The 112,910-nt window shown below is 69.1% G+C and carries 115 protein-coding genes and 2 pseudogenes; 56 read left to right on the forward strand and 61 right to left on the reverse strand.

Annotation, left to right across the window (positions count from 1 at the left end):
- Positions 1-209: pseudogene (locus ABGB19_RS14935) on the forward strand (hypothetical protein); the annotation flags it as partial.
- An 87-nt stretch (positions 210-296) separates the two neighbouring features.
- On the opposite strand, the gene ABGB19_RS14940 reads toward ABGB19_RS14935, so the two are convergent.
- The gene (locus ABGB19_RS14940) at positions 297-962 is read right to left on the reverse strand and encodes an O-methyltransferase (RefSeq protein ID WP_347686759.1); all 666 of its coding nucleotides are present in this window, start codon (positions 960-962) and stop codon (positions 297-299) included.
- Between the two features lie 289 nt (positions 963-1,251).
- Between ABGB19_RS14940 and ABGB19_RS14945 the strand changes: the two genes are divergently transcribed.
- Both ABGB19_RS14945 and ABGB19_RS14950 read left to right on the forward strand, forming a co-directional pair.
- Positions 1,252-1,995: a type VII secretion target gene (locus ABGB19_RS14945; RefSeq protein WP_347686760.1), complete on the forward strand. Its 744-nt coding sequence runs from the start codon at positions 1,252-1,254 to the stop codon at positions 1,993-1,995.
- Positions 1,992-3,119, forward strand: coding sequence for a hypothetical protein (locus ABGB19_RS14950; RefSeq protein WP_347686761.1), 1,128 nt, complete (start codon positions 1,992-1,994; stop codon positions 3,117-3,119). Before ABGB19_RS14945 ends, ABGB19_RS14950 begins: the two co-directional genes overlap by 4 nt.
- 1,131 nt (positions 3,120-4,250) lie before the next feature.
- On the opposite strand, the gene ABGB19_RS14955 is transcribed toward ABGB19_RS14950, so the two are convergent.
- On the reverse strand, positions 4,251-4,430 hold the full coding sequence (locus ABGB19_RS14955; protein ID WP_347686762.1) for a hypothetical protein: 180 nt from the start codon (positions 4,428-4,430) through the stop codon (positions 4,251-4,253).
- Positions 4,431-4,474: 44 nt separating this feature from the next.
- On the opposite strand from ABGB19_RS14955, the gene ABGB19_RS14960 reads away from it, so the two are divergent.
- The 8 genes from ABGB19_RS14960 to ABGB19_RS14995 all read left to right on the forward strand — a co-directional run bounded on the left by ABGB19_RS14960 (position 4,475) and on the right by ABGB19_RS14995 (position 12,482).
- Positions 4,475-5,347 carry a secretion protein EccK gene (locus tag ABGB19_RS14960; protein ID WP_347686763.1) on the forward strand — a complete coding sequence of 291 codons (873 nt, stop codon included), beginning with the start codon at positions 4,475-4,477 and terminating at the stop codon, positions 5,345-5,347.
- Between the two features lie 61 nt (positions 5,348-5,408).
- On the forward strand, positions 5,409-6,587 hold the full coding sequence (locus ABGB19_RS14965; protein ID WP_347686764.1) for a zinc-dependent alcohol dehydrogenase: 1,179 nt from the start codon (positions 5,409-5,411) through the stop codon (positions 6,585-6,587).
- A 57-nt stretch (positions 6,588-6,644) separates the two neighbouring features.
- Complete coding sequence (locus ABGB19_RS14970; RefSeq protein ID WP_347686765.1) at positions 6,645-8,105, forward strand: ornithine decarboxylase; 1,461 nt, start codon at positions 6,645-6,647, stop codon at positions 8,103-8,105.
- A 79-nt stretch (positions 8,106-8,184) separates the two neighbouring features.
- Entirely contained in the window at positions 8,185-10,023 is a 1,839-nt protein-coding gene (locus ABGB19_RS14975; RefSeq protein WP_347686766.1) for a hypothetical protein, read from the forward strand.
- Positions 10,020-10,172, forward strand: coding sequence for a hypothetical protein (locus ABGB19_RS14980; RefSeq protein WP_347686767.1), 153 nt, complete (start codon positions 10,020-10,022; stop codon positions 10,170-10,172). The genes ABGB19_RS14975 and ABGB19_RS14980 overlap by 4 nt, the downstream gene beginning before the upstream one ends.
- 12 nt (positions 10,173-10,184) lie before the next feature.
- The gene (locus ABGB19_RS14985) at positions 10,185-10,598 is read left to right on the forward strand and encodes a hypothetical protein (RefSeq protein ID WP_347686768.1); all 414 of its coding nucleotides are present in this window, start codon (positions 10,185-10,187) and stop codon (positions 10,596-10,598) included.
- Positions 10,595-11,893, forward strand: a complete 1,299-nt coding sequence (locus ABGB19_RS14990) for a hypothetical protein (protein WP_347686769.1) — start codon at positions 10,595-10,597, stop codon at positions 11,891-11,893. Before ABGB19_RS14985 ends, ABGB19_RS14990 begins: the two co-directional genes overlap by 4 nt.
- 37 nt (positions 11,894-11,930) lie before the next feature.
- Positions 11,931-12,482, forward strand: a complete 552-nt coding sequence (locus ABGB19_RS14995; protein WP_347686770.1) for a nicotinamidase — start codon at positions 11,931-11,933, stop codon at positions 12,480-12,482.
- On the opposite strand, the gene ABGB19_RS15000 is transcribed toward ABGB19_RS14995, so the two are convergent.
- Positions 12,479-13,297, reverse strand: coding sequence for an enoyl-CoA hydratase-related protein (locus ABGB19_RS15000; protein WP_347686771.1), 819 nt, complete (start codon positions 13,295-13,297; stop codon positions 12,479-12,481). The genes ABGB19_RS14995 and ABGB19_RS15000 overlap by 4 nt on opposite strands.
- A 99-nt stretch (positions 13,298-13,396) precedes the next feature.
- On the opposite strand from ABGB19_RS15000, the gene glgX reads away from it, so the two are divergent.
- Positions 13,397-15,589 carry a glycogen debranching protein GlgX gene (gene glgX / locus ABGB19_RS15005; protein ID WP_347686772.1) on the forward strand — a complete coding sequence of 731 codons (2,193 nt, stop codon included), beginning with the start codon at positions 13,397-13,399 and terminating at the stop codon, positions 15,587-15,589.
- Positions 15,590-15,596: 7 nt separating this feature from the next.
- On the opposite strand, the gene ABGB19_RS15010 is transcribed toward glgX, so the two are convergent.
- Positions 15,597-15,872 (reverse strand): hypothetical protein, encoded by a 276-nt coding sequence (locus ABGB19_RS15010; protein WP_347687193.1) that lies wholly within the window; start codon positions 15,870-15,872, stop codon positions 15,597-15,599.
- A gap of 433 nt (positions 15,873-16,305) precedes the next feature.
- Between ABGB19_RS15010 and ABGB19_RS15015 the strand changes: the two genes are divergently transcribed.
- A complete protein-coding gene (locus ABGB19_RS15015) occupies positions 16,306-16,866 on the forward strand; it encodes a TetR/AcrR family transcriptional regulator (protein ID WP_347686773.1) in 561 nt (186 codons plus the stop codon).
- Here the strand turns inward: ABGB19_RS15015 and ABGB19_RS15020 are convergent.
- From ABGB19_RS15020 to treS, 4 genes are all read right to left on the reverse strand, one after another.
- Complete coding sequence (locus ABGB19_RS15020) at positions 16,850-17,230, reverse strand: hypothetical protein (protein WP_347686774.1); 381 nt, start codon at positions 17,228-17,230, stop codon at positions 16,850-16,852. The genes ABGB19_RS15015 and ABGB19_RS15020 overlap by 17 nt on opposite strands.
- A 43-nt stretch (positions 17,231-17,273) precedes the next feature.
- Positions 17,274-17,750, reverse strand: coding sequence for a DUF417 family protein (locus tag ABGB19_RS15025; protein ID WP_347686775.1), 477 nt, complete (start codon positions 17,748-17,750; stop codon positions 17,274-17,276).
- A 77-nt stretch (positions 17,751-17,827) separates the two neighbouring features.
- The gene (locus ABGB19_RS15030) at positions 17,828-19,162 is read right to left on the reverse strand and encodes a maltokinase (RefSeq protein ID WP_347686776.1); all 1,335 of its coding nucleotides are present in this window, start codon (positions 19,160-19,162) and stop codon (positions 17,828-17,830) included.
- Positions 19,159-20,958, reverse strand: a complete 1,800-nt coding sequence (gene treS / locus ABGB19_RS15035; protein WP_347686777.1) for a maltose alpha-D-glucosyltransferase — start codon at positions 20,956-20,958, stop codon at positions 19,159-19,161. Before treS ends, ABGB19_RS15030 begins: the two co-directional genes overlap by 4 nt.
- A gap of 218 nt (positions 20,959-21,176) precedes the next feature.
- Here treS and ABGB19_RS15040 point away from each other — a divergent pair, with 218 nt between their 5' ends.
- Genes ABGB19_RS15040 through pyrE form a run of 3 tightly spaced genes read left to right on the forward strand, consistent with a single transcriptional unit; the run spans position 21,177 to position 23,010 of the window.
- A complete protein-coding gene (locus tag ABGB19_RS15040) occupies positions 21,177-21,566 on the forward strand; it encodes a hypothetical protein (RefSeq protein ID WP_347687194.1) in 390 nt (129 codons plus the stop codon).
- 41 nt (positions 21,567-21,607) lie between these two features.
- Complete coding sequence (locus ABGB19_RS15045) at positions 21,608-22,408, forward strand: DUF2470 domain-containing protein (protein ID WP_347686778.1); 801 nt, start codon at positions 21,608-21,610, stop codon at positions 22,406-22,408.
- A gap of 14 nt (positions 22,409-22,422) precedes the next feature.
- Positions 22,423-23,010, forward strand: a complete 588-nt coding sequence (gene pyrE / locus ABGB19_RS15050; protein WP_347686779.1) for an orotate phosphoribosyltransferase — start codon at positions 22,423-22,425, stop codon at positions 23,008-23,010.
- A 78-nt stretch (positions 23,011-23,088) separates the two neighbouring features.
- Here pyrE and ABGB19_RS15055 read toward each other — a convergent pair whose 3' ends face one another.
- The 4 genes from ABGB19_RS15055 to ABGB19_RS15070 are packed head-to-tail and all read right to left on the reverse strand — an operon-like array spanning position 23,089 to position 26,893.
- Complete coding sequence (locus ABGB19_RS15055) at positions 23,089-24,117, reverse strand: ABC transporter ATP-binding protein (protein WP_347687195.1); 1,029 nt, start codon at positions 24,115-24,117, stop codon at positions 23,089-23,091.
- A gap of 2 nt (positions 24,118-24,119) precedes the next feature.
- Positions 24,120-24,902 carry an ABC transporter permease subunit gene (locus tag ABGB19_RS15060; RefSeq protein WP_347686780.1) on the reverse strand — a complete coding sequence of 261 codons (783 nt, stop codon included), beginning with the start codon at positions 24,900-24,902 and terminating at the stop codon, positions 24,120-24,122.
- The gene (locus ABGB19_RS15065; RefSeq protein WP_347687196.1) at positions 24,899-25,753 is read right to left on the reverse strand and encodes an ABC transporter permease subunit; all 855 of its coding nucleotides are present in this window, start codon (positions 25,751-25,753) and stop codon (positions 24,899-24,901) included. Before ABGB19_RS15065 ends, ABGB19_RS15060 begins: the two co-directional genes overlap by 4 nt.
- Before the next feature lie 9 nt (positions 25,754-25,762).
- Positions 25,763-26,893: an extracellular solute-binding protein gene (locus ABGB19_RS15070; RefSeq protein ID WP_347686781.1), complete on the reverse strand. Its 1,131-nt coding sequence runs from the start codon at positions 26,891-26,893 to the stop codon at positions 25,763-25,765.
- 184 nt (positions 26,894-27,077) lie between these two features.
- Between ABGB19_RS15070 and ABGB19_RS15075 the strand changes: the two genes are divergently transcribed.
- The 3 genes from ABGB19_RS15075 (at position 27,078) to ABGB19_RS15085 (ending at position 30,372) form a co-directional block, all read left to right on the forward strand.
- A complete protein-coding gene (locus tag ABGB19_RS15075; RefSeq protein WP_347686782.1) occupies positions 27,078-27,668 on the forward strand; it encodes a hypothetical protein in 591 nt (196 codons plus the stop codon).
- 46 nt (positions 27,669-27,714) lie between these two features.
- Complete coding sequence (locus ABGB19_RS15080) at positions 27,715-28,122, forward strand: TIGR03668 family PPOX class F420-dependent oxidoreductase (RefSeq protein ID WP_347686783.1); 408 nt, start codon at positions 27,715-27,717, stop codon at positions 28,120-28,122.
- A 99-nt stretch (positions 28,123-28,221) separates the two neighbouring features.
- Positions 28,222-30,372, forward strand: a complete 2,151-nt coding sequence (locus ABGB19_RS15085; protein WP_347686784.1) for an elongation factor G-like protein EF-G2 — start codon at positions 28,222-28,224, stop codon at positions 30,370-30,372.
- An 87-nt stretch (positions 30,373-30,459) separates the two neighbouring features.
- Here ABGB19_RS15085 and ABGB19_RS15090 read toward each other — a convergent pair whose 3' ends face one another.
- The 5 genes from ABGB19_RS15090 to ABGB19_RS15110 all read right to left on the reverse strand — a co-directional run bounded on the left by ABGB19_RS15090 (position 30,460) and on the right by ABGB19_RS15110 (position 34,745).
- Positions 30,460-31,188, reverse strand: coding sequence for a hypothetical protein (locus ABGB19_RS15090; protein WP_347686785.1), 729 nt, complete (start codon positions 31,186-31,188; stop codon positions 30,460-30,462).
- Positions 31,185-32,384: a zinc ribbon domain-containing protein gene (locus tag ABGB19_RS15095; RefSeq protein WP_347686786.1), complete on the reverse strand. Its 1,200-nt coding sequence runs from the start codon at positions 32,382-32,384 to the stop codon at positions 31,185-31,187. Before ABGB19_RS15095 ends, ABGB19_RS15090 begins: the two co-directional genes overlap by 4 nt.
- Positions 32,381-33,970, reverse strand: coding sequence for a S53 family peptidase (locus ABGB19_RS15100; RefSeq protein ID WP_347686787.1), 1,590 nt, complete (start codon positions 33,968-33,970; stop codon positions 32,381-32,383). The genes ABGB19_RS15095 and ABGB19_RS15100 overlap by 4 nt, the downstream gene beginning before the upstream one ends.
- 30 nt (positions 33,971-34,000) lie before the next feature.
- Positions 34,001-34,282 (reverse strand): hypothetical protein, encoded by a 282-nt coding sequence (locus tag ABGB19_RS15105; RefSeq protein ID WP_347686788.1) that lies wholly within the window; start codon positions 34,280-34,282, stop codon positions 34,001-34,003.
- 103 nt (positions 34,283-34,385) lie between these two features.
- Entirely contained in the window at positions 34,386-34,745 is a 360-nt protein-coding gene (locus ABGB19_RS15110) for an STAS domain-containing protein (protein ID WP_347686789.1), read from the reverse strand.
- A 110-nt stretch (positions 34,746-34,855) separates the two neighbouring features.
- Here ABGB19_RS15110 and ABGB19_RS15115 point away from each other — a divergent pair, with 110 nt between their 5' ends.
- The 3 genes from ABGB19_RS15115 (at position 34,856) to ABGB19_RS15125 (ending at position 38,097) form a co-directional block, all read left to right on the forward strand.
- A complete protein-coding gene (locus ABGB19_RS15115) occupies positions 34,856-36,838 on the forward strand; it encodes a SpoIIE family protein phosphatase (RefSeq protein ID WP_347686790.1) in 1,983 nt (660 codons plus the stop codon).
- 133 nt (positions 36,839-36,971) lie between these two features.
- Complete coding sequence (locus ABGB19_RS15120; protein WP_347686791.1) at positions 36,972-37,283, forward strand: STAS domain-containing protein; 312 nt, start codon at positions 36,972-36,974, stop codon at positions 37,281-37,283.
- A gap of 10 nt (positions 37,284-37,293) precedes the next feature.
- Positions 37,294-38,097 carry an ANTAR domain-containing protein gene (locus ABGB19_RS15125; protein ID WP_347686792.1) on the forward strand — a complete coding sequence of 268 codons (804 nt, stop codon included), beginning with the start codon at positions 37,294-37,296 and terminating at the stop codon, positions 38,095-38,097.
- A 3-nt stretch (positions 38,098-38,100) separates the two neighbouring features.
- On the opposite strand, the gene ABGB19_RS15130 is transcribed toward ABGB19_RS15125, so the two are convergent.
- On the reverse strand, positions 38,101-38,994 hold the full coding sequence (locus ABGB19_RS15130; protein WP_347686793.1) for a DMT family transporter: 894 nt from the start codon (positions 38,992-38,994) through the stop codon (positions 38,101-38,103).
- A gap of 163 nt (positions 38,995-39,157) precedes the next feature.
- Here ABGB19_RS15130 and ABGB19_RS15135 point away from each other — a divergent pair, with 163 nt between their 5' ends.
- Positions 39,158-39,496: an aminopeptidase gene (locus tag ABGB19_RS15135; RefSeq protein WP_347687197.1), complete on the forward strand. Its 339-nt coding sequence runs from the start codon at positions 39,158-39,160 to the stop codon at positions 39,494-39,496.
- A gap of 20 nt (positions 39,497-39,516) precedes the next feature.
- On the opposite strand, the gene ABGB19_RS15140 is transcribed toward ABGB19_RS15135, so the two are convergent.
- On the reverse strand, positions 39,517-39,789 hold the full coding sequence (locus ABGB19_RS15140) for a hypothetical protein (protein WP_347686794.1): 273 nt from the start codon (positions 39,787-39,789) through the stop codon (positions 39,517-39,519).
- Between the two features lie 207 nt (positions 39,790-39,996).
- Between ABGB19_RS15140 and ABGB19_RS15145 the strand changes: the two genes are divergently transcribed.
- Positions 39,997-40,293, forward strand: coding sequence for a hypothetical protein (locus tag ABGB19_RS15145; protein WP_347686795.1), 297 nt, complete (start codon positions 39,997-39,999; stop codon positions 40,291-40,293).
- Here ABGB19_RS15145 and ABGB19_RS15150 read toward each other — a convergent pair.
- The 7 genes from ABGB19_RS15150 to ABGB19_RS15180 form a co-directional block, all read right to left on the reverse strand.
- Positions 40,287-40,919: a TetR/AcrR family transcriptional regulator gene (locus tag ABGB19_RS15150; RefSeq protein WP_347686796.1), complete on the reverse strand. Its 633-nt coding sequence runs from the start codon at positions 40,917-40,919 to the stop codon at positions 40,287-40,289. The two genes, ABGB19_RS15145 and ABGB19_RS15150, sit on opposite strands and share 7 nt — an antisense overlap.
- A gap of 4 nt (positions 40,920-40,923) precedes the next feature.
- Positions 40,924-42,225, reverse strand: coding sequence for an MFS transporter (locus ABGB19_RS15155; RefSeq protein ID WP_347686797.1), 1,302 nt, complete (start codon positions 42,223-42,225; stop codon positions 40,924-40,926).
- Between the two features lie 84 nt (positions 42,226-42,309).
- Positions 42,310-42,744 carry a hypothetical protein gene (locus ABGB19_RS15160; RefSeq protein WP_347686798.1) on the reverse strand — a complete coding sequence of 145 codons (435 nt, stop codon included), beginning with the start codon at positions 42,742-42,744 and terminating at the stop codon, positions 42,310-42,312.
- Positions 42,741-43,994 carry a DUF58 domain-containing protein gene (locus ABGB19_RS15165; protein WP_347686799.1) on the reverse strand — a complete coding sequence of 418 codons (1,254 nt, stop codon included), beginning with the start codon at positions 43,992-43,994 and terminating at the stop codon, positions 42,741-42,743. The genes ABGB19_RS15160 and ABGB19_RS15165 overlap by 4 nt, the downstream gene beginning before the upstream one ends.
- A gap of 6 nt (positions 43,995-44,000) precedes the next feature.
- The gene (locus ABGB19_RS15170) at positions 44,001-44,972 is read right to left on the reverse strand and encodes a MoxR family ATPase (RefSeq protein ID WP_347686800.1); all 972 of its coding nucleotides are present in this window, start codon (positions 44,970-44,972) and stop codon (positions 44,001-44,003) included.
- Positions 44,969-45,454, reverse strand: a complete 486-nt coding sequence (locus ABGB19_RS15175; RefSeq protein ID WP_347686801.1) for a hypothetical protein — start codon at positions 45,452-45,454, stop codon at positions 44,969-44,971. The genes ABGB19_RS15170 and ABGB19_RS15175 overlap by 4 nt, the downstream gene beginning before the upstream one ends.
- On the reverse strand, positions 45,451-46,407 hold the full coding sequence (locus ABGB19_RS15180; RefSeq protein WP_347686802.1) for a DUF4129 domain-containing protein: 957 nt from the start codon (positions 46,405-46,407) through the stop codon (positions 45,451-45,453). Before ABGB19_RS15180 ends, ABGB19_RS15175 begins: the two co-directional genes overlap by 4 nt.
- Positions 46,408-46,476: 69 nt before the next feature.
- Here ABGB19_RS15180 and ABGB19_RS15185 point away from each other — a divergent pair, with 69 nt between their 5' ends.
- The gene (locus tag ABGB19_RS15185) at positions 46,477-47,142 is read left to right on the forward strand and encodes a class I SAM-dependent methyltransferase (RefSeq protein WP_347686803.1); all 666 of its coding nucleotides are present in this window, start codon (positions 46,477-46,479) and stop codon (positions 47,140-47,142) included.
- Here ABGB19_RS15185 and ABGB19_RS15190 read toward each other — a convergent pair.
- From ABGB19_RS15190 to ABGB19_RS15210, 5 genes are all read right to left on the reverse strand, one after another.
- Positions 47,135-47,962: a hypothetical protein gene (locus ABGB19_RS15190; RefSeq protein ID WP_347686804.1), complete on the reverse strand. Its 828-nt coding sequence runs from the start codon at positions 47,960-47,962 to the stop codon at positions 47,135-47,137. The two genes, ABGB19_RS15185 and ABGB19_RS15190, sit on opposite strands and share 8 nt — an antisense overlap.
- Before the next feature lie 10 nt (positions 47,963-47,972).
- Entirely contained in the window at positions 47,973-48,398 is a 426-nt protein-coding gene (locus ABGB19_RS15195; protein ID WP_347686805.1) for a hypothetical protein, read from the reverse strand.
- 26 nt (positions 48,399-48,424) lie between these two features.
- Positions 48,425-48,901, reverse strand: a complete 477-nt coding sequence (locus tag ABGB19_RS15200; protein ID WP_347686806.1) for a GtrA family protein — start codon at positions 48,899-48,901, stop codon at positions 48,425-48,427.
- A 71-nt stretch (positions 48,902-48,972) separates the two neighbouring features.
- Positions 48,973-49,815 carry a rhomboid family intramembrane serine protease gene (locus tag ABGB19_RS15205; protein ID WP_347686807.1) on the reverse strand — a complete coding sequence of 281 codons (843 nt, stop codon included), beginning with the start codon at positions 49,813-49,815 and terminating at the stop codon, positions 48,973-48,975.
- A gap of 29 nt (positions 49,816-49,844) precedes the next feature.
- Positions 49,845-50,258 carry a VOC family protein gene (locus ABGB19_RS15210; protein ID WP_347686808.1) on the reverse strand — a complete coding sequence of 138 codons (414 nt, stop codon included), beginning with the start codon at positions 50,256-50,258 and terminating at the stop codon, positions 49,845-49,847.
- A 297-nt stretch (positions 50,259-50,555) separates the two neighbouring features.
- Here ABGB19_RS15210 and ABGB19_RS15215 point away from each other — a divergent pair, with 297 nt between their 5' ends.
- The 4 genes from ABGB19_RS15215 (at position 50,556) to lipE (ending at position 53,208) form a co-directional block, all read left to right on the forward strand.
- The gene (locus ABGB19_RS15215; RefSeq protein WP_347687198.1) at positions 50,556-50,957 is read left to right on the forward strand and encodes a heme-binding protein; all 402 of its coding nucleotides are present in this window, start codon (positions 50,556-50,558) and stop codon (positions 50,955-50,957) included.
- Between the two features lie 83 nt (positions 50,958-51,040).
- Positions 51,041-51,478, forward strand: coding sequence for a hypothetical protein (locus tag ABGB19_RS15220; protein ID WP_347686809.1), 438 nt, complete (start codon positions 51,041-51,043; stop codon positions 51,476-51,478).
- A gap of 9 nt (positions 51,479-51,487) precedes the next feature.
- On the forward strand, positions 51,488-51,973 hold the full coding sequence (locus ABGB19_RS15225) for a peroxynitrite isomerase (RefSeq protein WP_347686810.1): 486 nt from the start codon (positions 51,488-51,490) through the stop codon (positions 51,971-51,973).
- Positions 51,970-53,208: a lipase LipE gene (lipE, locus tag ABGB19_RS15230; RefSeq protein WP_347686811.1), complete on the forward strand. Its 1,239-nt coding sequence runs from the start codon at positions 51,970-51,972 to the stop codon at positions 53,206-53,208. The genes ABGB19_RS15225 and lipE overlap by 4 nt, the downstream gene beginning before the upstream one ends.
- 39 nt (positions 53,209-53,247) lie before the next feature.
- Here lipE and ABGB19_RS15235 read toward each other — a convergent pair whose 3' ends face one another.
- From ABGB19_RS15235 to ABGB19_RS15260, 6 genes are all read right to left on the reverse strand, one after another.
- Positions 53,248-54,375 carry an FAD-dependent oxidoreductase gene (locus ABGB19_RS15235; RefSeq protein ID WP_347686812.1) on the reverse strand — a complete coding sequence of 376 codons (1,128 nt, stop codon included), beginning with the start codon at positions 54,373-54,375 and terminating at the stop codon, positions 53,248-53,250.
- A gap of 29 nt (positions 54,376-54,404) precedes the next feature.
- A complete protein-coding gene (locus ABGB19_RS15240; protein ID WP_347687199.1) occupies positions 54,405-55,406 on the reverse strand; it encodes a tocopherol cyclase family protein in 1,002 nt (333 codons plus the stop codon).
- Between the two features lie 2 nt (positions 55,407-55,408).
- Complete coding sequence (locus ABGB19_RS15245) at positions 55,409-56,224, reverse strand: glutaminyl-peptide cyclotransferase (RefSeq protein ID WP_347686813.1); 816 nt, start codon at positions 56,222-56,224, stop codon at positions 55,409-55,411.
- 50 nt (positions 56,225-56,274) lie between these two features.
- Positions 56,275-57,060, reverse strand: coding sequence for a SigB/SigF/SigG family RNA polymerase sigma factor (locus ABGB19_RS15250; RefSeq protein ID WP_347686814.1), 786 nt, complete (start codon positions 57,058-57,060; stop codon positions 56,275-56,277).
- 138 nt (positions 57,061-57,198) lie between these two features.
- Entirely contained in the window at positions 57,199-61,125 is a 3,927-nt protein-coding gene (gene hrpA / locus ABGB19_RS15255; protein ID WP_347686815.1) for an ATP-dependent RNA helicase HrpA, read from the reverse strand.
- 92 nt (positions 61,126-61,217) lie between these two features.
- Positions 61,218-62,111, reverse strand: a complete 894-nt coding sequence (locus ABGB19_RS15260) for a mycobacterial-type methylenetetrahydrofolate reductase (RefSeq protein ID WP_347686816.1) — start codon at positions 62,109-62,111, stop codon at positions 61,218-61,220.
- A 147-nt stretch (positions 62,112-62,258) separates the two neighbouring features.
- Here ABGB19_RS15260 and ABGB19_RS15265 point away from each other — a divergent pair, with 147 nt between their 5' ends.
- Together ABGB19_RS15265 and ABGB19_RS15270 are read left to right on the forward strand one after the other, a co-directional pair.
- Positions 62,259-63,719, forward strand: a complete 1,461-nt coding sequence (locus ABGB19_RS15265) for a protein adenylyltransferase SelO (RefSeq protein ID WP_347686817.1) — start codon at positions 62,259-62,261, stop codon at positions 63,717-63,719.
- A gap of 60 nt (positions 63,720-63,779) precedes the next feature.
- Positions 63,780-64,016: a hypothetical protein gene (locus ABGB19_RS15270; protein WP_347686818.1), complete on the forward strand. Its 237-nt coding sequence runs from the start codon at positions 63,780-63,782 to the stop codon at positions 64,014-64,016.
- On the opposite strand, the gene ABGB19_RS15275 is transcribed toward ABGB19_RS15270, so the two are convergent.
- Positions 64,013-64,984 carry a hypothetical protein gene (locus ABGB19_RS15275; RefSeq protein ID WP_347686819.1) on the reverse strand — a complete coding sequence of 324 codons (972 nt, stop codon included), beginning with the start codon at positions 64,982-64,984 and terminating at the stop codon, positions 64,013-64,015. The genes ABGB19_RS15270 and ABGB19_RS15275 overlap by 4 nt on opposite strands.
- 181 nt (positions 64,985-65,165) lie before the next feature.
- Here ABGB19_RS15275 and ABGB19_RS15280 point away from each other — a divergent pair, with 181 nt between their 5' ends.
- Complete coding sequence (locus ABGB19_RS15280) at positions 65,166-65,768, forward strand: XRE family transcriptional regulator (RefSeq protein ID WP_347686820.1); 603 nt, start codon at positions 65,166-65,168, stop codon at positions 65,766-65,768.
- Between the two features lie 93 nt (positions 65,769-65,861).
- On the opposite strand, the gene ABGB19_RS15285 is transcribed toward ABGB19_RS15280, so the two are convergent.
- The 6 genes from ABGB19_RS15285 to ABGB19_RS15310 all read right to left on the reverse strand — a co-directional run bounded on the left by ABGB19_RS15285 (position 65,862) and on the right by ABGB19_RS15310 (position 71,416).
- Positions 65,862-66,524 carry a hypothetical protein gene (locus ABGB19_RS15285; RefSeq protein WP_347686821.1) on the reverse strand — a complete coding sequence of 221 codons (663 nt, stop codon included), beginning with the start codon at positions 66,522-66,524 and terminating at the stop codon, positions 65,862-65,864.
- Positions 66,525-66,568: 44 nt separating this feature from the next.
- On the reverse strand, positions 66,569-67,279 hold the full coding sequence (locus ABGB19_RS15290) for a DUF899 family protein (RefSeq protein ID WP_347686822.1): 711 nt from the start codon (positions 67,277-67,279) through the stop codon (positions 66,569-66,571).
- 65 nt (positions 67,280-67,344) lie between these two features.
- On the reverse strand, positions 67,345-67,506 hold the full coding sequence (locus tag ABGB19_RS15295) for a hypothetical protein (RefSeq protein ID WP_347686823.1): 162 nt from the start codon (positions 67,504-67,506) through the stop codon (positions 67,345-67,347).
- A gap of 299 nt (positions 67,507-67,805) precedes the next feature.
- Positions 67,806-69,002, reverse strand: coding sequence for an NAD(P)/FAD-dependent oxidoreductase (locus ABGB19_RS15300; RefSeq protein WP_347686824.1), 1,197 nt, complete (start codon positions 69,000-69,002; stop codon positions 67,806-67,808).
- Positions 69,003-69,005: 3 nt separating this feature from the next.
- Complete coding sequence (locus tag ABGB19_RS15305; protein ID WP_347686825.1) at positions 69,006-70,082, reverse strand: NAD-dependent epimerase/dehydratase family protein; 1,077 nt, start codon at positions 70,080-70,082, stop codon at positions 69,006-69,008.
- Between the two features lie 212 nt (positions 70,083-70,294).
- The gene (locus ABGB19_RS15310) at positions 70,295-71,416 is read right to left on the reverse strand and encodes an alpha/beta hydrolase (protein ID WP_347686826.1); all 1,122 of its coding nucleotides are present in this window, start codon (positions 71,414-71,416) and stop codon (positions 70,295-70,297) included.
- Positions 71,417-71,640: 224 nt separating this feature from the next.
- On the opposite strand from ABGB19_RS15310, the gene ABGB19_RS15315 reads away from it, so the two are divergent.
- Both ABGB19_RS15315 and ABGB19_RS15320 read left to right on the forward strand, forming a co-directional pair.
- The gene (locus tag ABGB19_RS15315; RefSeq protein ID WP_347686827.1) at positions 71,641-72,612 is read left to right on the forward strand and encodes an aldo/keto reductase; all 972 of its coding nucleotides are present in this window, start codon (positions 71,641-71,643) and stop codon (positions 72,610-72,612) included.
- Positions 72,613-72,645: 33 nt separating this feature from the next.
- On the forward strand, positions 72,646-73,518 hold the full coding sequence (locus ABGB19_RS15320) for an endonuclease/exonuclease/phosphatase family protein (protein ID WP_347686828.1): 873 nt from the start codon (positions 72,646-72,648) through the stop codon (positions 73,516-73,518).
- Here the strand turns inward: ABGB19_RS15320 and ABGB19_RS15325 are convergent.
- The 6 genes from ABGB19_RS15325 to ABGB19_RS15350 form a co-directional block, all read right to left on the reverse strand.
- Positions 73,493-75,298, reverse strand: a complete 1,806-nt coding sequence (locus ABGB19_RS15325; protein WP_347686829.1) for a fatty acyl-AMP ligase — start codon at positions 75,296-75,298, stop codon at positions 73,493-73,495. The two genes, ABGB19_RS15320 and ABGB19_RS15325, sit on opposite strands and share 26 nt — an antisense overlap.
- The gene (locus ABGB19_RS15330; RefSeq protein WP_347686830.1) at positions 75,295-76,470 is read right to left on the reverse strand and encodes a metallophosphoesterase; all 1,176 of its coding nucleotides are present in this window, start codon (positions 76,468-76,470) and stop codon (positions 75,295-75,297) included. The genes ABGB19_RS15325 and ABGB19_RS15330 overlap by 4 nt, the downstream gene beginning before the upstream one ends.
- Positions 76,471-76,548: 78 nt before the next feature.
- Positions 76,549-78,534 (reverse strand): molybdopterin-dependent oxidoreductase, encoded by a 1,986-nt coding sequence (locus ABGB19_RS15335; RefSeq protein ID WP_347686831.1) that lies wholly within the window; start codon positions 78,532-78,534, stop codon positions 76,549-76,551.
- A gap of 70 nt (positions 78,535-78,604) precedes the next feature.
- Positions 78,605-79,702 (reverse strand): acyl-CoA dehydrogenase family protein, encoded by a 1,098-nt coding sequence (locus ABGB19_RS15340; protein WP_347686832.1) that lies wholly within the window; start codon positions 79,700-79,702, stop codon positions 78,605-78,607.
- Positions 79,703-79,711: 9 nt separating this feature from the next.
- Entirely contained in the window at positions 79,712-80,887 is a 1,176-nt protein-coding gene (locus ABGB19_RS15345; RefSeq protein WP_347686833.1) for an acyl-CoA dehydrogenase family protein, read from the reverse strand.
- Positions 80,888-80,930: 43 nt separating this feature from the next.
- Complete coding sequence (locus ABGB19_RS15350; protein WP_347686834.1) at positions 80,931-81,650, reverse strand: CoA pyrophosphatase; 720 nt, start codon at positions 81,648-81,650, stop codon at positions 80,931-80,933.
- 94 nt (positions 81,651-81,744) lie between these two features.
- Here ABGB19_RS15350 and ABGB19_RS15355 point away from each other — a divergent pair, with 94 nt between their 5' ends.
- The 3 genes from ABGB19_RS15355 to ABGB19_RS15365 are packed head-to-tail and all read left to right on the forward strand — an operon-like array spanning position 81,745 to position 84,042.
- A complete protein-coding gene (locus ABGB19_RS15355; RefSeq protein ID WP_347686835.1) occupies positions 81,745-81,936 on the forward strand; it encodes a hypothetical protein in 192 nt (63 codons plus the stop codon).
- 10 nt (positions 81,937-81,946) lie between these two features.
- A complete protein-coding gene (locus ABGB19_RS15360) occupies positions 81,947-83,152 on the forward strand; it encodes a cupin domain-containing protein (protein WP_347686836.1) in 1,206 nt (401 codons plus the stop codon).
- Positions 83,149-84,042 carry a sucrase ferredoxin gene (locus ABGB19_RS15365; RefSeq protein WP_347686837.1) on the forward strand — a complete coding sequence of 298 codons (894 nt, stop codon included), beginning with the start codon at positions 83,149-83,151 and terminating at the stop codon, positions 84,040-84,042. The genes ABGB19_RS15360 and ABGB19_RS15365 overlap by 4 nt, the downstream gene beginning before the upstream one ends.
- 3 nt (positions 84,043-84,045) lie before the next feature.
- On the opposite strand, the gene ABGB19_RS15370 is transcribed toward ABGB19_RS15365, so the two are convergent.
- Positions 84,046-84,693: a dihydrofolate reductase family protein gene (locus tag ABGB19_RS15370; protein WP_347686838.1), complete on the reverse strand. Its 648-nt coding sequence runs from the start codon at positions 84,691-84,693 to the stop codon at positions 84,046-84,048.
- An 84-nt stretch (positions 84,694-84,777) separates the two neighbouring features.
- Here ABGB19_RS15370 and ABGB19_RS15375 point away from each other — a divergent pair, with 84 nt between their 5' ends.
- Positions 84,778-85,251, forward strand: coding sequence for a DUF664 domain-containing protein (locus ABGB19_RS15375; protein WP_347686839.1), 474 nt, complete (start codon positions 84,778-84,780; stop codon positions 85,249-85,251).
- Between the two features lie 4 nt (positions 85,252-85,255).
- On the opposite strand, the gene ABGB19_RS15380 is transcribed toward ABGB19_RS15375, so the two are convergent.
- On the reverse strand, positions 85,256-86,113 hold the full coding sequence (locus tag ABGB19_RS15380) for an acyl-CoA thioesterase domain-containing protein (protein WP_347686840.1): 858 nt from the start codon (positions 86,111-86,113) through the stop codon (positions 85,256-85,258).
- Between the two features lie 102 nt (positions 86,114-86,215).
- On the opposite strand from ABGB19_RS15380, the pseudogene ABGB19_RS15385 reads away from it, so the two are divergent.
- Positions 86,216-87,404, forward strand: a pseudogene (locus ABGB19_RS15385) (metallophosphoesterase).
- Positions 87,405-87,413: 9 nt separating this feature from the next.
- Here the strand turns inward: ABGB19_RS15385 and ABGB19_RS15390 are convergent.
- From ABGB19_RS15390 to ABGB19_RS15400, 3 genes are all read right to left on the reverse strand, one after another.
- Positions 87,414-88,253 carry an SDR family oxidoreductase gene (locus ABGB19_RS15390; protein WP_347686841.1) on the reverse strand — a complete coding sequence of 280 codons (840 nt, stop codon included), beginning with the start codon at positions 88,251-88,253 and terminating at the stop codon, positions 87,414-87,416.
- An 80-nt stretch (positions 88,254-88,333) separates the two neighbouring features.
- Positions 88,334-88,606 carry a DUF732 domain-containing protein gene (locus tag ABGB19_RS15395; RefSeq protein WP_347686842.1) on the reverse strand — a complete coding sequence of 91 codons (273 nt, stop codon included), beginning with the start codon at positions 88,604-88,606 and terminating at the stop codon, positions 88,334-88,336.
- 113 nt (positions 88,607-88,719) lie between these two features.
- Positions 88,720-90,297, reverse strand: a complete 1,578-nt coding sequence (locus tag ABGB19_RS15400; RefSeq protein WP_347686843.1) for an FMN-binding glutamate synthase family protein — start codon at positions 90,295-90,297, stop codon at positions 88,720-88,722.
- A 112-nt stretch (positions 90,298-90,409) separates the two neighbouring features.
- Between ABGB19_RS15400 and ABGB19_RS15405 the strand changes: the two genes are divergently transcribed.
- Positions 90,410-91,156: an SDR family oxidoreductase gene (locus ABGB19_RS15405; RefSeq protein WP_347686844.1), complete on the forward strand. Its 747-nt coding sequence runs from the start codon at positions 90,410-90,412 to the stop codon at positions 91,154-91,156.
- Between the two features lies 1 nt (position 91,157).
- Here ABGB19_RS15405 and ABGB19_RS15410 read toward each other — a convergent pair whose 3' ends face one another.
- The gene (locus tag ABGB19_RS15410) at positions 91,158-91,676 is read right to left on the reverse strand and encodes a MarR family winged helix-turn-helix transcriptional regulator (protein WP_347686845.1); all 519 of its coding nucleotides are present in this window, start codon (positions 91,674-91,676) and stop codon (positions 91,158-91,160) included.
- A gap of 137 nt (positions 91,677-91,813) precedes the next feature.
- On the opposite strand from ABGB19_RS15410, the gene ABGB19_RS15415 reads away from it, so the two are divergent.
- Positions 91,814-93,565 (forward strand): MOSC and FAD-binding oxidoreductase domain-containing protein, encoded by a 1,752-nt coding sequence (locus tag ABGB19_RS15415; RefSeq protein ID WP_347686846.1) that lies wholly within the window; start codon positions 91,814-91,816, stop codon positions 93,563-93,565.
- A 94-nt stretch (positions 93,566-93,659) separates the two neighbouring features.
- On the opposite strand, the gene ABGB19_RS15420 is transcribed toward ABGB19_RS15415, so the two are convergent.
- Entirely contained in the window at positions 93,660-94,490 is an 831-nt protein-coding gene (locus ABGB19_RS15420; RefSeq protein ID WP_347686847.1) for an LLM class F420-dependent oxidoreductase, read from the reverse strand.
- A 108-nt stretch (positions 94,491-94,598) separates the two neighbouring features.
- Here ABGB19_RS15420 and ABGB19_RS15425 point away from each other — a divergent pair, with 108 nt between their 5' ends.
- Positions 94,599-96,068, forward strand: coding sequence for an amidase (locus tag ABGB19_RS15425; protein WP_347686848.1), 1,470 nt, complete (start codon positions 94,599-94,601; stop codon positions 96,066-96,068).
- Positions 96,069-96,077: 9 nt separating this feature from the next.
- Here ABGB19_RS15425 and ABGB19_RS15430 read toward each other — a convergent pair whose 3' ends face one another.
- Complete coding sequence (locus ABGB19_RS15430) at positions 96,078-96,698, reverse strand: TenA family protein (protein WP_347686849.1); 621 nt, start codon at positions 96,696-96,698, stop codon at positions 96,078-96,080.
- Between the two features lie 189 nt (positions 96,699-96,887).
- Between ABGB19_RS15430 and ABGB19_RS15435 the strand changes: the two genes are divergently transcribed.
- Positions 96,888-97,355 carry a hypothetical protein gene (locus ABGB19_RS15435; protein WP_347686850.1) on the forward strand — a complete coding sequence of 156 codons (468 nt, stop codon included), beginning with the start codon at positions 96,888-96,890 and terminating at the stop codon, positions 97,353-97,355.
- A gap of 3 nt (positions 97,356-97,358) precedes the next feature.
- Here ABGB19_RS15435 and ABGB19_RS15440 read toward each other — a convergent pair whose 3' ends face one another.
- Positions 97,359-98,504: a sigma-70 family RNA polymerase sigma factor gene (locus ABGB19_RS15440; protein ID WP_347687200.1), complete on the reverse strand. Its 1,146-nt coding sequence runs from the start codon at positions 98,502-98,504 to the stop codon at positions 97,359-97,361.
- Positions 98,505-98,512: 8 nt separating this feature from the next.
- Positions 98,513-98,920, reverse strand: coding sequence for a YciI family protein (locus ABGB19_RS15445; RefSeq protein WP_347686851.1), 408 nt, complete (start codon positions 98,918-98,920; stop codon positions 98,513-98,515).
- A 120-nt stretch (positions 98,921-99,040) separates the two neighbouring features.
- Here ABGB19_RS15445 and ABGB19_RS15450 point away from each other — a divergent pair, with 120 nt between their 5' ends.
- The 7 genes from ABGB19_RS15450 to ABGB19_RS15480 all read left to right on the forward strand — a co-directional run bounded on the left by ABGB19_RS15450 (position 99,041) and on the right by ABGB19_RS15480 (position 106,217).
- A complete protein-coding gene (locus ABGB19_RS15450; RefSeq protein ID WP_347686852.1) occupies positions 99,041-99,814 on the forward strand; it encodes an enoyl-CoA hydratase/isomerase family protein in 774 nt (257 codons plus the stop codon).
- A gap of 291 nt (positions 99,815-100,105) precedes the next feature.
- Positions 100,106-100,819 carry a VIT family protein gene (locus ABGB19_RS15455; protein WP_347686853.1) on the forward strand — a complete coding sequence of 238 codons (714 nt, stop codon included), beginning with the start codon at positions 100,106-100,108 and terminating at the stop codon, positions 100,817-100,819.
- 82 nt (positions 100,820-100,901) lie between these two features.
- Positions 100,902-103,076, forward strand: a complete 2,175-nt coding sequence (locus ABGB19_RS15460; protein WP_347687201.1) for a glycoside hydrolase family 3 C-terminal domain-containing protein — start codon at positions 100,902-100,904, stop codon at positions 103,074-103,076.
- 77 nt (positions 103,077-103,153) lie between these two features.
- A complete protein-coding gene (locus ABGB19_RS15465) occupies positions 103,154-103,591 on the forward strand; it encodes an EthD domain-containing protein (protein WP_347686854.1) in 438 nt (145 codons plus the stop codon).
- 3 nt (positions 103,592-103,594) lie between these two features.
- A complete protein-coding gene (locus ABGB19_RS15470; RefSeq protein ID WP_347686855.1) occupies positions 103,595-104,845 on the forward strand; it encodes an oxygenase MpaB family protein in 1,251 nt (416 codons plus the stop codon).
- 378 nt (positions 104,846-105,223) lie between these two features.
- Complete coding sequence (locus ABGB19_RS15475; protein WP_347686856.1) at positions 105,224-105,571, forward strand: hypothetical protein; 348 nt, start codon at positions 105,224-105,226, stop codon at positions 105,569-105,571.
- A 106-nt stretch (positions 105,572-105,677) separates the two neighbouring features.
- Positions 105,678-106,217, forward strand: a complete 540-nt coding sequence (locus ABGB19_RS15480) for a peroxiredoxin-like family protein (RefSeq protein ID WP_347686857.1) — start codon at positions 105,678-105,680, stop codon at positions 106,215-106,217.
- A 79-nt stretch (positions 106,218-106,296) separates the two neighbouring features.
- Here ABGB19_RS15480 and ABGB19_RS15485 read toward each other — a convergent pair whose 3' ends face one another.
- Positions 106,297-107,022: a Crp/Fnr family transcriptional regulator gene (locus ABGB19_RS15485; RefSeq protein WP_347686858.1), complete on the reverse strand. Its 726-nt coding sequence runs from the start codon at positions 107,020-107,022 to the stop codon at positions 106,297-106,299.
- A 458-nt stretch (positions 107,023-107,480) separates the two neighbouring features.
- On the opposite strand from ABGB19_RS15485, the gene ABGB19_RS15490 reads away from it, so the two are divergent.
- The 6 genes from ABGB19_RS15490 to ABGB19_RS15515 all read left to right on the forward strand — a co-directional run bounded on the left by ABGB19_RS15490 (position 107,481) and on the right by ABGB19_RS15515 (position 112,891).
- Complete coding sequence (locus ABGB19_RS15490; RefSeq protein ID WP_347686859.1) at positions 107,481-107,780, forward strand: glutaredoxin domain-containing protein; 300 nt, start codon at positions 107,481-107,483, stop codon at positions 107,778-107,780.
- Between the two features lie 209 nt (positions 107,781-107,989).
- Positions 107,990-108,802 (forward strand): YncE family protein, encoded by an 813-nt coding sequence (locus ABGB19_RS15495; protein WP_347686860.1) that lies wholly within the window; start codon positions 107,990-107,992, stop codon positions 108,800-108,802.
- A gap of 213 nt (positions 108,803-109,015) precedes the next feature.
- Entirely contained in the window at positions 109,016-109,927 is a 912-nt protein-coding gene (locus tag ABGB19_RS15500; RefSeq protein ID WP_347686861.1) for a hypothetical protein, read from the forward strand.
- 3 nt (positions 109,928-109,930) lie between these two features.
- Positions 109,931-111,073, forward strand: a complete 1,143-nt coding sequence (locus tag ABGB19_RS15505) for an acyl-CoA dehydrogenase family protein (RefSeq protein WP_347686862.1) — start codon at positions 109,931-109,933, stop codon at positions 111,071-111,073.
- A 1-nt stretch (position 111,074) separates the two neighbouring features.
- Positions 111,075-111,899 (forward strand): PhnD/SsuA/transferrin family substrate-binding protein, encoded by an 825-nt coding sequence (locus ABGB19_RS15510; protein WP_347686863.1) that lies wholly within the window; start codon positions 111,075-111,077, stop codon positions 111,897-111,899.
- Positions 111,893-112,891 (forward strand): radical SAM protein, encoded by a 999-nt coding sequence (locus tag ABGB19_RS15515; protein ID WP_347686864.1) that lies wholly within the window; start codon positions 111,893-111,895, stop codon positions 112,889-112,891. Before ABGB19_RS15510 ends, ABGB19_RS15515 begins: the two co-directional genes overlap by 7 nt.
- Positions 112,892-112,910: the final 19 nt, after the last annotated feature.

Consider the following 112,910-nt stretch of genomic DNA (forward strand, 5'->3'; position numbering starts at 1 on the left):
ACCACCGCGGCATCATCACCATCCGCGGACCCGCACCCGACATCACCGTGCTCGACCACGCCGGCCGAACCCTGAGCCCCGGATCACTGGCACGCCCACCCACCCAGCCCCCGCCCGCGGTGCCACCGTGCCCCGGACCCACCGGCGAACGCGCCGACTGGTGGTGGTACGAACCCTTCCAACCCCAACCACCACCCACCAACAACTAAGTAACGGATTCAACCGGGTTGCTGCGCTGAGGCATTCGCATACTCGGGCCACCGCCATGGCACCGCGACACTCAGTCGGCGGCTGAGTCAGTCGATGATTCGGGCGACAGCGAAGCCGTCCCAGCCTTTCGTGCCCACCGTTTGAATGGCCGCGGTTTCGAGGCGCGGATGCGCGCCCATCATTTCGAGCATGTCGTGAACGGCGCGGGCCTGATGGTCGTCGGGTGCGGGGTCTAGGACGCGACCGAAACGAGCGATGTTGTCCACCACGATGATCGAGCCGGGGTGTCCGAGCTTGGTCGCCCATTCGACGTAGGCGATGTTGTTTTCCTTATCGGCGTCGATGAACGTCAGGTCGAATGGCTCGCCTCGGTCGGCGAGGGTGGGCAGGGTGTCGAGGGCGGTGCCGACGAGGAGCTCGACGCGGTCCTGCACGCCGGCGCGGGCGAAGTTGGCGCGAGCGACCTCGGCGTGTTTCGGCTCGTACTCGAGGGTGACTACGTGGCCGTTCGGCCCAACACCACGGGCCAACTGGATGGTGCTGTAGCCGGCGAGGGTGCCGATCTCCAGGACACGACGGGCACGCGAGACGGTGGTGAGTAGGTACAGCAGCTTGCCGTGTTGGGCGGACACTTCGATGGGAGGCATCCCGGCGGCATCGGCTGATTCGCGGGCGGCGCGCAGGGCGTCGTCCTCGGTATTGAGCAGGCGGTTGAACAGATCGTCGAGTGCCTTCGGGTCGGGTTCGGCCACGGCCGCAACGTTAGTCCAGTCGTGCTGGGATTTCGCACGGACCGTTTGCTGCGAATGGCGGCAACGGCGCTGTGGCCAGTGGTTCATAAGGCATCGAACCAGGGCGGGAAGTAACTCGTCGGACGTGGCACGACGAGGATCGGTGGACGTTCCCGGGCTGTCGTCGTCAATTTCGAGGTACCCAATTTGGTGCCGAAGTCGTCATTGCTGGTCCGGTAGCATTTGCCTGTGACGCCTGAGGGGGCGTGCCATTCAATCAGCGCGACGCTGATCGCTGTGCGGAGTGACGATGACTGAGGATCTGCGGGTCGATACCGGCCTGGTGCGGGATGCCGGTGGACGACTGCAGGGAATCGCCGCCGACCTTCCCGAGCCACCGGGTGTGCACCGCCCGACAGGAGTCGACGCGCTGTCGACGGCGATCGCGGCGAAGGTGACCGAGGTGGTCGACCCGGTGATCGCGCAGATGCCGCTCGCCAAGCAGGCGCTGACGCAGTATGCGCAGAATGTGATCAGCGCCGCGGGGACCTACGACACCGCCGATCGGCAGATCGCCGAGGAGACACTCAAACGAGTAGGCGAGTTCGACGAGACGTTCAAAGGCGGCGGCGCGATGGGTGGCGGATCCGGTGGTGCCGGCGCAGCTTCGGGAGCAGCTCAGGGGGCGGGCGCGACTTCACCGGTTGCGGCCGCCGCGCAGCAGGGCGGGCAGTTCGGCTCGATGATGCAGGCGCCCATGCAAATGGCGCAGCAGGCGGCACAGGCACCAATGCAGATGGCAGGCATGGCGGGAGCCGTGCCGCAGGCGGTGCAGCAGGCCGGGCAGCAGGCGATGCAGCAGGTGGCTTCGTTGTCGGAGGTGGCGGGCGAGGGCGGCTCGACGCCCGATGAGGCAAGCGCTACGGAAAGTTCTGAGCCGCAGAAGGACAAGGCGGCGCCGGGCGACCACACCGGCGAACGCGCGCCGGAAGCAGCGGCCGAGTCGCCCGAGCGGACTCGGCCAGCTGAGGCCGGACCGGAGATCGCGCTGTGACCTACCCGCCCCCGCCGGGCGGTCCGCCAGCGCCACCGCCGGGCAATCCAGTTCCGCCGCAGGGCTATCCGGGGCACTGGGGTCCGCAAAGCCAGGGGCCGTGGCCGCAGCAGCAGTGGCAGTCAGGTCCGCCACAGAAGAAGCGTGGCAATGGCTGGAAGTGGGCGCTCGGAGCGGTCGCGCTGCTCGCAGTTGTCGGAGTCACTGTCGCAGTGACGGTTTCGGTTACGTCGGGCGACGGAAACGGTGACGATCCAACACCATCAGGCGAGACTTATGGCCTCGCAAGCGCCGACAACAAGGGTCCAGTCAATATCATCACCGAGGACCCCAGCTGCGCGGCTTGGATTCCGATCCAATCGACACTCGCCAATTCGCAGGGCGCCTGGGCCGAGCGCGACCCCTCGATACCAGCGACATCGTGGACGGCTGAGCAGCGGGCGCAGTACGAAGTCGCCCGAGATGCTTACAGTGATGCCGCTGATCAAACAGTGCAGCTAGTCAAGGTGACGCCTCATCGTGTGATGCGGGAGTTATACGAGCAGTTCATTGCCTATGCTCGCGGGTACATCGACGCCATTCCGCAGTACAGTCCTGAAGACGACTACTTATCGGGGGTCGCTACTGCCAGCTCTGCAGCACTCGGTTACATCTGCGGCGCAATATCTTACGATGCCGCGCAGGCGCGAGCGCCCCTAGTGGCTGACGCGCCGGCACCAACCAAGCTGGCTCCGCTATCGGACCCGAGCAGTCCGCAACGACTCCTAACTAGACCTGATCCCACCTGTTCCGAGTGGGACAGCCTGCTGACTCAATTCCAGGTCGACACCAAGGCTTGGCAAGCTCTCGATGCGAACATCCCCGCGAGTGATTGGACACCGGAGCAACGCGCGGTCATTGATTCGGTCATTCCCGTGATGAAAACCTTTGCGGACGATATTGAAGAGTTGGGTCGGCAGAGTACCAACGCGGTGATGCAGGATTTCGCTATTCTCGCGGCGCAATACCGTCGCGCGTACGCTAACGCGTTACCTACTTACAATTCGGCAGATTCGTATCTCGCCCGGACGGCGAACCGAACAACCGCAGTTATCTACGATGCTTGCAACGCAGTTGGCGCATAGCAATGGGCATAGCGCGACCATCCGATCCTTACGGCCTCACCGTGTCACCAGCATGGCCCGAACTCGATGAAGACCTCCTGCGTGCCTGCGCTGACGACTTTTCGGGTGCAGCGAGGGTAGTCCGTAAGCAGACCGATTCTGTCAAAGGCGAACGGTCGCAGATGTTCGGAGGCGTTGGCATTTGGCACGGCCGGAGTTCCTGTCAGGCGAACAGCTCGTTAGACGACCGACTCGCAGAATTGGATGCTCTGGAAGAGAGACTTTCGACTGCGGCCAAGTTTCTTGGTGATAGCGCGACAGAGACGGTGAAGGCCAAAACGCAGATAAGCAACTTGGTTGACGCTGCCAACAAAATTTTGGATTGGGTCCGAACGCATCCCGAGCTTCCGGAGGACGTCAAAGAGGCCGCCATCAGAGCTGGAATCGATGCCATCCGGAAGGAGAACTTGTCCACGGTGGCCGCTTCAGGCTCTCGGATCTCGGGCGCGCCGCCGGCTAGTTCGAAGGCTCCTCCGTCATCCAGCGATCCTCTGATGTTTCACGGACGCGAACCGAAGCAGGGTCCCCGCATCGTTCAAGCCAGTAACGACTCATCACTCGGCGGATCGCCCGCACACGTGGCACCGGCCGCTCCGTCTACTCCCGATGCAATCAACCCGTCTAATGCTGAAGACCTGGGTGGCTCAAGAGAATTCCGCGCACCGCCAGCGCCTCCACCACAAGACCCCGATCCTTCTGGCAGTGCCCCTCCAAATACAGAGGTATCCGGCGGCAGGGGACAGATCGAGAACCCTCACACTCCGCCCCCAGCGCCTGCTGCCACTTTGCCGCCTGCGGCCGGGTCAGGTGCACCTCGATCTCCATTGGGAGGTAACAGTCCCAGCGGCCCATCCCTGCCCAGCGTCAACGCACCCTCGAGCCCTCTTTCCGGCTCACCGGGCGTCTCCGGGGGCTCTGCCGCGCCCTCAGCTCCCGCGGCTGCCGCGCCAAGCGCCCCCAGCGCCGCACCGAATCCCGCTGCGGCAGCGGCTAATCAAGCTCAGCTCGCCGAGATGAACCGCTCCATGGCCGAGGCAGCCTCCAGAGCTGCTGCGCAGCCGCCAATTCAGCCGCCGCAACCGAGCGCACCACTCAGCGCTGCACCGGTCGCCCAGCCACCCACCCCTCCCCCGGTACCGGATACCCCGCCCGCACCGGCCAATCCGACGGCGTCCGGTCCGGCCACCAGCAGTGGTCAGGCTCCCGTAGCACCGGCACCCGCACCCACTGCGCCAACTCCCGCTCCCGGACCGCCGGTCCAGCTCGGTCCACCCGCATCTCCTCCTCCCGCCGCACCCGTTGCCCCGGCTGGTCCCGTGGCACCCGCAGTCCCACCGGCGGCCGCTGCAGGTGCCGGCACCGTCGGTGCCCCTGCGCCCGTCCCGGTGTCCGCCGCCCGTGCCCAACGCGAAGCCATCGCCGCAGCCACCGCCCGGCAGCGCCCCGGCGGCAGCGATCCAGCAGTACTCGCGCACCGCATCGCCGCCGCGCTCAACGCCGGTGTCACCGACGTCGGATTCTTCTGGGTCACCGGGCTGGCCAAGGACGGCTCGATCGTCGTCGCCAACAACTATGGGCTCGGTTACATCCCCGAAGGCGTGAACCTGCCCGAGCAGGTCACGATGGCCACCGCCGACGAGAGCATTCCCGCCACCGTCCGCGGCACCTGGGCGACGTATCCGATTCTGGCGCTTCATGGTTGGGCGCAGCACCACAACACCGGCCTGCGCGCCGTCATCGCCACCGAGGACCAGTTCAAAGGGTTCGACCCAGGTGCGCCCAAGATCATTCTTCGACCCGACGACATCCCCGAGAGCGGCCAGATGGAAGGGCGCCACCGGCTGCAGGTCATATCCCCTGCTGCCGCAACACAATTGGCCGCGATCTCGGCCAACGGCCTATCGGAGATCTTGCCGCCGCCGCCCACCGACGACAAGGCGCCGAAGGACAACCGCGCGTTGCTGTGGTTCGAGGTTTTCCGACCCCTGCTGAGCAACGCGGCTGACCGCGGCCCGGTCCAACTGCAGGCCTTCGTCACCTACGCCGAGCACGTGCAAGAGCTCGCGCTGCACCGCGCACACACCGCAACGGAGGCCGCCGACCAGCGTGCCGCGATCGCCGACTGGATCTACTGGCAGCACCTCGGCGTCTTGAACTCGGACGCCATCTCCACCCGCGCCACCGTCTGAGCCCCAAGGTTTGGCCGCGGCGACAGCGGGCACGCCTCCACTGGACCAGAGGAGGACGCCCATGCGAGCAGTGACGTGGCAGGGACGGCGGAAAGTCTCCGTCGACACAGTGCCCGATCCCGCCATCAAAGAGCCGAACGACGCCATCATCCGAGTTACCAGCACCAACATCTGCGGCTCAGATCTGCACCTATACGAGATTCTCGGCGCCTTCATGAACCCCGGCGACATCCTCGGCCACGAAGCGATGGGCGTCGTCGAAGAGGTCGGCCGCGAGGTCAACGACCTCAAGGTCGGCGACCGCGTCGTCGTCCCGTTCAACATCTCCTGCGGCCACTGCTTCATGTGCGACCAGGGCCTGCAGAGTCAGTGCGAAACGACCCAGAACCGCGACCAGGGCACCGGCGCCGCGCTGTTCGGCTACTCCAAGCTCTACGGCGAGGTCGCCGGCGGTCAGGCCGAATACCTGCGCATCCCGCAGGCCCAGTACACCCACATCAAGGTGCCCGAGGACGGACCGGACGAACGCTACGTCTACCTCTCGGACGTGCTGCCCACCGCGTGGCAGGCCGTCGAGTACGCCGAGGTGCCCGAGGGCGGCACGCTCGTCGTGCTCGGTCTCGGTCCGATCGGCGCGATGGCCTGCCGGATCGCGGCACACCGCAAGGGCTGCAGAGTCGTTGGCGTCGACCTGGTCGACGAGCGCCTCAACCGTGCCCGCGCCTTCTGCCACGACCTCATCGACCTGCGCAAGGACAACGCCGAGGACGTCGTCAGGAGTCACACCGACGGTCGCGGCGCCGACTCCGTCATCGACGCCGTCGGCATGGAAGCCCACGGCTCGCCGATCGCCGAGACGATGCAGACCGCCGCGGGCTTCCTGCCCTCGCCCGTGGGCCGCGTCGTCATGAAGACGGCCGGCGTCGACCGCCTCGCGGCGTTGAACTCTGCGATCTCGCTCGTGCGTCGCGGCGGCACCATCTCGCTGTCGGGCGTGTACGGCGGCGCCGCGGACCCGATCAACATGATGACGTTGTTCGACAAGCAGATTCAGCTGCGGATGGGTCAGGCCAACGTCAAGAAGTGGGTTCCCGACATCATGCCGCTGCTGACCGCGGAGGACCCGCTCGGCGTCGAGCAGTTCGCCACCCACCGGCTACCGCTCGAGGACGCGCCCGAGGCCTACGAGACCTTTCAGAAGAAGGAGGACGGCATGATCAAGGTCGTCCTCAAGCCCTGACGCAGGCATGGTGAAGTCCCCCGGTTCATCGCTGCCCGGGCAGGGTACCCGCCGATCATGGACCAGTCGGAAGCGCCGTTGCTCGACGCCCTCGTCGATTACCGCAAACGGCACCGATACGGTTTCACCCCGCCCGGGCACCGGCAGGGCCGCGGCGTCGACGACCGCGTCCTGACCGTCCTCGGACACCAGCCCTTCGCCGACGACGTGCTGGCCAGCGGCGGCCTCGACGACCGTCGCACCGGAAACAATTACCTCAAGCACGCCGAGGACCTGATGGCCGACGCCGTCGGTGCCGACGTCGCCTGGTTCTCCACATGCGGAAGTTCGCTGTCGGTGAAGGCCGCGATGATGGCGGTCGCCGGTGGGGATGGCGGTCTGCTCGTCCCCCGCGACAGCCACAAGTCGATCGTGGCCGGCCTCATCTTCTCCGGGGTGCAGCCACGGTGGGTCACCCCGCGCTGGGACGCCGACCGGCACTTCTCGCACCCGCCCTCTCCCGACGACTACCGCGCCGTCTGGGACGAGTACCCCGACGCCGCGGGAGCGCTGGTCGTCAGCCCGAGCCCGTACGGCACCTGCGCCGATCTCGCCGCCGTCGCCGAGGTGTGCCACGAACGCGGCAAGCCGCTGATCGTCGACGAGGCCTGGGGCGCGCACCTGCCGTTCCACGAAGACCTGCCCACCTGGGCGATGGACGCCGGTGCCGACGTCTGTGTGGTCAGCGTGCACAAGATGGGGGCCGGCTTCGAGCAGGGCTCTGTCTTCCACCTGCAGGGCGACCTCGTCGACCAGGACCGGCTCTCCGCGTGCGCCGACCTGCTCATGACCACCAGCCCGAATGTGCTGGTGTACTCCGCAATCGACGGCTGGCGCCGCCAGATGGTCGAACAGGGCCGCGAATTGCTCGGCAACGCACTGGGACTGGTCGAGGAGCTGCGCTACGACATCGGGCTCATCCCCGACGTCGAGGTGATGGACGACGAACTGCTGGGCGCCGAGGCCTCCCACGACCTGGACCGCATGCAGATTCTCATGGACGTGTCGGCCACCGGCACCTCGGGCTATCAGGCACACGACTGGCTGCGTGAGCACAAGCAGGTCGACGTCGGCATGAGCGACCACCGCCGCATCCTGGCCACGATGTCCTTCGCCGACGACAAGGCCAGCGCCGAGCGGTTGCTCGACGCGCTGTGGGCCTGGCGCAAGGCGGCCAATGACTTCGACTCGCCGCCGCAGGTCCGGCTGCCCGACCCGGCGGAGATCCAGCTCGAGACAGCTCAACTGCCCCGCGACGCATTCTTCGCCGACGTCGAGGCCGCGCCCGTCGAGAAGGCCAGCGGCCGGGTCTGCGCGGAGCAGATCACCCCGTATCCGCCCGGCATCCCGGCGGTGGTCCCCGGCGAGATCCTCAACGACGCGGTGCTCGACTACCTGCGGTCGGCGTTGAACGCCGGCATGAACATCCCCGATGCGGCCGACACGTCGCTCAAGACGATTCGCGTAGTCGCTACCTGATACCCCTGGTTTCAGATCAGATGCTTCTGGCAACATTACCGACGAGTAAGAAGTTTCCTCCGACATTGAGGTGGGACAGATGACGGGTACCACGGAAATTTCGTATCTGGCGCAGGACGAGGGCGGCGGCGCCGCGCTCAGCGAGATCATCGGGCTGTCGGTGGCGGCGGCGATCGTCACGGCGGTGCTGCTGTGGATCGGCTGGCTGCACCGCAGCGGCAAGATCACCTGGCTGACAAGCCTGGCGGACTGGTCCGGGCGACGCTTCAAACGGCCGTCATGGGTCGCGCTGCCGATCGCGATGTTCATCGCGTCGATCATCTGCGCGCTGTTCGGGTTCATCTGGGACGTCAGCCTGCACATCGGCAACGGCCGAGACGACGGCGCACTGGCCAACCCCGCGCACTACTTCATCCTCATCGGACTGTTCGGCATCTTCGTCGCGGGCTGCACCGCGGTGGTCCTGCCGCTCGCCGGAGAACGGCCCGGTCCGGCGGCCGTACGCATCACCGACAGCTGGTACGCCCCGGTCGGCGGCATCGTGATGGCCGGCTGCGGGCTCTACGCGTTGATGGGCTTCCCGCTCGATGACATCTGGCATCGCATCTTCGGCCAGGACGTGACGCTGTGGGGACCCACCCACCTGATGATGATCGGCGGTGCGGGCTTCTCCACCATCGCCGCGGCCTACCTCGAACTCGAGGGCAAGCGCGCGGCCGGCCCGGACGCCCCCCGCGACGGCATCGGGCTCAAGTTCGTGCAATACCTGGCGTTCGCCGGCGTGCTGATCGGCATGTCGGTCTACCAGATCGAGTTCGACTTCGGCGTGCCGCAGTTCCGGCAGGTGTTCCAGCCGATGCTGATCGCCGCCGCCGCGGCGCTGGCCCTGGTCGCCGCCCGCATCTTCCTCGGCCGCGGCGCCGCGCTCCTTGCCGCGCTCATCGCCATCGGGTTGCGCGGCATCGTCGCGTTCCTGGTCGCGCCGGTGCTCGACGCACCCAGCAACTGGTTCCCGCTGTACCTCGGCGCGGCAGTCGTGGTGGAACTCGTCGCGCTGACTCCGCTGATCAAGCGCCCCGTGCTGCTGGGTGCCGTGGCCGGCTTGGGAGTCGGCACGATCGGCCTGTGGCTGGAGTCGTTGTGGATCAACACGGTCTACCCCTACCCGTGGCAGGCCAGCATCTGGCCCGAGGCGCTCGTGATGGCGGTTCCGGTGGCAATCCTCACCGGAGTGTGCGGCGCGATGATCGGCATGGTGCTGACGGGCCAGCGATTGCCGCGGCGCGCGATCAGTGCCGGCCTGGTGGTGCTGGCGGTGCTCACCATCGGCGCCGCGACGGCCAACGGGCTGCGTTACAACGTGCCCGAAAGTGCCTCGGCGACGATCACTCTGACCGAGGCTCCGAGCAGTGACGGTCAACGGTTCGTCACTGCGGATGTGCAGTTCACGCCCGCGAACATGCTCAGCGACGATCCGAACTGGGTGTCCGTGCTCGGCTGGCAGGGCGGATTGACGAACGAACGTGGCCAGTTCATCGATCACCTCGAGCAGGTCGGACCGGGTCATTACAAGTCGACCGAGCCGATGCCGGTGTCCGGAACCTGGAAGACGCTGCTGCGGGTCCATGACGGGAAGACGTTGACCGCGGTGCCGATCTATCTCGCCGGTGACCCCGCAATCGGGGCGCAGGAGGTGCCCGCCGAGGCGTCGATGACGCGGCCGTTCGTCTCCGAGATCACGATCCTGCAGCGTGAGCGCAGCCCGGACATCCCGCAATCGCTGTGGCTCATCGGATGCCTGGTCGTGCTCGTCTGCACCCTGGCCATGGTGTTCGGGATCGCTTGGGGCGGCGGCAGAATCAACAAGAGCGAGCCGACTGCCAGTGAGGCGGAGTTGCAGCCGTCAGCGCAGGCATGATGGTCGAGCACGACGTCGTCATCCTGGCCGACCACCCGATCTGGATCGCCGTGCCCGCGTTCGCCCCGGCGATCGCGGTTGCGGGCGTGGTGGTCTACATCGCCGTGAAGAACCGGCGCAAGAGTGATGGGACACCGAACGACGAGTGAAGACGGGAGATCGTGAAGAGGTATCGGGCACCGCTGATTCTGACGGCCGTCGCTTTGACCGTCGCCGGGTGCGGCGGATCGAAGAGCGAATCGGCACCGGCCGCACCGTCTGAGACGACGGTCAGCGCGTCCGATATGTCGGACGTGCAGGCACCTCCCGAACGGCTCACCATCGACATCTCGGTCACCGGCGATCGCGTCGAGCCCGTCAACGAGCAACTGCAGGCCGAGGTCGATCAGCCGATCATCCTCAAGGTCACCAGTGACACCGAGGACGAGTTGCACGTGCACTCCACCCCTGAGCACACCTTCGGAGTGAAACCCGGTCCGCCGCAGTTCTTCCAGTTCACCGTGGACGTCCCCGGACGCGTCGACGTCGAACTGCACGATTCCGGCAAGACCGTCGCGACCATCGCGGTGCAGTGACCCCGGACGGGTCCGTCACCGTGCTGGCGCACGGTCTCGGTGGGTCGACCGATCTGCCGATCCCGTACACCTATGCCCTGATCGGCGCGGCATGGGCGCTGGCGTTCACCTTCGGGGTCGTCGCGCTGGCATGGCGCAAGCCGAAGTTCGACCCGGCCAAACCCCCTCGGGCACTGCCGAACTGGGTGACCACCGCCACCGACGCACCGGCGACGCGGTGGGGCCTTGCCGTGGCCGGTCTGTTGCTCGCGGTGTGGGTCGCCATGGCCGCGTTCTTCGGCCCCCAGAACGCCGACAACCCGCTGCCCGGGGTGTTCTATGTGCTGCTGTGGATCGGCGTGGTGGCGGTGTCGGTGGTCATCGGACCGGTCTGGCGGGCGATCTCGCCGGTACGCGCGGTGCTGCGCCTACTGGGCGGACGGTCGGCGGGCCGGGCGTATCCCACGTCGCTGGGCTACTGGCCCGCGGTGGGCGGCCTGTTCGCGTTCGTGTGGCTGGAATTGGCCAGCCCCGATCCGGGTTCTCTTGGTGCCATCCGGCTTTGGCTGATCGTCTACCTCGCCGTGACGTTGGCCGGCGCGCTGTGGTGCGGCGAGCGATGGTGCGCCCGTGCCGACCCCTTCGAGGTGTACAGCGTGGTGGCGTCGCGGGTTTCGCCCCTGCGGCGTGACCCCGAGAGCGGGCGGGTGGGGATCGGCAACCCCTTCGATCACCTACCGTCGCTGCCGGTGCGCCCCGGCACGGTCGCGGTGATGGCCGTGCTGCTGGGATCGACGGCCTTCGACAGCTTCTCGGCGATGCCGCAGTGGCGCGACTTCGTCGACGACACCGCCTCGTCGACGCTGACGGCCACCCTGATCAGGACCACCGGTCTGCTGGTGTTCGCGGGGACCGTCGGCGTGACGTTCTGGTTGGCGTCGATCGCCACCGGCGGCGTCGACCGTGCGCGGCGGCGCGAACTTCCGGGCTTGATGGCGCACTCGCTGATCCCGATCGTCATCGGCTACGTGTTCGCGCACTACCTGACCTACCTCTTCGAGAAGGGCCAGCAGACGATCATCCTGCTGTTCGGCCTCGATGCCGAGGTGAGTTACTTTCTGTCGCAACACCCCGCGGTGCTGGCCACCCTCAAGGTCGGCTTCGTGGTGGCCGGACACATCGCCGCGGTGATCGCCGCGCACGACCGCGCGCTGCGGCTGCTGCCCAGCGGCCATCAACTGACCGGACAACTCGCGATGATGCTGGTGATGGTCGGCTACACCTTCACCGGGCTGTACCTGTTGTTCGGCGGGTAGCGTCGGGTTTCGCGGACGCAAGGAGCACAATCAACAGATGAGGGCGCTCATCATCGTCGACGTTCAGAACGACTTCTGCGAGGGCGGTTCGCTGGCCGTCGAAGGTTGTGCCGACGTCGCCCGCGGCATCAGTGAACTTCTCGCGGGCCACCCGGACTATGCACACATCGTGGCCACCAAGGATTTTCACATCGATCCCGGTGACCACTTCTCCGAGCATCCCGACTTCGTGGACTCGTGGCCACCGCACTGCGTGGTGGGCACCGAGGGCGCCGACTTCCATCCGCAGTTCCATCCCGACGCGGTGGAGGCCGTGTTCACCAAGGGCCAGTTCGCGGCGGCCTACAGCGGCTTCGAGGGCACCGACGAGAACGGCACGCCGCTGGCCGACTGGCTGCGCGAGCGCGGCGTCGACGAGGTCGACATCGCCGGTATCGCGACCGACTACTGCGTCAAGGCGACCGCCGCCGACGCCGTGGCCAACGGGTTCAAGACCCGTGTGCTGGCCGAGCTGATCGCCGGCGTCGCGCCGGAGTCGTCCGCCAAGGCCATCGCCGACATGCGCGCAGCCGGCGTCCAGATCGCCTAACCCGCCGTCGGGTCGACCGGCCGTCCCGTCCACGAGGGCGCACGGCCCTGCAGGAACGCGCGCACCCCCTCCTTGGCGTCGTCGTGGCCCATCAGCGCCAGGTGGATCTCGGTTTCGCGGGTCCCCACGGCCGCGCGGTCGAGATCGAACGAGTCCCACAGCAGGCGCTTGCTGGCCGCGACCGACATCGGCGCGGTGTTGACGGCGATGTCGCGCGCCAACTCGAGTGCGGCGGGCAGCACCTGCTCGGCGGGCAGCACCCGGCTGCCCAGGCCCAGCTGAACCGCCCGGTGGCCGTCGAAAGTCGTTCCGGTGAGCAGTATCTCGGCGGCGTTCGCGATGCCGACCAGCCGCGGCAGGAGCCAGTGCGAATACGCGTCCCCGACCACACCGCGCCGCACCTGCACCACCCCGTAGCGTGCCTCGGCGGCGAAGAACCGGATGTCGCACTGCAGGGCCAGGGTCAGTCCGAGCCCGATCGCGTGCCCGTTGACCGCGGCGATGACCGGCTTGCGCAACGTCCACGCGGGCACGTCGACGCCGGCGGCGCTGAACCCCTCACCCGGCGCGGCGAAGGTGTCCTCACCGGACGCGAGGTCCGCGCCGGCGCAGAAGGCAGGCGGCGTCCCGGTGAGCACGATGACGCGGACCCGGTCGTCGGCGTCGAGCCTGCGGTAGGCATCGGCCAGTTCCTGCCGCATGCCGTCGCCGACCGCGTTGCGCTGCGCCGGCCGGTGCAGCGTGACTGTTGCCACACCGCCGTCGGCAGCGGTCAACACGGTCCGGTGATCGGGCAGGTCGGAGGGGTCGGACACACGGTCTCCCTGTGATCGGCGATTTGGTTGTGATGCTGCCCCACTGGGCACACCCGTAGGGTCTCGTTGATCGGTTCGTCTCGTCGTCTGGAGTGTGCATTGACCCAAGCCGCCGCCCCGCAACCCGCCGCGCTGGAACTCTGGCCCGGTAAGGCGTATCCGCTGGGCGCCACCTACGACGGCTTCGGCACCAACTTCGCGTTGTTCAGTGAGGCGGCCGACAAGGTCGAGCTGTGCCTGTTCAGTGTCGATGGAGCCGGACGGCTCGCTGAGACGCGCCTGACGCTGCCCGAGGTCGACGCGTTCGTCTGGCACGGCTTCATCCCCAACATCGAGCCGGGCCAGCGCTACGGATACCGGGTGCACGGCCCCTACGACCCCGGAACCGGTCAGCGCTGCAACCCCAACAAGCTGCTGATCGACCCGTACGCCAAGGCCATCGACGGCAACTTCGACTGGAACCAGGCGCTGTTCAGCTACAACTTCGGTGACCCGGACAGCCGCAACGACGACGACTCTGCGCCGCACATGCCCAAGTGCGTGGTCATCAATCCGTACTTCGATTGGGGGGTGGACCGCCCGCCCGGTCACGAGTACGCCGACTCGGTCATCTACGAGGCCCACGTCAAGGGCCTCACCCAGACGCATCCCGACATCCCCGAGCACATCCGCGGCACCTACGCGGCGGTCGCGCACCCGGTGATCATCGAGCACCTGCGGTCGCTGGGCGTGACCGCGCTCGAGTTGATGCCCGTGCACCACTTCGCCAACGACTCGACACTGGTCGACAAGGGCTTGTCCAACTACTGGGGTTACAACACGATCGGCTTCCTCGCGCCGGACTCCAAGTACAGCTCCAACCCGAACCCGGGCGGTCAGGTCCAGGAGTTCAAGGCGATGGTGCGCGCGCTGCACGAGGCGAACATCGAGGTGATCCTCGACGTCGTCTACAACCACACCGCCGAGGGCAACCACATGGGCCCGACGCTGTCCATGCGCGGCATCGACAACGCCGCGTACTACCGGCTCGTCGACGACGACAAGCGCTACTACATGGACTACACCGGCACGGGCAACAGCCTCAACGTCGGCCACCCGCACTCACTGCAGCTGATCATGGACTCGCTGCGGTACTGGGTGACCGAGATGCACGTCGACGGGTTCCGCTTCGACCTCGCGTCCACACTCGCCCGTGAGTTCTACGATGTCGACCGGCTGGCGACGTTCTTCGAACTGGTGCAACAGGATCCGACCGTCAGCCAGGTCAAGCTGATCGCCGAGCCGTGGGACGTCGGCCCCGGCGGCTATCAGGTCGGCGGCTTCCCGCCGCAGTGGACCGAGTGGAACGGCAAGTACCGCGACACCGTGCGCGACTACTGGCGCGGCGAGTCGGCCACGATCGACGAGTTCGCCTCCCGGCTGACCGGATCGTCGGACCTCTACGAGCACACCGGCCGACGCCCGGTCGCCTCCATCAACTTCGTCATCGCGCACGACGGCTTCACGCTGCGCGATCTGGTCTCGTACAACGAGAAGCACAACGAGGCCAACGGTGAGGACAACCGCGACGGCGAGAGCCACAACCGGTCGTGGAACTGCGGCGTCGAAGGCTCCACCGACGACGCCGAGGTCAACGCGCTGCGGGCCCGCCAGCAGCGCAACTTCCTCACCACGCTGCTGCTGAGCCAAGGGGTGCCGATGATCGCGCACGGCGACGAGCTCGGCCGCACGCAGCAGGGCAACAACAACGTCTACTGCCAGGACAACGAGCTGTCCTGGATCGACTGGACCAACGCCGACGCCGATCTGATGGAGTTCACCCGCACGGTCTCGACGCTGCGCGCCGCGCACCCGGTGTTCCGCAGGCGCCGGTTCTTCTCCGGCCGGCCGGTGCGGCATCGCGGCGGCGACGGAGCCGCCGCGGCGGCGACATCCGGCCAAGGGCTACCCGACATCGCCTGGTTCGCACCCGACGGGTCGGAGATGAGCGACGACGACTGGGACAGCGGCTTCGCCAAGTCCATCGCCGTGTACCTCAACGGCCACGGGATCCCCGACCTCGACGTGCGCGGTCAGCGGGTGACCGACGACTCGTTCGTGCTGTGCTTCAACGCCCACCACGAGGCGATCGAGTTCACGCTGCCCGCCGAGCAGTTCGGACCGGCGTGGATGCCGGTGGTGAACACCGGTGCCGACCCGGCCGACGAGTCGGAGCCCAAGCCGCTCAATGCCGCGACGGCCGTGACCGTCGAAGCGCGCTCGGTGATGGTGCTGCGGGCCGATACCGGCTAGGCGTTTCTCACTCGACGACGGGATAGAAGGAGTCGCCGTCCTCCGGCGTTCCGCTCACCTGGCCCTCGTCGACACCGTGAGCCTCGGGGTTGATGCGGTCCATCTGCACGCCCTCGTCGGCCGGGCGCGCTGTCTCGTCGGGGAGTTCGGCGGCGAGCTTCTCGTCGAGCGTCTCGCCGCCGGGTTCCTCGGCGATGTGGTCCGCGGCCACCCAGTGCTCGGGCGGATCGACGACCTCGTCGCCGTCGGCGTTGCGCACGTCGTCGGCGTCGAGAGCCTCCATCGGCCGCAGGGTGTCGTCCGTTCCGCCGGTGTCGTTCGGGGAGTCGTCGAATTCGGGGTTAACACTGACCACGAGCAATCGGTTGCCCAATCGTGCGGCCACTAAACGCCGCGGCTCGACCGCCTCACCCGCTGCTGTCGAATGCATTGCGCAGCAGCGCCGTTGGCGCGGATATCCCGGGCTTTCACCAGGTCGTATGCTAGCGTCCCACCTTGAGCAACCGCGGCTGCTGCGATGGCATCGAGGTCTTTCGACCAAGTCGTGCCGGCCGGGCGGGCTGGCGTAAGAGGCCGACGAGCGGCGGCGCTTACCCGGCGGCCGCGGTTGCCCGCCGCCTCACTTCCGGCGCGCGGCGCACATCGGTTACTTCCTTTGCCGTAGTAATTTTCGCGAGTGTCAGTAATACGGGGGTGGCCGCCGTATGCTGCCCACCATGACGGCCCCCGCCACCGCCGGCCGCCGCGTGACGGCCGACGACTGGATCCAGGCGGGGTTCGACGTGCTCGCCGAGGGCGGACCGAACGCTCTGCGCATCGGCAGGCTCTGCGACCGACTCGACGTGACCAAGGGCAGCTTCTACTGGCATTTCACCGACATGCGCGCCTACCGGGCGGCGCTGGCCAGTGCCTGGGGGAACCTGCACGACGAGCGTCGGCGGCTCTTCGAGAACATGCGCGACGCCGATCCGCGCAAGCGGCTCGGCGTGATGATGCGGACCCTCGTGTGCCCCGACCACTGGTCTCTCGAGCGCGCCATGCGCGTGTGGGCGCTGACCGACGAGACCGTGCAGTCAAGTGTCCAGCGCAGCGACGCACGCGTGCTCGGCGCGGTGCGCGAGGCGCTCATCGACTACGGGTTCGATCAGGAGGAGGCCGACGTGCGAGCGGCCGTGCTGGTGGCCACGGCCGTCGGCCTGCTGCACGAAGCCAATTCGACCGCCCAGCAGAGCGCGCCGATGAGCGAGCGCATCCTCGAGCTCATGCTCCGGCGATAGGCCGGCTGGGGGTCAGCCCGGTCGCGGCGTCGAGATACTGCAACAGATGATGCGCGGCCAGTTCGACGTCCTTGTGCCGCCACTCGGCCGCCCGGTACACGCACGCGATCAGTCCCGTGCGGTGCAGCCGCCGGAAGTCGCCGTAGACGAACGCGTAGCGCGCCTTGGTCTCGTCCTTGGCGGCTTCGGTCAGGCCGAGGTGCCACGACGCATAGTCCTGCCAGGAGTGCGACTCGAGGTACGCGTTCTGCGCGTCGGCGCGGGGCTGCACGTCACCCCAGTCGCTGTCGAGCACGTACTGGCGGGAGTCGATGAGCTCGCGCGCCCTGGCGACGGCGTCGTCGTTGAGTGCGTATTTGGCCACGACGCCATTGTCCTCCCGCCCGTGCGTGTTCTTCAGCGCTTGGTCAGCGGCGCGTCGCCCGTAGTGCGTCGGCCAATGTCCACACCGAAATACCGAACAGTGCAATGTCTTTCATCAGGAATCCGCCGGAGAGCGACAGCGCGGGGAAGCCGCCCTGCGACGCCTCCATCACACCCGGCGTGGTGAACAGGAAGCTGATGGTGGCCGAGAACAACATGATGGCCAGCAGGCTGCCCGCGACGGCGGCCTTCGGCCACCACGGCTTGACCGCCAGCAGCACCGCGGCGGCGAGCTCGAAGACACCGAGCAACGCCGAGAACGTGTACACGGAGAAGATGTCGTAAACCCAACTCATGAACGGGCTTTCCGACACCAGCGGCGCGATGCCCTGCGCTTCGTAGTTCATGAACTTCAGCGCGCCGTACCAGGCGATCACGATGACGAGGCCATACCGGGTGAACAGGCCCGCGACGGTGTCGATGGCGTGCTGTCGGGTCGGTTGACTCTGTGCAGTGGTCATGTAGCGGTGGTGTGCGTCCGGCACGGCGGCGTTACACCGCCGCGTTGTCCGAGGGCGCGGTTGACGGCCTCAGGCTGTCAACCCACGATCCGGGCAATCGACTTGAGCGGGATCGGCACCCAGCTGGGGCGGTGCCGGGCCTCGTAGGCCGCCTCGTAGACGGCCTTGTCCAGCTCGTAGGCCTCCAGCACCTGCCGGGAGTCACGCGGGTCGGCCCCGGACACCTCGGCGTAGCCCTCGCAGAACGAGGCGGCGTTGCGGTCCACCCACTCGCGCGCCCGCGCGGCCAACTGCCGGTCTCGATCGCCGTCGCCGGCCTGCTCCATGAGGCGTTGGTAGGCCGCGTACTCGTAGGACCGCAGCAGCCCGGCAACGTCGCGCAGCGGTGAATCCGGCCGCCGACGCTCGTCGAGGGGCTGGCCCGGTTCGCCTTCGAAGTCGATCAGCAGCCAGCGCTCCGGGGTGCGCAGCACCTGCCCGAGATGCAGGTCGCCGTGGATGCGCTGGACGGTGATGTGCTCCTCGGCGAGCTTGCGGTAGCGCTCCTCTATCAACGACACGTACGGCTCGAGGTCGGGGACCGACCTGGCGGCCGACGCCAGCCGCTGCAGCGCCGTCTCGGTCGGGAAGACGGTGCTCGACGTGCCCAGTTCGGCGGCCAGCGTCGCGTGCACCGACGCGACGGCCTCACCGAGCCGGTAGGACTCGCCCGCGAAGTCACCGCCCACCTCGTCGGCGTACAGGTCGCCCTCGGCGAACAGGTCACGGGTGCTGGCCGTCGCCATGTCCCAGCCCTCCGCGGAGTTGGCCGCGAACTCGGTCACCATGCCCAGTGCGCACGCGTCGCCGTGCACGTCCGTGACCGCCGTGGTTTCGAAGGACCCGAGGAGCCGGGCGACATGCGTGTTCTCGGCGCGCGCCAGCACCCGGTTCAGCTCGATGTCGGGGTTGATACCGGGCGTGACGCGGCGGAAGACCTTGAGGATGGCCTCTTCTTCGAAGATCACGCTGGTGTTGCTCTGCTCGGCACCGGACACTCGCGGGGCGGCGTCCAGCGGCAGGTCGACGCCGGGTTCTTTGACGAACCGCACGTCATCGATGGTGGCCGAGGAGTCGATCAGCGACAGTAGGTGCGCAGCCGACGCGGGTTCGTAGAGCGCGTCGTACGCGGTGCGGTCACCGTCGGTACCGATGGTGGCGATGTCGGTGTATTCGTCGATCGGTCCGGTGTTCCACTGCACCAGCACCTGGTACCGCTCTTGGGTCTGGTCGGCGTAGGACACATCGACCAGCACCAGGTCCAGGTCGTTGCCCAGCGCGATGCTCGCCGCCTGCCGCACCCCGGCCAGTTCCCGGCTGCGTCCGGCATACCACCGTTGGTGCGGTAGCCATTCGTCGAACGGCAGCGTCATGACTGATCTCCATGTTCCGGGGTCGGCGGCCTCAGCGAGAACCAGTAGAAGCCGTGACCCGGCAGGGTCAGCAGGTACGGCAGCTGGCCGATGCGGGGAAACTCAACGTAGCCGGTCATCTCGATAGGCGTGTACCCGTTGTAGGCCTGAAGGTTCAGCTCGATGGGCTGCGGAAAGCGGGACAGGTTGTTCACGCACAGCACGGTGTCCTTGGCGCCGTCGTCTCCCTCGAGCTCTCGGACATAGGTCAGCACGGAGGGATTCGACCCGCTCAGCTCGTGAAAGCTGCCCGTGGCGAACGCCTCGTGGCGCCCGCGCACCGCGAGCATGGTGCGCGTCCAGTTCAGCAGTGAGGTCGAGCTGTCCCGCTGCGCCTCGACGTTCACCGACTGGTAGCCGTAGATCGGATCCTGGTTCGGCGGCAGGTAGAGCCGGCCGGGGTTCGCGGTGGAGAACCCGGCGTTGCGGTCCGGCGTCCACTGCATCGGCGTGCGCACACCGTCGCGGTCACCGAGCCAGATGATGTCGCCCATGCCGATCTCGTCGCCGTAGTACAGCACCGGCGAGCCGGGCAGCGACAGCAGCAGCGCGGTGAACAGTTCGATCTGGTTTCGGTCGTTCTCCAAGAGCGGTGCCAGCCGGCGCCGGATGCCGACATTGGCCTTCATCCGCGGGTCCTTGGCGTACTCGGCGTACATGTAGTCGCGCTCTTCGTCGGTGACCATCTCCAGCGTCAACTCGTCGTGGTTGCGAAGGAAGATGCCCCACTGCGCCAACTCGGGGATGTCGGGGGTCTGCGCCAGGATCTCCGAGATCGGGAAGCGGGACTCGCGCCGGACCGCCATGAAGATGCGCGGCATCAACGGAAAGTGGAACGCCATGTGGCACTCGTCGCCTTCGGTCTGCGGATCGCCGAAGTACTCGACGACGTCGGCGGGCCACTGGTTCGCCTCGGCGAGCAACACGCGCCCGGGGAACTCGTCGTCGACCACCTTGCGGCAGTGCTTGAGGAACGAATGGGTTTCGGGCAGGTTCTCGCAGTTGGTGCCCTCCCGCTCGAACAGGTACGGCACGGCGTCCAACCGGAACCCGTCGATGCCCAGGTCGAGCCAGAAGCGCAGGACGTCGAGCATCGCCTCCTGCACGGCCGGGTTGTCGTAGTTCAGGTCGGGCTGGTGGGAGAAGAACCGGTGCCAGTAGAACTGCCTGCGCACCGGATCGTATGTCCAGTTGGACTCTTCGGTGTCGACGAAGATGATGCGCGCGTCCTCGTAGCGCTGGCTGGTGTCGCTCCACACGTAGTAGTCGCCGTACGGTCCGTCGGGGTTGCGCCGCGACTCCTGAAACCATTCGTGGGAGTCCGAGGTGTGGTTCATCACCAGGTCGGTGATCACCCGGATGCCGCGCCGGTGCGCGGCGTCGAGCAACTCGACGAAATCGTCGACGGTGCCGAACTCCGGCAACACCTTGTAGAAATCACGGATGTCGTAGCCGCCGTCACGCAACGGCGAATCGTAAAACGGTGGAAGCCAAAGACAGTCCACCCCAAGCCATTTCAGATAGTCGAGCCGCTCTGTCAAGCCTCGTAGATCGCCGGAGCCGTCCGCGTTGGAGTCGTGGAACGCGCGCACCAGCACTTCGTAGAAGACCGCCCGCTTGTACCAGGTGCGATCGGTGGGCAAAACCCGGGCGTGGCCGAAATCCTCGGCGGTCGGGTGTTCGACGACACCGTCCTCGACGTGACTGCCCTCCGCCGGGTCGTGCCCAGCGACGGAACCTGCGCTGCTGTGATCCATACCGGTTCAAACCTACCCATGTCGAGAAGAATTGAATCGCCGCGATTTCCCGCCGCCGATCACCGCGGTGAACCGGTTGAATCCCCAGTGCGATCGGGTTACCGTTTCGGGCGTTGTCGATCCGCTCCCCCCCGACGAATTGAGTGGCTGTGGCTGATTCCGTGCCCAACGATGGTGAAGCTCCGGTAATTGTCGGCATGGCCGACGCCGCGATGCACATGTACGGCGCCGCCATCGACGCACTGCCCGATCACAGCGATCCCGAGTTCGCCGATCGTGTCGGCGTCATCCTCGCGGGCATGCGCAAGCTGACGGGCACGCTGACGGAGGCCGCGGGTCGCAGTCGCTCCACCCCGTCCGTCATCGTCGCGCTCAGCGGTGTGCGTAAGCGCTACGACGAGTTGATGGAGAACGCGGCCACCGGGCCCAACGCGACGCTGGGGCAGCGACTCTACGTCGCGCGTGGCCGCGCGAAGCTGTCGACCAAGGAGGCCGCCAACGGCGTCGGTCTGCGCAAGGACCTGATCGAGGCCGTCGAGGCGGAGGAATCCGCCTCCGAGGAAGAGACCACGCGCATCAAGGACCTCATCGCCGCGCTCGGCGGCTGAGTCGGCATACGGCAGGACCGCTGCTTGGGTATCTTTCGTGCGTGACAACGCGCGATCACGGCGATCCGGGCGACGCCCCGTCGATTCCTCCGCCCCTGTCCGAAGTGGCTAATTCCGTGCGGCCGTCGGCGGCCGAAGAAGCGCGAACAATCGCTGCGTCCACCAATTCCGGCACACTTGCGACATTGACCGAGCACGGCGATCCGTGGGCGTCGTTCGTGACCTACGGATTGCTCGGCGGCGCACCGGTGCTGTGCGTGTCCAACCTCGCCGAGCATGGGCGCAACCTCGCGAACGATCCGCGCGCGAGCATCGCGATCGTCGCGCCCAGTTCGGAGACCGATCCGCTGGCCAGCGGACGGGTCACGCTGGCGGGTGCCGTCGAGCGTCCCGTCGGCGATGAACTGGCCGCCGCGCGCGAGGCGCACCTGTCCGCCGTCGCGGCCGCGAAGTACTACATCGACTACAGCGACTTCACGCTCTGGGTGCTGAGGGTGCATCGGGTGCGTTGGGTCGGCGGGTACGGCCGCATGGAGTCGACGACGGGCGAGGCCTACGCCGCGGCGGGCGCGGACCCGGTGCAACCCCTGGCGGCGGGGGCCATCGCGCACCTCAACGCCGACCACGCCGAGGCGCTGGTCGCGATGGCGCAGGTGCTGGGCGGCTACCCGGACACCACCGCGGCGACCTGCACGAACCTCGACCGGTACGGCCTGGACCTGCGCCTGGAGACCCAGCGCGGGATGGCCTACACCCGGGTCGGCTACGCCGCGCCGATCGACTCCATCGACGAGTTGCGTTCGGCCACCGTCGAGTTGGCTCGGCTGGCACGACAGGGCTAGATACGATCACCACTATGTCTGCTGCCGCTCCCGCCTCCAAACGACCGGCCACCTGGCAAGCGGCGTTCGACCTCATCGCCACCCGCGGGCACGAGCGTCGCGACGAGCCGTTCAGGCTGGCCAGCGGCCAGCTCAGCCACGACTACATCGACGGCAAGTACGCGATCGACACCGGTGAACGGTTGACGATCGTCAGCCGCGCGGTGGCCGAGTTGGCGGCGGCCCACGGCATCGAGTTCGACGCGGTCGGCGGGCTGACCATGGGCGCCGACCCGCTGGCGCACGGCGTCGCGATGGTGACCGGCAAGGCGTGGTTCTCGGTGCGTAAGGAGCAGAAGCAGCGGGGGCGTGAGCAGTGGATCGAGGGCACCCGCCTGCAGCCTGGCGCGCGGGTGCTGCTCGTCGACGACGTGATCAGCACCGGTGGATCCACCGAGATCGCGTTCGACCGGGTGACCGCCGCGGGCGCGGTGGTGACCGGCGTGATCCCGATGGTCGATCGTGGCGACATCGCCGCCAAACGCTTCGCGGCGCGCAACGTGCCGTTCGCCGCGCTGGTGACGTATCGCGATCTGGGCATCGAGCCGGTCAAGGACGTCTAGGCCGGAGCCGCAGCGGTCCGAGCGCGCATCCTGGTACGGAATCGAGGCGTGAAACCGTACAACGGTGCGCGCTCGCGGCTAGGCCGGTATCACCAGCACGCCGCCGGACTGCACCCCCACCGTCACCGCGTCCCCCGGCGCGATGGCACGGGCGGCCGAACTCGCCAGCTGCGCGGTGACGACCACGCCGTCGGGCAGCGTGACGTGGACGCGGGAGATCGGCCCCAGGAACGCCACCGAACTCACCGTCGAGGCGCCCGCCGGATCCGCGGTCACGGTGATCGCCTCCGGCCGCACCATCGCCACCCCCGAGCCGCCCGTGATCGATCGCGCCAGCGTGGGCAGCGACGTGCCCATCAGCTGTGCGCACCCGTCCGAAACCGTCGCGGGCACCTTGTTGTTCAGCCCGACGAACTCCGCGACGAACGGCGTCGCGGGGTTGGCGTACAGTTCCGCGGGCGCGGCCAGTTGTTCGAGCCGGCCCTGGCTCATCACGCCGACACGGTCGGCGACCGCGAGCGCCTCCTCCTGGTCGTGCGTGACGAACAGCGTCGTCGTCCCGACCTCCAGCTGCACGCGGCGGATCTCGTCGCGCAACTGCGCGCGGACCTTGGCGTCCAGCGCTGAGAGCGGCTCGTCCAGCAGCAGCACCCGCGGCTGGATCGCCAGCGCGCGGGCCAGCGCCACGCGCTGCTGCTGACCACCGGACAGTTCGGCGGCGTACTTCTGCGTGTGTGCCGACAACCCGACCAGCTCGAGCATCTCAGCGGCCCGGGATGCCCTCCGGCTCTTGGCTTTTCCGCGCATCTTGAGACCGAAGGCCACGTTGTCCAGCACGGTGAGGTGCGGAAAGAGGCTGTAGGCCTGAAACACCATGCCCATGTCGCGCTTGTTCGCGGGCACCCCGCTGATGTCGCGTCCGTCCACCGACACCGTGCCGGACGTCGCGCGGTCCAGGCCGGCGAGGATGCGCAGCGCGGTCGTCTTCCCGCACCCCGACGGACCGAGCAGCGCGACGAACTCACCCGGTTCGATGTGCAGGCTGAAACCGTCGAGCGCCTTGACGGGCCCGTAGATCCGGGTGAGGTCGGCGAGGTCCACGGCCACGCTCACGCCGTCACTCCCTGGATGCGGCGCCGACCGCGGGTGAGCACCGAAAGCGCAAGCAGCAGAACGAAGCCCAGCAGCAGCACGGCCAGCGACGCGGCGACCGATGTGGGTCCGTCGGTCTTGCCGATCGCGACGATCTGCACCTGCAGCGTCTGGTACCCGCTCAGCGAGGCGATCGTGTACTCCCCCAGCACGACGGCGATGGAGATGAACGACGCGGACAGGATGCCCGACCAGATATTGGGCACCACGACCCGCAGCATCGTCGACGTCCACCCGGCACCCAGGGAGCGGGCCGCCTCGGTGAGGGTCCGCAGGTCGATCGACGACAGCGCGGCGTCCAGCGCGCGATACGCGAACGGCAGCACCAGCACGATGTAGACGAACGTCAGCGTCAGCGCGGACTCGCCGAGAAAGTAGGTCACCCAGAGGTACACGTTGCGCAGGCCCACCACGATCACCAGCGCCGGAATCGTCAACGGCAACAGGCACAGGAACTCGATGAGACCCTTGGCCCACGGTGCCCGTAACCGCACCCAGATCATGGTCGGCAACAGCAGGACCAGCATCGCGATCACGGTGAAGACCGCGAGCAGCAATGAGACCACGATCGCCGCATACAACGCGTCGTCGACGACCAGGTTGGCCCAGGCCTGCGGCGTCCGTCCGCCCGCGATCAGGTTGCGCGTCGAGAAGTCGGCCATCGCATACAGCGGGAACAGGAAGAACACGCCGAACACCGACCACAGCACGCCGCGAAACACTTTGGCACTCATGCTCATCGCAGCCACCTCGCGGTGCGCCGCACCAACGCGTTGTAGGCCACCATGACCGCGGCGACGACCACGACCATCTCGAGCGCCAGGGCGTACGCGAAGCCGGATTGCCCGAGCACCACCTCGCTGGTCAGCGCCGCCCGGATGAGCAGGGGCACGATCGGGCTGCCCTGGCTGACCAGCGCCGCGGCGGTTGCATAGGCGGCAAAGGCGTTGGCGAACAACAACAGCGCCGACCCCAGAAATACCGGCGTCAACAACGGCACGGCCACCTCGCGGAAGTACTGCCACCGCGAGGCGCCGAGGCTGACGGCCGCTTCGCGCCACTGGTCGCGCAGGCCTTCGAGCGCGGGCACGAAGACGATCACCATCAACGGGATCTGGAAGTACGTGTACACCACGATCAGCCCGGTCAGCTCGTAGAGCCAGCCCGACCCGGCCAGGTTCCAGCCGAAGGCCTGCTGCACCCACAGGGTCAGCACCCCGTTCAGCCCGATCGTCGCGAGGAAGGCGAATGCCAGTGCCACCCCGCCGAATTGGGCCATCACACTGCACAGTGAGATCACCGCGCGACGCACCATCGACGACGGCGGGCTGGACACGATCAGCCAGGACAGCACCGCGCCTGCCACCGCGCCGATGACGGCCGTCGACCCCGACAGCACCACGCTGCGGCCCAGTGCGGACAGTGCGGCACCGGAGAACAGCGCCTCGATGCGGGTCAGCGAGAACACGCCGTCGACGACGAACGCGTTGACGATGACGGTGACCGTGGGGATCAGCAGGAAGACCACCACCACCGCCAGGAACGGCAGTAGCGGCAGGAACAGGGCCAGGGACTCCCGCAGTCTTCTCAGGTCCGCTCCTCAGCCGATCGCCTGGGCCCAGTTCTGGGAAAGATACTTCGTCGCCGCCTCGGTCTGCTGCGGGGAGGGCACCGTCACCGGTCCGTCGATGACGGGCACCGACGCGATCGCCGCCTTGTCCAGTTTGCCGTCGATCATCATGGTGTCGGCACGCACCGGCCGAACACCGCCCAGCGCGAACAGGTTCTGGCCCTCGTCGCTGTAGAGGAACTCCTGCCACAGCCGCGCGGCCGCGGGATGCGGCGCGTCCTTGTTGATCGCCTGGTAGTAGTAGCCCGCGACGGCGTGCGCCGGCGGCACCAGCACCTGCCACGACGGCAGCTTCTTGGTCTCGGCGGCGTTGGTGTAGCTCCAGTCGATGACCACCGGCGTCTGGCCGGACTCGATGGTGGCCGGTGTCGGGTCGACGGGCAGGAAGTTGCCCGCGTCGTTGAGCTTGCGGAAGAACTCCACACCGGGCGCGATGTCGTCGGCCGAACCGCCCTGGGACAGGGCGACCATCAGCACCCCGGAGAACGCGGCGCCCGCCTGCGTCGGATCGCCGTTCAACGCGACCTTGCCGCGGTACTCGGGCTTGAGCAGGTCGTCGACGCTCGTCACCGGCGGCACCTTGGCCGAGTCGAAGCCGATGGACATGTACCCGCCGTAGTCGTTGACCCACGTGCCGTCGGGGTCCTTGAACGCCGCCGGGATGTCGTCGAACGTGGCGACCTGGTACGGCGCGAACATCGACGTGTTCGCCAGCGCGACGGACTGGCCCAGGTCGAACACGTCGGGCGCACTGCTGCGGCCCTTCTGCTGATTGGCGGCGTTGATCTCGTCCTGGCTCGACGCGTCCGGCTGCGCGGAGTTCACCTTGATGCCGTACTTGTCGGTGAACGCCTTGATCATCGCCCCGTAGTTGGCCCAATCCGGCGGCAGCGCAATGACGTTCAGCTCGCCCTCGGACTTCGCCGCCTCGACGAGGCCCTCCATGCCGCCGAAGTCCTGCGCGGAGGTCGCTTCGGCCGCCGTCACCCCGGACTCCGTGCGCTCACCGTCGCCGCTCTTCTCGGGCGGTGCGCAGGCGATCGAACCGGTGAGCAGCAGGACCGTTGCGGCGGAGGCGGCCGCCCATCTGGAGCACGTCATTGCCGAACCTTCCGATGGTCAGGAGGCGGCGCAGTGGCGCAGCGGTTACCGCACCGGATCGCCGCGGTGAATGAATCGATGCGAGGCGCTCGAACCCTACCGTGACGGTCGCGGCGGTGGTGTGGATTGGCGTGCAGTTCGCCCAACCGCGCGTTTGTGCAGGTACCGGCGTTAGCATCGACGGGTGTCCGAACGCGAAGCCTCGGGGGACTTCGACTACCTGTTCGAGGACGTCCCCGACGAATCGAGTGTCGACGCGCTGCCCGACACCCGGGCACCCGACATCGCGCCGAATGAAGACGACGGCCGGGGCGACGGCGAGCTCGGCGCCGCCCCGCAGTTCGACGCGTTCGATTCCAGCACCTGGTATTTCGAACCGGCACCGCCGCCCTGGTACCGCACCAAGCAGACCCTGGCCCTGTTCGTCGCTGCATCCGTCGCGGCGGTCGCCCTGGTCGTCTCCAGCGTTCTGCTGGCGCTCCGCGGACCGGATTCCACGGCGGTCGACGAGACCACCTCGGTCACCCAGCCCGCGGCGAGCACGCCGCCCGCCTCCCGGCCCCCGTCGCGGACCAGCGCGCCGCCACCACCGCCCCCGCCGCCCCCTGCCGAGACCTCGGCGGCGCCCGCCGCTCCTGCTCCGGTGCAGACGAACCGGCCGCGGGCCCCGTCGACCAGAACGACGAAGGAGCCAGAGATCGGGGTGACCCGCACGCCCGCGACGCGGTCGCCCATCAGCGTCGCACCGCAGCGGCCCGGCGGCGGCCAGCGCTAACGGCGCTTCGGCCGCCCTCCCGGACGGCACCGCATAGGCTGCACACATGGCCGATACCGATGCCGCGGCCAGGTTCGCCGAGTGTCCGGTGGCGATGCTCGCGACCGTGGGCGCCGACGCGATGCCGCACGTCGTGCCGGTGGTGTTCGCCGTGCACCGCGACGTCGTGTACACCGCCGTCGACGCCAAGCGCAAGACGACGCACCGGCTGCGGCGGCTGGTCAACATCGAAGTCAACCCGAAGGTGAGCATCCTCGTCGACCACTACGAGGACGACTGGACCCGGCTGTGGTGGGTGCGGGCGGACGGACGGGCCGAAATCCATTACAGTGGTGAGGAAATGGCCACCGGATACGCGCTACTGCGGCGGAAGTACCCGCAGTACCAACGTCTCGAGCTGGCCGGGCCGGTGGTGACCGTCGAGGTCGCCAAATGGTCGTCATGGCAGGCCTGAGACCGAACTCGCCGAACATCTTGTGCTCGCTGGCGGCGAGGAGAATTGTGGTCTGCACACACTGCGACGGCGACGTTGCCGCCGCGGGGAGGGAACGTCATGGCTGACAAGACCACACATTCCCAAGGCGCCGGGGCCGCCCCCACCGCGGACAGTCCGGCCGCCATCCGCAACGTGGTCCTGGTGGGCCCATCGGGTGGCGGCAAGACCACACTCGTCGAGGCCCTGCTGGTGGCCTCCGGCGTCCTCACCAGACCCGGGTCGGTGGTCGACGGCACCACCGTGTGCGACTGCGACGAGGCGGAGGTCGCCCAGCAGCGTTCGGTCGGCCTCGCGCTGGCGTCGCTGCAACACGACAAGACCAAGATCAACCTGATCGACACACCCGGCTACGCGGACTTCGTCGGGGAACTGCGCGCGGGGCTGCGCGCCGCCGACTGCGCGCTGTTCGTCATCGCCGCCAACGAGGACGTCGATGAACCCACCAAATCGCTGTGGCACGAGTGCAGCCAGGTCGGCATGCCGCGCGCCGTGGTGATCACCAAGCTCGACCATGCCCGCGCGAACTACGGCAACGCGCTGGCCGCGGCCCAGCGGGCGTTCGGCGACAAGGTGCTGCCGCTGTATCTGCCCGCGAACACACCGTGCACGGGGCTGATCGGGTTGCTGTCGACGACGCACTATGAGTACGCCGACGGCAAGCGCAGCGGTTCGCACGCCCCCGACGCGTCGTACGCCGACACGATCACCCAGCAGCGCGGCACGTTGATCGAGGGCATCATCGAGGAGTCCGAGGACGAGACGCTGATGGAGCGCTACCTCGGCGGTGAGGAGATCGACCAGGCGGTGCTCATCGACGATCTCGAGAAGGCCGTCGCGAGGGCGTCGTTCTTCCCGGTGATCCCGGTGTGCAGCAGCACCGGCGTCGGCACCCTGGAGTTGTTGGAGATCATCACCGCGGGTTTCCCGTCGCCGCCCGAGCATCAACTGCCCGAGGTGTTCACCCCGCAGGGCAAGGTCCGCGACCGGTTGCCGTGCGACCCGGGTGGGCCCCTGCTCGCCGAGGTGGTCAAGACGACGTCGGATCCGTACGTCGGGCGGGTCAGCCTGTTACGGGTGTTCTCGGGCACCCTCACCCCCGACGCGACGGTGCACGTGTCGGGGCACTTCGCTTCCTTTTTCGGTACCAACGGCTCGGGGCATGCCGACCACGACGAGGACGAGCGCATCGGCGCGCTGTCGTTCCCGCTGGGCAAGCAGCAGCGGCCCGCGGCATCGGTGATCGCCGGCGACCTCTGCGCGGTCGGCAGGCTGTCCCGGGCCGAAACCGGAGACACGTTGTCCGACAAGGCCGATCCGCTGGTGCTCAAGCCGTGGACGATGCCCGAGCCGCTTCTGCCCATCGCGGTGCAGCCCCGGGCGAAGACCGACGAGGACAAGCTGTCGGTCGGCCTGCAACGGTTGGCCGCCGAAGACCCGACGCTGCGGATCGAGCAGAATCCCGAGACGCACCAGATCGTGCTGTGGACCATGGGCGAGGCGCACGCCGGCGTGGTGCTCGACGCGCTGTCGCGGCGCTACGGCGTCGCCGTCGACGCCGTCGAGTTGCGGGTGCCGCTGCGAGAAACGTTCGGCGGCAAGGCCAAAGGCCACGGCAGGCACGTCAAGCAGTCCGGCGGGCACGGCCAGTACGCCGTGTGCGACATCGAGGTGGAGCCGTTGCCGGAAGGCTCGGGCTTCGAGTTCGTCGACAAGGTCGTCGGCGGCGCCGTACCGCGTCAGTTCATCCCGAGCGTCGAGAAGGGCGTGCGCGCGCAGATGGAGAAGGGGGTCGGCCCCGGCTACCCCGTCGTCGACATCCGCGTCACGCTCTTCGACGGCAAGGCGCACAGCGTCGACTCGTCGGACTTCGCGTTCCAGATGGCCGGCGGGTTGGCGCTGCGCGAGGCGGCCGCGGCGACGAAGGTGAACCTGCTCGAACCGGTCGACGAGGTGTCGGTGCTGATCCCCGACGACTTCGTCGGCGCGATCATGGGCGACCTGTCGAGCAGGCGCGGCCGCGTGCTGGGCACCGACAAGGTCGGCGAGGACCGCACGCTGGTCAAGGCCGAGATCCCCCAGGTCGAATTGACCCGCTACGCCATCGATCTACGGTCGCTGGCGCACGGGGCCGGTTCGTTCACGCGGAACTTCGCGCGCTACGATCCGATGCCCGACCACGCCGCGGCGAAGGTGACGGCCTCGACCTGAGCCACATCGGCGCGAGATCAGAGTTACGGCGCGGATTCGGTCCGAATATGTACCGGAACCTTATTTCGCGCCCAGGGGCATGGGTGTTCACCGCGGCGGGTCGCCGCGCCAGCTGAAGCTGTTGACGTACTTGCCCATGTCCAGTGCCAGTTGAAGATTGGCGCCCGACGGTTTCCCGAAGCCGAAGTCGGGGCCGAACTGATGATACGGCCCGACGGCGGCCGCGACGAGCGCGAGGCCGTCCTTCACCGCGACCATCACCAGCACCCGCATCCGCAGGTAGCTGCTGTTGGCGCCCTGCGGCCAGCAGTCGACGACCTCGCCGTACCCGGACTGGTAGCCGACCATCGCGTTCGGGATCTCGTACGCGGTGCGGGTGTCGGGGAACGTCTCGTCGACCAGCGCCTCGGCGATGTCGCGCGGCGCCCGGTTGTCCGCGGGCTCACCGAACAACTGCAGGGTGCCGCCGTCGCCGGCGAGGAACTCCGCGGTCACGCCGTTCGGCTTCGTGGTGATCCGGTACGCCGAACTCGGCGCGGGATGGCTCACCGAGAAGGCGCCGTCGGCGGCGGTGAAGCGCGGGTTGATCTCGACTGGTGTGCCCGTGGGCGGTCGTCCGCAGTCGGGCGGGCACACGTAGCGCACGGGCGGCTTGTGGATGACGGCCGACACCCCGACCAGCGCCGCGGCGATCACCGCGATCGCGGCGAGCCACGTCAGCACCAGCCGCGCGCGCGACGTCCTGCGCAGTGGTGGTGCGGCGTACGACCCGGCCGGAACGGCGTAGCCGGGATAGAACTCCGTCGGCGCGCTCATGACCCCTCGGAGGTGGCGTCACCGCGGACCGGCCGTGCGGCGCGCCGGGATTCGCGCGACGACCGCGACGACGCGCGCGTCGCCACCCCACACGCCGGGCAGAACGCCATGTCGGGCACGACATGACCGCAGTGGGTGCACAACAGCGGTTCGTCGGAGTGGATCTCGTCGTGCGCCTCGTGCAGCAGCGCCAGTTGCAGGCCGATGCGCAGCAGGAAGAGCGCGACGGTGGCCAGCGCGAGATACAGCCCCAGCATCAGCACCTGCGGGAACTGAGCGATGTCGATCAGGCCCAGGCCCAGGTACACGGCCAGCACCGCGACCGCGAAGCCGACGAGGACCAGCCGCACGACGCCCGGATGCTGATGCCGCTTGCTCGGCGGGCGGCTGAACCACAGTGCGGCACCGATCAATCCGCCCGCCGCGGCGGCGGTCAACGGCACCGCCACCCCGCGGATGCCCGCTTCGACGAGCAGGCTCTCCATCGGCCGCTTGCTGACCACACCCGTGCCGAACTGCGGCGCCAACCGGGTCAGGGTCGCCGCCGCGGTGAAGGCGAGCGCACCGAGCGCGCCAATGGTGAAGCCCTCGAGGGCTTCTCGCGACGGCGGTCGCATCACCCGGACGAACACGGCGGGCAGCAGCATGAGGAGGACCCCGCCGAGCGGGATCAGGATGCCCATCTGGAGCATGCGCGCCCCGACGATGGCCGAGCCCAACCCGACCCCGTAGGACTTGGCGAACAACGCACCGGTCAACAGGACCCAGCCCACGGCGAGCGCGACGGCCAGCACGACGGTGAGCACCAGAGTCCCGATCGGGAAGTCGCGGAACGCATCCGACTCGCGCAGGTAGATGACGAACATCAGCGGCAACCCGAGCGCGGCGACGGTGATCAGCGCGGCGGGCAACCGCAGCAGCGTGAAGGCGATCAGCGCCGCCAGCAGCACCACCAGGCCGATCCGGAACGCCGTGCGCGAGCGTTGCGGCAGATTCGGGAACAGCGAACTCGCCACCGACAGATGCAGGAGGTGCTCGTTGGGCGCGGCGCTGAAGTCGCGGAGCCGCAACCAGTCCGGGCCCTCACCGCGTCGCGGGGTCAGATGGCATCCGCACAACCCGCAGTACTCGCCGGCGGGCACGTCGACGCGGCAGATCCGGCACTCGGTGGTCGGGACGGAGTCGTCGGCGCTCATGTCGATGCCCGCTGCAGGACGAGCAGGTTACGCACGAGGTTGTCGACGTCGGGGGTACCGAGCCCGGTGACCAGGTCGTAGCCGGGGGTGGCATCGGCGACGGCGTTGCCGCCGAGGGTCACGTCGCGGAAGGCGGGCAGCGGCGCGCCCTGGGCGATGCGGTACAGCAGCGGGTTCAGATCACCGATCGGGCGCCCGCCGTTGGCGAGCAGGTACTGGTTCATCACGGCCGCCAGGCCCGCCCAGATCGGCGCGGACTGCGACGTGCCGCCGCCCACCAACGACGTCTGCTGGAACACGATGCGCACCCCGGTGAACGGGTCGGCCACGGCGGCGACGTCGGGGGTCAACCGTCGGTCGGCGTCGCGGTCGGGCAGCACCGCCCGCTGCCACGGTGGGCGGTCGAACAACGACGACACACCGCCGCCGGTGCCCACCGACAGCGGCACGTCGAACCAGGCCTGTTCGGAAATCCACCGGCCCGCGTCGTCGGTGGACAGCGTCGTGCCGCCGACGTCGGTGATCTCCGGCAGCGATGCGACCGAATCGAGCCCGACATCGGCCTCGCCCGGAGGGGACGACCAGTCGTCGCCACCCTTGCACTCCAACCCGGCGAGATCGCCGCTGGCGTTGAACGCCGAGGTGCCGCGTGACTGCGCGGCGGCCAGGGCCGAGCGTACCGGCGCGAGATCGGCTGCGGTGATCAACTTGTCGCAGCCCCACCCGATGGAGAAGCTCCACACCGCGCCGGGGAAGCGCCGGTCGGTCTCGGTGAACATCTGGCCGATCTTCTCGAAGGTGCCGTCGCTGGCGATCGTCGGCTGCGCGCTGACGACGACCTTGCGGGCGTCGGGCGCGACGGCGTGCGCGACCTGCAGGTCCATCGTCGTCTCGCCGCGCGGTTCGTCGAGTTCGCCGCCCACCACCTCGGGGGTGAACCGCGGCAACCGGTAGGTGTCGGCGAACGTGTCGAGGTCGGTCTGGTCGAACCCGTCGAACGCGAAGAACACGATGGTGCTTCCCGTGCCGGTGTAGCCGGCCGCGGTCAGCGGGCTGACGTTGTAGGTGTTGCGCAACGCCTCCGGTGTCAGCCCCTTGTCCGGCACGTCGAGCGGCACCGGCGGAGTGTGCGACGTCCGATGCGGCAGGTAGCCCAGAATCCTGCCGAGCTCGGAGACGTTCTGCCGCAACGCATCCGGTATCTCGGGCTGTTGCGGCGAGGCGTAGAACACCTGCCCGCGACGGCCGCGGTAATCGTGCACCTCGACGTCGAACGCGTCGGCCATCGAGTCGGCCGCGCCTTCCACGACCGCCCAGTCGTGGCCGGGCAGCCACCGGACCGCGAGGTCGCGATCACGCGCCCAATCGAACACCGCGGCCGGGTGGTCGTCGTCCTGCAGCGCCATCGTCAGCTGGACGTGGCCGTTGTGCGACGGCCCCAGGTCGGTCGAACTCGCCAGCAGGTAGGAGTACGGGCCGGCGATCACATCGCCGGCGTCGCCCGGGTGCACCGGACGCAGGTCGGAGACAAGCAGGACCGCGCTCGCCGCGACCACCGCGAGCACGCCGACCTGCCGCGCGTTCACGGACGTCAGCGTACGTCCGAGTCGGTCCGGTTAGCGGTGGCCCGGGATGGCGGTCGGCGCGGGCGGGGCGATCACCGTCGGCGAGAAGGGGTTGGGGCCGCTGGGATCGATTCGCGGCGCCTTCTCCGTCGGCTCGACCGGAGCCGGGCTGGCCGGCGGGGCCGTGGTCGTCGTGGTGGTCGTCGTCGTGGTGGTCGTCTCCTCCGGCGCCTCGCTCTCGCTCGAGCACGACGCGGTGAACAGGACCATTGCCATCGCGGCGGTGCCACCGGCGACAACAGCGACCCGCCGACCCAACTGGGCAGACCTCATGAGGTTTCCTATCTATCCCGACCGAGTACCAGGAGCTGTCAAGATCAGCCCGGCGTCCGCGACTCTATCCGAATGCCGGTGACCGTGCAGGGGTTGAGCGTTGCTACGAGCCGGACTTCAGCGCACCGAGCGCCTCGGCCAGGGTCGGGTACAACGCGAAGATCTGGTCGAGACCCGTCAGCTGGATCGGCCTGCTGGTCGCGGATCCGTTGGCGACCACCACGAAGCGAGCGGCCTTACTGACCGACTCGTGGGTGGCGACCAGGGTCTGCAGACCCGCCGACGCGAGGAAGTCCACCGCGGAGAGGTCGACGACCAACGCCGTCGGCTCCCGGGTCAACGCCTCGGTGATGGCGGCCTGGAGATCCGGCACTGTGGCCAGGTCGACGTCGCCGCCGATCGACACGACGGCGATCCCGTCCTCGACCGAAACCGAGGTGGAAATCGGATCATTACGCGACAACGGTCGTCCTCGTCAGTAGGTGCCGCCCGATCGACGGCTGCGCTGAGCTTAACCCGTTGATGTCGGTGGTGAATGAGTGCTTCGCGGTTGGGCAGGCGAGACGCACGCTAGTGTCGTCGCTGAGAACGATGACGCATCCCGACGACGTCTACAAGCGCTACGAGCAGGAGCGGGCACGCGCCGATGGCCTGGCCGACCGCGACCAGTTCCGTAGTGCGCTGGTGAACTCGCTGCAAGACGGGTTCTTCGTCGCCGACCACGACGGAACCGTCGTCGAGATGAATGCCGCCTTCAAAGAGGTCACCGGTTACGGCCCCGAGGGCCTGCCCTATCCCATGCCCCATCCGTGGGTGATCGACGAGCTGGCCGCCGACACGCGCAGGCAGGGGTTGGTCCGCGACGGCCGGCTGTCCGCGGAGATCAAGATTCGGCACCGCGACGGCCGCGACCGCTGGGTGGCGATAAGCATCAACGCGGTCACCGCCGAACAGTCGGCGCCGGGGCTATATGTCGGCACCATCCGGGACATCACCGCGGCGCACGCCGCAGCCGAACGCGACCGCGCGGTGGCGCGGCTGGCCTCCGCGGTGAGCGTAGCCAGGAACGTCGACGAGGTGCTGGCGATCACGCTCGCGCAGTGCCGCACCTCGCTCGACGCCGGCCGCCTGATGGCCGTGATGTGGCCGAAGGCCGAGGGCGAACCGGTGCTACGCGTGGCCGGTGAGCCCGCGGTGTCGAGTTGGGCCGACCTGGACGACGACTGGTGCCGCACGTTCGAGGACGCCCGCGACTGGATCCCGCTGACGGTGACGCCGGTCGGCGCGGCGCCGAGTGCGGGGACGACGCGCGGCTTCGTCACCGTGCTGTCCGGTGCCCGCGACGTCGTACTGTGCCTCGAACATCGGGCACCGCGCCAGGTCAGCCGGGAGGACCGGCGTCTGATCAACGCCCTCGTCGGACATCTCAGCCTCGCGGTGCAGCACGTCCGCCAGTTCGAGAGCGCGCGCGAGACGTCGCTGACGCTGCAGCGCTCGCTGCTGGCCCCCACCGACCTGCCCGCCGGCTTCGCGGTGCGCTACGAACCCGCGGTGCCCCCGCTGGAGATCGGCGGCGACTTCTACGACGTGCTGCCCGTCGGTGACCATCAGTTCGGCATCGTCGTCGGCGACTGCGTGGGCAGGGGTCTGTCCGCGGCCGCCGTCATGGGTCAGTTGCGCGCCTCGACACGGGCACTGCTGCTCACCGGTGCCGAACCCGCGACACTGCTCGAGCAGCTCGACGCGGTGGCCGAGCTCATCCCGGACGCGTTCTGCACGACGGTGTTCGTCGCGCTGGTCGACACCGAGGCCGCGACGGTCCGGTACAGCAGCGCGGGGCACATGCCGCCGGTGCTGGTGACCGGGTCGGCGCCGCCGCAGTTGCTCGACGAGGCGCGCTCGGTGCCGCTGGCGGTGCAGCGCAACCAGCCGCGCCCGCAGGCCAGCTGCCCGCTGGCGCCGGGCTCGACGCTCATGCTCTACACCGACGGGCTGGTCGAACGGCGGGACCAGTCGATCGACGACCAGATCGCTCAGGTCGCGGAGGTGGTGGCCGGGACGGTGGCGCTGCCGATCGAGAAGGTCGCCGACGCGGTGCTGGGCAAGCTCGCTCCGGTGGGCGGCTACGACGACGACGTCGCGATCCTCCTCTACCGGCTCGGCCACGCCCCGCTGGTCTTCGACGACGCCGCCACCGCAACGCGGTTGACCGACGTCCGGCACCGGCTCGCGGCGTGGCTGTCCGCGAACGGTGTCGCGGACTCCGCCACGGCCGACATGGTGCTGGTGGTCAACGAGGCCTGCTCGAACTGCGTCGAGCACGCCTACCGCGGTCGCGATCCGGGTCGCATGCGCGTCGAGGCCCACATGGGCGACGACGTCGTGCACGTGCGCGTCACGGACTTCGGCTCGTGGAAGGTGCCCCCGGCGGACCCCGGCACCCGCGGCCGTGGCCTGCTGCTGATGAACGCCGTCAGCGACCGGATGGACGTCGACGGCACCGCAGCCGGCACCACCGTGGATATGACGTTTCAATTACCGGATGTCCGCCATTGAGGATGCGCTGCCCACGCCGCCGCCGGGGGCGTGGTATGACAATCATGAGCGGACGACCGGGAGGTGCTGTGTCTGTAGCTGGTCACGTCGCCGCCCGCCGGTGTGCCGCTTCCCCGGTCGCGGGCCGAAACGCATGACCGACAACCAATTCCGCTTGAGGGCCGCGGACGCCGAGGCGCCGCCGGTGGTCATCGCCAGTGGCGAGATCGATCTGGCCAACGTCGACGAGTTCGGCGCACTGCTGGCGCGTGCCGCGGCGGCCGGCTCGTCGGTGACCGTCGACCTGTCCGCGGTGACCTACTGTGACAGCGCCGCGCTGCGCGAGCTGTTCTCGGTCGCCGCGGCCGCCAAGCTGACCCTCGTCGTTCCGGCAGGGGGACCGATCACCACGCTGCTCGGCATCTCCGGCCTCGACAAGGTCGCCACGGTCAACGTCATCGACTGATCGGAAGTCATTGTCCGCACCGCACTTTCAACCCCGCCAGCATCCCCAGCTGATCGCATTGCTGCACCGTGTCCTCCAGCGGGTGCAGGCCGACCTGCGCAGCGCGGTCGGCATCGCGATCACCGTGCACGACAAACGCTTTCGCGAGGGCCCGGCGGCGATCGTGGCCGTCGGCCCGGAAGCCGCACTCGTCGACGCCCAGCTGGCACTCGGCGGGCCGGTGGCCGACGCACTGACCTATCAGGTGCCGGTGCTCGACCTCGACCTGTGGACCGACGAGCGTTACCCCGAACTGACCCTCGACGCCGTCGCCGCCCGCGCGCCTGCGCTTCGTGAGGAGCTGGGGCGGGTGCACGGCGCGGTCGCGGTGCCCGGACTCTGGCGCGAGGACGCCGCCGTGGTCCTGTCCTGCACGCTGACCGAACCGGCCTCGGCGGTGACCGTGACCACGCTGATCGCCTACGAGCAGTTGGTGTCGGCCGCACTGGTGACCACGGCCGCCGAGAACGAGGCCGCCTTCGAGGACCTCCTCAGCGCCCTGCAGTCGCGCGGCGCGATCGAGCAGGCCAAGGGTGCGTTGATGGGCCTCGTCGGCTGCAGCGCCGATCAGGCGTGGGCCATGCTGCGCCGGGCCAGCCAGGAGTTCAACGTCAAGCTGCGCGAACTCGCGGTGGCGCTGCTCGAGCACATCAGCGGAGCACCGGCCGAACAACCCGGTGTCGCCGATCCGATCGCGCCCAACGAGTCCGCCCGCACGGCCGCTCGGCTGCTGTGGACCGCGATGGTTGACAGTCGGCGCCACCAGAATTCGTGACGGCTAGGGCTCGCGGTGGGCGACGGCCGCCTCGAGGCGCTCCTCGAGCGCGCCCTCGTCGCGGCCCAGCGCGATGGTCGCCGCCGCCATCGCGACGGTGGCGATCGTGATGGCCACCGCCTTGACCCCGTCCACCATCAGGTGCTCGCCGAGCACCACGGCACCGAGCACCACGGCGATCACCGGTTCGAGCACGAGCATGGTCGGCACCGAGGTCTGCAGCGATCCCGCGTGAAAGGCCGACTGCTGCAGGAACACCGCGACAACACCCAGCAGCACAAGCAGATACAACGCCGGCGCGGTGAGCACTGTGCCCACGCCGTCGTGGGTGAGCAGGTGCATGACGATCTTGGTGAGCACCGCGACGACGCCGAACAGCACGCCCACGGCCACGGCCAGCAGCACGGCGCGCTTCCAGCCCGCCGTGCGAACGGCGACCACCACGCACGCCAGGACCGCCGCCGCACAGATCAACGCGACCAGCGCCGACAGCGGGGCCGAGGCCTCGTAGTCACCCGGTCGCGTCTTGGCCAGCAACACGAACACCGCCAGCGCCGCGGTGAGCACGAGCGCCCAGATCCATTCGCCGCGGGTGACCCGGCGGTCGGCCAGGCGGGCGCTCAACGGCAGGGCGAACAGCAGGGCCGACACCAGGATCGGCTGGACCAGCAACAGCGATCCGTACGCCAGCGCGACGGCCTGGAAGCCGTAGCCGGCCACCGCCGCGGCCGTGCCCGCCCACCACAGCGGTCTGCGCAGCAGCGTGAGGAACATGACGCTGCTGACGCCGTGCTCCTCGGGGACGTCCATGGTGGCGCGCTGACGGACCACGATGCCGATCGCCAGGAACACGGCGGCGAGAAGCGCCAGCAGCACGACCAGACCATGGCCGATCAAAGGGGGCCTACCAAAGGGGGCCTACCAAAGCGTTCGACTCCTCCCCGACCGCGGCCAGCACACGCACCAGCGAAACATACGCAGCGCCGGGCCGCGAAACCGCCTGTGTCCGCGCGACGGTCAGCGAGGTTTGACGATCGGCCGAGTGGGCATTAATCCGATCATGAACTTGCGACGGTTGGTCTTGCTGGCGGGCGCTGTGGTGCTGATCGTGGGGCTGATCGGCCTGTTGATGCCGGTGTCGATCGCCGGACCCGACGGTCAGAAGATCGGCTGCGGTAACGCCGTGGCCGCCGACGACTCCGCGGCCCGTCAGGCCGACAGCAGCAATCCGGTCAACTTGCCGGTGATCAACGAGATCGTTCCGCACACCGACTACGTCGCGCAGTGCCAGTCGGCCGTGTCCGACCGGCGGATGTGGTCGATCCCGGTGGCGATCGTCGGGCTGGTGCTGCTCGCCGGGGGGTTTGTGGTCGGCGGCCGGGGCGCCCGGGTGCGTTAGCCGGTCGAGCGGATGCCGGCCTAGCTGGCTTCGCGCCCGGAGACCACGTGCAGACGCGGGGCGGTCTCGGTGGGAGCGATCTTGTCGTTCACGGTCGCCACCACGGTGTCGACCCGGTTGACGGCCCGGTCGCACAGCCCGCGGACCTTGTCGCTGGCGGCGTCGACGTCGTCGGCGGCGCTGAGCAGGTAGGCGCGGACGTTGAGGCGCAGGCGCTCTCCGGCGGACCGGGCGCGACGGCGCAGCCGGTCGTCGATCTCCACCGTGACGTAGGGCATCACCCGAAGCTTCATGGGCTCACCCTAGCGGCGTCGACCAGGTCGCGACAGGGACCGTGCGCGTCGGCACGTCGACTCGCCGCACGTCGGCCGCATTACCCGGCTCCTCCGGCACGACTGGACTTTCCCGTCCGGACTAGCCACGTTCTGCGCCGTGAACACGTTGACCGCGATTAGTTTTGGACTATATAGTTCAGTTCAATCGGACAGATGGGAAATTTCATGAGGTCAGCTCAGTTGGGTCGGCGGTTCGCTGCTGTCGCCGGTGGCACCGCGGTGACGGCGTTGGTTCTGTTCACCGCCTCGTGCTCGAGTGAGAGCGAGGCTCCCGAGGAGACCACCACGACGACCACCACCATCACCACGACGACCACGACCACGGCCCCGCCGGCCGGCCCGACGCCCGGCGCACCGGTCGAGCCCACCGAGAAGGCGCCGCGGATCGAGCCGGGCCCCAACCCGTTCTCGCCGACCGTGATCGCGCCGCCCGCGCCGACGGCGATCCCGGGCGATCACTGACCGAGCGCGAACGATGCGACATGGCCGATCGCCATGTCGAGCGCGGACTGCATGAGCCGGGGGTCGCGTCCGGTCTGGGAGAGCAGGTAGCCGCCCTCGACGGCGGCGAGCAATCCCGTTGCCAGCGAGGCGATGTCGATGTCAGGTCGCAGCACGCCCGCGTCGCGCATCCGTTCGAGCGCCGCGGCCAGCAGCGCGCGCCATTCGGCGAAATGCTCACTCAGTGAGGCGCGCGCCCTGTCATCGCTGTCGGCCAGTTCCGCAGCGAGAGAGCCGAGTTCACAGCCCCACAGCCCGCGCCGCAACGCACAGCGCTGCACCATCGCGTCGCGCCACTGGTAGAGGCCCTTGAACGAGTCGATCTTCTCGAGCCGAAGCCGCTGCCAGGACAACACCTCGTCGGCGCGCTGGGTGATGACTTCGTAGACGAGGTCGGTCTTGTCCTGAAAGTGTTGGTAGAACTGGGATTTACTCGTTGCGCTGGCGGCCAGGACATCGTCGATGGTGGTCGCCGCGACGCCCTGGGCGTGCATCAACTCGGCGGCGGCCAGGACGATGCGGTTGCGGGTGGCTGCGCCTCGCGACGTCAGCCGCGGCCGCGGTGCGGGTTCGGATTGCGGCGGCACGTCCTCACTGTATCGCTGCGGCTTTCTGCTCATCGCTGGTCTGGGCGAGCGGCCGTCGTGCGGACTCGCGGATGGTGAAGATCGCGCCGAGCGAGACGACGGCCGCCATGGTCAGGTACCAGGCCGGTGCGAGGCTGTTGCCGGTCTGGGCGGTGAGCCAGGTGACCACATACGGCGTGGTGCCGCCGAATCCGGCGACGCAGATGTTGTATCCGATCGAGAAGCCGCTGTAGCGCACGCGGGTGGCGAAGAGCTCGACGCCGGCCGACACCGCGGCCGAGATGTAGACCGACTCGATGACGGCCAGTGCGCAGTGCGCGGCGATCGCGGCGACCAGCGAGCCCGAGTTGAGGAGCATGAACAGCGGATAGCCGAACACGATGAATGCCACCGACCCGGCGATCAGCATCGGTCGCCTGCCGAGGCGGTCCGACAGCGCGGCCAGCGGGAGGATCAGCACGAGCGCCACCAGGCTGGCCAGGGTGATCGAGACGAAGGCGGTGGTCTTGCTGAACTGCAGTGTCTTGATGAAGTAGGTCGGCAGGAACGTGAAGACGACGTAGTAGCCGATGTTGAAGACGATGAACAGGCCGATCACCTGCAGGATGGACCGCCACGACGTCGTGACGGCTTCGCGCAGCGGCCTCTCGGCGATCTGGTTGGTCTCGCTGAGTTCGGTGAACTGCGGGGTGTCGTCGAGGCGCAGACGCATGTAGAGGCCGACGAGGCCCAGCGGTCCCGCGATCAGGAACGGGATGCGCCAGCCGTAGCCGTCCATGGCCTCGGCCGACAGCAGTGCCTGCAGCAGGGTCACGGTGACCGAGCCGAGCAAAAAGCCCAGCACTCCGGACCACGCCATGAACGTGATGGTCAGCCCGCGGCGCCTCTCGGAGGCGAACTCTGCGAGATACACTGCGCCGCCGCCATATTCGCCGCCGGCGGAGAAGCCCTGCAGGCAGCGCAGGAACAACAGCAGCAGCGGGGCCGCGACACCTATGGCCGCGTAGGTCGGGAGCAGGCCGATGAGCACCGTGGCGCCGGACATCAGCAGGATCACCAGCGCGAGCACGCGTTGCCTGCCGATCCTGTCGCCGAGGGGTCCGAACACGAAGCCGCCGAGTGGCCGCATGAAGAAGGCCGCCGCGAAGATCGCGAAGGTGTTGAGCAGCGCGGCCGTGTCGTTGCCCGCCGGGAAGAACTTGGCCGCGATGAACGTCGCGAGGAAGCCGTAGATCGCGAAGTCGAACCACTCGACCGCGTTGCCGATCGAGGCCCCGGTGACGGCCTTCCGCACCGCGCTTGGCATGCCGGTCCTCCCGAATCTAAGCGCCCCGCTGAGCAATTCGCTTACGGGTTCGACCACTCAACCGCGACCGCGGGGACGAGACTACTAGTCCTTGATTCGCGAGCCGCGAGCGCGCTCCAACCAGAACGGCCGGCTCACCGACACCACGAGCGCCAGCACCAGCAGCGGCGCCGCCAGCGGCACCCACGGCAACTGCAGCGGCAGCGCCACCGCGGCCAGGCCGATCACCGTGAAACCCAACGCCCCGATCACGGTCGGCACGGACGCGGCCGCGTGGCGCAGCACCAGGTACGCCGCCGCGGACAGTCCGCACACCGCCGCGAGCATGGGCACCGCATCGCTGAGCACAAGGGCCACCCCCGCCGACAACACGGCCACCGTGGCCATGGGCCGAAAGACGTTGCCGATCAATACCGCAGCCACTCCGACCCCGCACACCGTCAACGCGACCGCATCCGCCTGCAGGGCGGCCGCGGCCAGCATGACCAACCCGAAGCCCGTCGACAGCAGCCGGTTCACCGCCGCCTCCGCACCGTGCGGCGCCGGTCGGGCACCAGCTGCAGCGCCTGGTCGAGCGAGTCCTGCTCGCCCCACGCCACGACGTCGACGCCGATCGTGCCCATGTCGCGATACATGAACGACCGCTGCAGCGACCACATCTTGGCGGCGAGCTCGTCGCATCCCTCGGGAAACGGTGCACCGCGCAGGACGTCGACCGCGATCACCGTGTGCCCCCGCTTGCGCAGATCGATCAGCGCCAACGCGAATTCCGTGTCGAGCAGCGTGGAGAATGCGATCACGATGGCGCCCGGCGGCATCGCCGCCCGCGGTGCCAGCGTTCCGGACGTGGTCTCGTAGCCGTTGGTGACGCCCAGCACCGCGTCGAGCACCCGGTAGAACTGCCTGCGGCCGATGTCGGCGCCAAGCCACCGCGGATGCCGGTCGCCCAGTGCGACGACACCCGCCCGATCGCCCCCGCGCAGCGCGCTCTGCACGACTTGCACTGCGCCGCGGGCGGTTCGGTCGGTCGCTTCGGTCGCCGGCCCCTCGGGCTGTGGATAGTTGTCGACCAGCACCACGACGTCGGCGGCGCGATCGGTCAGGCGCTCGGTGACGTGCAGGCTGCCGCGCCGCGCGCTCACCGGCCAGTTCACCGTGCGCAACTGGTCGCCCGGCACATAGCGGCGCACGTCGGCGTACTCGACGCCCGGTCCGAGGTGCCGGGTCAGATGAGTGCCCAGCCGGTCGAGCAGTTCGGTGCGCGGGATCGCGGTGGATTGCGGCGGGGCCATCGGGAACACGAAGACGTCCGCGGCGTCGACCACGCCGGTGCCCTCGAGCAGCCCGCCGCGCGCGGACACGGACAGCCGCGCCCTGATCGGGTACCGGCCCCAGCGCTCGGCCACCACCGCGACGGTCTGGCCCTGCGGCACGGTCTGTTCGACCTCCAGGGTCATGCCCGCGACCACCTCGGCGGTCAGCCGCAACGGTTCCCCTTCGGCCTCCGCCGACACGGAAACCTGCGCCGTCTCGGACTCGAAGCACCGGTGCATTCCGGGTTCGCCGCGCACGTGGACCCGCGGCACCGCCCGCTGCCAGCCGATCGAACACAACACACCCAGCAGCGGTGCGGCGAACGCGACGAGCTCCCAGCGCGAACCGATAACGGCCGCGGCCATCGACACCGCTGCGCAGGTGACCAACGCCCTCGTCAATGCCGATGCGCGCCAGCGCAATTCGGCCTCCGAGCGCCGTTGTTCGATCGCCATTGCGCGTCAGGCGTTCATTCGCGGCACGGGGAGCCGACGCAGCAGTTCCTCGACGACGTCGCTGCCCTGCACCCGCCGCACCCACATCTCCGGTCGCAGGCTGATCCGGTGCGCCATCGCAGGCACCGCGAGCGACTTGACGTCCTCGGGCACGACGTAGTCGCGGCCGAGCAGAAGCGCCCGCGCGCGGGCGAGTTGCAGCAGGTCGAGTTCGGCTCGCGGGCTGGCGCCGACCGCGATCTGCGGATGCTGCCGCGTGGCTGCCGCCAGGGACACCACGTAGCGCAGCACATCGTCGTGCACCGTCACCTGCTCGACCGACTCGCGCATCGCGATCAGGTCGTGCGCATCGACGACTTGGCCGACCTTCGGTTCCGCCGACCCTCGCTCGAGGCGCCTGCGCAGCATCGACGCCTCCTCCTGCTCCGACAGATACCGCAGTTCGAGGCGGATCGTGAACCGGTCGAGTTGCGCTTCCGGAAGCGGGTAGGTGCCCTCGTACTCGATCGGGTTATCGGTGGCCAACACGATGAACGGCGCGGGCAGCTTGTGCGTGACGCCGTCGATGCTCACCTGGTCCTCTGCCATCGCCTCGAGCAGGGCGGCCTGCGTCTTGGGCGGTGTCCGGTTGATCTCGTCGGCCAGCAACAGGTTGGTGAAGATGGGTCCGGACCGGAATTCGAAGCGGCCCGACTGCATGTCGTAAACGGTCGAACCCAGCAGATCGGCGGGCAGCAGGTCGGGGGTGAACTGCACCCGCTTGAACTCCAGCCCCAGCGCTGCGGCGAACGACCGCGCGATCAGCGTCTTGCCGAGGCCGGGCAGGTCCTCGATGAGGATGTGCCCACCGGCCAGCACCGTGGTCAGGATCAGCGCGAGCGCACCACGCTTCCCGACCACCACCGTGCCGATCTCGTCGAGCACCGCTTCGCAGTTGGCGCTGGTCATCGCCGTGGGCAGTCCCGGTGAGGGGGTCATACGCGCTCCAGCCGTTGCAGGATCTCATCGAGTGCGCCGCGGCCGGGTCCGGGCTGGTCGGCACCGCTTCGCGCGACGTTCTCGGGGTTCACCCAGTCCCACAGCTCCGCGCCGAACAGCATCCGACCCGTGGCGTGGTAGGACGTCCTGTCCTTGATGCGCTTCTGACCCGTCGCCATCTCGAACTGGCGCGCCAGCATCGGACGCAGATGCCGGTCCCAGTCCCGCCGGGTGGTCTCCGAGTGGCCGATCAACGTCTCGGTACGAGACAGCCAGCGCTGCAACCCTTTCGCGGCGTCGTCGGACGGAGTCTGCTCCGCGACCGGCTCCGTTTCCCGGATCAGATACCACCGCACTCCGAGCAGCGCCAGGGCCACCGCGACCCCGGAGAAGATCAGGATCAGCTGCCGGTCGCGGCCGAGCAGCGCGATCAATTCGACGCCCACCACCAACAGGAAGCCCGCCGCCACAAGTCGTTTCATCGCACCGCCTCCGATGCGCGCTGCGGCAGCTCGGTGAGCACCCGGTGCAGCACCTGCACGGCGGCGTCGCGGTGCGCCTCGGACATCACATGCGGCGAGAAGCGTGCCTCCTCGAACAACTCCACCAACTCGGTGGCGCTGTCGGCACGCAGTGCGCCGCTGTCGACGGCGCGGGCGAGCACCTCGGTCGGCGTGTCGAAGTCCTGGGGCACCGCACCGGGCACCCGCCTCAGTTCGCTTTCCATCGCTGCGTAACAGGCGATGATGGCCTCGCGCGGCTCCCGGCGGAGATCGCCGATCTCGGCCAGACCGATCTCGGCGGCGCGCGCCAGCGATGTGGCCGCGGCAGGCGTCGACGCCGGCTCGGCGACGACGTCGAGGACGGGCGCCGGGGCCCGGTCCTGTCGCCGGGACGCGACCGCGGCGCCGACCACGACCAGCGCCATCAGGATCAGCATCGGCGGGATCAGGTAACTGATCACGTTCGTGTCCGAGGGGTCCTCGGCGGCGTCCGGCGGCGGGGACCCCTCGGCCGGGACCGGTGAGTCCGCGTCCGGCGGCGTCGACGTCGGCGGTTCGACGGCGCCGGGGTCCGCCACCCGGCTGAGCAGCGCCACCAGCAGCAGCCACCCGACGAGCGCGGCGAGTGCGATGAGCGCGAACCGCCAGTTCGGGCGTCCCGTGCCCACCGCACCCCGGGGAAACTTACCCGCCGCGGCCCGCGCGGGACGCGGGCTGCGCATCCGGACGATGATCGCGAAACCGATGATCGCCACCGAGGCGCACAACAGCACGAGCACAACGGCCAGCGCAGCCGGATTGCCCTCCGCCGGGTCCGCCCGCTCGGCGGGCGCCGGGGCACCGGGCACGTATCCCCGCAGCGCCCAACCGGCAAGAACCATGAGCGTGATCACCACGATCACGCGACGAGTCGACGTGTCGAAACCGGCCATAGCCCTGACGCCATCCTGTCACGGCGGTTGCACAGCCAGCACTCAGATTCGCCCGATACGTTCGACCGGGTGAGCACCTCCCTTGCCGACCCGCGGGTCGCGACCGCACTGAATCGGATGTACGGCGAGTCCAACAACCAGATGGCGCGGCTGCGCGACATCGGCGCCGAGTTCGCGCGCCTCAACTCGGCCACCGCGCAGGAGCGCGCCGACGCCTTGAGCGACTTCTACTTGCCGGTGACACCGGACGCCGGCCGGCTGCTGTATGCGTTGGTGCGGGCGAGCAGACCGGCCACCGTGGTCGAGTTCGGCATGTCGCTCGGCATCTCCGCGATCCACCTCGCCGCGGCGGTCCGCGACAACGGCGGCGGCCGGGTGGTCACCACCGAACTCAGCGCGGCGAAGGTCGCGGCGGCGACGAAGACGTTCGCCGAGACAGGCCTGGACGACGTGATCACGGTGTTCGAGGGCGACGCGCTGCAAACCCTGCAGACCCTCGACGGGGCAGTCGATTTCGTGCTGCTCGACGGCTGGAAGGAGCTGTACCTGCCGGTGCTCGAGCTGCTGGAGCCTCGGCTGTCGCCCGGCACGCTCGTGGTGGCCGACAACACCTCGATGGCCGAGCTCGCGCCGTACCTCGGCCACGTTCGGGATCCGGCGAACGGCTATGTCAGCGTGAGCTTCCCGGCGCGGGACAACGACAGCATGGAAATCAGCTGTCGCGCAGTCACTTAGCGCGCTTCAGGCGGGCCTTGGTCTCCTTGACCACGGCCGCGGCGTCCCGGCTGGCCTGCTTGGCCTTGTCGTAGGCGTCCTCGGCCGCGACCAGCCCGCGTTCGGCGTCGCGCAGTCGCCGCTCGGCGTCCCGGTGTCGAAGCCGAGCGGCGGCGAGGTCGGACTGCAGTTCGGTCAGCGCATCGTCGGCCTCGGCCTTGGCCCGCTCCGCCGCGGCCACCGCCGCCCGCGCCTGCTGTTGTTCGCGGCGAGCGGCCGCCTCCTTCTCGTCGGCCGGCTCGGTCGCGGGGGCCTTCGGTTCCGGCTGCTTCGCTTCCGCCTTGCGCCTGCTCGCAGGGCTGAACACGATCGCGCTGTCGCCGAACTCGCCGAACCCGGACCACTTCTCGGCCTTGGTCAACCGCCCCAGCCGACCCGCGACCCCGGGGTCGGCGACAGCGGCCTGCAGCGTGCCGGTGACGTCGTCGCGCAGCGCGCCGGCCGGGCTTCTCATCTCGGCCTCCTCGAACGCCCGGCGCACGAGGTCGTCGACGAGACGGCGCTGCTCGGCGGACAGGTCGCGGATGCGGTGGCCGTCCATCGCCGCGTGCGCGTCGCGCAACCGTTCGCCGAGTTCCTTGCACCGACGTGCGACGTCGTCGTCGCCGATGGCGAGTCGGTTGACCACCCACGCCGCGGTCGTCGGCTTGCGCGCAGCGCTGATCCGCTTGGCGGCGTCGGCGTCGCCACTGCGCTTCGCGTCAGCGGCGAGCTTGGTGCGTAACGCGGTGAAGTCCTCCGGCCTGGCGGCATAGAGTTCGTCGAGTCGGTCGTCAGCCATCGTCAGGTCCTCAGTGTCCACCTGATCGGCGCGACCGGGTCGGGTTTCCCGCCGCGCGGGCCCGTTCGACGAACCGGTAGGTGCCGCCGACCGGCACCAGGTGGTCGGATCGGGGTGCGACGATCAGCGTTGGCGGCGCGGCGGCGCTGATGTGCGTCGCCGACGCGATCTGCTCGTACCGCTTGGGGAACTGCTCGGGCGAGCCGCCCGTGTACGCGCCGACCGTCGCGCGGGCCTGCCCGCCGACCACGGGATCGTCGTTGTGCCACAAGCCCGCCGGGTCCATGGCCGGGTACATCGTCGATACCGCCGCGACCGTCGGTGGTCGTCCACCGCACGACGACCGCAGGGTGCCGGTGGCGTCCAGGTACGCGGTGTTGATCCGAGGTTGCCGCCGCACCGCGACGAGCGGCACCGCGACCAGGTATCCGAGCACAACTCATTGTCCCCGAACGCAGTCCGCTACCGGAGGAACACCACCCAGCGCATCGCGCCGTACATGTACACCGCCTCACAAGCCCCGGCGGCCAGGCGCGCGATGCGGTAGTCCAGGCCAAGTGCGGCAAGCAGGTTCGACACCCCGAGGATGAACGCCAGATAGTTCACCACGACGACGGCAACGTAGATCGCGAACTGCGGCCCGACCGGGGCGTGCGACCGGAAGTTGAAGATCCGGTTCAGTACGTAGCTCAACGCGAACGCCGTCGCATAGGCCGCCGTCACCGCGACGGGCAGCGGCGCGGACAGCCAGCCGTGCAGGGCCGTCAACAGGACCAGGTCGGCGCCGAACGTGAAGCCGTTGATCAGGCAGAAGCCCAGAAACGTCGGCGCGACAACGGTATCGAGGCCGAACGGCAGCCGGGCGACCACTTCGACGCAGAACCGGTGGAATCGTTCGATCACCCCCGCCCTGGCCGGGGTTGACGATTCGACCTGCACGCTTCCACGCTGACATCCGCGGATGACGACTGCGTGAGCAGTGGGCGAACGTGCGGCGGCGGGTCTTGACTCTAGAGCGCAGCCAGCGCGGCCAGCGTGGCCTGCAGGACGTCGGTCCGCCACCAGATCAGCAGCGCGAACACCACCAGGGCCGCGACCGTCGCACCCGCCTGCACGAGGTTGCGCGCGTTGCGTGGCGCGTACGCGTACGCCGCGGCGACGGCCGCGCCGGTCGCCAACCCGCCGAGGTGGCCCTGCCAACTGATGTTCAGCGCACTGACCAGCGGGATGACGAAAGTGATCACCAGGTTGATCGCGATCAGCGCGATCACCCAGCGCACGTCCATGCTCAACCGCTTGCCGATGACGAACGTCGCACCGAACAAACCGAAGATCGCACCCGACGCGCCCACCGTGGCGACGACCGGCGACGAGAGAAGGTACACCAGCACCGACCCGCCGAGCGCGCTGAGCAGGTACAGCCCGGTGAACCGCAGCCTGCCCAGCGCCGCCTCCAGCGGCGGGCCGACGACGTAGAGCGCCCACATGTTGAACAGGATGTGCGGCGCGCCGTAGTGCAGGAACGCCGACGTCACGAACCGGTAGAGGTCGCCGTCGGCCACCACGTAGGACTGCAGCACCAACTCGCGCTGGAAGCCGGGCACCAGAAACTGCAGCGCGAACATCACCACGTTGATGCCGATCAGCACATAGGTGACCATCGGCTTGGCCGACGGCACGCCGCCGAACTGCGTGCGGACCTGCCGCACCGACTTCGCGCCGGCGTTCACACAGTCCACGCACTGATGTCCGACGGCGGCGTCGCGCATGCACTCACCGCAGATGTAGCGGTTGCAGCGCGCGCAGCGGACGTAGGTGACGCGGTCGGGATGCCGGTAGCAGGTCGGTGTCACCGGAGGCGTCGACCAGGCCTGGGGGCCCGTCACAGCGTGCCGAACAATTCGATGTGGTTGCCGTCCGGGTCGGCGACGAACATCCAGCCCATGCCCGGTACCGGCGCGAACTCGGTCAGCGGCTCGACGACCTCGTACTCCGAGGCGGCGAACGCGTCGGCCACGCCGCGCAGGTTGCTCACCCCGATCGTGAAGTAGCGCAGCCCCGCCTGCGCCCGGCCACCGCCGGGGGCGACGGGCTGCGGCGGCGCGGGGGTGTAGGTGACGAGCTTGAGCACGCTGGCGCCCAGCGAGTACCGCCGCTGCGAGCCGCCGGGAAAGTCGATCACGCCCTGCGGTGCGAGTTCGAGGAAGCCTTCGTAGAAGGCGACCATCGCGTCCGGGTTCGTCGTCACGAGCCCCACTTCGATACCCGGGCTGAGCAGGTCCAGCTTCACAGCCACCACCTTAGGTTCCGGCGTCGGCCAGTTGCCGGTCCCAGCGCTCCTGGATAACAATTCGGTCACTAGATAAATCACGATCAATTAAGGAGCGCGAGCCGTTTCTGAGAGATTTCAAGATCTCTGACCGCGCGCTTATCGAATTCGGACGAAATTGCGGTCTAAATCACGCTTGTTCGATGTAACACCTGCGTGCAGGCGGTTTCCGGGCCTGTCGGGCACGTTTGGCGCCGTTTGCTTTCGGCTACCTTGGATTTCGGGGACGGGGGAATCAACAAAGCAATTGAAGGAAAGAAACAGATGAAGTTCCGTGGAATCGCCGCGCGCCGGCAGGTCGCCGGCGTTTGTGCCGCCAGTCTTCTCGGGGGTCTGGCCGCAGCAACCATCGCCGCGCCGACGGCGATGGCAGCACCCGAGCAGTGCAGTGCGAGCACCGTGTCCGGCACCGTGAGCAACGTGACCGGCGCGGCCCGCGCTTATCTCGAAAGTCACCCCAATGCCAATCAGGCTGTCACCGCCGCGTTCAGCCAGCCGCGTCCGGAGGCCTCCACGACGCTGCGTGGGTACTTCACGGCCAACCCGCAGGAGTATTACGACCTGCGCGGCATCCTCGCGCCGATCGGTGACGTGCAGCGCACCTGCAACATCCAGGCGCTGCCGCCCGAGTTGGCGTCGGCCTACGACGAGTTCATAGCCGGCTGATCGCCCGGGAAAGACCCGCCGCCGCGGCCCCGGCCGTAGCGGCGGGTTTTTTCATGCCCCGTGAACGCTTAGACTGCCTTTCTATGAAGCCGACGAGACCCGCCGCCGTCGCCGCGGCGGTGTTGCTCCTGCTCGGCGCGTCGGGCGTCGCCCACGCCCAACCGGCGCCGCCCGCGCCACCCGCGCCACCCGCGCCTCCCGCGCCGAAGACGGCGATCGACGCTGACGGCACCTATGCGGTGGGCACCGACATCGTGCCCGGCACCTACAGTTCGGCCGGGCCGATCGAGAACAGCGCCTGCTACTGGAAGCGCGCCGCAGGCGAGAAGATGGTCGACAACGCGCTGACCAAGAAGCCGCAGGTGGTGCGGATCGAGGCGGGCGACACCTCGTTCACGACCAACGACTGCCAGCCCTGGCAGCTGACCGACGCGGCCCCGCCCCCCAAGACCGCGCCCGGCGAGCTGCTCGGCCAACTGGGCTCGTTCATCGGCTCGGGCATCCTCGGCGGCCCCCGCTAGCCTGGCGGAATGGCCGACCTGCACGCCGACGTCGCTGTGCTGGCCCCGCTACTCGGGGTGTGGACAGGTCGGGGCTCGGGCGAATACCCGACGATCACGCCGTTCGACTACACCGAGGAAGTCACCTTCGACCACGTCGGCAAGCCGTTTCTGGTCTATCGGCAGCGCACCGCCGCGGTCGACGGCCGCCCGTTGCACGCCGAGGTCGGCTATGTCCGGGTGCCGTCGGCCGGCCGCGTGGAATGGGTGCTCGCCCATCCGACGGGCGTCACCGAGATCGAGGAGGGCAGGCTGACGACCAGCGGGCCGGTCATCGTGATGGAGTTGACCGCCACCGCGGTCGGCTGCACCGCGTCGGCGAAAGAGGTTACCGCGCTGAGCCGTTCGGTCCGGGTCGACGGTGACGAGCTCACCTACGCGGTGCGCATGGCGGCCGTCGGTCAACCGCTGCAGCACCATCTGGCCGCCACGTTGCTCCGGAACACGTCGCCGTGACCCCTCTCGACGGGAGAATCCGGGTGCCCGCCGACCTCGATGCCGTGACCGCGATCGGCGACGAAGACCACTCGGGGATCGACGCCGCTTCGGTCGAGCGGATCTGGCAGGCCGTGCGGCACTGGTATCGGGCCGGCATGCAGCCCGCGATCCAGCTGTGCCTGCGCCACAACGGCCGGGTGGTTCTCAACCGCGCGATCGGACACGGTTGGGGCAACGGGCCTGCGGACCCACCCGACGCGGACAAGATCCCCGTCACCACCGACACCCCGTTCTGCGCCTACTCGGCGGCCAAGGCGATCACGTCGACGGTGGTGCACATGCTCGTCGAACGCGGCTGCTTCTCGCTCGACGACCGCGTCTGCGAATACCTGCCCACCTACACCAGTCACGGTAAGCACCGCACCACGATCCGGCACGTGATGACCCACAGCGCAGGCATCCCGATCCACACCGGCCCGCGGCCCGACCTGCGCCGGATGGACGACAGCGAGTACACCCGCGAAAAGCTCGGCGAACTCAAGCCGCTCTACCGACCCGGCCTGGTGCACATCTACCACGGGCTGACGTGGGGCCCGTTGATCCGCGAGATCGTCGGCGCGGCGACCGGCCGCGGCATCCGCGAGATCCTGGCCGCCGAGATCCTGGACCCGCTGGGCTTCCGCTGGACCAATTACGGCGTTGCGCCGCAGGATGTCCCGCTGGTCGCACCCAGCCACGCGACGGGCAAGGAGCTGCCACAGCCCGCCGCGACCGTGTTCCGCCTCGCGGTCGGCGGCTCGCTGTACAAGATCATTCCGTTCTCCAACAGCCCGCAGTACCTCACCAGCGTGCTGCCGTCGTCGAACACGGTGTCGACGGCGTTCGAGTTGTCCCGGTTCGCCGAACTGCTGTGTCGCGGAGGGGAACTCGACGGGGTGCGGGTGATGTCGCCGGAGACGTTGCGGGCCGCGACGGCCGAATGCCGGCGGCTGCGGCCCGACGTCGCCGTTGGCCTCGCGCCGCTGCGCTGGGGCACCGGATACATGTTGGGGTCCAAGCGGTTCGGGCCGTTCGGGCGCAACGCCCCCGCGGCGTTCGGGCACACCGGCCTGACGAACATCGCCGTGTGGGCCGACCCGCAGCGCGGCCTGGCCGCGGGATTGATCAGCAGCGGCAAGCCCGGGCCGCACCGCGAGGCCAACCGCTACCCGGCGCTGCTGGACCGGATCACCGCAGAGATCCCGCGAAACTGAAGTTGTGCGGGCGAAAGTACTCGAATCGCCTGCACAGCTTCAGTTTCGGCGCAAAGAATCCGGGCGCACGCCGCGGTAGAACCCGCGCCACACGATCCACGGCATGAGCACCCGGTCGATCGACCAGCCGGGGAAGCGGAACGCCTGCCCGCCGGGCGTGAACACCTCGAGCCCGTCGGGCTGCGGTCCGAGCACCGACCCCCAGCGACGGCTCGCGGGGCGGTAGGCCCGTAGCGGTTTGCCGTCGAACTCGGCGCGCACGTTGCGGGCCAGCAGGCCGTCCGCGCGGTTGCGTGCCGACGAGCGCAAGGGGTCCGTCGCCGCGACGTCGCCGATCGCGTACACGCCGCGCTGGCCGGGGACCCGCAGTTCCGGCGTGACCCGCACGAAGCCGTGCTCGTCGAGCACCTCCGGCGGCAGCCATCCCGTGTTGGGCCGGACCCGGCCGATCGCCCAGAGCACGACGTCCGCGGCCGCGGGCGATTGGCCGGTGCTCCACCGCACCGGCCCGGATGTGAGCGCGCCGCAGTCGAATCCGTCGGGCAGCACCGCGCGGTGGCCGGCATGCAGCCCGACGCCGAGGTCGGTCAGTCGCCTGCGTACCCGCTCCCACACCCGGGGGTGGTGGGCGACCAGTGCGCGCTCGCCGGGGAAGTACAACTCGACGCGCTTGTCGGGCCATGTCTTCGCCACGTTCGCGGCACTGCTCACCGCGGCGGCGCCACCGCCGATGACGGTCACCGAAGGCGCCGCGGCCAGCCGCCGATGTGCCTGCCCCAGATCGGCGGCGATCTCCTCGGCCGACTGCAGCCGCGGTTGGCGCCAGAAACCGTTGGTGACGCCGGTCGAAATGACCAGCGCGTCATAGGGTTCGGCCGCCGTGCTGCCGTCGGGCTGTTGTACGAATACCTTTCGCGCGGCCAGGTCGGCTCCGGTCAGCGAGCCGTGCACGGTGCGGACGCGATCGAGGCCGCGGAACCGGTCGAAGGTGATCCAGTTGTAGCGGGTCCAGTCGTTCGGACGGGACAGCCGCATGCCCAGCTCCTGGCCGCTGAGCAGGCCGGGCTTGGCGGAGATGCCGACGACGTCGGCGTGCCGCGCGAGCTTGATCGCGGTCAGGACGCCGCTGTCGCCCAGGCCCGCGATGACGACGCGAGGCCGGCTCACGGGTTGCCGATCATGAGCATTCGCCCACCCTAGTGGGGCAGGCTGCCGACCTCCAGACCCGCCAGCTCGGATCGGCCGTCGAAGATCACCTTCCCGAACTCGCGGACCACGCAGTGCAGTCGTCCGCCGAGATGCTCGAGATCGGTGTCGACGTTGCGCCGCTCCGCCGGCAACGGCACCGGCAGCGCATGCGGCTCGAGATGTGAACCGTCGCCGTGCAAGTCGACGCGATAGCGAAGCGACGTCGCATGCAGCGTCCACCGTCGCTCGCCCAACTCCGAGCGCACTCGTGCCGTCGGCGGCGTCAAGCGGATCACCCGGTCACCCAGCCGGACCACGACCCCAGCGATATCGCTCTTGAGCGGGCCGAGCGCCAACAGGCCGCCGGAGAAGGCCACCGAGACATCGGCATCACCGAAATCGTGCGCCTGACCCCACCACCACCGGTCGGGGAACCCCGCCCCCCAGTTCCGTTCGCAGTACAGCCGGGCATTGATGAAATGCCAACGGTCCCCGTCGAATTCGACGAACCCGTCGGCCGACCCCCCGAGCCGGTAGGGATGCCAGTACTGGTTGAGGAACGGCACCACCGACGCGACGCCTCCGCCCGCCAGCGCCTTGGGCCACTCGAAGGCGGCGGCGAACCGCATGTCGACGCGCACGCCCGGCAGGTCCACGCGCAGCCGGTCGTCGGTGGCCGAGAAGCAGCTTGTCCCCGAGCGCGCATCGACCTCGAACGGGTCGGTGTCCGCGCGTGCTTCGGCCAGCGCCGCGTGGTAGACACGGTGGCCGGGATGCAACGCAACGGCCGCCGTCGCCCAGTCACCGTCGGGGTGCGAGTTGACGCTGACCAGTGCGACCACCGCCCGGCCGGATGCCGCGTCGGTCAGGCGCCAGAACCAGCCCTCCATCTCGGTGCCGTGCGAGGACAGCGGGTCACCGAACGGCAGATCGGCCCCGGAGCGGCGGTACCACCGCGCGATCGGCGCGGCGGCGAGTCGCCGCGCCGCGCCTTTGACCGTGTCCAACACGGTCACGACGGCGGGTCCAGCCGCACCCGGAACATCGACGGCCACTTCTTGCCGGTGATCAGGTACTCGTCGCCCTGGACGTGGGCGATGCCGTTGAGCACCCGTTCGCTGTTGCCTGCCTGGCCCGGCCACAATCCGGCGGCGTCGACGACCGTGTCGACCTGACCCGTCGCCGGGTCGATGCGCACGATCATGTCGGTCAACCACACGTTCGCCCAGACCTGCCCGTCGACGCATTCCAGCTCGTTGAGGTTGGCCAGCGGACTGCCGTCGCGGGTCACGGCGACCGAACCGGTCTCGGCGAACGTCGACGGGTCGTGGAAGTGCAGGCGATCGGTGCCGTCGCTGCGGATGAGCCGTCCGCCGTCGTCGCACAAACCCCAACCCTCGCCCTCGACCGGCACCTCGCGCACGGGGGTCAGCGTGGCCGTGTCCCACTCGACGGCGACACCGTTCTGCCAGGTCAGCTCCCAGATCCGGTCGCCGACGACGGTGATGCCCTCGCCGTAGTAGTTGTTCGGCGCGGCCGCCGCGCGCCGGACCGCACCCGTGGCCGGATCGAGTTCCCGCAGCTGGGACTCGCCCGCGATGCCGGTGCCCTCGTACAGGGTCGGCCCGTCGAACTCGAGGCCCTGGGTCCACGCCGTGGTGTCGTGCGGTACCTCGGCGAGCACGATCGGCTTGATCACCGGCGCCGGACCGGCCTCGGCGGGGGTGTCGCTCTCGGCGGCGGGCGGGGAGCCGCCACACGCCGCCGCGAGGAACACGGCGGCGGCGGTCAGCCACACGGCGTGCCGCCGTGCGTGATGTGCGCGCATAGGCCAATACCTACCCGATGCGGGCCCCACCGCGCCGGGTAGCCGGCGAATCAGCCCGTCAGACCCTGCCGCAACTGCGCCAGGCTCCTGGCCAGCAGACGGGAGACGTGCATCTGCGAGATGCCCAGCTTCTGTGCGATCTGGGTCTGCGTCTGCGAGCCGAAGAACCGCATGGTCAAGATGTCCTGCTCGCGTTGCGGCAGCTGCGCCAGGAGCGGACGTAGGGCCTCGCGGAATTCCACGGCGTCGATGCTGGTGTCGTGGTTGCCGAGCCGGTCGACGATCGACGGGCTGTCGTCGCCGTCGCCTCCGACCGGGGCATCCAGGGAGCGGGTCTGGTAACACTGCGCGGCGATCAGCGACTCGACGACGTCCCGGCGGTCCATACCGAGCTCGCCTGCCAGTTCCGTCGGGGTGGGTGCCCGGCCCATGCGCTGGCTCAACTCCGCTGTGGCGGTGGTGATCTGCGCCCGCGAATCCTTGAGCCGTCGCGGCACGTGGACCGCCCATCCGCTGTCACGGAAGTAACGCTTGACCTCGCCCATGACGGTCGGCACTGCAAACGACAGGAAGTCGCTGCCCGAGTCGGGGTCGAACCGTTCGATCGCGTTGAGCAGCCCCAGCCTCGCGGTCTGCACGAGGTCGTCGCGGGGTTCCCCGCGGCCGTCGTAGCGGCGCGCGATGTGCTCGGCCAGCGGAAGGCAGCGCCGCACGACGTACTCCCGCAGGGTGCGATGCTCGAAGGACCCGACGGGCAACACCGCGAGCTTGCGCAGCAATTCCGGGATGTCCCGGTAGTCGGAGTCCGCGGACCGTCCGGACCTGGCTCGATTCATCGCACCCCCTTAGCCTGTGGCGAACGCGTACCCAGAACCGCGGCCGGCGTATGTGCGCGCCGCCCCGAAATCAGCAAAGTGTTCGCAGATTGGCCGACGTCGACCACGCCCGCTTCGTGATCTGGCCGACGCGCTGTGTCAGGGCCGCACGGCGTCGATGGCGCGGTGGATGCGCTGCTCGCTGACCGGGCGCGGCGTGCCGAGTTGCTGCGCCCACAGGCTCACCCGGAGCTCCTCGATCTGCCCGGCGATGTCGCGGATGTCGGCGGCTGCCGCGCGGGCCGGTGACAGGGCACTCACGAGCTCGTCGTACGCGTCCTGCACGGCGTGGACGCGCTGCATGCGTTCGCGGTCGGCCCCGACCCCGTGCGGCAACCGGTCCAGGCGCCTGCCGATCGCGAGCAGATAGCGGCTGAGGTCCGCGAGTCGCGCGGCGCCGGCGGCGGTGACGAACCCTCGGGGTAACAGCCGGTCGAGTTGGGCGCGGATGTCGGCGATCGCCTCGGCCTGGGCCGGTGGTGGCGTGCCAGGGACGGCCAGTTCGACGTCGTTGGCCGCGGCGATCACCTTCTCGACGCGTGCGACGACACCCCTGGTGGTGGGGGCCAGTTCGGTGGCGACACGGTCGCGCAGGGCGACGAACTCGGCCCGGGTCCACACCGGGTCGGTCGCCAGCAGGTCCGTCGCCGCGTCGGCGCAGTCCTCGAGCAACGCCTGCAGCGACCCGTCGGGGTTGGCGCCGAGGATCAGTCGGGTGCGCGGATCCAGCTCTCGCTCAACGGCCTTCACTGGTGACGGGACCGAGAGCCGCAGCAACCGGCGGGTGCCCGGCCGCATCGCGGCGTCCTGTTCGGCCGCGGTGGGGAAGACGTGCACGTCGACGGTGGCGCCCGCGTCGACCAGCGCCGGGTATCCGCGCACGGCGTGCCCGCCGACGGTGCGCTCGACGGTGCGCGAGAGTGTCTCCATGTCGTCGGGCCATCCGCGCAGCCCGGTGCGCTCCAGGTCGCCGACCGCCTCGGCGACGGCGCGCCGCACTGGCGCCTCGAGTTGGTGCTGCAACGTCTCGAGGTCCTTGCCGCGGGCGATCTCGCTGCCGTCGGCGGACTCGACGGCGACGGTGACCCGCAGGTGCGACGGAAGCCTGTCGAGATCGAATGCGTCGAGGGGCACCAGAATCCCGGTGCGCCGGTGCAGTTCGCGTTGGAGCGCCTCCAGCAGCGATTCGGCGCCCGGCGTGATCGCGGCCAGCACCGCGCGGGCGGTGTCGGGCGCGGGAACGAAGTTGCGGCGCAGGTCCTTCGGCAGCGACCGGATCAACGCGGTGACGAGCTCCTCCCGCAATGCCGGTACCTGCCAGGCGAACTCGTCACCGCCGAGCCGGGCCAGCACCTCGACGGGCACGTGCACGGTGACGCCGTCGTCCTCGGCGCCCGGTTCGAAGCGGTAGGTCAGCGGCAGCGACAGATCACCGGCCTGCCACGCGTCGGGCTGCTCACTCGTCTCGTCCGTGCGCAGGAGGTCGTCGCGGGTGAACGTCAACAGGTCGGGGGTGTTGTGCCGCTGCTTTTTCCACCATGCGTCGAAGTGCCGCGCCGACACCGCCTCGGCGGGCACCCGGGCGTCGTAGAACGCGAAGATCTCCTCGTCGCCGACGACCAGGTCGCGCCGACGCGCCTTGTCCTCCAACTTCTCCAATTCGGCGCGCAGGCGGGCGTTGTCGCGGAAGAAGTGGTGGCGGGTCTGCCAGTCGCCGTCGACGAGCGCGTGCCGGATGAACAACTCGCGCGCCACCTGCGGTTCGATGCGGGAGTATTCGACGCGGCGGCGCGGCACCAACGCCAGCCCGTACAGCGTCACCCGCTCGAAGGCCATGACGGCGCCGCGCTGCGCATCCCAGTGCGGTTCGCTGTAGGTGCGCTGAACCAGGTCGCCCGCGATCCGCTCCACCATGTCCGGTTGGATCCGCGCGCCGATGCGCCCGTAGAGCCTGCTGGTCTCGACGAGGTCGGCGACGACGATCCAGCGCGGCGGGCGCTTGGCGAGCACCGACCCTGGCGCGAGGACGAACTTCGCATTGCGTGCGCCTTGGTACTCGCGGGAGTCGCCGTCGCGCAGGCCGATGTGCGAGAGCAGCCCGGCGAGCAGCGCCGCGTGCACGAACGCCGGATCGGCCGGCTCGTCGGATTCGCGGATGTCCAGGTCACGGGCGATGCTGCGCAACTGGCCGACCAGGTCCTGCCATTCGCGGATTCGCAGGTAGTGTAGGAACTCTTCGCGGCACATGCGCCGAAACGCGTTGCCGGACAACTCGGCTCGCTGCTCGCGCAGGTAACGCCACAGGTTCAGGTAGGACACGAAGTCGGAGTGCTCGTCGGCGAAGCGGGCGTGCTTCTGCCGGGCCGCCTCCTCCCGGTCGACGGGCCGCTCACGCGGGTCCGGTATGGACAGCGCCGCGGCCAGCACGAGAATCTCGCGCACGCAGCCTTCGGCGTCGGCCTGCAGGATCATGCGTCCGATCCGCGGGTCGACCGGCAACCGCGCGAGACGGCGCCCGGTGTCGGTGATCCGGCCGCCGGCATCGAAGGCGCCGAGCTCCTGCAGCAGCAGCACGCCGTCGCGGACGCTGCGCCTCTCCGGCGGGTCCAGGAAGGGGAACGTCTCGATCTCACCGAGGTTGAGCGCCGCCATCTGCAGGATGACCGCCGCGAGGTTGGTCCGCAGGATCTCCGGATCGGTGTAGCGGGGCCGGGCGGCGAAGTCCTCCTCGGAATAGAGCCGGATGCACACCCCCGGCGCGGTGCGGCCCGACCGGCCCGCCCGCTGGGCGGCCGACGCCTGGGAAATCGGCTCGATCGGCAACCGCTGCACCTTCGTGCGTCTGCTGTAGCGCGAGATGCGGGCGGTGCCGGGGTCCACCACGTACCGGATGCCGGGCACTGTCAGCGATGTCTCGGCGACGTTTGTGGCGAGCACGATTCGACGGGTGGCGCGGCTCGGCTGGAACACCCGCTGCTGTTCGGCGGTCGGCAGCCGGGCGTAGAGCGGCAGCACCTCGGTGTGCTCGCCGACGACGCCACTCAGCGCTTCTCGGGTGTCGCGGATCTCGCGTTCACCGGACAGAAACACCAGCACGTCGCCCGGCGGCTCGGCCTCGAGTTCGGCGATGGCGTCGACGATCGCCTCGGTCTGGTCGCGCACCTCGGTGCGCACCACCTCGTGGTCCGGGTCGTCGGGATCGTCGGTGTCGTCATCGGCCACCGGGACTTCCAGGGGGCGGTAACGGATCTCGACCGGGTACGTGCGTCCCGACACCTCGACGATCGGGGCACCGTCGCTCCATCCATGTTCGGCACCGCCGAAGTGCGCGGCGAAGCGCTCCGGCTCGATCGTCGCCGACGTGACGATCACCTTGAGGTCGGGCCGTCGCGGCAGCAGTTCGCGCAGGTACCCGAGGAGGAAGTCGATGTTGAGGCTGCGCTCGTGGGCCTCGTCGAGGATCAGCGTGTCGTAGCGCAGCAGCCGCCGGTCACGCTGGATCTCGGCGAGCAGGATGCCGTCGGTCATCAGTCTCACCAGCGTGCGGTCGCTGACCTGGTCGGTGAAACGCACTGTGTAGCCGATCGTTTCGCCGAGTGGGCGGCCGAGCTCGTCGGCGATGCGCTGCGCGACGGTGCGGGCCGCGAGGCGCCGCGGCTGGGTGTGCCCGATGGTGCCGCGCACGCCGCGGCCGAGGTCCAGGCAGATCTTGGGCAGCTGGGTCGTCTTGCCCGAACCGGTCTCGCCGGCGACGATCACCACCTGGTGGTCGTTGATCGCCTTGGCGATCTCGTCGCGGCGCTCGCTGACCGGCAGCTCGGGGTAGGTGATCGCGGGCAGCGCGGCGGTGCGGGCGGCGACGAGCGCCTCCGCGGCGGCGATCTGCTCGGCGAGCCGCGCGAGCTTCTCCGGCGGGGCGCCGCGCATCTGCTTGAGCCGGCGGCCGAGTCGCGCGGCGTCGCGGATCGTCAGCCCGTCGAGGCGCGCTTGCAACCCGCGCACATCGCCGCGGGACGACTCGGACACTGTCGCCACAATAGCGGCGCGAGTTAGTCGTTCACTCTGCGCTCGGGGCGTCGCCCACTCGCACTTCTTCGCCCTGGATGCAGATTCAACGGTTATGGCTTGTCGGGCGCCCAGTAGTCCAGCATCTCGGCGAACGTCTCGAACGCCGGGACGGACACCCCGTAGGTCGCCTCCAGGTGGATGCTCAGCGGGAAGCCGAGGTCGGCGACGCCGTCGATGACGCGCTTGTACAGGTCGAGCATGAGTTTGCGCTTCTCGCCCGGATCGGTGGCAGCCAACCGCCTGACGAATTCCTGCTCGTCTGCAACCGCCGGGTTCCCGGGATCCTGGATCAGCCAATTGATCAGTTCGACTTTGGTTTCCAGCTTCGGCACGAACCCGAACGACAGCAGGATCTCGGGCCGGTGGTCGGTGCTCGCAGCGAATTCGCGCAGGAAGCCCACGATCGCATCGGAGTACAACAGCTGCGTCATGCCGTAGGTGGCGCCACGGTCGCACTTGAAGGTGAACCGGCCGTGCTCCCCGTCGCGGGTGGGGATGAGGATCGCGCCGCGGTTGGGCACCAGGTCGTCGTACAGCGACAGCGCATCGGTGGGTGCGACGCCCGTACCCTCCCCGTCGTTCATCGTGCGCGGCACCCCGACGAACGCGATGCCGTCGAATCCGGCGCCGGACAGGTCGGTCAGCCGGGTGCGCAGCGTCGGCTCGTCCATGAAGGCGGTCACCTGGGTGCACAGCCCGTGCATCCCGCCCAATTCGGGCTTGATGATCGACCAGAAGTCGAGCACGTCCATCTTCGGCTTCATCTCGATGGGCCGATCGGAGTCCTCTTCGATCATCCCGGGGATCATCACGTGCCGGATGCGGCCGTCGAGCCCGGTCTCCGCGGCGCACCGCAGCACCTTGTGCGCATCCTCCAGCGCCTGCTCGTGCCCGCGCTCGACATTCGGCGGCACGAGCTCGAGCGCGATGGTGTTCAGCGTCACCAGGCTGCTCCTCGATCGTGACTGCTACTTCCCGCGGCACGGCAGGTCTCCGATGACCACTATCCGCGCTCCTCCCGGGTGCATCACCATACAGGGCGCGCTTTGCAGCGCCGACGTCCTCCGCCGCCGCTCCGTACTGTGGAGGGAGTGAGCGTTGCCCCCTCCACCGTCGCGTTCGGCGACCGTTTCGCCCGTGAGCTACCCGAGCTGGCGGTCCGCTGGCAGGCCGAAGCCGCACCCGATCCGCGGTTGCTGGTGCTCAACGAACCGTTGGCGGGCGAGCTGGGGTTGGACGCGGCGTGGTTGCGCGGTCCGGAGGGGTTGCGATTATTGACCGGCACGCTGGTGCCCGGCGCGGCGACGCCGGTGGCGCAGGCCTATGCGGGGCATCAGTTCGGCGGGTATGTCCCCCGCCTCGGCGACGGGCGCGCGCTGCTGCTCGGTGAGCTCACCACGCCGGACGGAGACCTTCGCGACCTGCACCTGAAGGGTTCCGGCGCGACGCCGTTCGCGCGCGGCGGCGACGGGCTGGCCGCCGTCGGGCCGATGTTGCGTGAGTACCTCGTCAGCGAGGCGATGCACGCCATGGGCATCCCGACGACGCGGTCGCTGGCCGTCGTCGCCACCGGGCGCCAGGTGCAGCGCGAGACACCGCTGCCGGGTGCGGTGCTCGCCAGGGTGGCCCGCAGCCACCTACGCGTCGGCATGTTCCAGTACGCCGCCAACACCGGAGACGGCGGATTGCTTCGGCGGCTGGCCGACCACGCCATCGCCCGCCACCACCCGCAGGCCGCCGCGGCGGACAACCGCTACGTCGGGCTGTACGAGTCGGTGGTCGCGGTGCAGGCGGCGCTGGTGGCGAAGTGGATGCTCGTCGGGTTCGTGCACGGCGTGATGAACACCGACAACATGACGATCTCCGGCGAGACCATCGACTACGGCCCGTGCGCGTTCATGGAGGCCTACGACCCGGAGGCGGTGTTCAGCTCGATCGACTCCTGGGGCCGCTACGCCTACGGAAACCAGCCGACGATCGCGGCGTGGAACCTCGCCCGGCTCGCCGAGGCGCTGTTGCCGCTCTTCGCCGACGACCAGGAGCAGGCGCTGGCCCGTGCGCAGGACAGCCTCGGCCGCTTCGGCGAGCTGTACCAGGATGCGTTGGCCTGCGGTATGCGCGCCAAGCTGGGCCTCGCCGAGGACCTTCCCGACGACGTCGCGGTGCCGCTGATGAACGACCTGATCGCACAGTTGCAGCAGAGCCACGTCGACTTCACCTCGTTCTTCCGCCATCTCGGCGCGGCCGCCCGCGGCGACGCCGAACCCGTGCGCGGGCTCTTCGTCGACCTGGCGGCGTTCGACGGCTGGCTGGCACGGTGGCGTGCGCTGGGCCCGGATGCCGAGGCGATGGAGCGCGTCAACCCCGTCTACATCCCGCGCAACCACCTCGTCGAGGAGGCGCTGACCGCCGCCACCGCCGGCGATCTGGCGCCGCTGCAGGGGCTGCTGGACACGATCACCGCGCCGTACGGCGAGCGGCCCGGACTCGAGCGCTACGCCGAACCCGCGCCGGAGGACTTCGGCAGGTATCGAACCTTCTGCGGGACGTGACGCCATAGACTGAGCGCCGGTCGGGGATGCGACTAGGTCGGTCGATAGGAGTCGATGAAGATGACTGTGCGACGGTTCGTGACCGCGGCGCTGCTCGCGGTGTCGCTGTCGGCCGGGGCGGTTCCGGTCGTGTCGATGACAGCCTCGGCCCAGCCCGGCAACTGCTGCTGCCCGCCAGGTCAGACCGGTGTCATCTACGGGTGCGCGTCGTTCTGCGTCGACGGCAAGGCGCTGGATACCAGCACCGGACTGTGCATGCCCGTGCCGCCGCCCTATCCGCACCCGCCCGTCGGTTAGGGTCCCGTTTTCCCGGCGGAGTCGTCCAGGCTGGTCCTCACGAGTTGCCACGCGAGGTGGCGGGCCTCGGCCGCGCGTTCGTAGAGCAGCCGCTGCGCGGCGGGTACCGGGTTGGGCTCGGGGGCTTCGCCCTCGACGACGGCGACGTGCACGTCCTCGGCCACCCGCATCGCGGCCAGCACGGCCTCGTTGACGCGCAGCAGCGCACGGTGCAACCGGTCGTCGGCGATGAGCAGCTGGGCGTTGGCCAGTTCGACCGAGAAGTCCTTCACCACCTGGCCGATCTGGTCGAAGATCGGCCGCATCGCCCGCTCCCGCTGTTCGCGGTCGGCCATGCGCAGTATGCGCGCACTGTCGTCCCACAACGTGGCCAGCACGTGGGTGTGGGCGTTGACCGCCCGCGACACCTCGGTGATCGCCATCTTCTGCTGCTGAGCCAGCAGGCGGTCGCGCTCGACGCGGGCCAGGTCGCGCTGCGCCCCGAGTTCGGCGCGGGCCAGGTTGCGGTGCGCCTCCATCTCCGCGTGCGTCAGTTCGCGTTGCGCCTCCCGCTCGGTTTCGTGCAGCGACCGAAGCAGGGCGACCTGGCGCGCGGCCCGCACTTCGGCGGCGGCGAGTTCGGCGCGCAGACGATCGGCCGCCTCGGTGGCGTCACGGGCCGCGCGCCGAAGGATGGTTTGCGTCTGCCACACCGTCACCAGACCGAGGGCAAAGACGGCGGCGCCGAAGAACCAGTCCGCTCGCGAGCCCGTCTCACCGGGACTGAGCATCACCATCCACGCGATGACCAGCACCGTGAGCCCGGCACCGGCGACCCATACCAAGCCCTTCTGCGCCTGCCTGCCGGCGAACCATGAGGACGGAGCCTGATCCGGTCCGGGTTCGTTGCTCGACGCGGAATCGTCGTCGAAATCCTCGGCAGCAGTGGTCGATTCGTCGTCCGACGTGCGTTGCGCCAGTTCGGTCACTCTCGGCCTCCCCTCGTCGGCCATTCCCGACCCAAACCCCCGCCCAACGTCCCGCTCGCGATGTACCCGAGTCACGTTGACGCTAACCTCGACCCGTGCTCGCGTCGAGCAGAGGGCTGCGGCCGACAGGCGTGTCGGCTGCGTAGCACCACGAAATGCATTGCGAGAGAATCGAGGGCCGATGGACAATTCCCTGCCGCAAGAAGGTGAATCCTCCGTCATCGTCAGCCTTTCCGAGGCGGCGATGCACATGTACACGGCAGCGATCGATGCCCTGCCGTTCCCGGAGGACAACAGGTTTCACGACCGCGCGGACATCGTGCTGTCGGGTATGCGCAAGTTGCGCTCGGGACTGGCCGAGGCCGCCGGTCGCAGCCGCTCCACCGCCGGCGTGATCGTCGCGCTGAGCGACGTGCGGCAGCGCTACGACCGCCTGATGTGCCGCGCGGCAGCTGCGCCGGGCGCGAGCCTGGGGCAGCAGCTGTACGCCGCCAGGCTGCACGCCCGGTTGTCGGCGCAGGAGGTGGCCAACGGAGCCGGGCTGCGCGTCGACCTCATCGATGACCTGGAAGCCGGCGAGATCCCGACCGAGGACGAGGCCGACAGGGTGAAGACGGTCATCGCGGCGCTCGGCGGGGTGCCGGGCACCGAGCATCTGGAGGAACCCGACGACGAGCCCGAACATGACGAGCCCGAGCCGGCCGAGCTTTCCGAGCCGGCCGATGCGCAGAACGACGAGGCGCATGCCGGAGACGACGGCGGCGCGGGCGGCGCGGGCGGTTAGCGGCCTACGGGCCGTGCGGCCAGGAGGACGCCGTCCGCGAGATCTGCCGACGCGAGCTGACTCCGCACGTCGACGAGGTGTGGGTCGAGCGGTTTACCGGTCGAGTTCACCGGCGATGCCGCGTTCGATGGCCGCGCGGGTGGACTCGGGCAACACGAGCAGGCCGTCGAGTTCGCGGCGCGCGAGTGCGTAGCCACGCTCGCGTTCCTGAGGGGTGGCGGCGGTGTCGGTGGCGATGCGCAGCATGCTCTGGGCGCGGGCGAGGCGCTGCTGATCGGCTTTCGAGAAGTCGCTGCGCCGCCGCCGGATCGCCTCGCGCTCCGCGGCATCGAACGAGGTGACGTAGTCGGTGACGGCGTCGACGTATTCGCGGGTGGCGTCCCCGTCATCGACGAGGTCCTCGGCCTTCGCCGGACGCAACAGGTCGGCGCGCACCTTGCTGCGGTGGAACCGCTCGGTGAGCGGATTGCGCATGTCGGTCATCAGCGGGAAGTCGAGCAGCTTGGCGATGTCCAGCTCGTATTCGAGCCACCGGGTGTCGGTGTGGTCGTGCGCCTTGACCGCCCGGGTGATCGCCTGCCATTGGACGGCGGGCGACGTGCTCGGCCGCTCGGCGGGGTCCGGCTCGGGCAGCCGGGGCTGTCGGTCACCCTGGCGGTTCTTGGCCGCGTTGAAGGCGCGCCATCCGCCGTACAGCACGCCGGCGAGCGGCACGAGCACGATCAGCAGCTCGAGCAGGCGGATGACGAGGCCCATGACGCCAGGATGCCACCGCCACGCGGATCGATCCCGACGGCGACTCAGTCGGCGCCGGGGCCGTAGATCCGCGCGATGTCGGGTGAGTCCAGCCAACCCGAGTAGGTCGGTCGCTGCGGCCAACCCTGCGGCGAGTCCTGCCACTGCTCCTGACGGCCCCACGGCAGCGCGTCGATCAGCGCGAACGAGTGGCTGAGCTGCTCGGTGCCGCGGCCGTTGGTGTGCCAGGTGCGGTAGACGGTGTCGTCGTCGCGCAGGAACACGTTGACCGCGAAGCCACCCCCCGGCGGCGCGTCGACGTCGGCGCCGAACGAACTGCCGGCCGACGAGTACCAGTCCATCTTGTTGCCGACCTTGGTGCGGTAGGCCAGCGCCTCCTCGATCGGTCCGTTCGTCACGATGACGAAGCGGGCGTCATAGTTGTCGAGGAACTCCAGCCGGGTGAACTGGGAGGTGAACCCGGTGCAGCCGCCGCACTGCCACTCGGCGCCGTCGGTCCACATGTGGTGGTAGACGATCAGCTGCGAACGGCCCTCGAACACGTCGGCCAGCCGCACCGGCCCGTTCTCGCCGATCAGGGTGTAGTCCGGCATCCGCACCATCGGCAGCCGACGGCGCTGGGCCGCGATCGCGTCCAGTTCGCGGGTGGCGGCCTTCTCCCGCCGACGCAGGTCGTCGAGCGCGGCGCGCCAGGTGTCGTGGTCGACGACCGGTGGCAGCGCGGTCGGACGGGTGGTGATTTCGTTCGTCGACATCGGGTCCTCCTGCGGTGGTGGATGCACTCGCAGGTTATGACCGACTCAACGAGGCGAACTCATCGTCAGCTGCTCTTCTTCTTGCCGCCGCCCGATTTCTTACCGCCGCGGCTCGACGATCCCGGCGAGTTCGCGATCGCCGCGGCCCGCGACTTGCTCATGCCCTTCTTGCGCAGACCTTCGTACTGCTTGTCGTTCTTGACGCTGGATCCGTGATCTTTCGCCATCACTCCTCCTCGGACGATGTGGGTATCGAATACCCGCCAGCGCGCGCGTTTGCACACGACACGCGGCGTGCAGACCCCGGACGTTGCCCTCGTTGCCGTACAAGCCGGGTATCGCCTGGTGCGAGAACACTTGAATGCGCTCGGCGTCGGGGAAGTGCTCGAGCACCTCGGCCGCGCGGGGGAGCCGCTCGATGCCGGGCTCGTGATAGATCCGCCTGATGTCGAGCAGCCGGTCGGCCAGCTCGGTCGGGGAACGCCGCGGCGCCGCGTCGTGTTCGACCATGGGTGTCACGCTCCGTTCAACGAACGCGGGTCGACGACGATCCCGATGATCTTGTTCTCGCGCAATGACCTTCGTCACTGCCGTCCAGCCAGCCGACGATGTCCCTCGCGATCGGTGAGGCCTGCAAACGGAACGACTGCAGGGGCCCGATAAGCGGCTCGTCGAACCCCGCGAACCACAGCCCGGGCGCGGCCGCGGGCAGCCCGTTGACCTTCGGCTTGCCCGCCTCGTCGAGCATGCCGTGGTGGCCCACCAGCGGTTCGAGGCCGTGGCGGTAGCCGGTCGCCGCGATCACCACGTCCGGCGTCAACGCGGTGCCGTCGGCCAGCACGACGCGGGCGCCTGCGAACGACGACACGGCGTCGACGATCTCGATGCGCCCGTCCTTGATGCGCGGCACGAGCTCGTCACCGAGGGTCGGGATCTGTTCGTCGTCGAGCAGCGCGGAGTAGATGCCCTGTCGCGGCGCGGGCAGACCCTTGTCGGACAGATCGCCGAACCACAGTCGGCGCATGACGGCCGCCGCCCGGTCCAGCACCGGAACCGGCATCCTGCTGAACGCCGCGCTGAACGCGTCGACCGGGATGCCCGCGGCGGCCCGCGGCACCAGATGCGGCGGCGTGCGCACCGCCATTCGGACGCGGGCCGCCACGTCGTCGCTCAGTTGCAGCGCGATGTCGGTTGCCGAGTTGCCCGCCCCCACGACCAGCACGTCTCGGCCCGCGAACGGCCGCGGGTTGCGATAGTGCGCGGAGTGCAGCAGGTCCCCGGTGAACGTCTCGGCGCCAGGCCAAGCCGGCAGCGTCGGGGTGTGGTAGTTGCCGGTCGCGACGACCACCGCCGCGCACCGCAGCCGACCGCCGTCGACGGACAGCACCCAGCCGTCACCCTCGTGGTCAACCCGAACGACGTTGACGCCGAGCCTGATTCGCAACCGCTGGTGCCGCACGTAGTCGTCGAAGTAGGAAACCATGTCGTCGCGCTCGGGCCAGCGCCCGTAGCGCAGGGGGATGCGTTGGCCCGGCAGGTGCGACCAGTAGCCGCACGTGTTCAGGCGGAACCCGTCGTAGCGATTGCGCCACGACGACGCCGGTTCGGCCGCCCGGTCGACTGCCAACGCGTCGATGCCGTGCTCGTGCTTCAACTGGCGCGCGATCGCCAGGCCGCAGGGCCCGGCGCCGATGATCACCACCGGTTCGTGGATCGTTGCCATCGGTTACGGCAGCCGCCTGGTGGTCAACAGCCCCTCGGTGAGGTCGCGGTGCAGTTGTTCCAGCATCGACCTGCGGCGCAGCGGCGGGCTCTCGGTGTGCGCCTCCTGTGCCACGCCGCGGATGACGTCGGCGAGTGCGTCGACCGAGGACCACCGAGGCTGCCAGCCCAGTTCGCGCACGGCGCGTGCGCAGTCCAGAAGCGGCACGCTGAACGCCATGTCCAGCCAGCCGCGGTCGATCGGCTGCAGGCGTGCCCGCCAACTGAGGTCGACGAGCGCGCCGAGCACCGCCGATGGCAGGTGGACGGCCTTCGCGCCCAGGACCTCGGCCACGTGGTCGCGGGTCAGCGGTGGTTCTGCCGACAGATTGAACGGCCCCCCGGCCCGGCGCTCGAGGACCCGCACCACCGCGTCGGCCACGTCGTCGGCGTGGATCAACGGGATGCAGAGCCGCCGGTCCAGCGGCAGCACCGGCAGCAGGCCGACCGCGAGCATCGGCACGTACCCCGGCAGCGCGTAGCGCATCAGGCCACTGGCGGCGACACGCTGCACGATGAACCCCGGCCGCATCCGCGCGATCGTGATCCCCTCGCCGCCGTGCATTCGTTCGTATTCGTCCAGCAGGGCTTCGGCGTCGGACTTGTCGCGGCTGTAGGGCGACGACGGGATGCCGGTGGTCGGCCACGCCTCGTCCACCCGCCTGCCGTAGCGGCCGGCCGCGTAGGTCCCCACCGACGACATGTGCACCAACTGCCCGACGCGGGCGGCGTGCGCGGCCTCGAGCACGGCCGAGGTGCCGCCGACGCCGACCTGGTGGAGGTATTCGGTGTTGCGCGTCGGCTGGAATCCCCATGCGAGGTGGACCACCGCGTCGACTCCGTCGAAGATCTCGCGCAATTCCGGCGCCGTGTCCGGGCCGGCGAGGCCGAGGCCACGCCAGGTCACCCGTCCGTACTCGTCCCCGGGCTCGGGCGGTCTGCGCACCACGCCGACGACGTCGTGTGCGGTGTCGCTGTCGGCCAGTCGCCGCAGCAGCGCCGTACCGACGTTGCCCGATGCTCCGGTAATGACGATGCGCACGGATCAGCCTCCAGCACTCACTGTCGGACCCTCCGCAGACGCGGCTGTGTCGTGGGTTCGGCGCTGCGACCCAGGACCGAACTTCTGCCATGATTCGTGCACGTCTACGGCTACCCGTCCGGCGACCGGTTACACGTTGTCGCAACGGGAATCTCGGTGCCGGCCGGGTTGAATCCCGGCGCGCGCGCCGTACGGGATCTGAGTCGTGCTTCTCAGCCGGCGACGGCGTGGCGGGCGACCGGGCGACGTTCGTGAACTTCGGCGAGGAAGTTGCTCACCTCGACCGCACAGCGCCGCGCGTGCGACGAGTCGACGAGGTCGAAACCGTGACCGGCTCGCGGAATCTCGCTGTACTGCACACTGTTTCGCGAGACCGCCCCGAGCTCTCGGTGGAAGTGCCGCGCCTCGCCCACGGGAATGATCGTGTCGTGCTGGCCGTGGATGAGGAAGAACGGAGGCGCGTCTTCGTGGATGCGCGCCATCGGCGAGGCCGCCTCGAAGACATGCGGGTGCCGCGATTGCCTGCGGCCCACCACCACTCGCTCCAGGAAGCTCTGGAAGTTCTTGCGGGTCGGAGTCGACCGGTCCTGCCAGTCGTAGCGGCCGTAGATGCCGACGACAGCGTCCACGGAGGTATCGGCGTCGTCGGACAACTCACCGCGGAAGGTGGGGTCACCCGGGGTGAGGCCGGCCAGCGCGGCCAGGTGGCCGCCGGCCGAGCATCCGGCGACCGCGACGAAGTCCCGGTCCCCGCCGAACTTGTCGACGTTGGCGCGCGCCCAGGCGATCGCCGCGTTGACGTCCTGGATGTGCCGGGGCCAGCGGTGCACCGGTGACACCCGGTAGTCCATCGTCAGGCACACCCAGCCCCGCTTCACCAGATGGTGCAACAGGGTGTGACCCTGCAGCACGCGCGACCCCTGCACCCAGGCGCCACCGGGCACGAACAGCAGCACCGGCGCATCCGGCGGCAGGTCGGGGAGGCGCCACACGTCAAGCAACTGGCACGGGTGACTGCCGTATTGCACGGAACTGCGGTACAGGCAGCGCTGGCGCTGCGCACGGAACCGCAGGTACGGCGGAATGCGTCCGGCGCCCGCCGTCGCGACGGGTTCACCGGCGGCGTCGGCGGGGGCAGCGGCCTCGGGGCTCCCCCCGATGCGGCGATCGATCATTGCTCGCACGGCCGTGGGCGCGTAATGGCCGCCGTACAGCATCATCGCGGTCAGGCCGGCGAACGGTTCGAGGCGCTTGCCGACCACCGGCAACGACGAGTAGAACCTGGTCGACGCCATCGCGACGTCCATCGGGTGCAGGGAGCGCAGGAGGTTCATCGCGTCACTCCACCGCAGCGACGGCGGCGGTGTCGCTGGTCCGGCCGCCGCTGCACGACGCGCAGCAGGCCTCTTCCAAGCTGAACTGTCCGCAGGAGGAACAGATGAACTCGAGCATGTCGACGCCTTTCGGGCCGGTGGAGCAACGTGCGCCCTAGATACCCGCGCGCCTTCGATGCGAAACCAACGCGGGGCGCCTGCGGGAGATGGGTACGGTGGGCCTGGTGAGGTATCTGGACGTCGACGGGGTCGGCCGGGTCAGCCGCATCGGCCTCGGGACCTGGCAGTTCGGCTCCCGCGAGTGGGGCTACGGCGATGCGTACGCCTCGGGAGCGGCCCGCGAGATCGTGCAGCGCTCGCTCGCGCTGGGCGTCACGCTGTTCGACACGGCCGAGATCTACGGGCTGGGCAAGAGCGAGCGCATCCTCGGCGAGGCGCTCGGCGCCGAACGCGCCGCCGTGGCCGTCGCCAGCAAGGTGTTCCCGGTTGCCCCGTTCCCCGCCGTGGTCAAGCAGCGGGCACGCGCCAGCGCGCGGCGCCTGCAGCTGGACCGCATCCCGCTCTACCAGATCCACCAGCCCAACCCCGTGGTTCCCGACTCGGTGATCATGCCGGGGATGCGTGATCTGCTCGACGACGGCGTGATCGGCGCGGCCGGTGTGTCGAACTACTCGCTGGACCGGTGGCGCAAGGCCGACGCGGCGCTCGGGCGGCCGGTGATCAGCAATCAGGTGCACTTCTCGCTGGCGCATCCGCAGGCGCTGACGGACCTCGTGCCGTTCGCCGAGCGGGAAAAACGGATCGTGATCGCCTACAGCCCGCTCGCCCAGGGCCTGCTGGGTGGTCGCTACGGCGTGGACAACCGCCCGGGCGGGGTGCGGGCGATGAACCCGTTGTTCGGCACCGAGAACCTGCGTCGCGCCGAACCGCTGCTGCAGACGCTGCGTGACGTCGCCGCCGATGGCGGCGCCAAGCCGGCGCAGGTTGCGTTGGCGTGGCTGATCAGCCTGCCCGGGGTCGTCGCGATTCCCGGCGCCTCCAGCGTCGAGCAGCTCGAGTTCAACGTCGCCGCAGCCGATCTCGAGCTCAGCACCCAAGCCCGCGATGCGCTCACCGCCGCGGCGCGCGCGTTCCGCCCGGTGTCGATGGCGCGTTTTGTCACCGACACGGTGCGCGAGAAGGTGGCTGCCAGGTAGGCCGTCCGATCGGCCCCGTGCACAATGCACGGCGTGCGTCCCGTGCTCGACAGAATCCACAGATGGTTGACGCCGCGCCAACGACGCGTCGCGGTCACGGCGTTCGCTTCGGGACGGTGGAACCGCGCCGAGACGTACGCCGGAACCGACCGCACCGAGCTGACGTTCACCACCTTCAACGTCTGGAACGACGGCTATTTCGCCGACGAGAGGTACGACGCCATCGTCGAACTCCTCACCCGGCAGGAGCCCGACATCATGGTGTTCCAGGAGGTGACCCGCCGCGCGCACGACATCCTGCTGTCCCATCCCCTGGTGCGCGAGCAGTACTTCTGCGCCGCTGTGATCGGCGGCGGCGTCGGCGACTACGGCATGGCGATGCTCTCGCGTGTGCCGTTGCGCGAGGTCACATACACCCGGTTGCCCAGCAGAATGTTCCGCGGATTCCTCCAGGCGGAGTTGACCGCCGCAGGCGTCCGAACGGCCGTGTCCTCCGTGCACCTCGACAGCGGCAAGGCGTCTGCCGGGCTTCGCGCTCGCCAGCTCGATGACGTGTTCGGCGCGTTGCGCTCGGCCGACGACGCCATCGTGCTCGGCGACTTCAACATGCGCGACGCCGAGAATTCTGGGATCGCCGCACCCTTCACCGACGTCTGGCCGATGCTGCGGCCGCGGGAGCCCGGCTTCACCGAGGACACGGCGATCAACCTGATGCGGCTGGACAGCAGGGACAAGCACCGGCAGGTGCGGTTCGACCGCGTGCTGGTGAAGGGGTCGGCCTGGACGCCCGCCGACATCGACCTCATCGGGACGCAACCGATCTCGACCGCCCATCCCCGGGTCTTTCCCTCCGACCACTTCGGCCTGCGCTGCCGGCTGGTCAGGACCGGCCGAGCTTGCCGCTGAGGTACTCCGCCCGGCAGGCGCCGCGGGCCAGCTTGCCGCTGGTGGTGCGCGGGATGGCGCCGGCGGCGACGAAACGCACGTCGGCGGCGGCGATTCCGTGTCGCCGCTGCACCGCATCGCGGACCGCGCCGGCGGCGGGCCCCGGGTCGGAGCGACCGGTGCCGGTGGCCCGTTCGGCGACGATCACCAGTGTCGTATCGTCGTCGCCCACGGTGAACGCCGTGACGTGCCCGCGGCGCACCATCGGGGACGCGGCTTCGGCGGTGGCCTCGATGTGCTGCGGGTAATGCTGCCTGCCGTCGATGACGACCAGGTCGGCGCGCCGGCCGGTGACGTACAGCTCGCCGTCGAGATAGACACCCAGATCTCCCGTGCGCAACCAGCTGGCTTGCGGTGCAACACCTCCCGCGTGGCTGTCGACGGACAGCCGCGTGGTGAGGTCGGCGCCGAACGTCCGGCGCGACTCGTCGGGCCTGCCCCAGTATCCGCGGCCGACGTTGTCGCCGTGCAGCCAGATCTCGCCCACCCGGCCGTCGGGTAGCTCGGTCCCGCTGTCGGGGTCGGTGATGACGGCCCACTGGCTGCGCGCCACCTGGCCGCACGACACATGCGCGACGGCATCGGGGGCGTCGGGTGCGACGGGCACTGCACGCCCCCTGGTGAGCTCGCCGCGGTCGAGGTGCACGGCGGCGGGCCGGGCAGTCGGCGCGATGGTCGAGACGAACAACGTCGCCTCGGCGATGCCGTAGGACGGCCGAAAGGCGTTCGGCGGCAGACCATATGGGGTGAACGCGGTGGTGAAGGCGTCGATCACGTCGATGTCGACGGGTTCGGAACCGACGATCAGCACCGCCTTGCTCAGATCGACGGTGTCGCCGGGCGCCGGCACGCCGCGCTGCGCGGTGTACTCGTAGGCGAAGTTCGGAGCCGCCGTCACCACCCGTCCGTCGCGGGATCCGTCCGACAGCGCCCTGATCCACCGCTGCGGGCGGCGCAGGAACGCCGTCGGCGACATCAGCGTCGAGTGCCCACCGTAGACCGCCGGGAAGCCGATCATTGACAGTCCCATGTCGTGGAACAGCGGTAACCAACTGAGGCCGTGCACCTTTCGGTTCAGCAGATCGATCGACAGGATCATCTGGATCAGGTTCGTGCCGACCGCGCGGTGGGTGATCTCGACGCCGACCGGCGGACGCGTCGCACCGGAGGTGTACTGCAGATGCGAGACGTCGTCGAGGCGCAGGTCGACCGGTTCGAATTCGTCGCCGGTGGCGGGTTTCTCGTCGAGCAGCACCACTCGCGGGGTCGCGACGCCGTCGAGTCCGGCCAGGAACCCGTGCACGTTGGCCGCCGCAGCCGAAGTGGTCAACACCACCGATGGCTCGGCATCGCGCAGCGCGGTGTCGAGTCGCTCGGCGTGGCCCTGCAGTTCCGGTGCGAACAGCGGCACGGCGATGGTGCCCGCCTTGACCGCGGAGAAGAACCCGGCGACGTAGTCGAGTCCCTGCGGGGCCAGGATCGCCACGCGGTCACCGGGACTCGCGACCCGCTGTACGCGCGCGGCGATGGTCCGCAGGCGCGCACCGAGCTGTCGCCAGGTGAGCTCGACAACACGGCCGTCGTCGGCGCCGGTGTAGTCCAGATAGCGGTATGCGGGCGCGTCGCCGACGCTGGCGATGTTGCGGTCGATGAGCGAGATCAGGTTGACCCCGGCCGGGACGGCGATGCCTCCGGTGTCGTCCAGGCAGTCCTCGATACGGAGCAGTCCCCCGGGTGTCACGACGGCGACTCACTGTGCAACGTCAGCACGGAGATGTCCGGCGGTGCCCCGACCCGCACCGGCGGCCCCCAGAACCCGGCGCCCCGCGTCACGTACAGCGCGGTGTCGTCGACCATCGACAGCCCCGCCAGCGAGGGCTGTGCAGCCCGGACCAGGTGGTGGAACGGCCACATCTGACCGCCGTGGGTGTGCCCGGACAGTTGCAGGTCGACGCCGCGCGCCGCCGCCTCCGCGACCATGACCGGTTGGTGGGCGAGCAGGATCGTGGGCCCCGCGACGTCGAGGTCGGCTAGGGCCGCATCGAAGTCCGGTGCGTCGGAGTGCGATTCGCCGGCGAGATCGTTGACGCCTGCGAGGTTGACCACCGCCGCGCCGCGCCGGATCTTCGTGCCCTCGTTGCGCAGCGGGATGGCGCCGAGGCGCTGCAGTTCCCGGAGCCATTCGAACGGGTCGTCGACGAAGTACTCGTGGTTGCCGGTGACGAAGAAGGTGCCGTCGCGGGCGACGAGGTCGGCGAGCGGTTCGGCGGCCGGACCGAGTTCGGCGACGGTGCCGTCGACGACGTCGCCGACGATCGCGACGAGGTCGGGCGTCGTCTCGTTGATCATCTCGACGATCCGCTCGGTGTGCGCGCGACCGGACAGCGGGCCCAGATGGATGTCGGACACCACCGCGATGCGGTAGCCGTCGAAGGCCCGGCCGAGGCCGCGGAGGCGCACCGGCACCCGGAGCAGGTCGGGCGGGCCGACGGCGGTGGCGGTGCCGAAGCCGACGAGGCCGACCGACGCGGCGCCCGCGGCCGCGGCGGTTGTCCGGGCCAGGAACAGTCGGCGGTTGAGAGTGGTTGGCTGCGGGCCGGTCTCGGTTTCGGCCGAGGCGCGTCGCACCCATCGGCGCGCGATCAGTCGAACCGGTTCCAGCATCAGCGACGTGAGGAACAGGTACGCGGCCAGGCCGAACCACAGGTATCCGGGCCAGGCCACCCATCGCGTGTCGTCGGGCCCGACGATGCGGGGCAGGACCAGGGCCGCGGTGAGAAGCACCGCGAGCGCGATCAGCACCGCGGTGAGGATCCACCGCAACCGGCCCGGGCGCGTGGTGTCGCGGACCAACCGGTTCCACAGGTAGAGGTGCATGAGGCCGAGCACCGCGCCGAGCACAACGAGGAACATGCACACCCTTCGCAGACGTCCGCGGCGCGGCGCGGGTCCTTCCATCATGCCGGTGCGCGCAATTCGGCGACGGGTGCGTCAGCCCGGGTGCAGGCTCACCGCGATGCCGGAGTAGCGCACCATGCCCGTCACGACGTCGATGTCGTCCTTGCTGGTGAGGCGGTTGACGTTGGCGCCGTGGTGGCCGTGCGGGATCGACACCGCCCCGCGCCGCATCGAGTCGTCGACCTTGGCGACGCCGGTGATCTCGCCGTTGGCGCTGCGCACCGTCACGGGCTCCCCGCTGACGACGCCCGCGGCCGCGCCGTCGTCGGGGTTGATCAGGATCTCGGCGGGTTCGCCGAGGAAGTCGAGTTGGCCGTTGAGCTTCTTGCGTTGTCTCCGGGGCACCAGCACCAGCGGTGGCGGCGGTTCGAGCGCCGCGAGCTGTTCGACGAGCAGCGGCGGCGCGAGGCGCCAGCCGCCCATCCGCTCGATGTGGTCGTCGACCCAGCCGGCGGGTAGTTCGCGTTCGGCGTCGGCGTAGCCCGCGGCCGCCACCTCGTCGTATCTGGCCCGCGCGCCGGCCAGCAGGACGGTCAGCACGTCGTCGTCGGTGCTGGACTCGGGGTCGCCGAGCGTGCCGAGGTCGTAGCCGAGCCGCCTGCCGAGTTCGGCGAACACCCACCACATCGAGCGCCGCTCGCCGACTGGTGCGACGACCGCCGGGGTGTACTGCACCGACACCCGGGCGCTGAGGATGTCGTGGATCGTGATGTCCGGCCGCTCCAACGGGTCCTTGGTCGGCAGCACATGGGTGGCCAGTCGAGTGGTCTCGTTGTCGACGATCTCGGTCGTGGCGAACACCTCGAGCTGCTGCAAGGCGGGCACCAGCTTTCCGGTCTCGGGGAAGCTGGTGACCAGGCTGCCGCCGACGTTGATGAGCGCACGGATGTGGCCCGCCGCGATCTCGTCGGGCAACACGGCGCACGGCCACTCGTTGATGAACGCCTGCGCCTCGGGGCGGCTGCGCGGGCCGGGGCCGAAGGCACCGTCGATGGGCGTGATCGGCAGCAGGTCGCCGAAAGCCTCGAGCTGGTAGGCGAACCCGGGGTGAAACCACGTACCGCCGGGCCGGTTCATCGCGCCGGTGAGGATCATCAGCACCCAGGCCAGCCACTGGGTGACATTGCCGCGCTCGGCGGTCATGGTGACCCCGGTGCCGGTCTCGACGGCCACGCAGTCGGCCGCTCGCACCGCGGCGCAGAGCCGGGTCAGCTCGTCGGGCTCGACGTCGGCGAGCTGTGCGACGTGTTCGAGGGTGAACGGCTCGACCGCGGCCGCGAGTTCGTCGACGCCCTGCACCGGGACGTCGGTCTTGTGCCCGTCGCGCAGGATCTCGCGCACCAGATAGGCGAGCACCGCGTGGTCGGTACTCGGCCGCGGAGCGAGGTGACCGGTGGCCAGTCGGGCGGTCTCGGTACGGCGCGGGTCGATCACCCACACCTGCCCGCGCTTGGCGATCTCGCGCACGGTGCCCGTCGGGTTGGGCATCGAGATGGCGTGACCGTGCGACACCACCGGGTTGACGCCGACGAGCAGCAGGAAGTCGGCGTCGTCGAAATCCGTCCGGCCGGACAGCCCCATGAACCCCCCGACGAGGTCGGAGACCAGCGGCTTGGCGGTGCCGTCGATGGTCAGGGGGCTGAACTTGGCCGGGGTCCCGATCGCCGCGTGCAACGCCTCGGCCATGCGGAACCCGGCGCTCTCCATGGTGCTGAAGTAGAAGGCGACCGACTCTGGCCCGTGCCGGTCGATGATGTCCTTCAGCCGGGCGCCGAGGTCGTCCAGACACGCCTCCCACGGGGCGTCGCGCAGTTCGCCGTCGACGCGCATCTGCGGGCGTTCGAGCCGGTCGGGGTGATGGTGCAGCAAGGGCAGCGCCCGGCCCTTGCCGCAGGTGTAGCCGCGGGAGAACGGGTGGTCCTGGTCGCCGCGCACCCGGACGACCTGGTCACCGTCGACGTCGACGAGGATGCCGCACACCGAGGTGCAGATGCGGCAGAAGCTACGCACCGTCTGCATGCTCGGAAACGTACTCTTCTCAGCGGAGAGGCGGCTGCGCAATTCATGAGAATTGCCCTTCCGCCGTGCTCTACAGCGAGACGACGCCGTAGTCGCCGACGTGGCGGATCAGCGTGCGCACGTGGTCGTCGGCCGTCCCGAGGGTGTTGTCGATCGCGGTCAGCCGTGCGGCGTAGTGCCCGACCGGGTACTCGGCCGTCATGCCGATGCCGCCGTGCAGCTGGATGGCCTCCTGGGCGATGTGCCTGCCGGACCGTCCGACCTGGAGTTTGGCTCGCGCGGCGATCACCGGGTCGAACCGGCCGTCGGCGATCGACATCGCGGCGTAGAAGGTCATGCTCCGCGCGAGCTCCAACGAGACGTACATGTCCGCGGCGCGCTGGGTGAGCGTCTGGAAGGTGTTCAGCGGAACGCCGAACTGCTTGCGGCTGGTGAGGTATTCGGTGGTGAGTCGCAGCGCCTCCTCCATCGCGCCCACCGCCTCCGCGCACAGCACCGACTGATGGCGGATGACGGTGCGGGTGATGTGCTCGGTCGCGTCGCCGTCGACGAGCGGTTCGGCGGGGACGGCCTCGAAGTCGAGCTGGGCGCCGCGCCTGCCGTCGAACGTGCGGTAGTCATGTCGGGTCGCCGCCGTGCCGTCGACCAGGAAGAGACCGGCGCCACCGTCGGGCAGTGCGGCGGTGACGATCACCTTGTCGGCCGAATCTCCCGCCAGCACAGGGTTTTTCCGGCCGCTGACGGCCCAGCCTTCACCGCTGCGCTCCGCTCTCGTGTTCGGTTCGGTCGACGGCACGCGCGCGCCGGGCTCGTTGTGGGCGAAGGCCAGCAGCGTCCGGCCCTCCGCCACCTCGTCGAGAAGCTGCTGATCTGCATTGAGGTCGGCGAGCAGCCCACCGGGAACCAGCGCGGCCTCGGCGACCGGTTCGGGCGCGAGCCGCCGACCGATCTCGGTCATCACCACCATGACCTCGATCTGGCCGGCCTCGCTGGGATCGAAGCCCAGGCCGAGGATGCCGACCTCGGCCAGTTGCGCCCACACCTCACGGCGCCAACCGGGTTCCCCCTCGGTGACGGCGGCGATGTCAGCGATATCGGCGTCGCGCGACAACACGTCTCGGGTGACGTCGCGAAGGAGTTGCTGTTCCTCGGTCAGGTCAAAGTCCACGGTGCCCGCTCACAATCCCAGGATGGTCGACGCGATGATGCTGCGCTGAATCTCGTTCGTACCGCCGTAGATCGACGTCTTGCGGTAGTTGAGGTAGCGCGGCGCGGCGTCCTGCGCCCACGCGGGTACGTCGAGCTCGTCGCCGACGCCGAACGGCAACGCGTCCTGGCCGGCCACCTCGACGAGCAACTCGCTGGCCGCCTGCTGCAGCTGGCTACCGCGCAACTTGAGGATCGACGACGCGGGGTTGGGCTTGCCGTCGGCCTCCGATCCGCTGACCCGCATCTGCGTGAGTTCCAGTGCCAGCAGCCCATTTTCGATCTCGGCGACCCGCGCGGCGAACAGCGGATCGTCGAGCAGCGGCGTCCCGTTCACCGTCAGCTGGGCGGCCCGCTCCTTGACCTGAGCCATCCACAGCTTGGTCAGCCCGATGCGGGCGATGCCGGTGCGTTCGTTGCCCAGCAGGAACTTCGCGTAGGTCCAGCCCTGGTTCTCCTCCCCGACCAGCTGATCGGCGGGGATGCGCACGTCGGAGAGGAAGACCTCGTTGACCTCGTAGCTGCCGTCGATCAGCTTGATGGGTCGCAGCGTGATGCCCGGCGTGGACATCTCGGCGAGCAGGAACGAGATCCCCGCCTGCTTCTTGGGTGCGTTCGGGTCGGTGCGGGCGAGCAGGAAGATCCAGTCGGCGTGCTGACCGAGCGTCGTCCACGTCTTCTGACCGTTGACGACGTAGGTGTCGCCGTCGCGCACCGCGGTGGTACGCAGCGAGGCGAGGTCGGAGCCGGCCTCGGGTTCGGAGAAGCCCTGACACCACCAGATGTCGAGGTTGGCGGTGGGCGGCAGGAAGCGCTCCTTGATCGCCTGCGACCCGAACTGGGCGATCACCGGGCCGACCATCTTGGTGTTGAAGGCCAGCGGTTCGGGCACTCCGGCCAACTGCATCTCGTCGAGCCAGATCTGTCTCTGCAGCGGTGTCCACTTCTTCCCGCCCCATTCGACCGGCCACGTCGGGACCGCCAGCCCGTTCGCGTTGAGGATGCGCTGGCTGGTGACCATGTCGCCGGGGAAATCGGGATGTCCGGCCTGGACTCGCTCGCGGATGTCGGCCGGGATCTCGGTGGTGTAGAACCGGCGCATCTCGTCGCGGAACGCGACGTCTTCGTCACTCAACGCCAACTTCACGGTCGACCCCTCTCGTCGTATGGCTAGTTACCCACCGCGGGCCCTACTTCCACGCGAACACCGGCTGTTCGAGTCCGTCGACCGGGTCGTGGCGGCCTTCCAGTCCCAGCCAGCGCAGCTGCAGCAGCACCGCACCGGTCGGCGCGTGGATCAGGTCGTTGCCCAGCGGGATCTGCACGACCGGGCGCGGGCTCTCCGGGATCTCGACGAAGCGCGGCGAGTCGTCGCGCTGCAGTTGGTGCAGCCCGACCCGGTACACCGCGGTCACCTCGTCGGGTGCGGGGAACAGGTCCAGCCGTCCCCCACCCCAGATGACGACGGGGGTGATGACGTACCCCGATCGCGTCGGGTAGTCGTCCAGCAGTCCGAGCACGGTCGACTCGGACAGCCGGACCCCGACCTCCTCGTCCAGCTCCCGCAGCGCGGCATCGACCACGGTCTCGCCCGGGTCGACGCGACCACCGGGCAGCGCCCATTGGGCGGCGTGCGTCGAGAGCCGAGACGCCCTGCGACACAACAGGAAAGCCGCACCGCCCGAGACGTCGACCATGCGGCCGTCGAGGCCGGCCTCGGGCATCTGCCGCCCGGCGATCCAGCCGTCGACGTCGGCCGGATCGACCCGGTCCTCGCCCAGCTCGGAATCGACGAGCACCACCGCGACCGCCGCGTGGCGTTTGGTCGGGTCGGTCACGGCGCGGCGGTCGTGCCGCGCGATGTTGGCGAGGATCCGTTCCCGCAGCGTCTCGTCGTAGCCGATGCTCACCGCTCGACCATAGCCGCGGGCCTCGGACCCCCTGGTTTGCGCGGCTGCGTACGGGGCAACACCGTGCGATACGACAACAAGAGAAGGGACCACCATGGCACTCGATGACGACGACATCACCACCTCCGGCGGCGAAGGCACGGCGGGCGGCGAAGGCACCGCCGACGGCGGCTCGAACCCCGAAGGCCACGACGGCGGTGCCGACGGCACGGCGGGCGGCGAGGGCACCGCGGACGGCGGCTCCAATCCCGAGGGTCACGACGGCGGTGCCGACGGGACCGCGTGACGCTGTTTCGATGCTGAGCCGCTGTATCGCGACCGACGCTCGGACGTTCGCCGACGAGTACTGGGGTCGCAAGCCGTTGCTCAGCCGGGCCGACGCGCTACCCCGCGACTTCGGCGATCTGCTCTGCCCCGACACGGTGGACGAGTTGATCGCCGAGCGCGGGGTGCGCGCGCCCTTCCTGCGGCTGGCCAAGGAGGGCGGCGTCCTGGCCAAGGACTGCTACCTCGGGCCGGCCGGGTTCGGCGCGGAAATACCCGACCAGGTCGACTCCGCCAAGCTGCTCGATCAATTCGCCTCGGGTGCAACGATCGTGCTGCAGGGGCTGCACCGGCTGTGGCCGCCGCTCATCGATTTCGTTCGGCAGGCGGTCGACGAGTTGGGCCACCCCGTGCAGGCCAACGCCTACATCACCCCGCCGGTCAACCGCGGCTTCGATCCGCACTACGACGTCCACGACGTTTTCATCCTGCAGGCGTCCGGTCAGAAGCGCTGGATCGTGCACGAGCCCGTCCACGAGCACCCGCTGCCGTCGCAGCCGTGGACGCAGCATCGCGACGCTATCGCCCAACGCGTCACCGACCCGCCGATCATCGACACGGTGCTGTCGGCGGGCGACGCCCTGTATCTGCCCCGCGGCTGGGTGCACTCCGCAGGGGCCATGGACTCCACGTCGATCCACCTCACGATCGGGGTGTCCCCCGTGACGCCCGTCGACGTGGCCCGCGCCGTGGTCGAGCAACTGGCCGACGTGGCCGCGTTCCGGCGGTCGCTGCCGATGGGCCCCGATCCGAGCGACCACGATGAGACCATCGCGACGGTGACCAAGGTGATGGCCGAGATGGTGGAGTCGCTGCGCGATGAGTCGGCGGCGCTGAGCGGCGGCGCCGCCGACCAACTGACCCGACGCCACGCCGACCGGACCCGGCCGGCGGCGGTGCGGCCGTTGGCATCGCTGTCGGCGGATGCCGCCGCCACACCGGTGCAGTGGCGCCACGGCCTGGTGGCGACCGTCGAACAACGCGACGGGCGGCTCGTGCTTCGCCTGCCCGACCGCACCATGACGTTCCCGTCCTCATGCGGCGACGCCGTTGTCGCGCTGCGCCGCGGTCTGGTGGCCGACGCGGCGTTCCTGCCTGGTCTCGACCACGCCGACGCCACGGTACTGATCCGCAGGCTGCTGCGGGAGGCGGTCGTCGTCCCCGCCCCCGCCGAATGACGACGCCGAAGCGGGTGCCGTGCAGCGACCAGTCGCTGGCCCGGGACGACCCGATGTACGGGACCGCGTCGGCGGGCTCGAAATGGATGCTGATCGAACTGTCCGGCGGCTGGGGTCCGTCGGCGTTTCTGCAGTCACCGAACTGCATCGACCCCGAACTCGGGCGGGCCATCGTGCGCAGGGTGGAAAAGGAGGGCATGCGCATCGCGGCGATCCGCCGCCACGGTCGCCGCGGCGACACCACTCGGTGGCGGTGGTTCGTGGCGCACTGCGACGTCGGCGCCGAGGCGTTGTACGCCGGAGAGGCCGGCGATCCGCGCGACTTCCTGAACCTCGCCCTCGACGGCAGCGACGGCAAGCCGTGCGCCGATCCGCTGGTGGCGGTGTGCGCACACGGCAAGCACGATCAATGCTGCGCGGTGCGGGGCCGCGGCGCGTGCCGTGCCATCGCCGACGAGTATCCCGACTTCACCTGGGAGTGTTCGCATCTGGGCGGCGACCGGTTCGCCGCGACGATGCTGATCCTTCCGGAGGGCCTGTGCTACGGACGGGTGGACTCGGCGGACTCCGTCGATCTGGTGCGCCGGTACCTCGACGGACGGCTGGACAACAGGTTCCTGCGCGGGCGCACGTCGCTGCCGCACCCGGTGCAGGCCGCTCAGTACTTCGCACGCGAGAAGTACGGGGACGACCGCATCGACGCCCTGCACCCGCTGGCCGTCGAACGCGGCGAGCACCAGGTCCGCGTCGTGCTCGACGGTGGCCCGGTGCCGATCGAGGTGATCCTGCACGAGCGGATGTCCGAGCCGCTGCTGTCGCAGTGCCGTGCGAAGGTGGCCGGCCAGGTCCGCGTGTTCACGCTGGGCGCGCTGAGCGTGCTGACGGCCTGACGGTCAGCAGCGCCAGAACAGGTGGTGGGTCACGCCGCTGGGGCTGGGCACCACGTCGTGGTGGTAGCGGTCGTCGAGCTCCTCGGGCGACTCCCACAGGCGCGACCCGCTACCCAGCTCCACCTGTGGCGAGACCGCAACATGCAGCGTGTCGACGAGGTCCGCGTCGAGGTACTCGCGGACGGTCGTCGCTCCGCCGCCGAGCCTGACGTCCTTACCCTGCGCGGCCTCGCGGGCGCGGGCGAGCACGGTGGCCGGGTCGGCGTCAATGAAGTGGAAGGTGGTGTCCGACAGCGTGAACGAGGGGCGCTCGTGATGCGTCATGACGAAGACCGGGGTGTGGAACGGTGGCTCGTCGCCCCACCATCCCTGCCACTCGTGATCGCGCCAGGGCCCACGTTGCGGGCCGAACTTGTTGCGGCCCATGATCTCGGCGCCGATGTTGTGGGCGAAGTCACGGGTGAAGTAGTCGTCGAGCCCGCGGCTGCCGCCCGGATCGGTACGGTTGGGCCAGCTTGCCGTCGCTCCCGCCCACGCGAACATGTCGCCGGGGTCGGCGTGCCCGAACGGACGCTCGAAGCTCTGGTTCTCGCCCGCGCCGAACCCGTCGCGTGAGACGTTGAAGTTCTGCACCCGCAGCAGTTGGACCATGTGTTCCTCCAGAGTCGACGACGTTCAATCATCAGACCCGTGCGACGCGCGGAACTCATCGGCACGGCCTAGGCTGAGGAGCCGATGCCGCAGCGACGCCGTGACTCTCCACCGCCGCAGACGGGGTTGAGCGAGAAGGAGGTTCTGCTCGGCTTCCTCGACTACCTGCGCGAGTGCGTCATCGAGAAGGTGCAGGGTGTACCGGAACCCCTGGTGCGCACGCCGGGCGTGGGGTCGGGCACTAACCTGGTGGGACTCGTCAAGCACCTCACCCATGTCGAGCGGTACACGTTTCTCGGCGAGAAGGTCGCCGACTGGCCCGCCACCTTCCAGGCCGGGCCGGACGAGACCGTCGAGTCGCTGGTGGCCGACTACCGGGATGTCGTCGCCCGCGCGAACGCGGTCATCGGGGCGTGCGACGACCTCACCTCACCCGCCCCGCGACCGGGCCGACGGCTCGACCGGACGCTAGTCCACGGTTCGCTCGCGAGCGCTACACCAGGGTCGCTGATCGGCCCGCGATCACGACCCCCACGTACGCTTCGCGAAGCAACGTGATGCATCAGCCGGCGCCCCGGCCGAAGTACAGCTCCTGGGTCGCGATGCAGACCAACTGGCCGGCGCGGTTGTAGATCGTCGAGGTCGTCAACCCGCGCCCGGCGATCCCACTCGGCGAAACCTGGTCGGACAGCACCCAATCCGACAAGTCGATCGGCCGGTGAAACCACAGCGCGTGGTCGATGAGCGCGTTGAACGTGCTGACCGGGGTGGCCCGCCGCATGGCGAGCGCGGTCTCGACCATCGTGGTGCCGGACAGGTATGTCACGAGGCAGCTGTGCAGGACGTCGTCGGCGGGCACCGGCTCCCTCGGTTTCCACCACATCCGCAGCCGGGGCGACGGTTCGGGCAGGTCGAGCGCGAGCCTCGGCGGCGCGTCGACGTAGCGCTGGTCGAACGGTTGCCGCCGGACCCAGTGCCCGTTCAGTTCGTCCGCGTAGGCGGCCAGCTGCTCGTGAACCGGCGGGAGCGACTCCGGGTCCGGCACGCCGGGCATGGCCTGCTGATAGTCGAGCGACTCGACGGGCGCGCTGAAGGACGCGAGCGCTTCGAGCAGGATCTGGTCGTCCTGACGCGCCGTGATCTGACGCGTCGACAGCGTGCCGCCGTCACGCGCCACGTCGACGTGCAGATCCACCGGGCGACGGGCGTCGCCTGCCCGCACGTAGTAGACGTGCACGCTATGCGGTGAGCGGCCCGGCGCGGTGAGGCTGGCCGCCATCAGCGCCTGGCCGGCGATGTGCCCGCCGACGATGTGGTGCGCCGGATTGTCGAGCTGGGTGGCGACGAAGTGGTGCTCGTCGACCCGGTCGACTTTCAGTGTCGCGATGACGTCGGCCAGGGTCGGCGATCGGTAGCTCACCCGGGCATCATGCCGTAGCCGCCTGCCCGCGCTGAGAGGCGAAGGCGGTCGGCCCGTCGGTACCGTCGACGGTGGACACCGCAGGCACGAGATCGAGGTGCGATGACAGACAACCCGGCCGACGTCGTCGAGTCCGTCGACCCGCCGCGGCGGGCCCGACGACGCTGGCGGCGCGTTGCCGTGGTGCTCGCGGTCCTACTGCTGCTGTTCGGTGTGCCGTGGTGGACGCTGCTGGCGGGGGCGGCCTGGCCCACGCCCGTCGTCGTGGTCGTCACGCTCCTGTTCGCGGCGGGACTCGTCGCGATGCCGGCCATGATGATGCTCGGCCACGGCCGCAGGCACCTCGACTGGGCGGCCGCGGCCGGGGACACGCTGCTCGGTGTGGCCTGGGTGGTGTTCGTCTGGTCGGTGTTCGGCCTCGTCGTCGAATTGGCGCTGCTGCTCGGCGGAGTCGCGGACCCCGCGCGGTCACGAGTGGTCGCGGAAGCGGTGGTTGCCGTGGCGGCGGCGCTGCTGGTCTGGGGTTACGCCGAGGCGATGCGGGTTCCGCGCGTCAAGACCGTCGACGTCACGCTCGAGCGGCTCGGTCAGGGTCTGGACGGGCTGCGCGTCGCGGTGATCGCCGACACGCATTACGGACCGCTCGATCGTGCGCGGTGGTCGGGCCGGCGTGGTGCGACGGGTCAACGACCTCGGCGCCGACGTGGTGTGCCATGTCGGCGACATCGCCGACGGGACCGTCGCCCACCGCGAGGACCAGGCCAGGCCGCTCGCCGCGGTGAAAGCCGCGTCGGCTCGGGTGTACGTCACCGGCAACCATGAGTACTTCAGCGAGGCCCAGGGCTGGCTCGACTACATGGAGCAGATCGGCTGGGCCGCGCTGCACAACCGACACGTCGTGGTCGAACGCGGTGGCGACCGGCTGGTCATCGCCGGCGTGGACGACGCGACCGCGGAAGTCTCCGGTCTGCGCGGGCACGGCGCCGACCTCGAATCGGCGCTCGCCGGCGCCGATTTGCGGCTGCCGGTGCTGCTGCTGGCACATCAACCCAAGCAGGTCGCACACGCCGCCCGTGCGGGCGTCGACCTGCAACTGTCAGGTCACACGCACGGCGGCCAGATCTGGCCGTTCAACCTCCTGGTCCGGCTCGAGCAACCGGTGGTGCACGGGCTGAGTCGCCACGGCGAACGCACGCAGCTCTACACCAGTCGAGGCACCGGTTTCTGGGGCCCGCCCTTTCGGGTGTTCGCGCCCAGCGAGATCACGCTGGTGACACTGCGTCGCGGGTGAGGCCGGCGCTCAACCCTTCTCGGCGGCCACCCTGGCCCGCTCCGCCATCGAGGCGACGACGCCGCCGTCGGCGAGGATGTCCGTTCCGGTGAGGTACCCGGCCTTGGGGCCGGCGCAGAACGCGAACAGTTCCGCCATCTCCTCGGGCGTTCCCCAGCGCGGGACCGCGGCGTCGGTCACCATGGCGCCGGCCCCCGCCTGCTCCTCGAGCCTGCCCATCTCGGTGTCGATCGACCCCGGCGACACCGACACGATGCGCAGCCCGCGCCCGTTGAACCGCTCGGCCTGCGACGAGCTGTACCACCGGACGAAGCTCTTGCTCACCGCGTACGCGATCCCGGACCGCACCTCCTCGGGGGCGATGGTGCAGGCGGCCAGCATGTCGCTCATGAAGGCGTCCTTGTCCTGCAACGCTTTTGGGAACTGCGCGGTGGGGATCATTTCGGCAGGCAGGATGTGGGCGGCCATCGAGGCGACGTTGACGATCGCGGCGCCCTGGCCCGCGGCCTGGAAGAAGGCCCCGTTGACGTTCACGGTGCCGAGCGCGTTGGTGCGCATGACGTACTCGGCGTCACCCATGCTCGGGCTGACGCCGGCGGTGTGGATCACCGATGCGATGGTCCCGAGTCGAGACGCGGTCTCGAAGAGCCGAGCGACCGCCCGAGGATCGGTGACGTCGCAGGAGACGGCTGTCGCGGCGACACCGAGGTCCTTCATCGCGGCGGCGGCGGCGTCGAGGCGGTCCTGCCGGACATCGCAGAGAACGACCGCATGGTCCTTGCCGACGACCTTGGCGGTGGCCACTCCCATGCCGCCCGCCCCACCGGTGATGACTGAAACCGAGTCCATGGCACGTGTATACGCCGCAGCGGGTCACCGCGTCCCGCTTACGAGACATTGCGTCTCGTAAATCACATCACAGGGCCGATTCAGCAGCCGAGTTCGACAGTGGCGGCGCTGACGATATCCATGGAAGCGCTCGGCGAGACCCCCAGATCCTGCTGCACCATCTCGGCGGCATACCGGGAGCCCACGCCTTGGTCGATGACGGCGCAGACCTTGTATCCCTCGCTGAGCAACTGCTCGGGACTGAGGAACCGGTACCGATCCTGCAGCAACCACAGATAGTCGGCGTCCTGCGCCCCGGCAGGCGCTGCGGTGCTCACCGCACAGACGGCCAACGCCGCCGCCGCGAGCCACATTGATCTGGTCCGTCGCCCATGCGACATGGTGACCTCCCCTTCGAGGCGATGACGCTGCGGCCGATCGTATGCGCGCGCCGCGCTATGCGCTGGCAAATGGCGCGGTTCGTCGGTCAGCCGACGGCGGTCGCGGATTGCGGCGCGGACTCGCCCTGCGGCTCGAGCACGGTCATCAAGCGGATGATCTCCTCGCGGTCGGCGGCCGACGGCAGGCCCATGTCCGGCGTGTAGCCGTAGACCTCGTGCAAGGGTGTGGCCTCCATCCGGCCGTCGAGGATGTCGACCGAATCGGTGCCGATCAGACCGGGATGCTCGACCCCGCACGCCTCGGCCACCTTGACCAGATCCCGGCGCAGCGCCTTGACGTAGTTGGCGACCCGGACCGCCTTGACGTCCGGCACCAGGCCACGGGCCAGCCACGCGTTCTGCGTGGCGACCCCGGTGGGGCAGGTGTCGGTGTGGCACTTCTGCGCCTGGATGCACCCGATCGCGAGCATCGCCTCCCGCGCGACGTAGACCATGTCGCAGCCGAGCGCGAAGCCGATCACCGCGTTGTCCGGCAACCCGAGCTTGCCGCCGCCGATGAACGCGACCTGCTCGTGCAGGCCCCGCGCGGCGAAGACCCGGTACACCTGGGCGAAGCCCAGCTGGAACGGCAACGACACGGTGTCGGTGAAGATCAGTGGCGCCGCGCCGGTACCCCCCTCGCCGCCGTCGATCGTCACGAAGTCGACGCCGCGCCCCGTCTCCCGCATGAGATCGGCGAGCTCACACCAGAAGTCCAGGTCGCCGACGGCCGACTTGATCCCCACCGGCAGACCGGTTTCGGTGGCCAGCAACTCGACCCAGTCGAGCAGGCTGTCGGTGTCGGAGAACTCGGCGTGCCGCGACGGGCTGACGCAGTCGCGCCCCTCCGGGATGCCCCGGGCCGCCGCGATCTCGGCCGACACCTTGGCCGCGGGCAGCAGGCCGCCGAGGCTGGGCTTGGCCCCCTGGCTGAGCTTGATCTCCAGCGCCCTGACCGGGGCGCCGGCCACCACCTCCTTGAGCTTCTCCAGATCGAAGCGGCCGTCGGCGTCGCGACAGCCGAAGTAGGCGGTGCCGATCTGGAAGATCAGCTCACCGCCGTGCCGGTGATAGCGCGATATCCCGCCTTCGCCGGCGTTGTGCAGGCAGCCCGCCTGCCGGGCGCCCCGGTTGAGGGCCTCGATGGCGTTGCCCGACAGCGACCCGAAGCTCATCGCGGAGATGTTGACCACCGACTCCGGCCGGAACGCCTCGCGCCGCGCTCTGGCGGCACCGATCACCTTGGCGCACGGCACATCCACCTCGTGCGCGGCCTTCGGCGTCGTCGGCGGCACCGCACGCGGGAACGTCCGGTGCTTGATCACCGGATAGCCGTGCGTGTGCTCCACGTCGTTGTCGGTCCCGAACCCGAAGTAGTTGTTCTCCTTCTTCGACGACGCGTACACCCATCGCCGCTGGTCGCGGGTGAACGGGCGCTCCTCGTCGTTGGCGGCGACGATGTACTGCCGCAGTTCCGGGCCGACGGATTCGATCAAATACCGGGCGTGCCCGAGAAGGGGGTAGTTGCGAAGAAGCGCGTGCTTGCGCTGGAAGAGGTCGCGTGCGACGACGGCGGCGGCGGTCGAGGCGGCAGCGGCGGCGATGCCACGAAGGGTCCGGCCCATGGCAGCAGTGTTTCCGGATGACCGCCGGGTGAAACGGAGCCGTCGGGAATAGGTGACATGTCACGCATGTTGCAGCGTGCGTCTACATGCGACCGAAAGAAGGAGACAGACGATGGGTCAGTTGGACGGCAAGTTGGCGTTGATCACCGGCGGCACCTCCGGCATCGGACTGGCCGCCGCGCAGCGGTTGGCCGCCGAAGGCGCCCACGTGGTCATCACCGGACGACGCCAGGATGCCCTCGACGGGGCGGTCGCCTCCATCGGGGCGTCAGCGACAGGCGTGCGCAGCGACGTGTCGCGACCGGAGGAACTCGACGCCGTGGTCGACGCGATCCGCGACCGCGGACGCGGGCTCGACGTGGTGTTCGCGAATGCCGGCGGGGGAAACTTCGCCGCGCTGGGCGAGATCACCGTCGAGAACTTCACCGACACCTTCACCACCAATGTCGGCGGCACGTTGTTCACCGTGCAGAAGGTCCTCCCGCTTCTCAACGCCGGCGCCTCGGTCATCCTCGCCGGGTCGACGTCGGCCCACAACGGGACGCCGGCGTTCAGCGTCTATGCGGCGACGAAGGCCGCCATCCGTTCGTTCGGGCGCACGTGGGCGGCCGAACTCGCCGACCGCGGAATCCGGGTCAACACCGTCGTGCCCGGGCCGGTCGAGACGCCCGGCCTCAAGGGCCTGGCCCCGGCGGGGGCCGAGCAGCAGTTGCTCGATGCCGAAGCCGCCAAGGTGCCGATGCGGCGCGTCGGACGTCCCGGCGAGATCGCCGCAGCCGTACTCTTCCTCGCCTCCGAGCAGAGCAGCTTCATGACCGGTTCGGAACTCTTCGTCGACGGCGGCGCCGAACAGGTGTGAGTCACTCGGCGGGGGCGGCGCTCGGACCGAAGTCGGGTCGCGGCAGGGTGCCCAGGCGCAGAATCGTCTCGTAGACCGCGGTCAGGATGTCGGCGAGCTGCTGCTCCTGAGCACGGTCGATGCCGGAGAAGAACAGTTGCTGGACCCAGGCGGCATGCTTGGGGGCGGCGCTGGCGAGCTCGCGCGCGCCGTGCTCGCTGAGCACCACATCCGTTCCGCGGCCGTCGCGGTCGGAGGGAATGCGTTCGACGAGGCCGCGCCGGCTCATCCGCTGCAGGTGATGGGAGAGCCGACTGCGTTCCCACCCGATCACCGTCGCCAGACTCGACAGTTGCGCACGGCGCCGCGGCGCATTCGACAGGGCGTTGATCACCGTGTAGTCGCTGAGCGACAGGCCGCAGTCCTGTTGGAGCTGACGGTTCATCTCGTACTCGAGACGGTGATAGACGCGCATGTAACTCAGCCATGCCACCTGCTGCGGCCGACTCAGACGCCCGGATCCCGACGACGTGCTATCCACGCTCTCAGTGTGACGTGTCGGTCCCGAATGGCCGCGATCCCCGGGCACGCAAGCCGGTTTCCCGTTGCAGCCGCTGCCAAAAGTGGGATGCTCAAACCGAATTCGCCGCCAGCCGCATCGACATATTCGGAGGACACGTGGCCAGGCTCATGTCTGTCAATGTGGGACTGCCGAAAGACGTTGCCTGGCAGGGTCGTACCGTGTTCACCGGAGCGTGGAAGGCCCCCGTCGACGGCCCGAGGATGGTCCGGCGGCTGAACGTGGACGGCGACGGGCAGGGCGATCTCGGCGGGCACGGCGGAGAACAACGGGCGGTGCTGGTCTACCAGCTCGACTCGTACCGGTACTGGGCGCGTGAATTCGGCCGTGACGATCTGCAGCCAGGCCACTTCGGAGAGAACTTCACGGTCGACGGTCTCGCCGATGACGAGGTGTGCATCGGCGACCGCTACCGGATCGGTGGGGCGGTGTTCGAGGTGACCCAGCCCCGCGTCACCTGCTACCGCGTGGGCCTGCGACTGGACGAACCCCGGATGGCGGCCCTGCTGGTGTCGCATCGTCGGCCCGGCTTCTATCTGCGGGTCATCGAGGAGGGGCTCGTCGAGGCGGGCCAGGTAATCACCAAGACCAGCGACGGTCCCGAACGCGTCACCGTCGCCGACATCGACGCGCTGCTCTACCTGCCGGGCCATCCGCGCGACGCGCTGCGGCGAGCACTGCGGATCGATGCCCTGAGCCCGGGGTGGAAGGTGTCTCTGACGAGCCTGGCCGACGACGACGGCACCGGCGGCAACGTCGGACTCACCGAGGCGGCGAAGGTGCCGCCGCCCGCATGGGCCGGGTTCCGGCGCCTCGCCGTCACCGAGGTGCACGACGAGAGCCGCAGCGTCGTCTCGCTGACCCTTGCGGATCCGGACGGTGCGGCCCTGCCCCGTTGGCTCGCGGGACAATCCGTCGCGCTGCGGTTGACGACCGCGCCGGACAAGCCGCCGTTGATTCGCACCTACTCGCTGTCCAACCGGCCCGGCGCCCCGTCCTACCGCATCGCGGTGAAGGTGGAGCCGCACGGACTGGGCAGCAGGCACATCCGCGAGCATGTGCGGGCCGGCCAGAAACTCGACGTCGCGGCCCCGCGTGGCACGTTCTTCCTCGGCAGCGGTGACGGTCCCGTCCTCCTGCTCTCGGCTGGGGTGGGCGTGACTCCGGTGCTCGCGATGCTGCACGACCTGGTCCGCGCACACTCCACCCGGGAGGTGTGGTGGGTGCACGGCGCCCGGGACGGTTCCGAACACCCCTTCGCGGCGGAAAGCCGCGCGCTGGTCGGCCGACTCGCACGGGGCCACTGGCACGTCCACTACAGCAGGCCGCGTGCCGAGGACCGCAAGGGCGTCGACTACACCGACGCGGGGCGCATCGGGCCCGACACCCTCGAGGCGCTCGACATCCCGCGCGCGGCAGAGGTGTACCTGTGCGGCCCCGACACCTTCATGCACCGGATGCGTGACGCGCTGACCGGCCGGGGCACCGACCCCGCCCTCGTTCACGTCGAGACGTTCGGCGCGGGCGCCGCACTGACGCCCGGGATCACCGCGACTCCGACACCACCGCACGCCCCCGAAGGTCCGCCCGGCGCGGGCCCCCAGGTGTCCTTCGCGCGCAGCGATCTGAGTGTCCCGTTCGGGTCGCGGTACGCGAGCTTGCTCGAACTCGCCGAGGCGTGTGACGTTCCCACCCGCTGGTCGTGCCGGACGGGGGTGTGCCACAACTGTGAGACGGCGCTGCTCGGCGGGGCGGTGCGCTACGACCCGGATCCCCTTGACCCACCCGCACCGGGCAATGTGCTGATCTGCTGTGCCCGCCCCGTCGAACCCACCGTGCTCGATCTCTGAGGACCGGCACGTCGAGCGGGGCGCATCCCGGCCGGCTGCGACGGCTTCCCGGTGAACGCGGACGGCATCGCGGTCACCCTGACCAGGGTCTAGGTCACCGTCGGTACTGCTCCACCCCGGCGGCGTACTCGTCGAGCAGTCGCAGCGATTCGTCGCGCGGCCGGGTGGGCAGCAGCAGCGCAACCTGATCGAACCCGAGGTCTTCGGCGGCGCGCCAGTAGTCCGGCTTGTTGGGCGTGCCGAACATCGCCAGCGGGACGTCGCGGCCACCGCCGTCGCGCATCTGGTCGATGCGTCGCGACAGTGGCTCCACGGGCAGCGGATTGGAGATCCAGCCCGCGCCGTGACGGATCACCCGCTTGACGGTGGCATCGGAGTCGCCGCCGATGAAGATCGGCGGATGGGGCTGCCGAACCGGTTTGGGCTTGCTGTACGACGGATCGAAGTCGACGTACGTGCCGTGGTACTCCGCGGGCTCGGTGGTCCACAGCGCCTTGATGGCCTCGATGCGTTCGTCGAGCAGTGCGCCCCGCGTCTTCGGGTCGGTGCCGTGATGGCGGAGTTCCTCGATGTTCCAGCCGGCACCGACCCCGAACACGAACCGGCCGCCGGAGATCACGTCGATGCTGGCCGCCTCCTTCGCCGTGACGATGGGATCGCGCTGGATGAGAAGCGCGATGCCGGTGAACAATTCGATGGTCTCGGTGACGGCGGCGGCGGCGGCCAGCGTGACGAACGGGTCCAGGGTGCGGTAGTAGACCGACGGCAGGTCGCCGCCCATGGGATACGGCGATTCGCGGCTCGCCGGGATGTGGGTGTGCTCGGCGACGACCAACGACGCGAAGCCTCGCTCCTCGACCGCGCGCGCCAGCGACACCGTGTCGATGCCGTCGTCGTTGACGAATGTGGAGATTCCGAATCTCATCAAGAGTCCCTGCCCATCCCTGTCTCCGGTGCTCCGTTCGGGCAACACCAGCCGGTGCGAGGTTAATCCCGCTGCACCGCCGCCCAACCCACGGCATACGGTCGGACGGTGAAGTTCGACGACTACCGCGCCCACGACGCGACCGGGTTGGCGAAGCTCGTCGCCGACAAGGAGGTGACGGCGGCCGAACTGCTGACCGTGGCGCAGGAGCGGGCCGCCGCGGTGAACCCGCGGATCAACGCGATCGTGCGCGACGTCCCCGCCTCGCCCACCACCGATCTCGGCGGTCCGTTCGCCGGTGTTCCGTTTCTCATCAAGGACCTCGCCCAGGACTACGCCGGGCTGCCGACGTCCCGCGGTTCACGGTCGTTCCTGTCGATGCGGGCCGCCGAGCACGCGACGGTGGTCCGGCGCTGGATCGACGCCGGTCTGGTCATCTTCGGCAAGACCAACACCCCGGAGTTCGGCGCGAAGGGGATCACCGAACCGGACGTGTGGGGACCGGCGCGCAACCCGTGGGACCTGAACCGGACGCCGGGCGGGTCGTCGGGCGGGTCGGCGGCCGCGGTCGCGGCGGGGATCGTGCCCTGCGCGGGCGCGAACGACGGCGGCGGGTCCATCCGCATCCCCGCGGCATGCTGCGGGCTGGTCGGCCTCAAGCCCGGCCGCGGGCTCACCCCGTCGGGGCCGGCGACCGGCGAGGCCATGCACGGCGCGGCCGTGCAGGGCGTGGTCTCCCGGACGGTGCGCGACACGGCCGCGATGCTCGACGTGATCAGCGGGGGCGAACCGTCCGGCCCGTTCGTGCCTGGCCTGCCGGCGTCGTCGTTCGCATCGTGTGTCGGCGCCGACCCGGGCAGGCTTCGAATCGGCGTGCGGGTGCCGTCGGCGATCACCCCGTCGCCGCACCCCGAGGCGTTCGCCGCCGTCGAGGCGACCGTGCGTACGCTGACCGACCTCGGCCACCACGTCGACGAGCTCACCGAGGCGCCGTTCGACGACGAAGCGCTGGCGCGCGACTTCCTGTTGACGTGGTTCGTCTACGCCGCCTGGGAAGTCGCCGAGGCGAAGCGACTGACGGGCGCGGGCGACAAGTCGTTCGAGCGCGACACGCTGATCATGGCGACGCTCGGCCGGACCACCAGCAGTGTCGACTACGTCGACGCCGTCGAGCGGCGCCACCAGCACACCCGCCGCCTCACCACGTTCTTCGAGTCCTACGACCTGCTGCTGACGCCGACGCTGGCGGCGCCGCCGCCGGCGATCGGCGAGTTCGACCTGCCCGTCGCTCTGCAGCGCGGTGCGGACGCCCTGCTCAAGACCAAAACCACCCGCGTCCTGCGCCACACCAAGATCGTCGACGACATGGTGGACAAGAACCTGGGCTGGGTCCCCTACACCCAACTGGCGAATCTGACTGGCCGCCCGGCCATTTCACTGCTGCTGCACTGGACCGACGACGGCCTGCCCCTGGGTGTCCAGTTCGTGGCGCCGCTGGCGGGCGAGTCGGTGCTCATCCGGCTGGCCGCCCAACTCGAGCGGGCGTTGCCCTGGGCGGATCGCGTCGCGCCGAGCTGAGATGCGGGCTCACCCCCGGCGAGTCCACGACGCCTCGAAGAAGGCGAGCTCGGCCTGCATCGCCCGCCGGTATGCCGTCCGTACCTGCGCGGTGTCGTCGGCCTGCTCGTCGAGCAGGCGCTCGAGCGTGGCGGCCGTCGCCTCGAACTCCGGATCGGCGTAGGTCTGCACCCACTGTGCGTAGGGGCCGGCTTGCCCGGCGTCCAGCGAGGTGCCCAGCCACGCGTACAGCCGCATGCACGGCGTCATGGCCGCGAAGATGACGCCGAGAGGCTGCGCACTCGCGGTCGCCAGCAGGAACTCGGTGTAGGCGAGCGTCGCGGGCAACGGTTCGACGCCGGCCATGTCGATGCCCCAAGAACCGGCGTAGGAGGCGTGCAGGCCCAGTTCCTGCCGTACCCCGGTGAGCAGGTCGGCCAGGCTCAACAGCGTCGGGGTGTCCGGGCTGCGCGCCAGCGCCAGCGCGTACGCACGGGCGAACGATTCGAGGAAGAACGCATCCTGGGCGACGTAGCCCGCGAAGAGCTCGCGCGGGAGCGAGCCGTCCCCGACTCCCCGCACGAACGGATGCGCCAGGACGTCGGCGGCGACCTCGGCGTTGTCCGACCACAGCCGCGCAGACAGCGTCACGGCTGACCTCCTGTCCGTCCGATTGTCGGTCCGACGTCGTTGCGTCATTTCTAACAGCGCGGCTCAAACCCGCCGTTTCTTGACTGTTATTCAGGTTTGTCTCAGTTGTCACATGGGTAACTCCAGTAACAGTGGTGGTAGTGGCCACCACGGCCGAACAGCAAAGAAAGAGCCGAATGGAACTCTGCTATGAACACAGTCCTCTACTTCAGCCCCAGTGGCGCCATCTATGAGACCCGGGCCTACACCAAGGCCGACATCGCCCAACTCGTCCACGATCAGGGGCTTCAGAGCCTGACCAGTGCGGACCGTCAGTTCGATTTCTGGTTCGCCCCGTCAACCCAGCGCTGCCAGCAGCGCGCCAACGCGGGCGCGACGGAAATGCTGATGGCGACAACGAATTTCTCGGCCAGAACGGTGCCGATCCTGCGTGGCTGCGTCGTCGTCGCCACCCATGACGCGGAGGGCGATCTCGACGGGCTGAGCTGGCAGCAGCTCGATCTCCTGGTGCGTCGCAGCCGCTCGGTGGGCAAGCGCGAGCAGCGGGTTCTCGCTCGCCGGATCGCGCGCGACGACCGCCGTCGGCTACGCGGCGCCGAGGCCGCCCGGGCCACCACCGTTGGTCCGCTCCGGCCGCGCACACCCGCGGTCCACTGACGTTCAGCCGCCCAGCCTCTGGCGCAGCGTCGCCGCCCGCAGCATCAGGTGGTTGCGCTCGGCGAGATTCTGTGCCCGCGCCGCGGCCTCTGCGTAAAGCGTTGCCGCCGTTGCGATATCACCGGACCTCTCCGTGAGGTAGGCCGCTGAGGCAGTGTAGCGCGGCAGCGCCGGGTCGAGTTCGGCGAGCGCGGTGAGCCCGGCCTGCGGTCCGTCGGCCTCGCCGACGGCGACGGCGCGGTTGAGCCGCACCACGGGACTGTCGGTGAGCCGGACGAGTTCGTCGTACCACTCGACGATCTGCACCCAGTCGGTCTCGGCGGCGCTCTGCGCATCGGCGTGCAGCGCCGCGATCGCGGCCTGCGCCTGATACTCGCCGAGCCGGTCGCGCGCGAGCGCGGCCTGAAGGATCGCCACCCCCTCGGCGATGAGGTCGGTGCGCCAGAGGCCGCGGTCCTGCTCGGCCAGCGGCACGAGGCTCCCGTCGGGACGGGTGCGCGCCGCGCGTCTGGCGTGATGGAGCAAGAACAGCGCGAGCAGCCCCGCGACCTCCGGGTCGTCGGTGCTCGCAGCGAGTTGCCGGGCCAACCGGATGGCCTCGGCGGCCAGGTCCACGTCGCCGCTGTAGCCCTCGTTGAACACCAGATACAGCACGCGCAGCACGGTGCGCAGGTCGCCAGGCCGGTCGAGCCGCGCCTCGCTGACGGTGCGCTTGGCGCGGCTGATGCGTTGCGCCATGGTCGATTCCGGCACCAGGTAGGCCTGCGCGATCTGGCGGGTGGTGAGACCGCCGACGGCCCGCAGCGTCAGCGCGACGGCCGACGAGGGGGTCAGGCTGGGATGCGCGCACAGGAAGTAGAGGTGCAGCGTGTCGTCGGCGGACTCGGTCGGCCCGGGCGGCGGCTCATCGGACACCTTGAGTTCCCGGTCGCGCCGAGCGGCGTCGGCGCGAATGAGGTCGACGAAGCGCCGCCACGCGGTCGTGATCAGCCACCCTCTCGGGTCGTCGGGGCGCTGGCGCGGCCACGCCTGCACGGCGCGAATCAGCGCCTCCTGGACGGCGTCCTCGGCGGTCGCGAAGTCGGCGCCGCGGTTGACGAGGGCCGCCAGAACGCCGGGAATCAGATCCCGCAGTTCCTCCTCGTCCACCGCCGTCCTCACTCGTGGAGGGTCCCGGCGGCGGTCATGAACGGGCGCACCTCGAGCCACTCGTGGATCGGTTTGCCGCCCGCACCGGGAGCGGCCGACAGTTCGCCGGCCAGTTCGACGGCGCGCTCGTAGGAATCGACATCGACGATCATGAAGCCGGCGATCAGGTCCTTGGTCTCCGCGAAGGGGCCGTCGGTCACCGGCGGCTTGCCCTCGCCGTCGTACCGAACCCAGGCGCCCTCCGCGGCGAGGGCCTGGCTGGCGACGAACTCGCCGCTGCCTTTGAGGCGGTCCGCGAAGTCCTCCATGTACTGGATGTGCGCCTCGATCTCGGCGGGCGTCCACCGATCCATCGGCACGTCGTTGACGGCCGCAGGCGCGCCCCGGTAGTGCTTGAGGAACAGGTACTTCGCCATGAGTTTCTCCCTTCAGGATCGCGACCCTAGTTGGTCGCTCACCCCTGGGACGGAGCCGTGACGGCTTTCTCGACATGAGCGGAGAAGTTTTCTTCGGCGCAGCGGCGCTAGGGTCCGGTCATGAGCCTCGTCACCTACGAGTTGGACGACCACGTCGCCACGATCACCCTCAACCGCCCGGAGGCGCGCAACGCCATCAACGGCGCCCTGCGACAGGACCTGAACGCCGCGTGGGACCGGTTCCGTGACGACGAGGACGCCTGGGTCGGCATCCTGACCGCGAACGGGGACGTCTTCTGCGCGGGCGGCGACCTCAAGGACGGCGAGGGCTCGGTGGGCACTTTCGGTGGCACGTTCTGGGAGAAGCCGACGATCAACTCGTTCGAGAGCGGGATGGAACTGTTCAAGCCGACGATCGCCGCCGTCCACGGCCCCTGCATCGGATACGGCTTGACCGGAGTTCTATTCTGCGACTTCGTCATTGCGAGTACGGAAGCCAGCTTCGCGTATCCGGAGGTCTCGCTCGGAGTGCCCACCATCGTCGGGGCGATTCGGCTCCCGGAGCGGGTGCGGTGGGCCGATGCCATGGAGTTGCTGTTGACGGGCAGGCCGATCACGGCCGAGCGCGCCAAGGAGATCGGACTGGTGTGGCGGTTGGTCGAGCCGGATCGACTGCAGTCCGAGGCGCGGTCGTGGGCGCGCACGCTCACCGAGGCCGCCCCGCTGGCCCAACGCGCGACCAAGGAGGTCGCCTGGCGCACCGCGAACATGGGGTGGATCGAGTCGGTCCGCTTCGGCGAGACGATGCGCAAGGTCGCCGCCGCGACCGAGGACGTCGTGGAGGGGATCCAGGCGTGGCGGGACAAGCGCACCCCGAAGTGGCGCGGCCGCTGATCGCCCGCCGGTGCACCGGTCGGCGATTACGGCTGCGGCCATGCGGGTATGGAGACCAGCGGCGCCGTTACGAATGCTTGTCGATCTGTCACGGCGCCCCGATCGCTTCGAGCAGGAAGGCACGCGATGACAACTCCCGAGCCCACGAACGAGACCGAGGAAGTGCTGAGCACTCCGGCCACCCCGGGCGCCGAGGCGCTCCCCACCGAGGCGGACGAGAAGGACGACACGTCGCAGGGGTCTTAGCGTTCTTCCCGGCGGGGTGGTCCGGATTCTCGCTACCGTGACGCTGTGACCACGCCTTCTCACCCTGCCGAACCGCATGTCGGCTCCGTTGCATCGAGACTGAATTGGCTGCGCGCCGGGGTGCTCGGCGCCAACGACGGCATCGTATCCACGGCAGGCATCGTCGTCGGCGTCGCCGCCGCGACAGCGGAGCGCGCGCCGATCCTCACGGCGGGCGTCGCCGGCCTGGCCGCGGGAGCGGTGTCGATGGCGCTGGGCGAGTACGTATCCGTCAGCACCCAACGCGACACCGAGAAGGCATTGCTCCGCAAGGAGCGCCGGGAACTGCGGGATGACCCGGCCGCCGAATTGGACGAACTCGCGGCGCTCTACGAGGGCAAAGGGCTCTCGGTGACCACCGCACGGACGGTGGCCGAGGAACTCACCGCGCACGACGCGTTCGCTGCGCACGCCGAAGTCGAACTGGGCATCAAGCCCCAGGAGCTGACGAACCCGTGGCAGGCGGCACTGTCGTCCGCGCTGGCCTTCACGACAGGAGCGCTGCTGCCGCTGATCGCCATCCTGGCGCCGCCGACCACATGGCGAGTTCCCGTCACCGTTGTCGCCGTGCTGGCGGCGTTGATGCTCACCGGCGCCGTTTCGGCGGGCCTCGGTGGCGCGCCCAAACAGCGCGCGGTGGTGCGCAATGTCGTCGGCGGCGGACTAGCTCTCGCGATCACCTATGGGATCGGTCATCTCGTCGGCGCGGCGATAGCGTGACGAGAACCTGACAGTGGTTGACCCGCAGGCCATCTCGGATCTCACGCTGGAGGAGAAGGCCGCGCTGGGTAGCGGGGCGGACATGTGGCGGACCAAGTCCGTCGGCCCCGTGGCGGGGGTCAGCCTGGTCGACGGGCCGCACGGGGTGCGCATGCCCGCCGCGGGCTCGGGCGGCAATCTCGACTTCTCGGCGACGGCGCCGGCCACCTGCTTTCCGCCCGCGGTCGCGCTGGCTCAGACATGGGATCCGGCACTCGCAGAGCGGGTCGGTGCGGCACTCGGCGAGGAGTGCCTCGCCCGCGGGGTGGACGTGCTGCTAGGTCCCGGGCTGAACATCAAGCGGGATCCGCGCTGCGGCAGGAACTTCGAGTACTTCTCGGAGGATCCGCTGTTGACCGGCGTGCTCGGCGCGGCCTGGGTGACCGGCCTGCAGAGCACCGGCGTCGGCGCCTGTCCGAAGCACTTCGCCGCGAACAACGCCGAAACCGACCGCATGCGAGTCAGTTCCGACGTCGACATGCGGACGTTGCGGGAAATCTATCTGCCTGCCTTCCGGCGCGTCGTCGAGCGGGCCAAGCCGTGGGCGGTGATGTGTGCCTACAACCGGATCAACGGCGCGCCCGCCGCTGAGAACCGGTGGCTGCTCACCGAGGTCCTTCGCGACGAGTGGGGTTTCGGCGGTGTCGTGGTCAGCGACTGGGGCGCGGTGAGTGACCGGGTCGCCGCGGTGGCGGCCGGCCTCGACCTGGAGATGCCCGGCAGTGGCGGCGCGAGCGACGCCGACGTGGTGGCCGCGGTGCAGTCGGGCTACCTGGCGGGGTCCGCCGTCGACCGTGCGGCGCAGCGTGTCGCACAGTTGAGCGCCCGGGCACCGGTCGAGAGTCACCGGGCGGAATTCGACGTCGAGGGCCATCACCGGCTGGCGCGCGAAGTCGCCGGTCGCGCCATCGTCCTGCTCAAGAACAACGGTGACCTGTTGCCGCTAGGCGGTGAAAGTCTGGCCGTGATCGGCGAATTCGCGCGGTCTCCGGTGATCCAGGGCGGCGGGAGTTCACATGTGAACCCCACGCGAGTCGACGAGCCGATCGACGAGATCCGCCGTTGCGCCGGTGACCGGGCGGTGAGCTTCGCTCGGGGCTTCACCTCGGACGGCTCCGATTCGGCGGCGCTCCGCGACGAGGCGCTTCGCCATGCGGCAACCGCGCAGACGGCCGTGGTGTTCCTAGGCCTGACGCCGGGCGAGGAGTCGGAGGGGTCGGACCGCGAGCACATCGAGCTTGCGGCTCATCAACTGGAGTTGCTGCGCGCCGTCGTCGAGGTGCAACCGCGTACCGTGGCGGTGTTGGCCCACGGCGGGGTCATCCGCTCGGGGCCGATCGCCGAACTGGTTCCGGCCGTGCTGGATACCGCCCTGCTGGGGCAGGCCGGCGGCGGCGCGATCGCAGACGTTCTGTTCGGCCGCGTCAATCCGTCGGGCCGACTGGCCGAGACCGTCCCGGTGAGGCTGTCCGACGCGCCCTCGTACCTGAACTTCCCAGGAGAAGCGGGACACACGCTGTACGGCGAACGGGTCTTCGTCGGATATCGCGGTTATGACGCTGTGCACCGCGACGTGGCGTTCCCGTTCGGTCATGGCCTGTCCTACACCGATTTTCGCTACGACGATCTGGGTGTCGAGACGGCAGCAGACGAGATCACCGTCCGCGTCTCCGTGACGAACGTCGGCGAGAGGCAGGGCCGCGAAGTCGTCCAGGTGTACGCCGGATTACCCGCCTCGATGGTGTCGCGTCCGCCGCGGTGGCTGGTGGCCTTCGGTGACGTGATGCTGCAGCCGGGTCAGACGGCGGCGTGCGAATTGGTCCTCGGCCGTGCGGAGCTCGCGTACTGGCACACCGGCACGAGCCGGTGGCTCGTCGAGAGCGGCGACTACGAGATGTCCGTGGGCGCGTCGAGCAGGGACCTCCGGTTGTGCGCGACGGTGACGGTCGTCGGCGATGAGGTCCGCACCCCGTTGACGCTCGAATCGACCTTCGCCGAGGTTCTCTCGGACCCCGTGGCCGGTCCGGCGGTGATGTCCGCCTTCGCCGAGATGGCCGGGGACGCCCCGGCGCGTGATGCCCTCGGCGTCGACCTGCTTCGGCTCTTGGCCCAGATTCCGATCGGTCGTGCGATCGCGTTGTCCGGAGGCAAGGTGAGCCGCGCCGACCTGCAGGCGCTCCTGGACTCCGCGGCGGATCCCGACGAGCAGGGCCGTTGAGCCACCGGTAGCCGAAAGCGTGCTTCTCCCTGTCTGCCGCGGTGCCGTCCCCGCCGGTCGGCGGTTAGCGTTGGTCTATGGGTGCGCGGCACGACGACGGCATGGTGAAGCAGGTCTGCTTTTTTCGGAAGCGCCCGGACATGACCGCCGACGAGTTCATGGACTACTACGAGCGTCAGCACTCGCAGTTGTCGAAGCGGTTGGGCCGGTCGTCGTCGATGCCGGGAGCGGTCCGCTACGTACGCCGCTATCTGGTGCCGGAGACGAACCCGGTCACCGGGCGGGTGATCGACCCGGGGTTCGACTGCATCATGGAGATCTGGTGGAACAACCGCGGGGACTTCGAGCGCTCACAGCGCATCATCGCCGACCCGCAGCGCCTTCCCGCCACCAAGGAGGACGAACTGAAACTGTTCGCCTCACATGACAACCCGATCTGCACCGTGGTCGAGTACGACTCGCCGATGGGGCCGAACGGCGAGGCGACCCGGGTCGAAGTGCGACACGGCGACTGACCGATGCCGGCATCCACTACTCATCCACCGAGCGCCTTCCGGTATCCGGACGTCAACAGTCGGCGGGCCCGGCTGCGGAGCCTGGTCAAGGGCGTAACGGGAGTCGACCTGTTTCCGTCCGAGGCCATCGCGCGAGCATTCATCGCCGGCCTCAACGAGGGCGATCCCGTCGCCGAGCGGTTCGTCGCGGAGACCTACCACGGTGACCTCGGCGCCCGGAAGGCGAGAGACCTCGTCGAGAGGGCCCAGCGCGGCGGCATCGACAGCGTTCCCGAGGCGCCCGACTCCATGCGCGAGCTTTTCGAGGAGTTCGAGCAGCTCCCGGACTGGGTCGACCCGCAACTGGTGGAGGAAGGCGCCGCCGTCTGGCGCCGCTGGGCCTATGCGCTCGGCGCGCTCGGCAACGCCGGGACCAACGACACCTACACCGAGGGCTGGCTCGCCGTGCCGCTGTCGCTGTCGGGCGGCTACGCCGGCCAACGGGCGCTGCACCGCTACCTCGAGACCTCGCGCTGGTGGATCGAGGTGTGCCGGCCCGGCGCGATCCTGACTCCAGGATCGTTGGGCCGCAACATCTCATTACATGTGCGCGTCATGCACGTAAGCGTGCGCGACCGGGTCAGGCAGCATCCGGAGTGGGACGCCGAACGCTGGGGCCTGCCGATCAGCCAGTCCGCGATGCTGCTGACCCTGCTCGGCGGTAGTGCCGCTCCGGCGTTCGGCCTGTTCCTGCTCGGCCATGTCACCTCGCCGCACGAGATGCGCGCAGTCCTGCATTTCAACCGGTACTGCGGTCACCTCGTCGGAGTGCGCTGCGACGGCTACTTCCCCGAGACCGCCGCCGACGCCTGGCGCATTCTGTTCATGGCCGACGCCGCACGCAGTTTCGACAGCGCCGACAGCGGGACCGAGCTCGTCGAATCCTTCGTCCCCGCCTTCGCACCTTCCCCGGCGCATCGCGGCGTCGAGCGCCTGCGCGCCGAATACCACTACCGCGTGCAGGCCGGCTACCTCGGGCTGTACATGCTGCCGTGGAACCGCCGTCGCTACCGACTGCCGTCCGCGCTGCCCGGAATCCTGTTGCTGATGGCCCGATTTCCGGTCATCCTCATGCTGGAACTCGCACGGCGCGTATCGGCGCGGGTGGACCGCCGATGGCAGCGGGCCAACCTCACGCGGTGGGAGCGCTGGCTGCAGTGGCAGTCGGCCGGTAAGGCGGCGACGTTCGAGGCCGCGGCACCGCTGCGTCGTTGAGGAGGCCATCGCGCGCGCCGGGTCCGCTGACTGTCGGCGGCGCGGCCGCGCATCTGGGTTGGGCCGGGAAGTGGATTCTCGTCGGCGCCGCAATCGCAGCCGGTGCGGGGCATCTTCACGACATCGGCAATGCCAGCGAGCCGGAGTTCGGTCCTGCGTTGACCGCGGACCCTTGCCTCGCGGAAAGTCAATGCTCCCCATCCGGGAAGGGCGATCTGACCCCGCGAGGATAGCGAAACCATCGGTGAGCCAACGACGATGGGCGCAAGTCTTCGGTGGCGCGCCCGTGCGTCGCACTGACAGAAAAGGGACAAGACTATGAGGAACACGCTCCGCCTCCCGGGAAGAGCCCGGTTACCGCTCGTCCGATCTGCTGCCGTGGCTGCGGCGGCAATCGCGATCGCCGCGCCGGCGGTTGCCGTCGCCGAGGCCGTCTGGGACATCGGCGAGTACGACTCCTGCACCCGGACCCTTGGGGGCCGCCCCGGAAGCGAGAACGAGCCCATCGCACAAGAGATCGAGAACCAGAAATGGTGCTGCTACAAATCCGGCGGCGAGTGGTCGGAGAAGCAGGGCTGTGTCGCGCCGCCGGCAGAAGGCGCTGGCACGGCAATGCCGCCGACCTGGCCGAAGGTCGATCTGCCCACCGTGGCCGTGCAACCGCCGCTTGTAGCACCGCCGGCGGAACGTGCGCGTACGCCCGGGGTGGGTCCGCTTCTGGGCTGAGCGTCGAACCCGGCCCGGCCCGGCGCCGCTGCACTGCCATCGCACATGATTGTCGCTTCGCTGACACTTCGGTACATGCGCCGCCGGGTCGTGGTTGGCTGATGCGATGCAACGGATTGAGGTCGGCGACGTTGTCGCTACGCATCAGCTCTCCGACATCCACGAAAGGGAGGTGTCCATCCCCGACCCCGGTAACCTGGTGCATCTGCAGTTTCGGCGCTTCGCCGGCTGCCCGATCTGCAACCTGCACATGCGGTCGATCAGCCTGCGCCACGACGAGATTGCCGCCGCAGGAATCCGGGAGGTTGTGGTGTTTCACTCGAGCGCCGAGGCGATGCGCGAGTATCAGGCGGACCTACCCTTCACGACGATCGCCGACCCCGAGAAGAACCTCTACCGTGAGTTCGGTGTCGAGGCGTCACCGAAGGCCGTGCTGAGCCCGCGGGCGTGGCTGGCGGCGGCCAGGGGCATGAAGGGGCAGTCGATGCGCGGCGCGGCCGGACTCGGTGAGGGGCACCTGGGTCTGCCTGCGGATTTTCTGATCCGTCCGGACGGACGGGTGCTGGCGAGCAAGTACGGCCGCCACGCCGACGATCAGTGGTCCGTCGACGAACTGCTGGATGTCGCCGGCGCCGCCGCGAGCTGAGTACGGCGACAGACTCGCAGCCCACAGCGTCGCGATCGATGGTGATTCCCGTGGCGGTGGTGTGGACGCCGCCGTCCGACTAGCCCGCTTTGGTCCGGAGTCGGTCGAGGTCGAGAATGTCGATGCCGGCGTAGTGGATGGCGACGAGTCCCTCGCGTTCGAGTTCCTTGAGGATCTTGTTGATGGACGGCCGCTGCACACCCAGCATTGCGGCAAGCGTCCGCTGTGCAAGGTGAACTGAGCCGTCTACGGATTCATCGAGAACCAGCTGTGCAACCTGGGATGGCAAGGGCCGACCCAGCATGGCCACTAGCCGGCCCTGTCCGGCAGACACCCGCTGGGCCACCGACGAGAGCCAGCGACGCGCGATGTTCGGATGAGACGCCAGCAGCGCTTCGAATGCGTTTCGGTCCAGACGGAGGCAGGTGCTGTCGTCCAGAGCCCGCGCGGTGTAGGCATTGGGCATATCGAGAAGCAGAGCGATGTCGCCGTCGACGTCGCCGGCGCGCATGACTTCGACCACGACTCGTCGGCGACCCGAACCCACGGCGAGTTCGATCTGCCCCTGACGAACGATCCACACTCCGGCCGGTGGCCGCCCGGCCGCGAAAAGCACTGTGCCCGACGCGAACTCTCGGGACACCAGCGTCCCGGCCAGAGCTGCGACGTCCGCCGGCGTCAACGGAGCGGCGGCACCGCGGCCGACACAGCGGGCGACCCACGCAGCGTGGCGAACCTGAGCGTCCTGAGGGCTCTCACCGCCCGCGAGCGCAAGCATGGCGTGTCGAATCGGGTGTTCCGGCATGGTCCTCTCCAGTGAGTCTCAGCCACGGTGTCATCCTGCAGACAATCGCTCGCCACGACTGTCACCATGCCTACATTCTTGCGGTCGAGGCGAGGGGTGCGCGGTTTTTTCCGGTTGGACACACTTCACTCAACTGGAAGGACAGAAGATGTCGTACGCTGCGCAAACGGCGCGCAGGACGAGGCCGCTGTCGGTGGCAGAGGGCTCGGCACCTGCCCGGCTCCTCCGGTCACGCTCCAAACCGCCGACGGGGCGTCGCCGTGATGCTGACAACGGCACTGGTGATGAGCGGCCGCAGTGGCGCTCGTCGCGCTCAACTGACAGAACCGGGGCCCGCCTGCCTCGGGCTGAGAGTCCCTTGCATTGCCCCGGCTTGATGAATGTCTTCCTGCAAGCGGCAATGATTGGGGTCACATGTACGACCAATGCACCTGTCGTTGTCAGTGCGAGGAGATGCGATGACCGAGGAGCAAGTCCCGAATCCCATCGTGGAGGTGTATTGGCGGCCTGGCTGTCCCTTCTGCCGGATGCTCATGCGCCCTCTGCGACGGAGCGGTCTGCCGCTTCGCGAGTTCAACATCTGGGAAGATCCCGCGGCCGCCGCCCGCGTACGCTCGGTCGCTGGCGGAAACGAAACCGTTCCAACGGTTTTCATAAACGGTGCCGCCATGGTCAATCCATCTCTGCGCCAGGTGTTTGCCGTGGCTGGCGGCATGCCGGGACCCACGCCATGGTGGACGCGGTGGATGCGCCGATGACCTTAGGATCGACGTCCTCCAGGGCGGCCGCACTGCTCCTAAGCATCGTCGTGGCGGTTGCCGGGTGCGGCCAACCGGCACCGGATCCGGCCACCACGACCGGGCTGCCCCCTCCAGCGGAACCCCACACTGCCCCGGAGCAGACGGAAGCGGTCCCTGGCCGAGCGGTTGCTGTCGGCGAGGCGCCGGAGGGCGTCGCGGTCGACGCTGTGACACGGACGGTGGTGATCGCCAAACGCAACCCCAACGAACTTGTTCTGATGAATGCCGATACCGGTGCCGTCACCGGACGCACACCACTGCCAGGGTTCGTCAGGCATCTCCAACTGGCCGCGCCTGGTGGGCCGGTCCTGGTCCCGATCGAGAGCGCCGACGCGCTCATCCGCGTCGAGCTGCCCGGCGGGCTGGCTCAACGGCCGGTCCCCACCGGCACGGGGCCGCACGACGCGACGCAGGCGCAGAACGGCACCGTTTTCGTCGCGAACGAGTTCGGCGGCACCGTGGTTGCACTCCGCGGCGACAGCACCATCAAGGAGTTCACCGGCAGGGCCCAACCGGGAGGAATTGCAGCAGCGGGTGATTCCGTTGCTCTCATCGACGTTCGCAAGAACGACCTCACTGTCTACGATGCTGCCGCGCTGAGCGTCGTCGGCGCCGTGTCGGCGGGCACGGGTCCCACGCATGTGGTCGCCGATAGGCGCGGGCGGCTGATCGTCACCGACACCCGCGGCGGCATCATCCGGGTCTTCACGCCGCGTCCCGCACCACTGCAGATCGCCAGCGTTCCGCAACCGGGTGGCCCGTACGGCATCACCTACGACGCCACGAGGGACCGGCTGTGGGTGACCTCGACGGGTATCAACGAGGTCGTCGCCTATGACATGGCCGACGCGGCGCCGCGCGAGGTACGGCGGCTGCCGACCGTGCAGAATCCGAACAGCCTCGGAGTTGATCCAGACACCGGCCGGCTCTTCATCGCCGGTGTCGCCGGCGGGGTGGTGCAAGTCGTCGACCCGGGCTGATCGCCCAGGGCGTCGACGCGCGCGGCATGCCGGTGGACGCGCTTGGCGTTACGGCGCCGCAAGTGGGAACCGGCCCACCGCATTCGCTCGACGCTGACAGTGTCATCACGCTGACATTCGACGCACCTATGCGACCGGTGAGCGGTTCAGTCGGACCAGACAGTACTGCCGAAAGCCTCACCGGTACCCGCAACGGAAGTGGACACTGACGGCATGATCACGGCGAGCCCATCCCGAGCAATCGGCCTGCTGTTATCCCCGGTCCCCCCGTCTGCCAGGGCGGGCGGCGTTTCCCTTGCGATCCTCCGGATTGTGGCCGGCCTGTTGTGGCTGGCGCACGTGTGGTGGAAGGTGCCACCCGATTTCGGCGAGGACCGCCGAACCGGGCTGTGGTTCTGGACGCATCTGGCGGTCGACCATCCGGTGTTCCCGCCGTACAGCTGGCTGGTCGAAAACCTTGTATTACCGAACTTCACGCCGTTCGGCTGGCTCGTGCTCGTGGTGGAGACGCTGGTGCCGGTGCTACTGCTGACCGGCACCGCCGTCCGGCTGGCCGCATTGATCGGCATCGCTCAGTCCTTGGCGATCGGGATGTCGGTGGCGCAGGCGCCCAATGAATGGCCGTGGGCTTACGCCATGATGATCAGCATTCACCTCGTGCTGCTGCTTGGGCCCAGCGCGCAGTACGCCGCGGTCGACGCCGTTCGGGCCGCGAGGATCGGCAGCGATGCCGCGCCGGTCGCCAGGCGTCTTCTCCTCGGATGGGGTGCGGTGCTGGCGCTCATGGGTGTGATCGGGGTGATCAAGTCCGCCGGGGCTGAGTTCGCCGCGCCCCGGGGCAAGACCGTCGGCTACCCGCCGCTTCAGCTGTTCCTCGGCGACTACAACATGCTCGCCGCCCTGATTCTGCTCGTCGCTGCGGCGCTGCTCCTCACCGCAGCCGTCACCCGCGCCAGGCCGATGGCCATGGCCGCAGCGATCATCGCCGGGATCGCCGCGCTGTCGATCTACGTGCAACTCGGCCGGACGGAGGTCTGGCTGGGCGGAAATCCCAGTACCGCAGCGGTTTTCATCTGCGCGGCGATAATCGGCTTCGCTGCGCGCCCACTGCGCGTATCGTCCTGAGGCATGCCACCGATGGAGACTTTGAAGCAGGTCACGGCGGTTGCCGCTGCGAACGCCGATCGGGTGGACACCGACGGCGTCTTCCCCTCGGCGGCGGTCGACGCCCTGCGGGGCAGCGGTTTGCTCGGTCTGACCCTGCCCAAGGAGGTCGGCGGTCTCGGCGCCGGCCCGCTGCAATTCACTGAAGTGGTCCGAGAGCTGGCCACGGCATGTGGCTCAACGGCGATGATCTACTTGATGCATGCGGTCGCCGCGGTCAGCGTCGCCGCCGCGCCCCCGACCGGGATGGCGGACCTGTTGCCGGCCATGGCTTCTGGCGAAGCGCTGGGTTCGCTGGCATTCAGCGAGAAGGGGTCGCGTTCGCATTTCTGGGCGCCGGTGTCGACGGCGGCGTTGTCCGCCGATGGGGAGTCGGTGAAACTCCGGGCCGATAAGAGCTGGGTCACGTCCGCCGGTTACGCCGACGTCTATGTCGTGTCCGCCGGATCGACATCCGGAATCGCTGGTGAAGTCGACCTCTTTGCGCTGCCCAGTTCCACTGCCGGCCTATCGGTCATCGCACCGTTCACCGGCATGGGTCTGCGCGGCAACGCCTCGTCGCCCATGACCATCGACACCACGGTCCCGACCACAGCGCGTCTGGGTGAGCAAGGCGCCGGGTTCGGCTTGATGATGCAGACGGTGCTGCCGTGGTTCAATCTCGGCAACGCCGCAGTCTCGCTTGGACTTGCCAGCGCGGCGTATACCGCAACGATCGCCCATGTCAGTAGCGCCCGGCTGGACCACATCGGTGAGTCGTTGTCGGCCTTGCCGACGATTCGCGCTCAGATCGCCAGGATGGGAACGACTCTCACGGCCCAGCAAGCGTATCTGGACCGTGCCGCCGAACGGGTCCATGCGCCCGACGTCGACACGCCGACCTATGTTCTCGGGATCAAGGCGGCGGCCAACGACGCCGCCCTGGCCATCACCGAATCGGCGATGCGCGTGTGCGGTGGTGCGGCCTTCTCCAAACACCTACCCATCGAACGCGCGTTTCGCGACGCGCGGGCGGGCGCGGTCATGGCGCCGACCGCGGACGTGCTCTACGACTTCTACGGCAAATCCATCACCGGCATCCCACTCTTCCAACGCGGGGGGAACTGAAATGACGAACGAACCAATGATCGTCGGGGCGGTCGCCTACACCCCGAACGTAGTCCCGATTTGGGAAGGCATCCGCGAATACTTCGGTGCGCCAGGTGAAGCCGAGGCGCCCATGGATTTCGTCCTGTACTCCAACTACGGAAGGCTCGTGTCGTCGCTGATCGCCGGGCACATCGACGTTGCGTGGAACACGAACCTGGCCTACGTGCGGACGGTGATGCAGACCAACGGCCACTGCATCGCATTGGCGCAACGCGACACCGACGTCGGCTTCAGGACGGTCTTCGTAGCGCGATCGGGCAGCGCACTCAGCGGCGCCATGGCAATCGCCGGGAAGCGGCTTGCGCTCGGATCGGCGGACTCGGCGCATGCGGCGATCCTTCCGCTCTACTACCTCGCGCGCGAAGGTGTGCCCGAAACGGACATGCACGTCATCCGGTTCGACACCGACATCGGCAAGCACGGCGACACCGGCCGCAGCGAGCTCGACGCCGTCGAAGCGGTGTTGGCCGGGGAAGCCGACGTCGCCGCGATCGGCAGCACCACCTGGGACGCGATGGGACGCGACGAGCTGATGCCGGGCACCCTCGAGGAGGTATGGCGCACCGACGGATACTGCCACTGCATGTTCACCGCGCTCGACACCCTGCCCGCCGAACGCTATACGCCGTGGGTGGACAAGCTGCTGGCGATGGACTGGAACAATCCCGAGCATCGCAAGATCCTTGAGCTCGAGGGCTTGCGCCGCTGGGTCAGCCCGCACCTGGACGGCTACAAGCCGCTGTTCGCCGCGGTGGACGAGCAGGGGGTCGACCCTCGGTGGTGATCCTCGACCTGATGAGGTTGATGAGCACGCTGGCCGACGGCGCGACCGGTGAGATCACCGTGCGATCGACCGCAGAGCGGGAGCTCGCCGAAAAGTGGTGCGCGCGAAGCGGCAACACGGTGCTGGGTACCGCCATCGACACTTCGGGAGCCGCGACGCTGACGGTGCGACGAGGCCGTCCACCGGACCCCACAACGGTTCTCGGCCCGGACCGTATGCCTGGTGCGCGGCTGTGGATGTATACCAACTTCCACTGCAACCTCGCCTGTGACTACTGCTGCGTGGCGTCCTCGCCGCAGGCCCCACGGCGCGAACTCGGCGCCGACCGGATCGCACGGCTGGCCAAGGAGGCGGCCGCCTGGGGTGTGCACGACATCTTTCTCACCGGCGGCGAACCGTTCCTGCTGCCCGATATCGGCACGATCGTCAACAGCTGCGCCAGGTTGCTGCCGACCACGGTGCTGACCAACGGAATGGTGTTCAAGGGCAGAGGGTTGCGAGAACTGGAGTCCATCCCGCGCGACAACGTCGCGCTGCAGATCAGCCTGGATTCTGCGACGCCGACGCTGCACGATGCGCACCGCGGTCACGGCAGCTGGGACAAGGCCGTCGACGGGATCCGTCTGGCCCTCGGGATGGGTTTTCGCGTGCGGGTAGCCGCCACCGTCGCGGCGCCCGGGCCGGGCGAACTGAGTGACTTGCACAGACTGCTCGATAACCTCGGCATCCCGCCCGAGGATCGGGTGGTACGCCCGATCGCCCACGAGGGCCTGGCAACCGAAGGCGTGGTGATCACACGGGCGGCACTGGTGCCCGAAATCACCGTCACCGCCGACGGTGTCTACTGGCATCCAGTGGCCGCCACCGATGAGCAGGCGTTGGTCACCGATCGGATTGAACCGCTTACCCCCGCCCTCGACCAGATCTCACGAGCCTTCGCCGAACAGTGGGCTCGCGCGGCGACCGCTGCGCAGCTGTTCCCGTGCGCATGACGCCGATCACCTCGCTGGA

Source organism: Mycobacterium sp. B14F4, assembly GCF_039871645.1.
Lineage (GTDB): Bacteria > Actinomycetota > Actinomycetes > Mycobacteriales > Mycobacteriaceae > Mycobacterium.

Excerpts from the sequence above, each read along its gene's own strand:
- ABGB19_RS14945 (WP_347686760.1), top strand. The coding sequence starts at position 1,252 with ATGACTGAGGATCTGCGGGTCGATACCGGCCTGGTGCGGGATGCCGGT.
- ABGB19_RS14965 (WP_347686764.1), top strand. The coding sequence starts at position 5,409 with ATGCGAGCAGTGACGTGGCAGGGACGGCGGAAAGTCTCCGTCGACACA.
- ABGB19_RS14970 (WP_347686765.1), top strand. The coding sequence starts at position 6,645 with ATGGACCAGTCGGAAGCGCCGTTGCTCGACGCCCTCGTCGATTACCGC.
- ABGB19_RS14975 (WP_347686766.1), top strand. The coding sequence starts at position 8,185 with ATGACGGGTACCACGGAAATTTCGTATCTGGCGCAGGACGAGGGCGGC.
- ABGB19_RS14980 (WP_347686767.1), top strand. The coding sequence starts at position 10,020 with ATGATGGTCGAGCACGACGTCGTCATCCTGGCCGACCACCCGATCTGG.
- ABGB19_RS14995 (WP_347686770.1), top strand. The coding sequence starts at position 11,931 with ATGAGGGCGCTCATCATCGTCGACGTTCAGAACGACTTCTGCGAGGGC.
- ABGB19_RS15010 (WP_347687193.1), bottom strand. The coding sequence starts at position 15,872 with ATGGAGGCTCTCGACGCCGACGACGTGCGCAACGCCGACGGCGACGAG.
- ABGB19_RS15015 (WP_347686773.1), top strand. The coding sequence starts at position 16,306 with ATGACGGCCCCCGCCACCGCCGGCCGCCGCGTGACGGCCGACGACTGG.
- ABGB19_RS15025 (WP_347686775.1), bottom strand. The coding sequence starts at position 17,750 with ATGACCACTGCACAGAGTCAACCGACCCGACAGCACGCCATCGACACC.
- ABGB19_RS15030 (WP_347686776.1), bottom strand. The coding sequence starts at position 19,162 with ATGACGCTGCCGTTCGACGAATGGCTACCGCACCAACGGTGGTATGCC.
- treS (WP_347686777.1), bottom strand. The coding sequence starts at position 20,958 with ATGGATCACAGCAGCGCAGGTTCCGTCGCTGGGCACGACCCGGCGGAG.
- ABGB19_RS15040 (WP_347687194.1), top strand. The coding sequence starts at position 21,177 with ATGTACGGCGCCGCCATCGACGCACTGCCCGATCACAGCGATCCCGAG.
- pyrE (WP_347686779.1), top strand. The coding sequence starts at position 22,423 with ATGTCTGCTGCCGCTCCCGCCTCCAAACGACCGGCCACCTGGCAAGCG.
- ABGB19_RS15060 (WP_347686780.1), bottom strand. The coding sequence starts at position 24,902 with ATGAGCATGAGTGCCAAAGTGTTTCGCGGCGTGCTGTGGTCGGTGTTC.
- ABGB19_RS15070 (WP_347686781.1), bottom strand. The coding sequence starts at position 26,893 with ATGACGTGCTCCAGATGGGCGGCCGCCTCCGCCGCAACGGTCCTGCTG.
- ABGB19_RS15080 (WP_347686783.1), top strand. The coding sequence starts at position 27,715 with ATGGCCGATACCGATGCCGCGGCCAGGTTCGCCGAGTGTCCGGTGGCG.
- ABGB19_RS15085 (WP_347686784.1), top strand. The coding sequence starts at position 28,222 with ATGGCTGACAAGACCACACATTCCCAAGGCGCCGGGGCCGCCCCCACC.
- ABGB19_RS15090 (WP_347686785.1), bottom strand. The coding sequence starts at position 31,188 with ATGAGCGCGCCGACGGAGTTCTATCCCGGCTACGCCGTTCCGGCCGGG.
- ABGB19_RS15095 (WP_347686786.1), bottom strand. The coding sequence starts at position 32,384 with ATGAGCGCCGACGACTCCGTCCCGACCACCGAGTGCCGGATCTGCCGC.
- ABGB19_RS15105 (WP_347686788.1), bottom strand. The coding sequence starts at position 34,282 with ATGAGGTCTGCCCAGTTGGGTCGGCGGGTCGCTGTTGTCGCCGGTGGC.
- ABGB19_RS15120 (WP_347686791.1), top strand. The coding sequence starts at position 36,972 with ATGACCGACAACCAATTCCGCTTGAGGGCCGCGGACGCCGAGGCGCCG.
- ABGB19_RS15135 (WP_347687197.1), top strand. The coding sequence starts at position 39,158 with ATGAACTTGCGACGGTTGGTCTTGCTGGCGGGCGCTGTGGTGCTGATC.
- ABGB19_RS15140 (WP_347686794.1), bottom strand. The coding sequence starts at position 39,789 with ATGAAGCTTCGGGTGATGCCCTACGTCACGGTGGAGATCGACGACCGG.
- ABGB19_RS15145 (WP_347686795.1), top strand. The coding sequence starts at position 39,997 with ATGAGGTCAGCTCAGTTGGGTCGGCGGTTCGCTGCTGTCGCCGGTGGC.
- ABGB19_RS15155 (WP_347686797.1), bottom strand. The coding sequence starts at position 42,225 with ATGCCAAGCGCGGTGCGGAAGGCCGTCACCGGGGCCTCGATCGGCAAC.
- ABGB19_RS15165 (WP_347686799.1), bottom strand. The coding sequence starts at position 43,994 with ATGGCGATCGAACAACGGCGCTCGGAGGCCGAATTGCGCTGGCGCGCA.
- ABGB19_RS15170 (WP_347686800.1), bottom strand. The coding sequence starts at position 44,972 with ATGACCCCCTCACCGGGACTGCCCACGGCGATGACCAGCGCCAACTGC.
- ABGB19_RS15175 (WP_347686801.1), bottom strand. The coding sequence starts at position 45,454 with ATGAAACGACTTGTGGCGGCGGGCTTCCTGTTGGTGGTGGGCGTCGAA.
- ABGB19_RS15180 (WP_347686802.1), bottom strand. The coding sequence starts at position 46,407 with ATGGCCGGTTTCGACACGTCGACTCGTCGCGTGATCGTGGTGATCACG.
- ABGB19_RS15190 (WP_347686804.1), bottom strand. The coding sequence starts at position 47,962 with ATGGCTGACGACCGACTCGACGAACTCTATGCCGCCAGGCCGGAGGAC.
- ABGB19_RS15215 (WP_347687198.1), top strand. The coding sequence starts at position 50,556 with ATGAAGTTCCGTGGAATCGCCGCGCGCCGGCAGGTCGCCGGCGTTTGT.
- ABGB19_RS15220 (WP_347686809.1), top strand. The coding sequence starts at position 51,041 with ATGAAGCCGACGAGACCCGCCGCCGTCGCCGCGGCGGTGTTGCTCCTG.
- ABGB19_RS15225 (WP_347686810.1), top strand. The coding sequence starts at position 51,488 with ATGGCCGACCTGCACGCCGACGTCGCTGTGCTGGCCCCGCTACTCGGG.
- ABGB19_RS15245 (WP_347686813.1), bottom strand. The coding sequence starts at position 56,224 with ATGCGCGCACATCACGCACGGCGGCACGCCGTGTGGCTGACCGCCGCC.
- ABGB19_RS15250 (WP_347686814.1), bottom strand. The coding sequence starts at position 57,060 with ATGAATCGAGCCAGGTCCGGACGGTCCGCGGACTCCGACTACCGGGAC.
- ABGB19_RS15270 (WP_347686818.1), top strand. The coding sequence starts at position 63,780 with ATGACTGTGCGACGGTTCGTGACCGCGGCGCTGCTCGCGGTGTCGCTG.
- ABGB19_RS15280 (WP_347686820.1), top strand. The coding sequence starts at position 65,166 with ATGGACAATTCCCTGCCGCAAGAAGGTGAATCCTCCGTCATCGTCAGC.
- ABGB19_RS15285 (WP_347686821.1), bottom strand. The coding sequence starts at position 66,524 with ATGGGCCTCGTCATCCGCCTGCTCGAGCTGCTGATCGTGCTCGTGCCG.
- ABGB19_RS15290 (WP_347686822.1), bottom strand. The coding sequence starts at position 67,279 with ATGTCGACGAACGAAATCACCACCCGTCCGACCGCGCTGCCACCGGTC.
- ABGB19_RS15295 (WP_347686823.1), bottom strand. The coding sequence starts at position 67,506 with ATGGCGAAAGATCACGGATCCAGCGTCAAGAACGACAAGCAGTACGAA.
- ABGB19_RS15300 (WP_347686824.1), bottom strand. The coding sequence starts at position 69,002 with ATGGCAACGATCCACGAACCGGTGGTGATCATCGGCGCCGGGCCCTGC.
- ABGB19_RS15310 (WP_347686826.1), bottom strand. The coding sequence starts at position 71,416 with ATGAACCTCCTGCGCTCCCTGCACCCGATGGACGTCGCGATGGCGTCG.
- ABGB19_RS15330 (WP_347686830.1), bottom strand. The coding sequence starts at position 76,470 with ATGTTCCTCGTTGTGCTCGGCGCGGTGCTCGGCCTCATGCACCTCTAC.
- ABGB19_RS15335 (WP_347686831.1), bottom strand. The coding sequence starts at position 78,534 with ATGCAGACGGTGCGTAGCTTCTGCCGCATCTGCACCTCGGTGTGCGGC.
- ABGB19_RS15355 (WP_347686835.1), top strand. The coding sequence starts at position 81,745 with ATGGCACTCGATGACGACGACATCACCACCTCCGGCGGCGAAGGCACG.
- ABGB19_RS15360 (WP_347686836.1), top strand. The coding sequence starts at position 81,947 with ATGCTGAGCCGCTGTATCGCGACCGACGCTCGGACGTTCGCCGACGAG.
- ABGB19_RS15365 (WP_347686837.1), top strand. The coding sequence starts at position 83,149 with ATGACGACGCCGAAGCGGGTGCCGTGCAGCGACCAGTCGCTGGCCCGG.
- ABGB19_RS15370 (WP_347686838.1), bottom strand. The coding sequence starts at position 84,693 with ATGGTCCAACTGCTGCGGGTGCAGAACTTCAACGTCTCACGCGACGGG.
- ABGB19_RS15375 (WP_347686839.1), top strand. The coding sequence starts at position 84,778 with ATGCCGCAGCGACGCCGTGACTCTCCACCGCCGCAGACGGGGTTGAGC.
- ABGB19_RS15390 (WP_347686841.1), bottom strand. The coding sequence starts at position 88,253 with ATGGACTCGGTTTCAGTCATCACCGGTGGGGCGGGCGGCATGGGAGTG.
- ABGB19_RS15395 (WP_347686842.1), bottom strand. The coding sequence starts at position 88,606 with ATGTGGCTCGCGGCGGCGGCGTTGGCCGTCTGTGCGGTGAGCACCGCA.
- ABGB19_RS15400 (WP_347686843.1), bottom strand. The coding sequence starts at position 90,297 with ATGGGCCGGACCCTTCGTGGCATCGCCGCCGCTGCCGCCTCGACCGCC.
- ABGB19_RS15405 (WP_347686844.1), top strand. The coding sequence starts at position 90,410 with ATGGGTCAGTTGGACGGCAAGTTGGCGTTGATCACCGGCGGCACCTCC.
- ABGB19_RS15420 (WP_347686847.1), bottom strand. The coding sequence starts at position 94,490 with ATGAGATTCGGAATCTCCACATTCGTCAACGACGACGGCATCGACACG.
- ABGB19_RS15435 (WP_347686850.1), top strand. The coding sequence starts at position 96,888 with ATGAACACAGTCCTCTACTTCAGCCCCAGTGGCGCCATCTATGAGACC.
- ABGB19_RS15445 (WP_347686851.1), bottom strand. The coding sequence starts at position 98,920 with ATGGCGAAGTACCTGTTCCTCAAGCACTACCGGGGCGCGCCTGCGGCC.
- ABGB19_RS15450 (WP_347686852.1), top strand. The coding sequence starts at position 99,041 with ATGAGCCTCGTCACCTACGAGTTGGACGACCACGTCGCCACGATCACC.
- ABGB19_RS15460 (WP_347687201.1), top strand. The coding sequence starts at position 100,902 with ATGTGGCGGACCAAGTCCGTCGGCCCCGTGGCGGGGGTCAGCCTGGTC.
- ABGB19_RS15465 (WP_347686854.1), top strand. The coding sequence starts at position 103,154 with ATGGGTGCGCGGCACGACGACGGCATGGTGAAGCAGGTCTGCTTTTTT.
- ABGB19_RS15470 (WP_347686855.1), top strand. The coding sequence starts at position 103,595 with ATGCCGGCATCCACTACTCATCCACCGAGCGCCTTCCGGTATCCGGAC.
- ABGB19_RS15480 (WP_347686857.1), top strand. The coding sequence starts at position 105,678 with ATGCAACGGATTGAGGTCGGCGACGTTGTCGCTACGCATCAGCTCTCC.
- ABGB19_RS15485 (WP_347686858.1), bottom strand. The coding sequence starts at position 107,022 with ATGCCGGAACACCCGATTCGACACGCCATGCTTGCGCTCGCGGGCGGT.
- ABGB19_RS15490 (WP_347686859.1), top strand. The coding sequence starts at position 107,481 with ATGACCGAGGAGCAAGTCCCGAATCCCATCGTGGAGGTGTATTGGCGG.
- ABGB19_RS15500 (WP_347686861.1), top strand. The coding sequence starts at position 109,016 with ATGATCACGGCGAGCCCATCCCGAGCAATCGGCCTGCTGTTATCCCCG.
- ABGB19_RS15505 (WP_347686862.1), top strand. The coding sequence starts at position 109,931 with ATGCCACCGATGGAGACTTTGAAGCAGGTCACGGCGGTTGCCGCTGCG.
- ABGB19_RS15510 (WP_347686863.1), top strand. The coding sequence starts at position 111,075 with ATGACGAACGAACCAATGATCGTCGGGGCGGTCGCCTACACCCCGAAC.